100 protein-coding genes, 6 tRNA genes, 1 other RNA gene, 4 pseudogenes and 1 riboswitch (2 of these 112 running past the window's edge) are annotated in these 114,205 nt (G+C 63.2%); of the genes and pseudogenes, 49 read left to right on the top strand and 62 right to left on the bottom strand.

The genetic code is table 11. From position 1 onward, the window contains the following. Positions 1-145, bottom strand: the 5' portion of a protein-coding gene (locus tag LJ655_RS18965; RefSeq protein WP_230562757.1) for a CDP-6-deoxy-delta-3,4-glucoseen reductase. It extends 887 nt beyond the left edge of the window; the window shows 145 of its 1,032 coding nt (coding positions 1-145); the start codon lies at positions 143-145; the stop codon falls past the left edge of the window. A gap of 94 nt (positions 146-239) precedes the next feature. Here LJ655_RS18965 and LJ655_RS18960 point away from each other — a divergent pair, with 94 nt between their 5' ends. Further along, complete coding sequence (locus tag LJ655_RS18960; RefSeq protein WP_230562756.1) at positions 240-1,271, top strand: NAD-dependent epimerase/dehydratase family protein; 1,032 nt, start codon at positions 240-242, stop codon at positions 1,269-1,271. 20 nt (positions 1,272-1,291) lie between these two features. On the opposite strand, the gene LJ655_RS18955 is transcribed toward LJ655_RS18960, so the two are convergent. Continuing rightward, a complete protein-coding gene (locus tag LJ655_RS18955) occupies positions 1,292-1,480 on the bottom strand; it encodes a hypothetical protein (RefSeq protein ID WP_230562755.1) in 189 nt (62 codons plus the stop codon). Positions 1,481-1,648: 168 nt separating this feature from the next. Then, positions 1,649-2,359 carry a pseudouridine synthase gene (locus LJ655_RS18950; RefSeq protein WP_230562754.1) on the bottom strand — a complete coding sequence of 237 codons (711 nt, stop codon included), beginning with the start codon at positions 2,357-2,359 and terminating at the stop codon, positions 1,649-1,651. Positions 2,360-2,682: 323 nt separating this feature from the next. On the opposite strand from LJ655_RS18950, the gene LJ655_RS18945 reads away from it, so the two are divergent. Together LJ655_RS18945 and LJ655_RS18940 are read left to right on the top strand one after the other, a co-directional pair. Beyond that, a complete protein-coding gene (locus tag LJ655_RS18945) occupies positions 2,683-3,741 on the top strand; it encodes a MurR/RpiR family transcriptional regulator (protein ID WP_230562753.1) in 1,059 nt (352 codons plus the stop codon). Further along, positions 3,738-4,727 (top strand): isoaspartyl peptidase/L-asparaginase family protein, encoded by a 990-nt coding sequence (locus LJ655_RS18940; protein WP_230562752.1) that lies wholly within the window; start codon positions 3,738-3,740, stop codon positions 4,725-4,727. The genes LJ655_RS18945 and LJ655_RS18940 overlap by 4 nt, the downstream gene beginning before the upstream one ends. A 137-nt stretch (positions 4,728-4,864) precedes the next feature. Here LJ655_RS18940 and LJ655_RS18935 read toward each other — a convergent pair whose 3' ends face one another. Beyond that, positions 4,865-5,731 carry an alpha/beta fold hydrolase gene (locus LJ655_RS18935; RefSeq protein WP_230562751.1) on the bottom strand — a complete coding sequence of 289 codons (867 nt, stop codon included), beginning with the start codon at positions 5,729-5,731 and terminating at the stop codon, positions 4,865-4,867. Between the two features lie 232 nt (positions 5,732-5,963). On the opposite strand from LJ655_RS18935, the gene LJ655_RS18930 reads away from it, so the two are divergent. Continuing rightward, positions 5,964-7,349, top strand: coding sequence for an amino acid permease (locus tag LJ655_RS18930; RefSeq protein ID WP_230562750.1), 1,386 nt, complete (start codon positions 5,964-5,966; stop codon positions 7,347-7,349). Between the two features lie 185 nt (positions 7,350-7,534). On the opposite strand, the pseudogene LJ655_RS18925 reads toward LJ655_RS18930, so the two are convergent. After that, positions 7,535-8,047 (bottom strand): annotated as a pseudogene (locus tag LJ655_RS18925) (efflux RND transporter permease subunit); the annotation flags it as partial. Then, positions 8,048-8,605 (bottom strand): annotated as a pseudogene (locus LJ655_RS18920) (response regulator transcription factor); the annotation flags it as partial. A gap of 124 nt (positions 8,606-8,729) precedes the next feature. Between LJ655_RS18920 and LJ655_RS18915 the strand changes: the two are divergent. The 3 genes from LJ655_RS18915 to LJ655_RS18905 all read left to right on the top strand — a co-directional run bounded on the left by LJ655_RS18915 (position 8,730) and on the right by LJ655_RS18905 (position 10,168). Next, on the top strand, positions 8,730-8,939 hold the full coding sequence (locus tag LJ655_RS18915; protein ID WP_230562749.1) for a heavy-metal-associated domain-containing protein: 210 nt from the start codon (positions 8,730-8,732) through the stop codon (positions 8,937-8,939). Between the two features lie 48 nt (positions 8,940-8,987). After that, positions 8,988-9,386, top strand: coding sequence for a CopM family metallochaperone (gene copM / locus LJ655_RS18910; protein WP_230562748.1), 399 nt, complete (start codon positions 8,988-8,990; stop codon positions 9,384-9,386). 296 nt (positions 9,387-9,682) lie between these two features. After that, positions 9,683-10,168, top strand: coding sequence for a hypothetical protein (locus LJ655_RS18905; protein ID WP_230562747.1), 486 nt, complete (start codon positions 9,683-9,685; stop codon positions 10,166-10,168). 163 nt (positions 10,169-10,331) lie between these two features. Here the strand turns inward: LJ655_RS18905 and LJ655_RS18900 are convergent. The 3 genes and pseudogenes from LJ655_RS18900 to hemN form a co-directional block, all read right to left on the bottom strand. After that, a pseudogene (locus tag LJ655_RS18900) lies at positions 10,332-10,577 on the bottom strand (tyrosine-type recombinase/integrase); the annotation flags it as partial. A 154-nt stretch (positions 10,578-10,731) separates the two neighbouring features. Then, a tRNA-Leu gene (locus LJ655_RS18895) sits at positions 10,732-10,816 on the bottom strand. Between the two features lie 120 nt (positions 10,817-10,936). Beyond that, positions 10,937-12,322, bottom strand: a complete 1,386-nt coding sequence (gene hemN, locus LJ655_RS18890) for an oxygen-independent coproporphyrinogen III oxidase (RefSeq protein ID WP_230562746.1) — start codon at positions 12,320-12,322, stop codon at positions 10,937-10,939. 271 nt (positions 12,323-12,593) lie between these two features. Here hemN and LJ655_RS18885 point away from each other — a divergent pair, with 271 nt between their 5' ends. The 3 genes from LJ655_RS18885 (at position 12,594) to LJ655_RS18875 (ending at position 14,473) form a co-directional block, all read left to right on the top strand. Continuing rightward, positions 12,594-12,869, top strand: coding sequence for a YkgJ family cysteine cluster protein (locus LJ655_RS18885; RefSeq protein ID WP_230562770.1), 276 nt, complete (start codon positions 12,594-12,596; stop codon positions 12,867-12,869). Between the two features lie 84 nt (positions 12,870-12,953). Further along, on the top strand, positions 12,954-13,547 hold the full coding sequence (locus tag LJ655_RS18880; protein ID WP_230562745.1) for a DUF1439 domain-containing protein: 594 nt from the start codon (positions 12,954-12,956) through the stop codon (positions 13,545-13,547). Between the two features lie 89 nt (positions 13,548-13,636). Next, positions 13,637-14,473, top strand: coding sequence for an undecaprenyl-diphosphate phosphatase (locus LJ655_RS18875; protein WP_230562744.1), 837 nt, complete (start codon positions 13,637-13,639; stop codon positions 14,471-14,473). Between the two features lie 74 nt (positions 14,474-14,547). Here the strand turns inward: LJ655_RS18875 and trmB are convergent, their stop codons facing one another. Continuing rightward, positions 14,548-15,309, bottom strand: coding sequence for a tRNA (guanosine(46)-N7)-methyltransferase TrmB (gene trmB, locus LJ655_RS18870; RefSeq protein ID WP_230562743.1), 762 nt, complete (start codon positions 15,307-15,309; stop codon positions 14,548-14,550). Positions 15,310-15,435: 126 nt separating this feature from the next. Beyond that, positions 15,436-15,509, bottom strand: a tRNA-Gly gene (locus tag LJ655_RS18865). A 711-nt stretch (positions 15,510-16,220) separates the two neighbouring features. Here LJ655_RS18865 and LJ655_RS18860 point away from each other — a divergent pair. Next, entirely contained in the window at positions 16,221-16,535 is a 315-nt protein-coding gene (locus LJ655_RS18860; RefSeq protein ID WP_230562742.1) for a hypothetical protein, read from the top strand. 234 nt (positions 16,536-16,769) lie between these two features. Here LJ655_RS18860 and LJ655_RS18855 read toward each other — a convergent pair whose 3' ends face one another. The 3 genes from LJ655_RS18855 to LJ655_RS18845 form a co-directional block, all read right to left on the bottom strand. Further along, the gene (locus LJ655_RS18855) at positions 16,770-17,750 is read right to left on the bottom strand and encodes a TIGR03899 family protein (RefSeq protein ID WP_230562741.1); all 981 of its coding nucleotides are present in this window, start codon (positions 17,748-17,750) and stop codon (positions 16,770-16,772) included. Positions 17,751-18,021: 271 nt separating this feature from the next. After that, positions 18,022-18,765 carry a hypothetical protein gene (locus LJ655_RS18850; protein ID WP_230562740.1) on the bottom strand — a complete coding sequence of 248 codons (744 nt, stop codon included), beginning with the start codon at positions 18,763-18,765 and terminating at the stop codon, positions 18,022-18,024. Further along, positions 18,758-19,294 carry a hypothetical protein gene (locus LJ655_RS18845; RefSeq protein ID WP_230562739.1) on the bottom strand — a complete coding sequence of 179 codons (537 nt, stop codon included), beginning with the start codon at positions 19,292-19,294 and terminating at the stop codon, positions 18,758-18,760. Before LJ655_RS18845 ends, LJ655_RS18850 begins: the two co-directional genes overlap by 8 nt. 717 nt (positions 19,295-20,011) lie before the next feature. Between LJ655_RS18845 and LJ655_RS18840 the strand changes: the two genes are divergently transcribed. After that, positions 20,012-21,646 carry a methyl-accepting chemotaxis protein gene (locus tag LJ655_RS18840; protein WP_230562738.1) on the top strand — a complete coding sequence of 545 codons (1,635 nt, stop codon included), beginning with the start codon at positions 20,012-20,014 and terminating at the stop codon, positions 21,644-21,646. Between the two features lie 88 nt (positions 21,647-21,734). Here LJ655_RS18840 and LJ655_RS18835 read toward each other — a convergent pair whose 3' ends face one another. From LJ655_RS18835 to LJ655_RS18825, 3 genes are all read right to left on the bottom strand, one after another. Next, positions 21,735-22,298: a YggT family protein gene (locus LJ655_RS18835; protein WP_230562737.1), complete on the bottom strand. Its 564-nt coding sequence runs from the start codon at positions 22,296-22,298 to the stop codon at positions 21,735-21,737. Between the two features lie 159 nt (positions 22,299-22,457). Next, the gene (locus tag LJ655_RS18830; RefSeq protein WP_230562736.1) at positions 22,458-22,778 is read right to left on the bottom strand and encodes an EthD family reductase; all 321 of its coding nucleotides are present in this window, start codon (positions 22,776-22,778) and stop codon (positions 22,458-22,460) included. Between the two features lie 95 nt (positions 22,779-22,873). After that, the gene (locus LJ655_RS18825; protein WP_230562735.1) at positions 22,874-23,809 is read right to left on the bottom strand and encodes a Rossmann-like and DUF2520 domain-containing protein; all 936 of its coding nucleotides are present in this window, start codon (positions 23,807-23,809) and stop codon (positions 22,874-22,876) included. 275 nt (positions 23,810-24,084) lie between these two features. On the opposite strand from LJ655_RS18825, the gene LJ655_RS18820 reads away from it, so the two are divergent. From LJ655_RS18820 to LJ655_RS18810, 3 genes are all read left to right on the top strand, one after another. Then, complete coding sequence (locus LJ655_RS18820) at positions 24,085-24,246, top strand: hypothetical protein (protein WP_184011158.1); 162 nt, start codon at positions 24,085-24,087, stop codon at positions 24,244-24,246. Between the two features lie 385 nt (positions 24,247-24,631). Continuing rightward, positions 24,632-24,934, top strand: coding sequence for a hypothetical protein (locus LJ655_RS18815; RefSeq protein WP_230562734.1), 303 nt, complete (start codon positions 24,632-24,634; stop codon positions 24,932-24,934). Between the two features lie 195 nt (positions 24,935-25,129). Continuing rightward, on the top strand, positions 25,130-26,095 hold the full coding sequence (locus LJ655_RS18810) for a threo-3-hydroxy-L-aspartate ammonia-lyase (RefSeq protein ID WP_230562733.1): 966 nt from the start codon (positions 25,130-25,132) through the stop codon (positions 26,093-26,095). 70 nt (positions 26,096-26,165) lie between these two features. On the opposite strand, the gene LJ655_RS18805 is transcribed toward LJ655_RS18810, so the two are convergent. Both LJ655_RS18805 and LJ655_RS18800 read right to left on the bottom strand, forming a co-directional pair. Then, entirely contained in the window at positions 26,166-26,846 is a 681-nt protein-coding gene (locus LJ655_RS18805; protein WP_230562732.1) for a LysE family translocator, read from the bottom strand. 46 nt (positions 26,847-26,892) lie between these two features. After that, entirely contained in the window at positions 26,893-28,467 is a 1,575-nt protein-coding gene (locus tag LJ655_RS18800; RefSeq protein ID WP_230562731.1) for a UbiD family decarboxylase, read from the bottom strand. Between the two features lie 615 nt (positions 28,468-29,082). Between LJ655_RS18800 and LJ655_RS18795 the strand changes: the two genes are divergently transcribed. Continuing rightward, positions 29,083-30,285, top strand: coding sequence for a transglycosylase SLT domain-containing protein (locus LJ655_RS18795; RefSeq protein WP_230562730.1), 1,203 nt, complete (start codon positions 29,083-29,085; stop codon positions 30,283-30,285). Positions 30,286-30,380: 95 nt separating this feature from the next. Here the strand turns inward: LJ655_RS18795 and LJ655_RS18790 are convergent, their stop codons facing one another. From LJ655_RS18790 to ribBA, 4 genes are all read right to left on the bottom strand, one after another. Further along, entirely contained in the window at positions 30,381-31,577 is a 1,197-nt protein-coding gene (locus LJ655_RS18790) for a pyridoxal phosphate-dependent aminotransferase (protein ID WP_230562729.1), read from the bottom strand. Positions 31,578-31,753: 176 nt separating this feature from the next. After that, the gene (nusB, locus tag LJ655_RS18785; RefSeq protein WP_230562728.1) at positions 31,754-32,188 is read right to left on the bottom strand and encodes a transcription antitermination factor NusB; all 435 of its coding nucleotides are present in this window, start codon (positions 32,186-32,188) and stop codon (positions 31,754-31,756) included. Then, on the bottom strand, positions 32,185-32,697 hold the full coding sequence (gene ribH, locus LJ655_RS18780) for a 6,7-dimethyl-8-ribityllumazine synthase (protein ID WP_230562727.1): 513 nt from the start codon (positions 32,695-32,697) through the stop codon (positions 32,185-32,187). Before ribH ends, nusB begins: the two co-directional genes overlap by 4 nt. 48 nt (positions 32,698-32,745) lie before the next feature. Then, complete coding sequence (ribBA, locus tag LJ655_RS18775; RefSeq protein WP_230562726.1) at positions 32,746-33,879, bottom strand: bifunctional 3,4-dihydroxy-2-butanone-4-phosphate synthase/GTP cyclohydrolase II; 1,134 nt, start codon at positions 33,877-33,879, stop codon at positions 32,746-32,748. A 387-nt stretch (positions 33,880-34,266) separates the two neighbouring features. Here ribBA and LJ655_RS18770 point away from each other — a divergent pair, with 387 nt between their 5' ends. The 3 genes from LJ655_RS18770 (at position 34,267) to catA (ending at position 36,732) form a co-directional block, all read left to right on the top strand. After that, positions 34,267-35,403 carry a muconate/chloromuconate family cycloisomerase gene (locus LJ655_RS18770; RefSeq protein ID WP_008919232.1) on the top strand — a complete coding sequence of 379 codons (1,137 nt, stop codon included), beginning with the start codon at positions 34,267-34,269 and terminating at the stop codon, positions 35,401-35,403. Between the two features lie 27 nt (positions 35,404-35,430). Next, complete coding sequence (catC, locus tag LJ655_RS18765; RefSeq protein WP_230562725.1) at positions 35,431-35,721, top strand: muconolactone Delta-isomerase; 291 nt, start codon at positions 35,431-35,433, stop codon at positions 35,719-35,721. A gap of 75 nt (positions 35,722-35,796) precedes the next feature. Continuing rightward, positions 35,797-36,732 carry a catechol 1,2-dioxygenase gene (gene catA / locus LJ655_RS18760; RefSeq protein WP_230562724.1) on the top strand — a complete coding sequence of 312 codons (936 nt, stop codon included), beginning with the start codon at positions 35,797-35,799 and terminating at the stop codon, positions 36,730-36,732. 95 nt (positions 36,733-36,827) lie between these two features. On the opposite strand, the gene LJ655_RS18755 is transcribed toward catA, so the two are convergent. The 4 genes from LJ655_RS18755 to LJ655_RS18740 all read right to left on the bottom strand — a co-directional run bounded on the left by LJ655_RS18755 (position 36,828) and on the right by LJ655_RS18740 (position 40,599). Further along, positions 36,828-37,463: a riboflavin synthase gene (locus LJ655_RS18755; RefSeq protein WP_230562723.1), complete on the bottom strand. Its 636-nt coding sequence runs from the start codon at positions 37,461-37,463 to the stop codon at positions 36,828-36,830. A 15-nt stretch (positions 37,464-37,478) separates the two neighbouring features. Continuing rightward, positions 37,479-38,630, bottom strand: a complete 1,152-nt coding sequence (ribD, locus tag LJ655_RS18750) for a bifunctional diaminohydroxyphosphoribosylaminopyrimidine deaminase/5-amino-6-(5-phosphoribosylamino)uracil reductase RibD (protein WP_230562722.1) — start codon at positions 38,628-38,630, stop codon at positions 37,479-37,481. 51 nt (positions 38,631-38,681) lie between these two features. Beyond that, positions 38,682-39,965, bottom strand: coding sequence for a glutamate-1-semialdehyde 2,1-aminomutase (gene hemL / locus LJ655_RS18745; protein WP_230562721.1), 1,284 nt, complete (start codon positions 39,963-39,965; stop codon positions 38,682-38,684). A gap of 175 nt (positions 39,966-40,140) precedes the next feature. After that, on the bottom strand, positions 40,141-40,599 hold the full coding sequence (locus LJ655_RS18740) for a hypothetical protein (RefSeq protein WP_230562720.1): 459 nt from the start codon (positions 40,597-40,599) through the stop codon (positions 40,141-40,143). Positions 40,600-40,815: 216 nt separating this feature from the next. On the opposite strand from LJ655_RS18740, the gene LJ655_RS18735 reads away from it, so the two are divergent. The 8 genes and pseudogenes from LJ655_RS18735 (at position 40,816) to LJ655_RS30380 (ending at position 48,974) form a co-directional block, all read left to right on the top strand. Further along, entirely contained in the window at positions 40,816-42,036 is a 1,221-nt protein-coding gene (locus tag LJ655_RS18735; RefSeq protein WP_230562719.1) for a Bcr/CflA family multidrug efflux MFS transporter, read from the top strand. A gap of 177 nt (positions 42,037-42,213) precedes the next feature. Beyond that, the gene (locus tag LJ655_RS18730; protein WP_230562718.1) at positions 42,214-42,444 is read left to right on the top strand and encodes a hypothetical protein; all 231 of its coding nucleotides are present in this window, start codon (positions 42,214-42,216) and stop codon (positions 42,442-42,444) included. A 65-nt stretch (positions 42,445-42,509) separates the two neighbouring features. After that, positions 42,510-42,911 (top strand): annotated as a pseudogene (locus LJ655_RS18725) (RidA family protein); the annotation flags it as partial. Positions 42,912-43,650: 739 nt separating this feature from the next. After that, the gene (locus tag LJ655_RS18720) at positions 43,651-46,290 is read left to right on the top strand and encodes a glycoside hydrolase family 19 protein (RefSeq protein ID WP_230562717.1); all 2,640 of its coding nucleotides are present in this window, start codon (positions 43,651-43,653) and stop codon (positions 46,288-46,290) included. After that, positions 46,268-46,975, top strand: coding sequence for a hypothetical protein (locus LJ655_RS18715; RefSeq protein WP_230562716.1), 708 nt, complete (start codon positions 46,268-46,270; stop codon positions 46,973-46,975). Before LJ655_RS18720 ends, LJ655_RS18715 begins: the two co-directional genes overlap by 23 nt. Positions 46,976-47,017: 42 nt before the next feature. Further along, a protein-coding gene (locus tag LJ655_RS18710) for an IS5 family transposase (RefSeq protein WP_230562715.1) occupies positions 47,018-47,823 on the top strand; the annotation gives its coding sequence in 2 pieces (ribosomal slippage) (positions 47,018-47,348 and positions 47,348-47,823; 807 coding nt in all). A gap of 100 nt (positions 47,824-47,923) precedes the next feature. Continuing rightward, positions 47,924-48,421, top strand: a complete 498-nt coding sequence (locus tag LJ655_RS18705) for a hypothetical protein (protein ID WP_230562714.1) — start codon at positions 47,924-47,926, stop codon at positions 48,419-48,421. A gap of 55 nt (positions 48,422-48,476) precedes the next feature. Next, a complete protein-coding gene (locus tag LJ655_RS30380) occupies positions 48,477-48,974 on the top strand; it encodes a helix-turn-helix domain-containing protein (protein ID WP_329959711.1) in 498 nt (165 codons plus the stop codon). Between the two features lie 33 nt (positions 48,975-49,007). Here the strand turns inward: LJ655_RS30380 and LJ655_RS18695 are convergent. From LJ655_RS18695 to rph, 4 genes are all read right to left on the bottom strand, one after another. Next, a tRNA-Ser gene (locus tag LJ655_RS18695) sits at positions 49,008-49,097 on the bottom strand. Between the two features lie 55 nt (positions 49,098-49,152). After that, positions 49,153-50,382 carry a radical SAM family heme chaperone HemW gene (gene hemW, locus LJ655_RS18690; RefSeq protein WP_230562712.1) on the bottom strand — a complete coding sequence of 410 codons (1,230 nt, stop codon included), beginning with the start codon at positions 50,380-50,382 and terminating at the stop codon, positions 49,153-49,155. Continuing rightward, positions 50,379-51,041: an RdgB/HAM1 family non-canonical purine NTP pyrophosphatase gene (gene rdgB, locus LJ655_RS18685; RefSeq protein WP_425605820.1), complete on the bottom strand. Its 663-nt coding sequence runs from the start codon at positions 51,039-51,041 to the stop codon at positions 50,379-50,381. Before rdgB ends, hemW begins: the two co-directional genes overlap by 4 nt. Further along, complete coding sequence (gene rph, locus LJ655_RS18680; RefSeq protein WP_230562711.1) at positions 51,038-51,775, bottom strand: ribonuclease PH; 738 nt, start codon at positions 51,773-51,775, stop codon at positions 51,038-51,040. The genes rdgB and rph overlap by 4 nt, the downstream gene beginning before the upstream one ends. Before the next feature lie 323 nt (positions 51,776-52,098). On the opposite strand from rph, the gene LJ655_RS18675 reads away from it, so the two are divergent. The 5 genes from LJ655_RS18675 (at position 52,099) to LJ655_RS18655 (ending at position 57,054) form a co-directional block, all read left to right on the top strand. Continuing rightward, positions 52,099-53,022 carry a YicC/YloC family endoribonuclease gene (locus LJ655_RS18675; RefSeq protein ID WP_230562710.1) on the top strand — a complete coding sequence of 308 codons (924 nt, stop codon included), beginning with the start codon at positions 52,099-52,101 and terminating at the stop codon, positions 53,020-53,022. 19 nt (positions 53,023-53,041) lie between these two features. Continuing rightward, on the top strand, positions 53,042-53,725 hold the full coding sequence (gmk, locus tag LJ655_RS18670; protein WP_230562768.1) for a guanylate kinase: 684 nt from the start codon (positions 53,042-53,044) through the stop codon (positions 53,723-53,725). Between the two features lie 60 nt (positions 53,726-53,785). Next, entirely contained in the window at positions 53,786-53,989 is a 204-nt protein-coding gene (rpoZ, locus tag LJ655_RS18665; RefSeq protein WP_008921215.1) for a DNA-directed RNA polymerase subunit omega, read from the top strand. A 99-nt stretch (positions 53,990-54,088) separates the two neighbouring features. Then, complete coding sequence (locus LJ655_RS18660; RefSeq protein ID WP_230562709.1) at positions 54,089-56,449, top strand: RelA/SpoT family protein; 2,361 nt, start codon at positions 54,089-54,091, stop codon at positions 56,447-56,449. A gap of 119 nt (positions 56,450-56,568) precedes the next feature. Beyond that, positions 56,569-57,054: a phage protein NinX family protein gene (locus LJ655_RS18655; RefSeq protein WP_230562708.1), complete on the top strand. Its 486-nt coding sequence runs from the start codon at positions 56,569-56,571 to the stop codon at positions 57,052-57,054. A 71-nt stretch (positions 57,055-57,125) separates the two neighbouring features. On the opposite strand, the gene LJ655_RS18650 is transcribed toward LJ655_RS18655, so the two are convergent. Continuing rightward, a tRNA-Arg gene (locus tag LJ655_RS18650) sits at positions 57,126-57,202 on the bottom strand. Positions 57,203-57,276: 74 nt separating this feature from the next. After that, positions 57,277-57,353, bottom strand: a tRNA-Arg gene (locus LJ655_RS18645). 123 nt (positions 57,354-57,476) lie between these two features. On the opposite strand from LJ655_RS18645, the gene greB reads away from it, so the two are divergent. Further along, positions 57,477-58,046: a transcription elongation factor GreB gene (greB, locus tag LJ655_RS18640; protein ID WP_230562707.1), complete on the top strand. Its 570-nt coding sequence runs from the start codon at positions 57,477-57,479 to the stop codon at positions 58,044-58,046. 132 nt (positions 58,047-58,178) lie between these two features. On the opposite strand, the gene LJ655_RS18635 is transcribed toward greB, so the two are convergent. Next, a complete protein-coding gene (locus LJ655_RS18635; RefSeq protein WP_230562706.1) occupies positions 58,179-59,342 on the bottom strand; it encodes a porin in 1,164 nt (387 codons plus the stop codon). A 525-nt stretch (positions 59,343-59,867) separates the two neighbouring features. Continuing rightward, on the bottom strand, positions 59,868-60,116 hold the full coding sequence (locus tag LJ655_RS18630) for a hypothetical protein (RefSeq protein ID WP_230562705.1): 249 nt from the start codon (positions 60,114-60,116) through the stop codon (positions 59,868-59,870). Between the two features lie 349 nt (positions 60,117-60,465). Here LJ655_RS18630 and LJ655_RS18625 point away from each other — a divergent pair, with 349 nt between their 5' ends. Beyond that, positions 60,466-60,669, top strand: a complete 204-nt coding sequence (locus LJ655_RS18625; protein ID WP_230562767.1) for a cold-shock protein — start codon at positions 60,466-60,468, stop codon at positions 60,667-60,669. A gap of 343 nt (positions 60,670-61,012) precedes the next feature. Next, positions 61,013-62,161, top strand: coding sequence for an exonuclease domain-containing protein (locus LJ655_RS18620; RefSeq protein ID WP_230562704.1), 1,149 nt, complete (start codon positions 61,013-61,015; stop codon positions 62,159-62,161). 39 nt (positions 62,162-62,200) lie between these two features. Here the strand turns inward: LJ655_RS18620 and LJ655_RS18615 are convergent, their stop codons facing one another. Together LJ655_RS18615 and LJ655_RS18610 are read right to left on the bottom strand one after the other, a co-directional pair. Next, entirely contained in the window at positions 62,201-62,797 is a 597-nt protein-coding gene (locus LJ655_RS18615; RefSeq protein ID WP_230562703.1) for a chorismate mutase, read from the bottom strand. Between the two features lie 284 nt (positions 62,798-63,081). Next, a complete protein-coding gene (locus tag LJ655_RS18610; protein ID WP_230511331.1) occupies positions 63,082-63,231 on the bottom strand; it encodes a hypothetical protein in 150 nt (49 codons plus the stop codon). Positions 63,232-64,466: 1,235 nt separating this feature from the next. Here LJ655_RS18610 and LJ655_RS18600 point away from each other — a divergent pair. Then, complete coding sequence (locus LJ655_RS18600) at positions 64,467-64,913, top strand: DUF3987 domain-containing protein (RefSeq protein ID WP_230562701.1); 447 nt, start codon at positions 64,467-64,469, stop codon at positions 64,911-64,913. A gap of 143 nt (positions 64,914-65,056) precedes the next feature. Here the strand turns inward: LJ655_RS18600 and LJ655_RS18595 are convergent, their stop codons facing one another. After that, on the bottom strand, positions 65,057-66,778 hold the full coding sequence (locus LJ655_RS18595) for a DUF6311 domain-containing protein (RefSeq protein ID WP_230562700.1): 1,722 nt from the start codon (positions 66,776-66,778) through the stop codon (positions 65,057-65,059). Between the two features lie 433 nt (positions 66,779-67,211). Here LJ655_RS18595 and LJ655_RS18590 point away from each other — a divergent pair, with 433 nt between their 5' ends. Together LJ655_RS18590 and LJ655_RS18585 are read left to right on the top strand one after the other, a co-directional pair. Then, on the top strand, positions 67,212-67,571 hold the full coding sequence (locus tag LJ655_RS18590; RefSeq protein ID WP_230562699.1) for an Arm DNA-binding domain-containing protein: 360 nt from the start codon (positions 67,212-67,214) through the stop codon (positions 67,569-67,571). Between the two features lie 135 nt (positions 67,572-67,706). Further along, positions 67,707-68,813, top strand: coding sequence for a hypothetical protein (locus LJ655_RS18585; RefSeq protein ID WP_230562698.1), 1,107 nt, complete (start codon positions 67,707-67,709; stop codon positions 68,811-68,813). Between the two features lie 1,607 nt (positions 68,814-70,420). Here LJ655_RS18585 and LJ655_RS18580 read toward each other — a convergent pair. The 5 genes from LJ655_RS18580 to pepN all read right to left on the bottom strand — a co-directional run bounded on the left by LJ655_RS18580 (position 70,421) and on the right by pepN (position 75,312). Further along, positions 70,421-70,496 (bottom strand) — tRNA-Thr (locus LJ655_RS18580). Positions 70,497-70,570: 74 nt separating this feature from the next. Beyond that, positions 70,571-71,587 (bottom strand): class 1 fructose-bisphosphatase, encoded by a 1,017-nt coding sequence (locus LJ655_RS18575; protein WP_230562697.1) that lies wholly within the window; start codon positions 71,585-71,587, stop codon positions 70,571-70,573. A gap of 85 nt (positions 71,588-71,672) precedes the next feature. Further along, positions 71,673-72,125 (bottom strand): HigA family addiction module antitoxin, encoded by a 453-nt coding sequence (locus tag LJ655_RS18570; protein WP_230562696.1) that lies wholly within the window; start codon positions 72,123-72,125, stop codon positions 71,673-71,675. A gap of 16 nt (positions 72,126-72,141) precedes the next feature. Then, a complete protein-coding gene (locus LJ655_RS18565; RefSeq protein WP_425605819.1) occupies positions 72,142-72,348 on the bottom strand; it encodes a type II toxin-antitoxin system RelE/ParE family toxin in 207 nt (68 codons plus the stop codon). 267 nt (positions 72,349-72,615) lie between these two features. Next, positions 72,616-75,312: an aminopeptidase N gene (gene pepN, locus LJ655_RS18560; protein WP_230562694.1), complete on the bottom strand. Its 2,697-nt coding sequence runs from the start codon at positions 75,310-75,312 to the stop codon at positions 72,616-72,618. Between the two features lie 312 nt (positions 75,313-75,624). Here pepN and LJ655_RS18555 point away from each other — a divergent pair, with 312 nt between their 5' ends. Beyond that, a complete protein-coding gene (locus LJ655_RS18555) occupies positions 75,625-76,314 on the top strand; it encodes a DUF4136 domain-containing protein (protein WP_230562693.1) in 690 nt (229 codons plus the stop codon). Position 76,315: 1 nt separating this feature from the next. On the opposite strand, the gene LJ655_RS18550 is transcribed toward LJ655_RS18555, so the two are convergent. The 8 genes from LJ655_RS18550 to LJ655_RS18515 form a co-directional block, all read right to left on the bottom strand. Then, positions 76,316-76,888: a TMEM165/GDT1 family protein gene (locus LJ655_RS18550; RefSeq protein WP_230562692.1), complete on the bottom strand. Its 573-nt coding sequence runs from the start codon at positions 76,886-76,888 to the stop codon at positions 76,316-76,318. Positions 76,889-76,895: 7 nt separating this feature from the next. After that, positions 76,896-77,112, bottom strand: a riboswitch (yybP-ykoY riboswitch). A 141-nt stretch (positions 77,113-77,253) separates the two neighbouring features. Further along, positions 77,254-78,591: a guanine deaminase gene (gene guaD / locus LJ655_RS18545; protein WP_230562691.1), complete on the bottom strand. Its 1,338-nt coding sequence runs from the start codon at positions 78,589-78,591 to the stop codon at positions 77,254-77,256. A gap of 148 nt (positions 78,592-78,739) precedes the next feature. Beyond that, positions 78,740-79,789, bottom strand: a complete 1,050-nt coding sequence (locus LJ655_RS18540) for an adenosine deaminase (RefSeq protein WP_425605818.1) — start codon at positions 79,787-79,789, stop codon at positions 78,740-78,742. A 48-nt stretch (positions 79,790-79,837) separates the two neighbouring features. Continuing rightward, the gene (xdhC, locus tag LJ655_RS18535; RefSeq protein ID WP_230562690.1) at positions 79,838-80,854 is read right to left on the bottom strand and encodes a xanthine dehydrogenase accessory protein XdhC; all 1,017 of its coding nucleotides are present in this window, start codon (positions 80,852-80,854) and stop codon (positions 79,838-79,840) included. Then, positions 80,835-83,315 (bottom strand): xanthine dehydrogenase molybdopterin binding subunit, encoded by a 2,481-nt coding sequence (gene xdhB, locus LJ655_RS18530; RefSeq protein ID WP_230562689.1) that lies wholly within the window; start codon positions 83,313-83,315, stop codon positions 80,835-80,837. Before xdhB ends, xdhC begins: the two co-directional genes overlap by 20 nt. Continuing rightward, entirely contained in the window at positions 83,315-84,853 is a 1,539-nt protein-coding gene (gene xdhA, locus LJ655_RS18525) for a xanthine dehydrogenase small subunit (protein WP_230562688.1), read from the bottom strand. The genes xdhB and xdhA overlap by 1 nt, the downstream gene beginning before the upstream one ends. Before the next feature lie 303 nt (positions 84,854-85,156). Continuing rightward, entirely contained in the window at positions 85,157-85,666 is a 510-nt protein-coding gene (locus LJ655_RS18520) for a disulfide bond formation protein B (protein WP_230562687.1), read from the bottom strand. A 66-nt stretch (positions 85,667-85,732) separates the two neighbouring features. Beyond that, on the bottom strand, positions 85,733-87,112 hold the full coding sequence (locus LJ655_RS18515; protein ID WP_230562686.1) for an amidase: 1,380 nt from the start codon (positions 87,110-87,112) through the stop codon (positions 85,733-85,735). Between the two features lie 211 nt (positions 87,113-87,323). Between LJ655_RS18515 and LJ655_RS18510 the strand changes: the two genes are divergently transcribed. After that, complete coding sequence (locus tag LJ655_RS18510) at positions 87,324-89,081, top strand: cation:proton antiporter (protein WP_230562685.1); 1,758 nt, start codon at positions 87,324-87,326, stop codon at positions 89,079-89,081. Positions 89,082-89,209: 128 nt separating this feature from the next. Then, positions 89,210-90,661 (top strand): gamma-glutamyl-gamma-aminobutyrate hydrolase family protein, encoded by a 1,452-nt coding sequence (locus LJ655_RS18505; protein ID WP_230562684.1) that lies wholly within the window; start codon positions 89,210-89,212, stop codon positions 90,659-90,661. A gap of 83 nt (positions 90,662-90,744) precedes the next feature. Here the strand turns inward: LJ655_RS18505 and LJ655_RS18500 are convergent, their stop codons facing one another. Both LJ655_RS18500 and LJ655_RS18495 read right to left on the bottom strand, forming a co-directional pair. Next, entirely contained in the window at positions 90,745-91,746 is a 1,002-nt protein-coding gene (locus LJ655_RS18500) for a hypothetical protein (protein WP_230562683.1), read from the bottom strand. 176 nt (positions 91,747-91,922) lie between these two features. Then, positions 91,923-92,447 carry a GNAT family N-acetyltransferase gene (locus LJ655_RS18495; protein ID WP_230562682.1) on the bottom strand — a complete coding sequence of 175 codons (525 nt, stop codon included), beginning with the start codon at positions 92,445-92,447 and terminating at the stop codon, positions 91,923-91,925. 251 nt (positions 92,448-92,698) lie between these two features. Here LJ655_RS18495 and tcuC point away from each other — a divergent pair, with 251 nt between their 5' ends. Further along, a complete protein-coding gene (tcuC, locus tag LJ655_RS18490) occupies positions 92,699-94,000 on the top strand; it encodes an MFS transporter (RefSeq protein WP_230562681.1) in 1,302 nt (433 codons plus the stop codon). Between the two features lie 66 nt (positions 94,001-94,066). On the opposite strand, the gene LJ655_RS18485 is transcribed toward tcuC, so the two are convergent. Further along, the gene (locus LJ655_RS18485; protein WP_230562680.1) at positions 94,067-95,914 is read right to left on the bottom strand and encodes a tetratricopeptide repeat protein; all 1,848 of its coding nucleotides are present in this window, start codon (positions 95,912-95,914) and stop codon (positions 94,067-94,069) included. Between the two features lie 207 nt (positions 95,915-96,121). Between LJ655_RS18485 and LJ655_RS18480 the strand changes: the two genes are divergently transcribed. Continuing rightward, the gene (locus LJ655_RS18480; RefSeq protein ID WP_230562679.1) at positions 96,122-97,843 is read left to right on the top strand and encodes an FAD-dependent monooxygenase; all 1,722 of its coding nucleotides are present in this window, start codon (positions 96,122-96,124) and stop codon (positions 97,841-97,843) included. Positions 97,844-97,922: 79 nt separating this feature from the next. Here LJ655_RS18480 and LJ655_RS18475 read toward each other — a convergent pair whose 3' ends face one another. From LJ655_RS18475 to LJ655_RS18460, 4 genes are read right to left on the bottom strand one after another with little or no spacing between them, the layout of a single operon-like run. Then, positions 97,923-98,177: a formate dehydrogenase subunit delta gene (locus LJ655_RS18475; protein WP_230562678.1), complete on the bottom strand. Its 255-nt coding sequence runs from the start codon at positions 98,175-98,177 to the stop codon at positions 97,923-97,925. Between the two features lie 8 nt (positions 98,178-98,185). Continuing rightward, a complete protein-coding gene (gene fdhF, locus LJ655_RS18470; protein ID WP_230562677.1) occupies positions 98,186-101,143 on the bottom strand; it encodes a formate dehydrogenase subunit alpha in 2,958 nt (985 codons plus the stop codon). Between the two features lie 15 nt (positions 101,144-101,158). Beyond that, complete coding sequence (locus tag LJ655_RS18465; protein ID WP_230562676.1) at positions 101,159-102,733, bottom strand: formate dehydrogenase beta subunit; 1,575 nt, start codon at positions 102,731-102,733, stop codon at positions 101,159-101,161. Further along, on the bottom strand, positions 102,730-103,215 hold the full coding sequence (locus tag LJ655_RS18460; RefSeq protein WP_230562675.1) for an NAD(P)H-dependent oxidoreductase subunit E: 486 nt from the start codon (positions 103,213-103,215) through the stop codon (positions 102,730-102,732). The genes LJ655_RS18465 and LJ655_RS18460 overlap by 4 nt, the downstream gene beginning before the upstream one ends. A 133-nt stretch (positions 103,216-103,348) precedes the next feature. On the opposite strand from LJ655_RS18460, the gene LJ655_RS18455 reads away from it, so the two are divergent. Then, positions 103,349-104,428, top strand: coding sequence for a substrate-binding domain-containing protein (locus LJ655_RS18455; protein ID WP_230562674.1), 1,080 nt, complete (start codon positions 103,349-103,351; stop codon positions 104,426-104,428). Between the two features lie 130 nt (positions 104,429-104,558). Continuing rightward, positions 104,559-104,825, top strand: a complete 267-nt coding sequence (locus tag LJ655_RS18450) for a hypothetical protein (protein WP_230562673.1) — start codon at positions 104,559-104,561, stop codon at positions 104,823-104,825. 368 nt (positions 104,826-105,193) lie between these two features. On the opposite strand, the gene ssrA is transcribed toward LJ655_RS18450, so the two are convergent. The 4 genes from ssrA to ompA form a co-directional block, all read right to left on the bottom strand. Beyond that, positions 105,194-105,563: a transfer-messenger RNA gene (ssrA, locus tag LJ655_RS18445) on the bottom strand. Between the two features lie 133 nt (positions 105,564-105,696). After that, positions 105,697-106,410, bottom strand: coding sequence for a phosphoglycolate phosphatase (gene gph / locus LJ655_RS18440; RefSeq protein ID WP_230562672.1), 714 nt, complete (start codon positions 106,408-106,410; stop codon positions 105,697-105,699). Positions 106,411-106,451: 41 nt separating this feature from the next. After that, positions 106,452-107,150, bottom strand: a complete 699-nt coding sequence (ubiG, locus tag LJ655_RS18435; protein ID WP_230562671.1) for a bifunctional 2-polyprenyl-6-hydroxyphenol methylase/3-demethylubiquinol 3-O-methyltransferase UbiG — start codon at positions 107,148-107,150, stop codon at positions 106,452-106,454. Between the two features lie 239 nt (positions 107,151-107,389). After that, positions 107,390-108,037: an outer membrane protein OmpA gene (ompA, locus tag LJ655_RS18430; RefSeq protein WP_230562670.1), complete on the bottom strand. Its 648-nt coding sequence runs from the start codon at positions 108,035-108,037 to the stop codon at positions 107,390-107,392. 484 nt (positions 108,038-108,521) lie between these two features. On the opposite strand from ompA, the gene gyrA reads away from it, so the two are divergent. The 4 genes from gyrA to pheA all read left to right on the top strand — a co-directional run. Further along, the gene (gene gyrA / locus LJ655_RS18425) at positions 108,522-111,152 is read left to right on the top strand and encodes a DNA gyrase subunit A (RefSeq protein ID WP_230562669.1); all 2,631 of its coding nucleotides are present in this window, start codon (positions 108,522-108,524) and stop codon (positions 111,150-111,152) included. Positions 111,153-111,276: 124 nt separating this feature from the next. After that, entirely contained in the window at positions 111,277-111,882 is a 606-nt protein-coding gene (locus tag LJ655_RS18420) for a DUF2059 domain-containing protein (RefSeq protein ID WP_230562668.1), read from the top strand. 235 nt (positions 111,883-112,117) lie between these two features. Then, positions 112,118-113,200, top strand: a complete 1,083-nt coding sequence (gene serC / locus LJ655_RS18415) for a 3-phosphoserine/phosphohydroxythreonine transaminase (protein WP_230562667.1) — start codon at positions 112,118-112,120, stop codon at positions 113,198-113,200. 64 nt (positions 113,201-113,264) lie between these two features. After that, positions 113,265-114,205, top strand: partial view of a prephenate dehydratase gene (gene pheA / locus LJ655_RS18410; protein WP_230562666.1) — the 5' portion only. Its footprint extends 139 nt past the window's final position; the window shows 941 of its 1,080 coding nt (coding positions 1-941); its start codon is at positions 113,265-113,267; the stop codon falls past the right edge of the window.

Below are 114,205 nucleotides of genomic sequence, written 5' to 3'. Positions count from 1 at the left end.
CCGTGCCCTTGCATGAACCGCACGCGCCGTTCTTGCAGCCGTACGGCAGGCCAATGCCTTGACGCAAGGCCGCGGAGAGCACCGGTTCGTCCTGTTCTACCTGAAACTGCCGGCCGCTTTGCCGGAGCGTGACGTTAAATGCCATAAAGTGTTCGAAATCGAAAAGTCGGAATCGTAATGGGACCCGCCGGAAGAACCGCGCGGTACCTGTTGCGTGTGACCGCTACAATGCGTCCACCATGAATGCGACACGAAACTTCCGCCGGCCGCGCGTGCTGATCGTAGGATGCGGCGACGTCGGCATGCGGTGCGTGCCTCTCTTGCGTCCGCGTACGCATGTCTTCGCGTTGACGAGCCATGCCGAGCGCTGCGCCGAGTTGCGCGCCTCAGGCGTGACGCCGCTCGTTGGCGATCTGGATGCGCGCCGTAGCCTCAAACGGCTCGCGCGCCTCGCGCCGACGGTGCTGCATCTCGCGCCACCGCAGAAGTCCGGCGACGACGATCGACGCACTCGCGCGTTGCTGGCGACGTTAGGTGCCGCGGGCCGCATGAGCGCCTGCGCGGCGAGGCCGTCCGTCGCGCCGATCGCGCGGCTGCGCCGCGCGCGCGCCTCAGGTCTGGACGCTGAAACAGCCGGTATTGTACCCGACGGGGTGCGCCGGACTGCCGCTTCGCGCACACCGGTGCGCATCGTTTACGCCAGCACGACGGGCGTCTACGGCGATTGCGGCGGCGCGTGGATCGACGAAACGTGCGCGGCGCGGCCCGCGAATGCGCGCGCGAAACGTCGCGTGTCGGCCGAGCGGCAGTTGCGAGCCGCAACGGCACGCGGCAGTGTCGCTGCGAGCATCGCGCGGATCCCGGGCATCTATGCGCGCAACCGTCTGCCGCTGGCGCGGCTCGAAAAACGCACGCCGGCGCTCGTCGATGCTGACGACGTCTACACGAACCACATCCACGCTGATGACCTCGCCGCGATCCTCGTGCGTCTCGCGACGCATGGCCGGCCCGCGCGCGTGCTGCACGCGTCGGACGACTCGTCACTGAAAATGGGAGAGTATTTCGACGCGGTCGCCGACGCGTTCGGGCTCAGCCGCGCGCCGCGCATCACGCGCGCGCAGGCCGAGCAGCAGATCGACCCGATGCTGCTGTCGTTCATGCGCGAGTCGCGACGACTGGTGAACCGGCGCCTGAAGGAAGAATTGCGAATGCGTCTGCGCTATCCGAGCGTGGACGATTTTTTGCGCGACGCGGCGGGCAAGAGCGGTTAGGTCGCGCTGTCCACCCGGCCTCAGGTTAGAGACGGCAGCACTTCCAGCAACAGAAAGCACAATATGCCGCCGATCAGCGCGCCGATCAGATTCGGATGGTACTTGTGCCGCAGCCGCATGATGACCAGCGACCCGCCGACCACCAGCAGAGCAAAACAGATAAACGCAATCATCGCCTGCGAAAACGCCATCGTACCGTCGATATGCATGGCGCCCCTCCTTGAAACCTTTGTTGTCCTTTGTTTAGACGAGTATAGGGCGACCTGTAAGCAACGGCATGCTGCAACGCAGCGCGGGATCAGCGATTCACGGCAATGCGAACGGGCTTTCTCCGGCACTTCAAGGACTTAGACAGACATTCGCTGCGCGGTAGCTGTTTACCCGGCCCGCAGCGCGGCGAGGCCGGTGTCGTCGAGCCATTGCCATGCGCCGGGTGCGAGCGACGCCGGCAGCGCGAGGCCGCCGATCCGCTCGCGATGCAGCGCCTCGCAGCGGTTGCCCGAGGCCGCGATCATCCGCTTGACCTGGTGGTATTTGCCTTCGAGCACGGTGAGCGCGAGCGTGTGGGTGTCGCGCGCCTGCGCTTCGAGCGCGGCGCTCGGCCTCGTTTCGCCATGCAGCAGCACGCCGTCGCGCAAAGCGGCGAGCTGCGCGTCGTCGAGCGGATGCCGCGTGGTCGCGACGTAGAGCTTCGGCACCTTGCGTTTGGGCGACGTGAACTGATGCACGAACTTGCCGTCGTCGGAGAGCAGCAGGAGGCCCGTGGTGTCCTGATCGAGACGGCCGACGCACTGCACGCCGCGCTCGGCGAACTGCGGCGGCAGCAGGCTGAACACGCACAGATGATGCTGCGGATCGCGCGAGCATTCGTACCCGGCGGGCTTGTTGAGCAACAGATACGCGTGCTCGCGATACGGCCATTCGATACCGTCGACGCTAAAGCGCAACGCGCCGCTATCGACCGCGAAATCGGCGTCGGCATCGGTGCAGATCGCACCCTGGATGCTGACACGCGCGTCGCCGATCAGCGCGCGGCATTGGCGGCGCGAACCGAAACCTTGAGTGAAGAGGATGCTTTCGAGATTCATGGCGAGCGAAGAATAACACCGCAAGAAACGAAGCGCCCTACCAGTCCCGCGGGCGAGGATGAATCCCTCACGTCGAACCTCGGGAGCGCCCCGATGCGGCGTGGCGAGTGCGGCGCCCGGCACTCGGTGACGAACCGCCACTCGTCCTGCTGAAAATGGATTTTCATCGCGGCGCAACATGAGGCGGGTGCTGGAGCGTCTTGTCGGAAGGGCTCTGGTCGGTGAAAACCCGCGAAAGATCAAAAGTGATTCATTTCGCGGTTTCTTCCGCGTAAATTCACTTTCATCGAATCTGGCTGGAACATCTGCGCCCGTCCGCTCGCATGATCCATCACTTGTCCGCTGTATCGAACCCCGCGGAGCAGGCCATCGCCGCGCGCATTGCCGCCGCGATGCCGACGCTCACACCGATCCATCGGCGCATGGGCGAGTACGTGCTGGGCAATCTGTTTCGCGCGGCGACGATGCGCATCGACGAACTCGCGAGCGTGGTCGGGGCGTCTGTCGCGAGCGCGAATCGCTTTGCGCGCACGCTCGGCTTCGACGGTTATCCGCAGTTTCGCGAGGCGCTCGTGCGCGGCTTCGAGGCGACCCTCGCGCCGGCCGAGCGGCTGCGCAGCGCACAGGAAACGCTCGCGGCCGCCGACGATCTGATCGACGCCTCGCTCGAGCAGGCCGCCCACAATCTGCACGCGACGCGTGCGTCGATCGACCGCGCTGCCGCCGACGCCGCCGTCGATGCGATCATCGCCGCGCGCCGCGTGTTCGTCATCGGCTTCGGCGCCAGCGCGTTCCTCGCGAGCCTGATGGAGCACGGCCTGTTGCCGTATCACGACAACGTGCATTCGCTCGCATTGACCGGTGGACCGTCCTACGCGGCGCGGCATCTGGTGCGTTCGGGCGCGGGCGATCTGGTGATCGGCATCGCGTTTACGCGCTATGTTCAGGACACGATCAAGCTCGCGCGCCGCGCGTTCGAGCGCGGCGCACGCGTGCTCGCGCTGACCGACGGCCCGTGTTCGCCGCTCGCGCAGTTCGCGGACCTGTCGCTGTATATCCGCACCGAGCGGCGTCTTGCGTCGAATGCCGATTCGGCTGCGCTCGCGGTCATCGAGGCGCTATGCGACGCGGTGGCGTATCGCACGCAACGCTCGGTCAAGGCAGCCGCCGAGGTCAACGAGTTCGTGCTGCCGTGGCTGGTCGATGCGCAGTCCGGCGCGGCCGGCGCCGCGCAGGTGCCGGCGCGCACCGCGAGCAAAGCCGCGCGCGCGAAGGTCGACAACAGCGAAGCCAATGGCATCAAAGCCAGGGAGACCGAAGCAAAAGCCATCACGGCAGTCCGCGCTCCCCGAACCACCCCGACACCACCACCCAAACGATGAACGCCAACGCAGTCATTGCCATTCACGGCGGAGCCGGGACGATCCTGCGCGCGTCGATGTCGGTCAGCGCCGAAACGGAATACCACGCGGCGCTCAACGCGGTGCTGAGCGCGGGCCAGCGCTTGCTCGGCGACGGCGGCAGCGCGCTCGACGCGGTCAGCGAAGCGGTGCGTCTGCTCGAAGACTGCGCGCTCTTCAACGCGGGCCGCGGCGCGGTCTACACGGCGGCCGGCACCCACGAGCTCGACGCCGCGATCATGGACGGCCGTACGCTCGACGCCGGCGCGGTCTGCTGTGTGAAGCGCGTGCGCAATCCGATTCTCGCCGCGCGCCGCGTGCTGGAGCGCAGCGGCCATGTGCTGTTTACCGGCGAAGGCGCGGAAGCATTCGCGGCGGCGCAGGGGCTCGAGTTCGTCGATAACAGCTACTTCGATACCGACACGCGCTATCGCCAATGGCAACTCGCGCGCGGGCTGCAGCGGCCGATGCTCGATCACGACGCCGCGACGCTCGCGGCAAGGTCTTCGGGCGATAAGGACCCGACGCCGCACGAGCCGATCGATCCGAATCGCAAGTTCGGCACCGTCGGCGCGGTCGCACTCGACCGCCACGGGCATCTCGCCGCGGCGACCTCGACGGGCGGCGTGACCAACAAGCAGGTGGGCCGCGTCGGCGACTCGCCGCTGATCGGCGCGGGCTGCTACGCGGACGACGCGACCTGCGCGGTGTCGACCACCGGCTCCGGCGAAATGTTCATACGCATGGTCGCCGCCTACGACGTCGCCGCGCAGATGGCCTATCGGCAGGTTTCGCTCGAAGAAGCGGCGTACGACGTCGTGATGAACCGCCTGCCGAAGATCGACGGACGTGGCGGTCTCGTCGCCGTCGACGCGCGCGGCAACGTGACGCTGCCGTTCAACACCGAAGGCATGTATCGCGGTTTCGCGCGGCTCGGCGAAGCGCCGGTGACGGCGATTTATCGCTAGCCGCTCGCCTCTGACGCCAAAGCGCCGCCCGTTTGCAACACCGGCAGCCGCGTTCGAATTCAAGTCCCGATCTCCCCCGACCTCGGCGGCATCGCGGGCTTCTTCCATACCGAGCCGACGCCCGACGGCGTCTAAGCCTACTGCTGCCGGCTCAACTCGCGCGCCGCGTGATCAATCGCCTCCGCCACCGCGCCGGCGTGCGACACCGGCGCGAGATGGCTTGACGCGACCGGCACCACCTTCGCACCGATGCGCCCGGCGATCATCTTCTGCAGATCGGGCGACACCGCCCGGTCTTTCGTCGTCAGCACGTACCACGACGGTTTGTCTTTCCAGCCGACCTGATCGACCGGTTCGTCGAATGCACTCGCGGCGATCGGCACCTGCGCGGCGGCGAGCACGCGCGTGACGGTCTCGGGCACGTCGGCGGCGAGGTCCGGGTGATAGCGCGCGCGGTCGATCCACAAAAAGCCATTCGTGTCCTTGCTGATGCTCTGACCGGCCGGCATCGGGCCGCCTGCCTTCATCACGTCCATCGCCGATTCGTGCAGCTGCGGCGCGAGCGCGGCGACGTACACGAGTCCCGCGACGTTCGGCGCATTCGCGGCGACCTCCGTGATCACGACACCGCCCCACGAGTGCCCGACCAGCAGCACCCGGCCGCTCTCGCGCGCGAGTACGCGGCGGGTCGCGGCGACATCGTCGGCGAGCGAGGTCAGCGGGTTCTGCACCGAACTCACGTGATAACCCTTCTGCTGAAGCTTAGCGATCACGCCGTTCCAGCTCGATCCGTCGACGAACGCGCCATGCACGAGCACGATGTTGCGCACCGGGCCGCTGTCCTGTGAGCCGGACTCATCTGCCGGTTGCTGGACGGCGGGCGCCGCGGGCTGCTGCGGTTGCACGGATGGGGCGGCAGGAGCCGTCTGCGCCGGCGCGGATGTGCTCACACCCGCGAAACAGAGGCACAACACGACGGCGCGAAGCTGACGTTTGGACAACATGGTGAAGCTCCCGGGCTGAGAGTGGACTTCGGCAACATACTCGCGCGCCATTCTCATGACAATCACAATCCGCGCGTTTAAGTGCGCCGCAGAACGAAGGTGGGTGGCTTCCGAAGTCAGAGAAATATCGACCGGGGTAAAATCAGTAGTTTTGCCGGGCCGGACCATGCTATCCAGCCGGGCGATCTGCCGCAGCGGTTCACACGCGGCGATCTCGACACAGCAGGGCGTAATGAACAGTGCACAGCAGCAAGAGGGCCTCAAGCGCGGGCTCAAGAATCGCCACATCCAGTTGATCGCGCTGGGCGGCGCGATCGGCACGGGTCTTTTTCTCGGCTCCGCCAGCGTTCTGCAAGCCGCCGGTCCGTCGATGATCCTCGGCTACGCGATCGGCGGCGCGATCGCGTTCATGATCATGCGCCAGCTCGGCGAGATGGTCGCGCAGGAGCCGGTGGCCGGCTCGTTCAGCCACTTTGCGTACAAGTACTGGGGCGATTTCCCGGGCTTTCTGTCGGGCTGGAACTATTGGGTGCTCTATGTGCTCGTCAGCATGGCCGAACTGACCGCGGTCGGCACCTACGTGCATTTCTGGTGGCCAGGCGTGCCGACCTGGGTGTCGGCACTGGCGTGCTTCGCGATCATCAACGCGATCAATCTCACCAACGTGAAGGCCTACGGCGAAACCGAGTTCTGGTTCGCGATCATCAAGGTCGCGGCGGTGATCGGCATGATCGTGTTCGGCGGCTATCTGCTTGTGAGCGGTCACGGCGGCCCGCAGGCGACGGTCGCGAACCTGTGGAGTCACGGCGGCTTCTTCCCACACGGCTTTCACGGGCTCTTCATGATGCTTGCCGTGATCATGTTCTCGTTCGGCGGGCTGGAACTGATCGGCATCACTGCCGCCGAGGCCGCCGAGCCGCAGAAAAGCATTCCGAAGGCCGTGAACCAGGTGATCCTGCGAATCCTGATTTTCTACATCTGCTCGCTCGCGGTGCTGCTGTCGCTCTATCCGTGGAACGAGGTGGCGGCGGGCGGCAGCCCGTTCGTGATGATCTTCTCGCAGATCGGCTCGACGCTGACCGCCAACGTGCTCAACGTGGTGGTGCTGACCGCGGCGCTGTCGGTGTACAACAGCGGCGTCTATGCGAATAGCCGCATGCTGTACGGTCTCGCCGAGCAGGGGAATGCGCCGCGCGCGCTGCTGAAGGTTGACCGGCGCGGCGTGCCGTATCTGGCGATCGGCCTGTCGGCGCTCGCAACGTTCGCGTGCGTGATCATCAACTACGTGATCCCGGCCGAAGCGCTCGGCCTGTTGATGTCACTCGTGGTCGCGGCGCTGGTGTTGAACTGGGCCCTGATCAGCCTCACGCATCTGAAGTCGCGCAAGGCGATGGTGGCCGCGGGCGAAACGCTGGTGTTCCGCTCGTTGTGGTTCCCGGTCAGCAACTGGATCTGCCTCGCGTTCTTGGCGCTGATCCTCGTGATTCTGGCGCTGACGCCGGGCTTGTCGGTATCGGTGTGGCTGGTGCCGGTGTGGCTCGTGCTGATGTGGGGCGGCTACGTGATCAAGCGGCGGCGCGAGGTGGCGCGCGCTGGCGTGGGGGCTGTGAGCCGGTAAACGCCGGTCTGCACGGGGCGCGTGAAGTTCTGCTTTACGCGCCGCGGTTCCCCCGTTGTCGACCTCGCATGACGATCCTGCGGTTGCGTCGAAGATACCGGTACTCGTGCATCGTGAGGGCGATGACGACCCAAGGTAGACTCGAACAGCAGGTGCAGGTTTTTCTCGCCCAGTCATCTCCTTTCTCACGCATTCGCTGTCCCCGGTTCTGCGACTTCGTCGCGCGCGAAGCGCCCATAACGCAATGCCAGCGTTGGCAGGACGATCAGGTTCAGTGCGGTCGAGGTGATGAGTCCGCCAAGAATGACGATCGCCATGGGGCCTTCGATTTCGTTGCCCGGCGCACCACTCGTCACGGCAAGCGGAGCCAGCGCGAGCGCGAAGGGCAGATTGATCATGACCAGCAGCACGGCGCGCCGGTTCTTCAACGCCAGGAACAGCAACGACGCGACGGCCACCAGCGCAATCCCACCGTACGCGAGCAGGTCGCGCTGCGATTGCGCGCGCGCTTCGCTCTCTCCGCTGAAAACGGCATAGGTACTGGCCGGCATTCTGATCTCGCGATTCACACGGTCCTGCGCTTCCTTCACGAAGTCAGTGATCGCCCGTCTGCCGAGATTGACCGACACCGTCTGTACGCGCTGACCACCGTCATGCGTGATCTGGTAGCGGCCGGCGACCTGCCGCACCGACGCGAGCGGCAGTTCCTCGCCCCAGACTTCGGACTCAAGTTCGGCGCGGGTGAAGGTGCGCTGGGGCGACTGCATCAGGATACGCAGCAAGTGAAGACATTTGGGAGGAAGCTTGACCGGGCGTCCGGCACGCTCGACGCTCATCGTTGACAGGCAGAGGCGCACATCCGCAAGTCGAAGCTCCATGGTGGCGACCAGGCCACGATAGCGCTTGATCATCGCGCCAAGCCGCGCACCCACTTCCTTAAGGGAGAACGGCTTGACCAGGTAATCATCGGCGCCGTGCACGAAACCTGCGAGCTTGTCGTCAAGTGCGTCCTTCGCTGTCAGCATCAAAACCGGTGTGTCCCGCCGCGCCTCTTCCCGCAGCTTGCGACACAGCGTGAGGCCGTCCATGCCCGGCAGTGACAGATCGAGAAGGATGGCATCCCATGAGTCGGCGAGTGCCATCTGCAGCCCTGCGTTGCCACTGGAGGCTACATCGACCTCATAGCCGCTTGCCTCGAGATAGTCGTAGAGGTTCGCGGAAATCGAGGAATCGTCTTCAATAATGAGCACCTTCATGAACATCCGTTAATCACGTTCGGACAGCAGGGGAGCCGATGCTACCGCAGAACTTATACCGCTTGACCTTCCTATCGTTGGAAGCTTCATAGTGAACACGCTTTCCGCACTATTGGAGGGAAATATGAAACTCGAAGTGAAGGATATGTCCTGTGGTGGCTGCGCTAGCGCGATCACGCGCGCGGTCACCGACGCCGACCCCGCCGCCAAAGTCGACGTCGATATGACAACCAGAACGGTGAAAATCGACTCAGGGCTATCTGCACAGCGCGTGGCTGCCCTGATTGAAGCGGCCGGGTTTCATCCAATGCTCAGCCCGTCCCCGGCGGATTGACTGTCAGGGCCCAGAATGCTGTTTCACTTTTACACGTGGAGACTTCGCATGCGTATTCTTTCTGTCGCCCGTTCGTCGTTTGTGTGCGCTGGCGTAGTGCTGGGCCTGGCTGCGCTCCCGGCCGCGGCGCAGCAGAGCAGCTCAATGCCCGGGATGAAAATGTCGGCCCAGGACGGCGCGGGGGCGAGTGCATCGACGCAAGCATACCAGGACGCCGACGAGAAGATGATGCACAACATGAGCGCGCCGCCCTATACCGGAGACGCAGACAAGGACTTCGTGGCGCACATGATTCCCCATCATCAGGGTGCAATCGAGATGGCCAAAGTCCAGTTGAAATACGGCAAGGACCCGGAACTGAAAAAGCTGGCGAAGAGCATTATCAACGCACAGCACGATGAAATCGGCTTCATGCAGCGATGGCAGCAGAAGCACGGCGGCAAGTGATGGGATAGGGCCCGGCTCGGGCCGTTCTCATCGGCGCACGGAGGGTGCATCGTTCTAACCTGGACATCGGTTAGCGACATGGTGGTATCTCCCGCTGGAAAAACCAGAAAAACGAGCCAGGTACCACCGGTTGTCGAACCACGTCCCTGCTCTTCCTGAGCAAACACACCCGGTCAATCCCGGCAGCTTCACGACGAGATTAGCGGTCAAGGGCTCGGGTTTCATGAAATCAGGGAGCGCGCGAAAGATATGTTCAACCTGTGGTAATTGACAAGGTCAGAACAGGAGAATTTTTGATGATTGATACTCAGAAAGAAATCGCGCGTCGTTTATCGGCGCTTCAGGGCCTGCAATTGAGCAGCGTGAACCGTGCTGCCGATATGCTGACTTTGGGGTTTGGTGATCTGCGGCCCGTCACCAATTTTCGCGGCGTTATCAAGAATGTTGGCGAATGGGCACTCCATATCCAATGCCCTTGGAGGCTAGAGAAAGCGGCTCAAGTTGTGGCAACTCAAGAAGATCTCAGCGAGTCCGACGAAAGGGCATACGCGACTGCGGATCGCCTTCGAGGACTGCTGGTAGAGCACGGACCTTGTATTGTCGATGGCGTGTCAGTAAGCGATGATGGGGGCATAATCGTTTCGCTGTCGCGCGGATTTCGCCTCGTCGTTACCCCAGATGGAATCGAAGGAGCCGAAGACTGGCGATTTTTCGCCCCAGGCATTGACGCGGCGCATCTTGTGATTAAAGGTGGGGCCGTCGCCCCTGAGTCTTTCGACTGATACGCAAAAGCCGGCCCTCGCGAGTCGGCTTTTTTTTGTGCGGGCTTGTAAGGCACAGCGTGAGTGTTATGGGCCGCACCTCTGAATCAATCCTCTATGCCGCAAACATGCGCCGCCCACGCTTCCGTCATCGGGCGGCGCTGTTCTAGCTGCGGCCCGTTCCCTACCGTCCCGCCGTGATCGGAATGACATCGGCCCCGGCCTTTATCCGGTCAAGGTAATCCGCCCACTCCTGCATCATCTCGCGGCGCTCGCGAATGAACTTCGTGCGGTTGTACGCCGAGCCAAGATTGTCCGGCACCGCGTGCGCGAGTTGATGCTCGATCACTTCCGGCTTGTTTTCCAGTTCCTCAGGCAGGATCGTGCATGCCATCGCGCGGAAACCGTGGCCGGTTATCTCGGTGCGGGTAGGGCGCTGGTAGTACAGCGTGTCCCCGGGCGGGTAACAGTTCTTCAAGGTGAACGTGAGCGCGCCAGTGCGTAGCTTCATGATGGTAGTTACCACAGAAACACGCTGGGGAAGGCTGTAAAGCCTTGCTGGATAAGGCTTTGAGGAATTCGGATGGTGCCCAGGGCCGGAATCGAACCGGCACGCCTTGCGGCGGGGGATTTTGAGTCCCCTGCGTCTACCAATTTCACCACCTGGGCAGATTCTGCAGCGCACATCGGGAGTTCAGCGCGCGAGGAAGACGCAGATTATGGCCGAAAATCGGTCGGCGGGCAAGCCGATTGCCTCTCCCGGCGCAGCGCGTTCGCGGCGAGCGGTGCTCAGGCAGTGCGCGAGAACCGTTCGAGCGTCTGCTGCCCGAGAAAGCGGTCGAATACCATCGCGAGATTGCGCACGAGCATCCGGCCCGCCATCCGCACTTCGAGCTTGCGCGCGTTGAGCGAGATGAGTCCGTCGTCCTCGTATGCGCGCAGACGCACGAGTTCCGGCGCGAACGTGTCGGCGAAGCGAATGCCGTATGCGGCTTCGAATTCATCGAAGCTTAATTCGAGGTTGCACATGAGCTGTGTGATGACGTCGCGCCGCAGACGGTCGTCGGCGGACAGCCGAATGCCGCGCGCGATCGCGAGCTGGCCCGCGTCGATCGCGCCGGTGTAAGCGGGCAGTTCCCTCGCGTTTTGCGCGTACACGTCGCCGACCTTGCCGATCGACGACGCGCCAATGCCGATCAGATCGCACTCGGCCCGCGTGCTATAGCCCTGGAAATTACGATGCAGCGTGCGCTGCGCCTGTGCGCGCGCGAGTTCGTCGGTGGGCAGCGCGAAGTGATCCATGCCGATGTACACATAGCCCGCCTCCGTCAGCTGTTCGACCACCCGTTGCAGCAGCGCGAGCCGCTCCTCGCTCGACGGGAGCGTCGCGGAATCCATCTGGCGCTGCATCTTGAAGAGCTGCGGCATGTGCGCATACGCGAACACCGACAGCCGGTCAGGCGCGAGCTGAAGCATCGTGTCGAGAGTGCGACTGAAGCTCGCCACCGTTTGATGCGGCAGGCCATAGATCAGATCGACGCCGATCGAATGGAATCCGTGCGTGCGCGCGGCCTGCATCACCGACGCGGTCATCTCGAACGGTTGAATGCGATTGATCGCCCGCTGCACGCGCGGATCGAAGTCCTGCACGCCGAGGCTCAGACGGTTGAAACCGAGACGGCGCAGAAGCGCGACCGTGTCGGGGGACGCCTCGCGCGGATCGACCTCGATCGAATATTCGGCTGCGTCGTCGGGCAGCAACCGGAAGTGCTCGCGCGTCGCGGCCATCAGCTCGGCCATCTCGTCATGCGCCAGGAACGTCGGCGTGCCGCCGCCCCAATGCAGTTGCGACACGGGCCGCTGTGCATCGAAACACGCTGCCTGCAAGCCGATTTCGCGTTTGAGCCGCTCGAGGTAGGGCCGCGCATGCGCGCGATTTTTTGTCGCGACCTTGTTGCAGCCGCAGTAGAAACACACGGTGTCGCAAAACGGAATGTGGAAGTACAGCGACAGATCGGTCGATGCGGCGCTGGGGTCCGAGGCGGCGCGGCGATAGTCGGCGGTGTCGAACGTTTCGCGGAACTGCGGCGCGGTCGGATAGGACGTATACCGGGGACCGTTCGTGCCGTAGCGTGCGAGCAGGTCGGGGCGGAACAGGGAGTCGGTTAGCGACATGAGTGGTGTGGGATGATGGGCGGCCCGAGGCGTGCCGCGGGTGCACGGCCGGTCGGGACATCTGAGTCCAGGAGAGCGTGGGTGGACCCGATTGCGCAAAAGGTCGCACGGACAGGCAGTGGCACAATGCGGGTCTGGCAACGCGTTGGCAAGGTTTGAGTTCAGGGAAGATGACGTGGATCAAAGGTTGAGCAGCGAACCGCAAAGCAGTACCACGTCGAACGACGTGCACGCGAAAAACGGCGAGTTCGGGCGGGCATCGCCGTTTCGCGTGGACGGCCATGCGTGCCGTCCCGATTGCGGCGCGTGCTGCATCGCGCCGTCGATTTCGAGTCCGATTCCCGGCATGCCGCACGGCAAGCCGGCGGGCGTTCGCTGCGTGCAACTCGGCGACGATCTGCGCTGTGCGATCTTTGGCCGGCCGGAGCGGCCCGCGTGCTGCTCGGGTTTGCAGCCACAACTCGAGATGTGCGGCGCAAATCGCGCTGAAGCGCTTGCGTGGCTCGAGCATCTCGAAGCGCAAACACAACCGGCATCCCGGCCATGACGCGCGGCATGCGGCAAGCGTCATCACGAATCGCGCCAGCCACCGCAAGCCGATGTCCGCAAGGGCTTCCACAGGAGATTTCGCATGACTCGACCCGCAGCGCCCGCTCGGCGCCGCTTTCTGTACGCAGCGCTGATCGCAGGCACCCTGCCTGGCGTCACCGTGTCGCTCGCTGCTTGCGCGAGCCCGACGTTTCCGTTCATGCCGTCGCACTACACGTTCTCGCAGCAGCAGGTGCAAGAGGCCGTGCAGCGCAAGTTCCCATCTCAGCGCACGGTGTCGCAGGTGTTCGACGTCGCGCTGAGCAACCCGGTGGTGGGCATGCAACCCGATGCGAACCGCGTGTCGGTGAGGCTCGACGCGCGTTTCGCGAGCCCGTTCCTGCAACAGCCGGTCGATGGCGTGTTTACGTTATCGAGCGAACTTGCCTACGACGCGGCGAGCCGCTCGGTGATCCTCAAGTCGCCGAGTGTCGATAACGTCAGCGTGAACGGCGAGGCTCAGGTTTATACGCAGCAGATCAACGCGGCCGCCGCGTTGCTCGCGACCCAATTGCTGACCAACTATCCCATCTACACGTTCAAGCCCGAGCAACTGCAATTTGCCGGCGTTCATTACGAACCCGGTACAATCACCATTCTTACAAACGGCATACGCGTGCAGATCGTCGAAAAATGACACGCACGTGCGGCCGCCAGGGCCGCGCATGCCAGTGAAGACCGTGCCGGCACTTTTCGTTGCGACAACGACCGCGATAAGGGGCACGGATGGACTGGCTACTGGCTTGCAAGGCATTGATTCTCGGCGTGGTCGAGGGTTTGACGGAGTTCTTGCCGGTGTCGAGCACGGGGCATCTGATCGTCGTCGGCAGTCTGCTCGATTTCTCCGGCGACCACGCGAAAACCTTCGTTGTCGTCATCCAGCTCGGTGCGATTCTCGCCGTGTGCTGGGAGTTTCGCCGCCGCATCGGCAACGTGATCGTGGGTCTGCCGAGCCGGCCCCAAGCACGGCGATTCGCGCTGAACGTGATCATCGCGACGATTCCGGCAATCGTGCTCGGGCTGCTGTTCGAGAAGCCGATCAAGGAGGCGCTGTTCTCGCCGGTGCCAGTCGCGTTCGCGCTGGTCGCGGGCGGCGTCGTGATCCTGTGGGCGGAGGCGCGTCAGCGTGCGCGCGGCGACGCGGCGGTGCGGGTGCGCAGCATCGACGATCTGAGCCCGCTCGATGCGCTCAAAGTCGGCCTCGCGCAGTGCTTCGCGCTGATTCCGGGGACCTCGCGCTCGGGCTCGACGATCATCGGCGGCATGCTGTTCGGCATCGAGCGCCGCGCCGCGACCGAGTTCTCATTCTTTCTCGCCATTCCGATCATCTTCGGTGCGACCGTCTACGAGCTGTACAAGGACTGGCATCTGTTCACCACCGATGCGCTCGGCAGCTTCGCGCTCGGTTTCGCGGCGGCGTTCGTCAGTGCGTTCCTCTGCATACGCTGGCTGTTGCGCTACATCGCTTCGCACGACTTTACGGTGTTCGCGTGGTATCGGATCGGCTTTGGCCTGCTGATCCTGCTGATCGGTTATAGCGGCGGTTTGAGCTGGGCCGATTAAGGTCTGCCGTGCGAAAAAAAGGTCCACGCGTGTGGACCTTTTTTGCTGGCTGGCTATTTCGTCGCTCTCGTTTGTTACGCGGCGCCGCGCTTGCGGAACACGAGATCCCACACGCCGTGGCCGAGCCGCAGGCCGCGTCGCTCGAACTTCGTGACCGGGCGATAGTCGGGCCGCGGCGCGTAGCCGTCGGCGGTGTTCTCGAGCAGCGGATCGGCGCCGAGGACTTCGAGCATCTGTTCGGCATAGTTCTGCCAGTCGGTCGCGCAATGCAGATACGCACCCGGCTTCAGGCGCGACACGAGCAGCGCGACGAACTTCGGCTGGATCAGCCGGCGCTTGTGATGGCGCGCCTTGTGCCACGGGTCCGGGAAGAAAATGTGCACGCCGTCGAGGCTGTCGGGCGCGATCATTTGCTCGAGCACTTCGACCGCGTCGTGCTGGATGATGCGGATGTTCGTCAGCGACTGCTCGCCGATCAGCTTCAGCAATGCGCCGACACCGGGCTCGTGGACTTCGACGCCCAGGAAGTCGTCGCCGGAACGCTGCGCGGCGATCTCCGCCGTGGTGGCGCCCATCCCGAAGCCGATCTCCAGCACGCGCGGGGCCTCACGGCCGAACACGGCGGTCCAGTCGGGCTGCTGGGGCGCATAGGGCACGACGAAGCGCGGACCAAACTCATCGAGCGCGCGGCGCTGACCGGTCGATACGCGACCCGCGCGCGTGACGAAGCTGCGGATGCGGCGGTGATACAGCGTGTTTGGCTCGTCGCCGGCGGCTGCGCCCGCTGGCGTAGGGGAGTCGTCCGGCAGGCCGGAGTCGTTTGGATCGTGGATCATCGTCGATGCTGCTGCAAGGGTGAGGGCTGCGCGGCTTGCGCGCGGTGCCGGGCCGTTGCCACTACGAAAAAGCCGCCTTCAGGGAGGCGGCTCTTGCTGGATTCCGCTGAACACTCAGCCGGAAAGTGGAGCGGGCGATGGGAATCGAACCCACGGCTCTAGCTTGGGAAGCTAGGGTATTACCATTATACGACGCCCGCGGAACTCGCAATTTTACAGGGGTTTCGGCGCTTTGGGGAGTCGGGATCGCGTTCGCTGGCGTGAAAAGTGTATGCACTTCGGCATTTCTTGCTGGCATCGCCGTAAGCGTTTGCCGTCGCGCAACGCATCCCGGAACAATCGGTCGAAATTTCAGACTTTGGTTAGACGATTGTGCAATACTTGCCGTGCAGCTTGCGCTCAATAGGTGATCCAATCGGGGATGAACCATGAAGAGTAAGGTTACGGGGCCCAAAGCGGCCCACAATGCGTCGCAGGTTCTGGCGAACGGTTCGACCGGCAAAAATTCAAAGACTGCCGCCGGGAGCGCACTATCACAGGTCGCGGCGCCCAAAAGAGTTACTTCGTCAGGCGCAGCATCGAGTGCGTCGAAGGTGCTCCGCGATGGACGGACAAGCGCTGCTTCAAAAAGCGCGGCGGGCTCAGCATTGTCACAACGGCAGACGAGCAGGAAGAAGTGATTCGCGAACGAGTTTCCGTCTGAGCGAAATACGGGAGCGGGCGAAAAAAATCGCTGTGTATGCGCAGCGAGGCGTTGGGGCGAGTGCATGAGGGTGACGTGAAAACTGTCACTGTTGCTCGCGGGGGTTCGAGCTGGTCGCCGTTGTTTCGATCGTGATTGTTTGGCTGCCGTTGCCTTGAAGGTCGTTCTGCTGGACCCTGGAAGCACTTTCAACAAACGGAGTGCAATCATGGTCGATCAGAAGCAAGGTGCTGCGGGCAAAGACGAGAAGGCGAACAAGCCGGCTGTCGTTGATTCGAAGGCAAGTGGTACAGCCCCGACCGGTAGCGCGACGACGAACGACACCGCAGCTAAACCGGCACCGGCTACGCCGACGAAGATGGAACTGGCGACTGAGATCTACAAGCGGATGCGGACGGTCAAGGACGTTACCCGGAAGGACATCATCGAGAAGTTCATCGCTGACGTTAAGTTGACGAAGGCGGGCGCCAGCACCTACTACCAACTGATCAAGGACAAACACGAACCGCAAGGAAAGAAGTGAACGCTTCGGCGTCTTGGCAGCCCGCACCGCGAGTGCCGATGTCAGCAATCGACGGGCTGCTCGGACACTCTGGTCGCGCGCGCGCCGGCCTGGACACCGTGACCTGTAACTTCGCTAAAACGGGAGTCAAGCTAGGTCGCCTGCGCAACATGGCGAACGCTCCGTAATATCTGAACGACAACCGAGTGAATAGGTTGGATCAGCGTGCTCGATAAATGCTAGATGGCCCCGCTATCAATCATTCACTATGCGAAATCCTCGAGTGAGCGCTTTACTCATGGCTTGTTCGAAAGCTGGGTTGGACACTGAAGTCGTGAGCGTAGAGAGCTCACTTCCAACTTGTGTGAATTTATAGCCGTAAAGGGATGGTTTTCCGCGCTTCGCTACGAAATTTATTTCCGTGCCGTGGTAAGAGAGTGCGGCAGTGATTCCTTTATGGAAATCACCAATCGAAAATTTATCATCGAAAATTAATCCGACGTTACGGAGGCTCATAATGTCGGATAAGCTTAATCCGAATTCATTAAGACTGATTTCTTTTTCGGGATTGGTAAAAATTTGTGCCCAAAACGATCTTTTGTGTGATCCGGTTATTATAATTTTATTGCCATAGTAATTGCTGGCTAGATTGCAGGCGATTTGAAATAATTCAGCTTCTGCCTGTGATATCCCGCTTAGTGTGGAAAGAGATTTTTGGGAGAAGGCCCCGGCTTTTCGAGTTTCCCCTGCCAATATCTTTCCCCATAGGGTTTGCATGAGTTCTGAGTTTGCTCGCTCGGCATGCTCGATCCATTTATCCATCCAATCTGGATCAATAGGGTCGCTCGCAATATCCGTATCTGAAGAGTTGGATAGGGCTTCCTGAATGCAAGCGTCGAGATTTTCCTGCTTTCTCAACTTCTTGTGTTGCTCTCGCAGTTCGGCGCGTTCATCAATCGACAATTTTGCGTTGAAGTCGATTAATTTCGCTTCAGATTTTGCGCGGGCGGAATCAATAATGCCTCTGGATTTGGCGTTTAATTTTGCATTCTCAATCGTATTGATTTTGTAGGCCTCCGCGTCTGCCTCTCTGCGGATGCCGTAAGGTCTGTAAATTGCTCCGCATGCCTTTTGGATAGCATCGATTATTTTTTCAGAACCTTTTGCAAATCCAAGGAGATCGCCCACGAGAGGTGAGGCTGGAATGTTGTGATTTTCACTATCTTGTTCTGGCATTTGCATTTCCCCGATTGGCTGGCGGTTTTTTGGATGTGGCGGTGCTGATCCGGCGAGAAGTTTGGCAGCTTTCCTCTGGTACGTGAAGTGGGCGAAACTAACGAGGAAAACCCCGTTAGATCAGGCGGGTATCTATTACCAGATGATCAAGGACATGCACGAGCCGATGGGCAGCAAGTAACTTGTCGCGGTGCTGCTTCTCGTCTCCGAACGGCTCCGTAAGGAGCCGTTCGGAGACTCGAGCATTCGATCGCTCTCAGCGCTTTTCGGGTTAAACCGACAGGTTCTTTATCTCCACAACGGCCGCTGCATGGCCTGCTTGCGTAAGCCGGTAGCCCGACTTCGGGTTGCCGTGCGTGAGTTTCTCCGCGTGCAGGTCTCGCAAGCGGTTACGGACAGTGCCAGCGCTCCGTCGACTCAGACTCCTCAGCACTGCATCTACGGGAACGGCGTCGGGATAGTGACTGTGCAGAAGGAACAGCAACTCGGTTCGGACCGGGACGTCCGCGTGGATCAGCCTCGTACCGTCTATTTCTTCAACGAGCGTCCCCACGGGCGCTTGCACAAGCTCGATCAACGCGCCGGCCTCCTGCATTGATATGCCCGTCGCGTGCCTTAGAAGCTCGGCGGTTGCCCAAGCTGCACCTTGATGAGTGAATGCCAAGTCGTGTGTGTTCGCGTCGACGTCATTCTTATGGGCGATATTTCGCTTGTTTCGGAAGGTGTACATGGCACGCGCGACTCGCGCTGCGCATATCCGCAATCCTTCGGGAAGCGCAGTGTTCTCGACCTTCTTGCCGAGATAGTCATCGACACTTGGCTTCGCGTCATAAGTCCCAGTGTCGATGAGCTGAAGGCACTGCACGAATGTCTCGACAAACTTACCCGGCGCAGCCCTCTCAAGGGTCCTCGTGGCGCAATCCCGCCTGATCTTCATAAGGTCGGCCACTAGGTCAGCGGCCAAAGTTGGACCGATGAGGCCGGACAGCGCAGCGGTGAGTCGCGCCTCATCCACCAATCATCCCCTCGACGCGCTTAACTCCCTCGTGACTTACCTTATACAGCTTACGGGCCTGACGACTGTTCCCGCTTTTCTTGAGCTGCAGGATGAGCATCGGCTTCTGGTTCTTCATCGAGTCGATTGCGTCGGTAATGTTCGCGACCTTGTGTCCGAGATGAGTTAACTCTTTGTTTGCCGAGGCGGCCGTGAAATTCTCTGCCCCTTGGCATACCTGTAACCAGTAGCCAACGACAAGCGCCCTCTCACCGTTGTTTTTTGGGCTAGTGGCCGCGTAAAGTTCCGCGAAGGTAGAGAAGGTCGGTGCTTCCATAGCTGCCTCGTCGGCGGCCATCTCTGCTGCTGCCTCGTCGGCGGTCTCGGTGTCGACGAGCGTTGCACCGCTCCTGCTTGTGACCTTCGCGTCAATGCCTAGCAGGCTCGTGATGTAGGTCAGGACGCGGGCTCTCGCTTCTTCGTCCAGCGGCTCTAGCGCGTCATGTACGGTTTTGATTGCGCTGAATTCCTTTGCTGCCTCTTCGCTCATGATGAAAGTCCCCGGACGAATTGTATGACAGCATTGTATTCGCAGCGTCTTGAGTGTCAAACACCTCATGTCGCTCCGAATGTCGCAGGCAGGTCCCGCGTAATGCTGTCTGATGCGATCGCACGCAAGCCGGTATTTAGATTGTATAAGTGCGCGTCACGAATGTTGTAGTAGTGCGCAGCGTCGGAAAAACGATAAGCCGCGATCCGCTGAGGCGGCGTACTGGGAGCCGATGGGATGGTTGTACGGTGGGGCGGCACTACGAGTTCGCTGGGCAGCGGCGCACGAATTGTGACCGCTAGATCAGCAGCTTTTTGGGGTCTGTGTTGGGGTGAAAACTGGCGTCGCCTTCAAACCCGCGTGACGCGTAGTTTTCAATGGTGCATGCTGGGAAACCACCTCCAAAACCCGCATGAATAGTGGGTTTGCTCAAGCCGTTGCAGCTTGGGAAGCTAGGGTATTACCATTATACGACGCCCGCGGAACGCACGATTTTACAGGCTTTTGGGCCGTTTGGGCAGGGGTATGGTGCGGATGCCGGCGTCGGAACGGCTATCTGTCCAGGTGAGCTTGTCGGAGCGCGTTGCCGGGTTCGCTAAGCCTCCAGATTCCGTGTTCGTCTGCCGATATCCCGGTGGTGCCTAACACCGCGCGCTTTCGCAACCGGAGCCGACGCGGACCCGGCGATCCTCCTCCCGATCAAGAGAATTTCCCAACATGCAGTGGTTTTCAAATCTGAAGCTGAGCCAGAAGCTTGTCGGCTCGTTGATGCTGTGCGCGTTCGTGACGGCTATCGTCGGCACGGTCGGCGTGCTCAAGCTGCGCGAAGTCGCGTCGATGCAAACCGAAATGTACGAACGTGAATTCGTGCCGGTGCGCGACGACGGCACCGCAGCGTGGCAGGCGGCCTCGCACTTCCGCCGCCTCTATTCGTACATCCTGAATCCGGAGGCGGCCGGCCGCGCCGATACGGTGCGCCTGAACCACGGCGGTGAGGCGGCGATCCTGTCGGCGTTCGACTACGAGCGCAAGCACGCGACCACCGAGGCGCAGAAGCAATTGCTGGGCGACTTCGACGCCGCCTATCCGGCCTATATGACTTCGGTCGCGAAGGTGATGGCGCTTGCCGACCAGGGCGACCAGACCGGCGCGCTCGCCGAGCTCAAATCGACCACCGACCCGCTGCACGTCAAGCTGCGCACACTGATGATCAAGCTGTCGGACGTACGCGACGAACTGGCCAGACAGCGCGTCGCGAACGGCGTCGAAATGGTGCGCTCGATGACGTGGTGGATCGGCAGTTGTGCGGTCGTCGGCGTTGCGATTGCGATCGGTCTCGGGCTGCTGTTGACGCGCGCGGTCGTGCGGCAGATCGGCGGCGAACCGGCCGAAGTCGCGAAGATCGTCGAGCGGATCGCGGGCGGCGACCTGAGTCAGCGCCTGCATACGGAGAGCACTGATGAGCGCAGCATCGTGCGCGCGGTCGCGAACATGCAGCGACGTCTCGCGACGGCGCTCGGCTCGATCCGCGAAAGCGCCGACTCGGTCAGCATCGCTTCACAACAGATTGCGAGCGGCAACATCGATCTGTCCGCGCGAACCGAAGGGCAGGCCGCGTCGCTCGAACAGACCACTGCGAGCATGTCGGAGTTGACACAGACGGTCAGCCGCAACAGCGACAACGCGCGCAACGCGAGCGCGCTCGCCACCCAGGCGGCGCAAATCGCGAGTGCCGGCAACACCGCTGTCGAGGGGATGGTGCGGACCATCGGCGAGATCAGCGGCAGCTCGACGAAGATCTCGGAGATCACCGGCGTAATCGAGGGCATCGCGTTCCAGACCAATATTCTTGCCTTGAACGCGGCGGTCGAGGCCGCGCGCGCGGGCGAGCAGGGACGCGGCTTCGCGGTGGTCGCGAGCGAAGTGCGCAACCTCGCGCAGCGCTCGGCCAGTGCGGCCAAGGAAATCAAGGAGATGATCACGACGTCGGTCGCGATCATCGAGGGCGGTACGCAGCAGGCGGCCGAAGTCAGCGCGACGATGGCGGATATCAAGGACGCGATCCATCGCGTGTCGGATATCGTCGGCGAAATCGCGACGGCCTCCGAGGAGCAGAACCGCAGCATTCACCAGGTGGGACAGGCCGTCACGCAGATGGACGAGACCACGCAGCAGAACGCGGCGCTCGTCGAAGAGGCCGCGGCGGCCGCGCAATCACTAGAAGCACAGGCGCGCAAAATGAAGGAGACGGTGTCGGTGTTCCGGACAGAGGAGAGCCGCAGTTTTGCGATGACCGCGCCTGCGCGCGAGCGCGTGGCGTCGGCCGCGGATAGCGAGCGGAGTACGTTCTGATTCGCCGCATGCTCTCGCAATCGGCGGCGTAGCGGGCGCGACGCGCGGCTGACCGCTGCGCGTCCTCCCAGCCACCTGTGGCATCAGCTCAGATCACAAAATAAGTCAGCTGAACCGCCGCGCGCGTGACGACCATCTGCAGCACCTGCACGATCACGAACAGCAGGATCGGCGACAGATCGATGCCGCCGAATTTCGGCAGCACCCGGCGCAGCGGATTCAGGAACGGGGCGGTCAGCTGATAGAGAATCGGCATCGCCGGTGAACGCGGATTGAGCCACGACAGCAGCGCCATCAGGATCGTCATCCAGATGATCAGATTGAGCGCCCATTTGATCGCGGTCAGCACCGCGACGATCAGCAGCGTCGGCACGAGCGTCAGCGGATCGGCGCCGGTGAGGACGATCATTAGCACCACGTAGATAATCGCGGCGATCAGCGTCGCGGCCACGCTCGCCCAGTCGATGTTGCGCGTGCTCGGCAGGATGCGCCGCAGCGGCAGCACGATCCAGTTGGTGGCCTGCAGCACGGCGTTCGAGACCGGGTTGTACGGCGGCAGGCGCACGACCTGCAGCCATGCGCGCAACAGCAGCGCAGCGCCGAACAGCGTGAAAACGGTATTGAGCAGAAAACGGGCGATATCGCCAAACATCTCGTGTCCTTATGCTTCTGATGACGGCCGCCGGCCGGCCGCGGGCTGCCGGCGTCGCCCGATCAGTGCGCGCCGGCGGTTTGCTGGAGTTACCCGGTTAGCCAGCCAGCTGGGTTCGGCGTCATTGCGCGCCGCGGCCCGATGGCTGTCTGTCCGGCATCACACGGAAATTCTGATCTCGCTAATGAGGATCGTGCCGTTGCCGCCGTCGGTGTAGTTCGGGATGTCGGCCAGCAGTTGCTCGGACGCGGGCTTGAACACTTGATAGAAGTCGTCCGCGCTATCGAACAGAAAGTGACCCGCGGCCACGTACGGCGGCGGCGTGCCGGGCGGCCCTCCGTTGAGGCCTGCGTCGACCGACCAGCCCTTCAGCGCCGGCCCGAACAGCTTCGCCGCGAGCGGCATGTGGGTCGTGCAGTAGTAGTCCATGTCGAAGCGGCCGTTTTCCCGGTACGGATAGAGGATGCTGACCTTGATCATTATGCGTTCTCGTCTGTTGATCCCGAAGCGCGGCGCAGGTGGCTGCGCGTTTCGCGAGGGCTTCGCTCTCGCGCCGGACGTCACATTATCACGGCTTACTTGACGCTTGCACCTGCCGCGGCCTGATTCAGCGAGCGGCCCAGCGATTCTTCCACAGCTTCGGAGATCGCTTCAATCGCCGCGGGGGGCGTTGCGCGTCTCCGGGCGAGGTTGACCGCGCGGCGCGTCAGCAGACCATACAGCGTGGCGTGGTCGCCGCCGAACCCCTCGAGCAGCGCGAGCTGCTTCTCCACGACGCCCGCATCGCCGCGCGAAACCGGGCCTGCCAGCGCATCGGGCAGACCCTTGTCGCGCGCGGTTTCGATCGTGCCGGAGAGCATCGGCAGCAGCGCGCGCAGCGCGTCGTCTTCGGCGAGGCCGAGCGTGCGCCACAACGCGACGCATTCGGCGAGGCTGCATAGCGCGAAGCTCGCCGCGTAATGAGCGGCGGCGTGATACAGCATGCGGCCGCCCGGCGGAATGGACAGCGGATGGCAGCGCAGGGCGAGGGCGAGCGCGGTCAGCGTCTCTTTCAGCGCACCTTCGGCCTCGATCGTCACCGAGCAACCGGAGATGCGGTCGAGATCGGCAAGCTCGCCGCTAAACAGATAGAGTGGATGAAAGCCGCCGATCGCCGCGCCCTGATCGCGCGCCGGCGCGAGCAGCTCGACCGGGGATGCGCCACTGCAGTGCACGAGCGCTTTGCCGTGGCCGCTCGCCGCGTCGCTGGCGAACCGAAGAGTGTGCGCTGTCGTACCGATGCTGTCGTCGGGAACGGCTAAAAAAACGATATCGGCGGCGTCGACGACTTGTTGCGGATCGTCGCAGGCCGCGCAGCGTTCGATCTGGGCAGCGAGCCGGCGCGCGGAACCGGCCGAGCGGCTCGCCACCGCGGCGACCGGATAGCCGGCGCGCGCGAACGCGAGCGCGAGGCAGCGAGCGAGCCGCCCCGCGCCGATGAAGCCGACGCGCGGCAAGGAAGACTTGGACATGGTCGCCTGCTCCGGACGGGTCGTGTGAACGGTAAAGCAGCAGTATCGCGCATCCGGCGCAGCGTCGGCGCGATCCGGCCCTTGCATGGTCCGACAGCTGTCGTCGGATGAGTTTGCGGGCGATATGGCAGCCGCGATCGGTCATCGGGTGGCGCGACGCTCGCGGGTGTGGAAACTGATCACAATCGTGAGTGACAGGAATCAGCGGTCGACGAGCCGGTTTGGCAGTTGCAGTTCCGTACTTCGTTCGCAGTCAGAAATTCGGGAGGGTCGAGATGAGCATTTTTTCGTACCGAAAGCACTTGCGGTTCCTGACACACGCCCAGCGGCGCCGCTGGTGGGATCAGAAGAAGCGCCTGACGCCGCGCGTGCAGATCAGCGGCGCGTACGTGCCGCCGAACGTGTCCCGCGAATTCGTGTATGTGAAGGTCGGCTAGGCGCACGGTCTTCGCAGTCAAGAAATGCCCGGCTCAAGAAATTGGCCGGGCATTTGTTTTTGTGAAATTCCTTCCTGCTGTCAGGATTGAAGCGAATTTGTAATTAAAGATTACCGATGTGCGAACGCCGACAAGCGCGTTCGGTCAGAACTGTGGCGCGTGTCCCGTCAGTCGCGTGCAACCCCTTGATTCCCGGCCCATTTCATCCTCGCCTCGGCGCCGCCGCAGATGCGCCCGCGCGGCGACTGGCAAACCGCTTCCCGTGGCTCATTGCAATTTGCAACAAATGCGAACAGTTCGGCTGGGGCGTTTTAGATACATTGGTGCATCAGCATGCGCGGCATGCGCAGTGGGCGACCTGCAAGGCCGCTCGAGGAGAGCAGAAGTGAAAAAGATCGTTCCGTTTGTCGTTGCAGCCGCCCTCGGCCTGGGACTTGCCGGGGCCGCTGAGGCAGGTGTTTCCGTCGGTATCGGCCTTGGGGTGCCAATCGCGCCGGCTTATCCGGTGTATGCGGCGCCGCCGCCGGTCTACTACTCGCCGCCGCCGGTCTACTACGCGCCGCCCCCGCCGGTTTATGCGCCGGTTCCGGTCGTGGTGGGCGGCTACTACGGGTATGGCCATCCTTATTACCGTGGCTACTACCACGGTTATCGCGGGTACTACGGGCATCCTTACTATCGCCGCTAAGCGCGGGCGCGCATGAGGCGCGCGAGAACCTCGACGGTGTAACGCCGGCTCATCCGCCGGGTTGCGCCGTTTTTATTTTGCGCTGCCGGTTCCCGCTGTCCACGACGGCGATGAGGCTTCGCGCAGGCGCCGTTCCAATGCATTGGCGAAGCTGGGAGAATGGCCGTTCCGCCACCGCCGAGGAGAGTTTCCCCAATGCAAGCGCTTGCCGCTCCCACCTTCGATGACGTTCTCGACGCGGCCGCGCGTCTCGAGCGCGTCGCGCACCGCACCCCCGTTCTGACGTCGAGCACGTTCAACGAGCGCACGGGCGCGTCGGTCTTCTTCAAGTGCGAAAATTTCCAGCGCATGGGCGCGTTCAAGTTCCGCGGCGCGTACAACGCGATCTCGCACTTCGACGCGGAGCAGCGCAAAGCGGGCGTGTTGACCTATTCGTCGGGTAATCACGCACAGGCGATCGCGCTGTCGGCGCGCCTCGCCGGCATTCACGCGACGATCGTGATGCCGCACGACGCGCCCGAGGCCAAGGTCGCCGCGACGAAAGGCTATGGCGGCGAGGTGATCACCTACGACCGCTACAAGGAAAACCGCGAGGAAATCGGCCGTCGGCTCGCCGAGGAGCGCGGCATGACGCTGATTCCGCCGTACGATCATCCGCACGTAATCGCCGGGCAGGGCACCGCGGTCAAGGAATTGATCGACGAAACCGGTCCGCTCGATATGTTGTTCGTGTGCCTCGGCGGCGGCGGGCTGCTCAGCGGCAGCGCGTTGTCGGCGGCCGCGCTGAGTCCGGCTTGCACGGTGATCGGCATCGAGCCCGAAGCGGGCAACGACGGCCAGCAGTCGCTCGCGCGCGGCGAGATCGTACGTATCGACACCCCGCGCACGATCGCCGATGGCGCGGCCTCGACGCATCTGGGCGACTACACGTTCGCGATCATCCGCCAACTGGTCGCGCGAATCGAAACGGTCAGCGACGTGCAGCTGATCGAGACGATGCGCTTTTTCGCGCAGCGCATGAAGATCGTCGTCGAACCGACCGGTTGTCTTGCAGCGGCGGCCGTGCTGAACGGCATCGTGCCGGTGAAGGGCAAGCGTGTGGGCGTGGTGGTGAGCGGCGGTAACGTCGACCTGCCGAAGCTCGCGCAGTACCTCGCATGAGCGGCTCACATCGGATCGCATGATGGAAAAACGGCTCCCCGTGAGCCGTTTTTCTTTTCAGTGAACCGATTCAGCTTGCCACTTGCGCGGTGCTCCCCACGATCAGGTCGTGATACCCGTTGACGATCACGCTGTACGAAAAATACGCGAACAGCAGCGCCGACAGAACGTGACACGCGCGCAGCAGACCGGCGCCGGCGCGCTTGCGGCCGTGGCTGCCGAGTCCGCAGATAAAAAGCGTCCAGCAAAGGCCGCCGAGGAAAAAGCCGACGAGGAAGATCAATGCGGTCGTCGGGCTCGATGCGCCAGCCTTAGCGATCAGCGCGCCGCCGACCGCCGCGAACCAGAGAATCGCCGACGGCGACGACACCGCGAGCAGCACGCCGCGCAGAAACCCGCGCCATGCGGATTGATGCGGCGCTGGCGCAGTGCCGTCGCCAGCGACCGCGGGCGCCGTGGCGGGGAGCACCGCTTCGCGCGCCATCTTCCAGGTGAGAAACAGCAGGATCGCCGAGCCGCCGATCCACACGACCCAGCGCACCGACTCGAACTGCAGCAGCGCGGCCATGCCCGCGAGCGCGAGCGTCGCGTATATGAGGTCGCCGACGCATGAGCCAAGCCCAAGCCAGAAGCCTGGCCGGAAGCCCTGCGACAGCGTCAGTGAAATGATCGCGACGTTGACTAGGCCGATATCGAGGCACAGCGACAGCGACAGAAAAAATCCGTCCGACATCATCGAAAAAGCGTGCATCCCCGCGAGCGCTCCATCCGTTATTGGTTGTGTTGTCCGGCGAGCGTCACAGGCCGAGGCCCAACTCGTTCCACAAGCTATCGATACGACGCTTGACCGCGTCGTCCATCACGATGGGGCGACCCCATTCGCGGCTGGTTTCGCCCGGCCACTTGTTGGTCGCGTCGAGCCCCATCTTCGAGCCGAGCCCGGCCACCGGCGACGCGAAATCGAGATAGTCGATCGGCGTGCGGTCGACGAGGACCGTGTCGCGCGTGGGGTCGACCCGCGTCGTGATCGCCCAGATCACTTCCTTCCAGTCGCGGATATTGACGTCCTCGTCGACGACGACGATGAACTTGGTATACATAAATTGCCGCAGGAAACTCCACACGCCGAACATCACGCGCTTTGCGTGTCCAGCGTAGCTCTTCTTCATCTGCACGATCGCCATGCGGTAGCTGCAGCCTTCGGGCGGCAGGTAGAAGTCCGTGATTTCGGTGAACTGCTTCTGCAGCAGCGGCACGAACACTTCATTCAGCGCGACGCCGAGCACCGCGGGCTCGTCGGGCGGTTTGCCGGTGTAGGTGGAGTGATAGATCGCGTCGCGGCGCATCGTGATGCGCTCGACCGTGAAAACCGGGAACCATTCCTGTTCGTTGTAGTAGCCGGTGTGATCGCCGTACGGGCCTTCGAGCGCGTGTTCGTAGGTGGCCGAGGCACCTTTCGACGGACGCGGCGGCGCGCCAGCCGGGGCAGGCGAGGGCGCGCCTTCCTGCGGATAGATGAAACCCTCGAGCACGATCTCGGCGCGCGCAGGCACCTGTAGGCCGTCGACGCCCGGCGTGATGCACTTTGCGAGCTCGGTGCGCCCGCCGCGCAGCAGGCCGGCGAACTGGTATTCGGAGAGGGTATCGGGCACGGGCGTGACCGCACCGAGAATCGTCGCCGGATCGGCGCCGAGCACGACGGCCACGGGATACGGTTTGCCGGGATTTTGCAGCGCGAACTCACGGAAATCGAGCGCACCGCCGCGATGCGCGAGCCAGCGCATGATCAGTTTGTTACGTCCGATCAGTTGCTGGCGATAGATACCTAAGTTTTGTCGGCTCTTATTGGGCCCTTTCGTGACGGTCAGGCCCCAGGTGATCAGCGGTCCCGCATCGCCGGGCCAGCAGGTCTGAATGGGCAGTTTCGCCAGATCGACATCGTTACCCTCCCAGACGATTTCCTGGCAGGGCGGCGCGCTGACCGTCTTCGGCGCCATGTCCCACACCGCCTTCGCCAGCGACAGCAGCTTGCCCGCATCCTTGATTCCTTTCGGCGGCTCGGGTTCCTTCAGCGCGGAGAGCAGCCGGCCGACGTCGCGAAGTGACTCGAGCGCCGTCTGATCACCTTCACCCGCTTCGGCATCGATGCCCATGCCGAGCGCGACGCGGCGCGGCGTGCCGAACAGATTGCCGAGCACCGGGAACGCCTGCCGCCCCGGGTTCTCGAACAGCAGGGCCGGGCCTCCCGCGCGCAGCACGCGATCGCACAGCTCGGTCATTTCGAGATTCGGCGATACCTGTTGCGAGATTCGGCGCAGTTCACCGATGGTCTCGAGGCGGCCGGTGAAATCGCGCAGGTCTTTGTATTTCATCTGTGACGGTTTAGGGCCGCATGCGCGGCGCATAGGACTGGGAGCGCGGGAGGGACGGCGGTGGTACCTGTCTGGCGCGAAAAAAGCGATTGTCGATTTTACATGCGTTAGCCAGCGCACGTAGAGCAACCAAATCGCCTATGCCACGCAGCTAGGGCCGGATCGCTCGAAACGCGCGTCGAGCGCGGGTCTCCGCGGACTGAACACTGTTCATAATAACAAATAGTTATAGTTGTTGCATTCTATAGTGTTGACGATCTATAACACCGTGCATAGAATCCGTCGACATTGGTTGTGGGGCGTTAACCTTTTTACCTTCGCCCCGGTCCTAAGACGCAACGCGTCACCGTTTTGTTTCCCTTCAGGGTGGAACGGCCTTATCGAAGTCCTTCACCAGCGTCCATCCATGCTGGTTTTCGCGTGGGAGCCGAGCCCGGCATGCATCGAGTATGTATGGGCTGTCTTGAGATGGCTCCCCGAACGGTATTTGTTACCGTTATCCCGGCATCGCTGCTGCCCAACCAGAGAGCACGCGATGCCTTGACTCTGCGAGCACGCTGTTCCGCCTGATTCGTCCCGGCGGAGTTCGCGGATCATGCAAGATGGGAGATCTGAATGAACGCCTGGTTATCGTGGCGTCCCGATGAGCGAATTGCGCAGGTTGTGCGCGGTGCGCTGCGCCGCGGGACGCGACTGAGTCATCATCTGTTCAGCATTGTCGGCGGTATCGCGGTGGTGCTGGCTCTCGCACTGTGGCTGATGCCGACCTGGCGCGGCGCGCTCGCCGCGCGTCTGATGCCGGTCATTTCCGCCGCCGTGCAAGCGGGTCCCGCCCGCCTGCTGCAAGGCAATCCACTGCCGGCGATCGGACCGGCACGAAACGCTGGCGCGTCTTCCGACGAATCGCTGTCGGCCAACCCGCTGAACACGCCGAACCCCGCCGACGGCACGAACGACGGCAGCATGACCCTCACGACGGCCACCACGAGCTTCGACGGCGCGTTCGATGGCTCCGGCACGTCGGGTGCGAGCGTAGCGGCGCTCAACGGCCTGAATCCGCGCACGATGCAGAGCGTCAGCGCGCTCGCGCGTCTGATTCCGCAGCAGCGCGTTTCCCCCGATGCCCGCGATGACCGCGTGCTGGTCTCCAGCCACGAGCAGGACCTGGTCGCTTCATACCTCGCGCGGCGTTATCGCGTCGCTCAGGAGCCCGTCAGCGAGCTCGTGAAGGCCGCGTTCGACACCGGCCGCGAAGTCGGCCTCGATCCGCTGCTGCTGCTTTCGGTAATGGCGATCGAATCGGGCTTCAACCCGTACGCCGAAAGCGGCGTCGGAGCGCAGGGCCTGATGCAGGTGATGTCGAAGGTGCATTCGGACAAATTCCAGTATTTCGGCGGCCAGAGCGCGGCGCTCGAACCGCTCGCCAACATCAAGGTCGGCGCGCTCGTACTGAAGGATTGCATCGCGCGCGGCGGCTCGCTGCCGGGCGGCCTGCGCCTCTACGTCGGCTCTAGCACGCCGGACGACGGCGGCTACGGTGCGAAGGTGATGGCCGAACGCGGTCGTCTGCGCGACGTTGCGCGTGGCCGCAAGGTGCCGATCAATGCGCCGCAGGCGCCGGTGCTGACCGCGTCGGCCACGCCGGCGTCGGCCGCTGTGACGAGCGGCGGCAACGGCAAGCGCGTGCAGGTGACGCTGCAAGGCGGTCACGCGCTGAGCTCGGCGACGCCGGCAGCGCACACCCAACCCTCCGATCAGGACGACTCGAGCGCCAGTTCGACGCCTCGTGTGGCGTCGGCCTCGGAGCTGGGAGCTTGAGTTAGGCCGTGCCGGACAGCCGCGCGAAGAAAAAAGGACACTCGAAAGTGTCCTTTTTTATGTCTGGCGGATCGGCAGCCCGCCGACTGAATGCCTCAGTATCGCCCAAACAGCTTCGCCAGGCGCTCGACCGCCTCTTCGAGCTTCGGATAGGCGGTCGCATACGATAGCCGGATGTAGTCCTTCGGCGCGTACGTGCCGAAGTCCATGCCCGGCACCAGCACGACGCCGGCCTCATGCAACATCGCCTTGGTGAGCGCCGCGCTGTCGCCGGCCGCCCGGTGGGCGACGCCGCGGCAGTCCGCATACACGTAGAACGCGCCGTCTGGCATCACCGGCACCGAGAAGCCGAGCGATTCGAGCGCCGGGGCGATGAAGTCGCGGCGTCGCTTGAATTCGAGACGCCGCGCTTCGTAGATCCCGATCGTCTCCGGCTCGAAGCAGGCAAGCGCCGCGTGCTGCGCGAGCGCAGATGCGCAGATGAACAGGTTCTGCGCGAGCTTTTCGAACGCGCTGACCATGGCAGGCGGCACGACGAGCCAGCCGAGGCGCCAGCCGGTCATGTTGAAGTACTTCGAGAAGCTGTTGACGGTGACGACGTCGTCGCCGAACGACAGCGCCGAGACCGGCTTCGCGCCGTAGCTCAGTCCCTGGTAGATCTCGTCGACGATCGTGAAGCCGCCGCGCGCGCGCACGGCCTTGACGATGCGTTCGAGCTCAGCCGGCTCGATCGACGTGCCGGTCGGATTCGACGGCGACGCGAGCAGCACGCCGCGAGTGCGCTCGCCCCAGAGGCGCTCGACGTCGGTGGCGGTCAGCTGGAAGCGCTCGGCCGGGCCGCTCGGCACCATCACCGGCTTGCCTTCGGCGGCGATCACGAAATGGCGGTTGCACGGATAGCACGGATCGGGCATCAGCACTTCGTCATCGCGATCGACGAGCGCCGCGCATGCAAGCAGCAGCGCGGCCGACGCGCCCGCCGTGACCACGATGCGCGCCGGATCGACATCGACGCCGTAGAACTCGGCGTAATGCGCGGAAATCGCCTCGCGCAGCGCGTGCACGCCGAGCGCGTTGGTGTACTGCGTGACGCCGCGGCGCAGCGCGCTCGCGGCTGCCTCGATGACCGGCTCGGGCGCGGTGAAATCCGGCTCGCCGATGCCCATGTGAATGATGTCGCGCCCCTCGCGCTCGAGCAGCGCGGCCTCCTTGGCCAGTTCCATCACGTAGAAAGGCTGGATGGCATCGACGCGCGCGGCAAGCCGCACGAGAGGTTCGGTCACGGAGTTCATACGGTCAGATCCAGTTCAGAAGCGGAAGCGGGACTGCGCCCGCACATCCGATGATGCGCTGATGCGTTCATTGATGTGCGAGGCGGTGTCCTTGCGGGCGATTGCGATTCTTCGCCCGGAGCAGTGCGGCGCGGCAGGGGCCCGATGCGTGGCATGGCCGCCCGCGCACCACGCGTTCAGCCCTTGCGGGCTGCCTGCGTTTCGGCGGCGCGCATTTGCGCCGCGAGCTTGTCGAGCACGCCGTTCACGTACTTGTAGCCGTCCGAGCCGCCGAACGTCTTCGTCAGTTCGACCGCTTCGTTGATGACCACACGGTACGGAATGTCGACGTGATTTTTCAATTCGAACGCGGCGACCAGCAGCACCGCGCGCTCGACTGGCGACAGCTGATCGATCGGGCGGTCGAGACAGGGCGTGATCGCGGCCGAAAGCATCTCGGAATCGCGCATCACGCCATGCAGGATCGCGTCCAGGTGCTCGTGATCGGCCTTGTCGTAACCTTGCGCGCCGCGCAGTTGCGCATCGATCTCACTGCCGGACGAACCCGACAGCAGCCACTGGTAAAGCCCCTGCGTGGCCAGTTCGCGGGAGCGTCTGCGTGCGCTCTTCATGCTTCTTCCCCGTCGTCTTCGTCTTCTTCTTCGTCGTCATCGCCACCGAGTTGTTCGAGCGCGACCGCGAGGTTCGCCATTTCGACAGCCACGCGCGCGGCGTCGCGACCTTTCTCGGTCATGCGCGCGACGGCCTGCTCGTCGTTCTCGGTGGTCAGCACGGCGTTCGCGACCGGAATACCGAAGTCGAGACCGATGCGCGTGATGCCCGCGCCGCTTTCGTTCGAGACGAGCTCGAAGTGGTAGGTCTCGCCGCGGATCACCGCGCCGAGCGCGATCAGCGCGTCGAATTGCGCGCTTTCCGCGAGCTTTTGCAGCGCGAGTGGGATTTCCAGCGCGCCCGGCACCGTGACGAGCAGCACGTCTTCGCCGGTCACGCCGAGGCGTTCGAGTTCTTCGATGCAGGCGTCGGCGAGGCCGTTGCAGACGGGTTCGTTAAAGCGCGCCTGGACGATGCCGATGCGCAGTCCGTCGCCGTCGAGATTCGGTTGGTATTGTCCGATTTCCATGTGGATTCCGTAGTGTTTGAGTGGGCGCGAGGCGCGTGAGTGGCCGGATCAGATTTGCGGGGCTTGCGTTTTGCTGCCGGGCATCGGAACGAAGCCCGTCACTTCGAGACCATATCCCGACATGCTGCCGAGCTTGCGTGGGTTCGACAGCACCTGCATCTTGCCGACGCCGAGTTCGCGCAGAATCTGCGCACCGATGCCGTAAGTCTTGAAGTCGACAGGCCGGCGCTTCAGCGCGTCCGCTTTTTCCTTCGAGTCGAAAGCCTTGAAAACGTCGATCAGATGGTCTTTCGAGTCGCCGCAGTTCAGCAGCACGACCACGCCGAGATCGCGTTCCGCGATTTCCTTGATGGCCGCATCCAGCGTCCACGAATGGGTGGATTCGCCAACTTCGAGCAGATCCAGCACCGACAGCGGCTCGTGCACGCGCACCGGCGTGTCGTGATCGGGCGACGGCGTGCCGCGCACCAGCGCGATATGCGGCTGGCCGCTCGGCTGGTCGAGATACATGACCGCGCGGAACGCACCGTGCGCGGTTTGCATGGTGCGTTCGCAGATACGCTCGACGATCGATTCGGTGCGGCTGCGATAGTGGATCAGATCGGCGATCGTGCCGATTTTCAGGCCGTGCTCCCTGCTGAACTCGATCAGGTCCGGCAGGCGCGCCATCGTGCCGTCGTCCTTGATCACTTCGCAGATCACCGCGGCCGGTGTGAGGCCCGCGAGCCTCGTGAAGTCGCAGCCGGCCTCAGTATGGCCTGCGCGCACCAGCACGCCGCCCGGCTGGGCCATGATCGGGAAGATATGGCCCGGTTGCACGATGTGCTCCGCTTTCGCGTCGGGCGCGACCGCAGCGGCGATCGTGCGAGCGCGATCGGCTGCCGAGATGCCGGTCGTGACGCCTTCGGCCGCTTCGATGCTGACCGTGAACGCGGTACCGTACTGCGTGCCGTTTCGGTAGGTCATCAGCGGCAGATTGAGCTGCTTGCAGCGTTCCTGGGTCAGCGTGAGGCAAATCAGGCCGCGGCCGTAGCGAGCCATGAAATTGATCGCTTCCGGCGTGACAAACTCGGCGGCGATCACGAGGTCGCCCTCGTTTTCGCGGTCTTCTTCGTCGACGAGAATCACCATCCGGCCTGCTTTCAGTTCGGCGATGATCTCTTGGGTGGAGGCGAGCGTCATGTTGGCGAGATTTTCGGGAAAGCGCGTATTTTACGCCACGCGCGGGTCCAAGTCGCCTCCGCCAGATGACCTGGGCCGTTTGGCCGACTGGCGATGAACTCGGCCGGGTCGCTATGCTCGTCGAAACAGTGGACGAGGAAGGCGGGGCGGTCCGCACAACATGCTCTGCATGCATCGAAGGCTGACGCAGATCATTCTCGAGGCGAGAAAGTGGGCCGTTTCTCAATGCGCGGAGCGCATGATGCAATGCGAAATCCCTAGAAAGGCCGGTCTTTCTGACTCGACCATACCCTGCAGGTATGAAAAAGGACAGGAAAAGTATTGGACGGCCCAAACGGGCGAGGGGTATAAAAACGTGCAATGAACTCACCTTTCGCCGTACCCGCCATGACACTCGCGACCATCGAACGCATCGAAACCCGCCTCGTCGATCTGCCGACGATCCGCCCTCACAAGCTGTCGGTCGCCACGATGTACGGGCAAACGCTGATGCTGGTCAAGGTGTACTGCAGCGACGGCATCGTCGGCATCGGCGAAGGCACCACGATCGCCGGCATGGCCTACGGCCCGGAAAGCCCGGAGGCGATGAAGCTCGCGATCGACGCCTACTTCGCACCGGCGATGATCGGCAAGGACGCGACTCAAATCCAGGCGCTGATGGCGCACCTCGGCAAGCTGGTCAAGGTCAATCATTTCTCGAAGAGCGCGCTCGAAACCGCACTGCTCGACGCGCAGGGCAAGCGCCTCGGCGTGCCGGTGAGCGAGCTGCTCGGCGGCCGTCGTCGCGAGCGCCTGCCGGTCGCGTGGACGCTCGCGTCGGGTGATACCGCGAAGGACATCGCCGAAGCCGAGCATATGCTGGACGTGCGTCGCCACAAGGTCTTCAAGCTGAAGATCGGGGCGAAGGAACTGAAGACCGACATCAAGCACGTCGCCGAGATCAAGAAGGCGGTCGGCGAGCGCGCCGCGGTGCGCGTCGACGTCAACATGGCGTGGAGCGAAACACAGGCCGCGTGGGCCATTCCGGCGCTGGCCGACGCAGGTTGCGATCTGGTCGAGCAGCCGGTCGCGTCCGCCGCGGCGCTAGCCCGGCTGATGCGCCGCTTCCCGGTTGCGCTGATGGCCGACGAGATTTTGCAAGGCCCGGAAAGCGCGTTCGAGATCGCGAAGAATGGCGGCGCCGACGTGTTCGCGATCAAGATCGAACAGAACGGTGGCCTGTTCGCCGCCCAGCGCGTGGCCGCGATCGCCGATGCCGCCGGCATCGAACTGTACGGCGGCACGATGCTCGAAGGCGCGTTCAGCACGGTGGCGTCCGCGCATCTGTTCGCGAGCTTCGCGAATCTGCAATGGGGCACCGAGCTGTTCGGGCCATTGCTCATCACTGAAGAGATTTTGACCACGCCGCTCGATTACAGCGACTTCGAGCTGACCGTGCCGAACGGCCCGGGTCTGGGCATCGAACTCGACGAGGCTAAGGTCAAGCGATTCACCCGGGACGGGCTGATGAAGGTCACCCGCTAAACGGATTCTGATCAGTAGGACTCAACGATGCTTTTCCATGTACGAATGGACGTGCACCTGCCGGTTGACATGCCGGCCGAGGTGGCGAACGAAATCAAAACGCGCGAGAAGGCTTACTCGCAGGATCTCCAGCGTAGCGGCAAGTGGCGCCATATCTGGCGTCTCGTTGGCGAGTACGCGAATTACAGCATCTTCGATGTAGAGAGCAACGCCGAACTGCATGACATTCTTTCCGGCTTGCCTCTGTTCCCGTACATGAAGATTTCGGTGACGCCTCTGTGTCGTCACCCGTCGTCGATTCGGGACGACGACATCTGAGCCCAGCGGCCAGGCGCAATCAAGGCGAGCGCATCCAACGCCATTTTTCCCCAATACAAACTGGAGACAGTCATCGTGAGCGTCAAAGTTTTTGAAACCAAAGAAGTGCAGGATCTGCTGAAAGCCGCTTCCAACGTCGATGCCGGCAACGGCAACGCACGTTTCCGGCAGATCGTTTTCCGTCTGCTGAGCGACCTGTTCAAGGCGATCGATGACCTCGATATCACGCCGGACGAAGTCTGGGCCGGTATCAACTATCTGAACAAGCTAGGCAAGGACGGCGAAGCGGCGCTGCTCGCGGCTGGCCTCGGCCTCGAGAAGTACCTCGACGTCCGCATGGATGCCGCGGACAAGCAGATCGGTCTCGAAGGCGGCACGCCGCGCACGATCGAAGGCCCGCTGTACGTCGCCGGGGCGAAGGTGCGCGAAGGCGTCTCGAAGATCGACATCAACGCGGACGAAGACGCGGGCCCGCTCGTCATCCACGGCACGGTCAAGGATATGGACGGCAAGCCGGTCGCAGGCGCGGTCGTCGAATGCTGGCACGCGAACTCGAAGGGCTTTTACTCGCACTTCGATCCGACCGGCGCGCAGAGCGAATTCAACCTGCGCGGCGCGGTGAAGACTGGCGCCGACGGCAAGTACGAATTCCGCACGTTGATGCCGGTGGGCTACGGCTGCCCGCCGCAAGGCGCGACGCAACAACTGCTGGACGCGTTGGGCCGTCATGGCAACCGTCCGGCGCACGTGCACTTCTTCGTCACGAGCGACAACCATCGCAAGCTGACCACGCAGTTCAACATCGACGGCGATCCGCTGATCTGGGACGACTTCGCGTATGCAACGCGCGAAGAGCTGATTCCGCCGGTCGTCGAGAAAGCCGGTGGCGCGGCGCTGGGCCTGAAGGCCGATGCGTACAAGGAGATCGAGTTCGACTTCACGATCACGCCGCTGGTCCAGGGTAAGGACAATCAGCTCGTCCATCGTCTGCGCGCTTCGGCCGAGGCGTAATCGCACGAGGCGGCGCCTTTCCGACGCGGCCGCAGAAAACGCGGCCGCGGAAAGTGGTGAGATATCGCGGGACGGGCGGCTCGCCCGGAACGGAGTTATTTGGGCGATTGATCGCCATCGCGCGGCGCATTGAGCATCCGCTCTACATACCGCGCGATCAGATCGATCTCCAGGTTCACCCGCACCCCGTCGCGCAGATGCTTGAGCGCCGTCACTTGCACGGTATGCGGAATCAGATTGATCGAAAACTCGCAGCCATCGTCGCGATCGTCGACGGAATTCACGGTCAGGCTCACGCCATTGACCGCAATCGACCCCTTGTAGGCGAGATAACGGCCAATCTCGCGCGGCGCCAGAATACGCAGCTCGTGCGATTCACCAACCGGCGCAAAACGCGTGACGGTGCCGAGTCCGTCGACGTGTCCGGACACGATATGGCCGCCGAGCCGGTCATGCGCGCGCAGCGCTTTCTCGAGATTGACCTCGCCGGTTTCGCCGAGACCGGCCGTACGGTTCAGGCTTTCGCGCGACACGTCGACCTCGAACGAATGAGCGGTCTTCGCGACCACCGTCATGCAGGCGCCCTGGATCGTGATGCTGTCGCCGAGCTGTACATCGGCGAGGTCGAGGCCGCCGGCCTCGACGTTCAGGCGTACGCCCGCGTCGCCGCCTGTGCCAAGCGGCTTGACTGATTCGATGCGGCCCACTGCCGCGACGATTCCCGTAAACATCGTGCTAGTCCTTGATTATTTCGAAACGGTGGGGGACACGGCGTCGGTCCCGGGCGCGGCTGTCGGCGCGAAGCGCGCGAGGATCCGCAGATCCTCGCCGATCCGCTCGACCGTATGGAACGTCAGCCTCACGCGGTCTTCGAGCAGGTCGGGCGCGGCCAGATTGAACATGCTCATCGAGTCCGTGCCGAGCAGGCTCGGTGCGAGATAAACGAGCAGTTCGTCGACGCAGCCTTCGCGCAGCAACGAGCCGTTCAGCTTGTAGCCGGCCTCGACGTGCAATTCGTTCACATTGCGCTCGCCAAGCACGCTCAGCATGCGCGGCAGATCGACCTTGCCGGCGGCGTTCGGCAGCGGCACGATCTCGGCGCCGCGCTCGCGCAGCGCGCCCGCGCGGTCTTCGAGACGCGCATCGAGATGACCGCAGAAGATCAGCGTCGGCGCGCCGGCGAGGATCTGCGCGTCGAGCGGCACGTCGAGCTGACTGTCGATCAATACGCGGTGCGGCTGGCGCGGCGTATCCACGGCGCGCACGGTCATGCGCGGATCGTCCTCACGCACGGTGCCGATGCCGGTCAGGATCGCCGATGCGCGCGCGCGCCACGCGTGGCCGTCGGCGCGCGCGGCCGCGCTCGTGATCCACTGGCTTTCGCCCGACGGCAAGCCGGTGCGGCCATCGAGCGATGCCGCCACTTTCATGCGCACCCACGGACGGCCGCGCGTCATGCGCGACACGAAGCCGATGTTCAGCTCCCGCGCTTCGTTTGCGAGCAGCCCGCAGCGAACTTCGATACCGGCCTCGCGCAGCATCGCGAGACCGCGGCCTGAGACTTGCGGATTGGGATCTTCCATCGCCGCGATCACGCGGCCGATCTGCGCTTCGATCAGCGCGTTCGCACACGGCGGCGTGCGGCCGAAATGGCTGCACGGTTCGAGCGTCACGTAGGCCGTCGCGCCGCGCAGATCGTGGCCGCGCGAGCGTGCATCCTTCAGCGCGCGAATCTCGGCGTGATCCTGGCCGGCCGGCTGCGTGTAGCCTTCGCCGATCACCTCGCCGTTTCTGACGAGTACGCAACCGACGCGCGGGTTCGGATCGGTCGTGTACATGCCGCGCTTCGCAAGCGCGAGCGCGCGTTCCATGTGGACGAAATCGGTTTGCGAGAACATCGGTGTCCGTTGTAGTGCGGTGTCTGGGTCGTGCGGGTCGCGGCCTTTGCTTCAGCCCTGCAACGCTGCGAACGCGCCGCGCGCGGCGTCGATCGTCGCGTCGATCACCGCGTCGTCGTGCGCGCTCGACACGAAGCCCGCCTCATAGGCGGACGGCGCGAAGTACACGCCCGCGTCGAGCATCTTATGGAAGAACGCGTTGAAGCGCGGCACGTCGCTGTGCGTGACGTCGGCGAAGCTGGTCGGGATCGATTCGCGGAAGTAGAGGCCGAACATGCCGCCGAGCGCATCGGCCGCGAACGGCACGCCCGCTTCGCGGGCCGCCTGCGCGAGGCCTTGCGCGAGACGCGTGGTGCGCGCGGCGAGCGTGTCGTAGAAGCCGGGCGCCTGGATCAGCTGCAACGTCTTCAGGCCGGCCGCGACCGCGATCGGATTGCCGGACAGGGTGCCCGCCTGATAGACGCCGCCGAGCGGCGCGAGATGAGCCATGATGTCGCGCCGGCCGCCGAAGGCCGCCGCCGGCATGCCGCCGCCGATCACCTTGCCAAGACACGTGAGGTCCGGCGTGATGCCGTAGAGCTGCTGTGCTCCGCCGAGCGCAACGCGGAAGCCGCACATGACTTCGTCGAAAATCAGCACCGAGCCGTACTCGGTGCACAGGCGGCGCAACGCCTGCAAGAATTCGGGTGTCGCGCGCACGAGGTTCATGTTGCCCGCGACTGGCTCGACGATCACCGATGCGATCTCGTTGCCGAATGCCTTGAACGCTTCTTCGAGTGCGGCGACGTTGTTGTATTCGAGTACGGTGGTGTGCCTGGCGATATCGACCGGCACGCCCGCCGAAGTCGGATTGCCGAAGGTCAGCAGACCCGAGCCAGCCTTCACGAGCAGGCTGTCCGCATGGCCGTGATAGCAGCCCTCGAACTTGACGATGCGGCTGCGGTTCGTGAAGCCGCGCGCGAGACGCAGCGCGCTCATCGTCGCCTCGGTGCCGCTCGACACCATGCGCACCTGTTCGATCGACGGCACCAGCTTGCAGATTTCCTCCGCGATCTCGACTTCCGCCTCGGTCGGCGCGCCGAACGAAAAACCATTGGCGAGCACGCGCTGTACGGCGTCGAGCACTTCGGGATGAACGTGGCCGAGGATCATCGGCCCCCACGAGCCGATGTAATCGGTATAGCGCTGGCCATCCGCGTCCCAGAAGTACGGACCTTGCGCGCGCTCGATGAAGCGCGGCGTGCCGCCGACGGAACGGAAGGCGCGCACCGGCGAATTCACGCCGCCGGGGATGGTGCGTTGCGCGCGTTCGAAGAGGATTTCGTTTCTGGACATGGCGATGGCTGGGATAGCTCGAATAGGGGTTGCGCAGCGGCGCAAAGGGCCTTGGACGATTCCCGCGGACCCTTCGCGCGATGCTGGGATGGATCGAGAAATTGTACCGGAGTCGGCGGTGGCGGGCTCCTCGGGCGGACGGTTGCGGCGGCGCGTGTTGTGCCTGCCTGTTCGGTCAGGTCATCGCCGGCGGCTTGCGCTTGCCGGTCAATTCGGCCCAGCGCTTCTCCAGCGCGCCCTCGGCGATCGGCTTGATGCTCGTGCCGGAACTTTGCGCATCCCACGTCTGTACCGAGAACGGATGCGCACGCAGTTGATCGCGCGTGATCACCGGTGCGTGATGCGCATCGACGAGCCAGTCGTAGACGAAGTCGATGCACAGCCGGTAGCCGCGTTTGGTCGACGCGTCGGGGACTTCGTAGGGGGCGCGCGTCACGTAGCCCGAGCCGAAGATACCCTTCGGTTCCTGCGCGACGCGATGCAGGAATACGCGATCGCCGGGCAGGATGCCGCGTGCGAAGCCGCAGCCCCAGGCGTCGGCAACCGCCTCGCCGGCGGCCACGCGTTTCGCAATGTCGGGCAACTCGGGCCACGGCCATTTCTTGGGGCTCCAGATCAGCAGGAAGGCGGTCATCGCGGGTTCGAACGGGATCAGGGGACGGGCAGGCGGCAGCTTAACCGATCGGTGGCGAATGCGTCGCGCGGCGCTGTCGCGCAACGTCCACGCAACGCATTCAAGGCGTAACCAGCCGGTTAACCGTCGCGTACAATCGAGCCCGTCAGCTGCCGGCCGTTTCCGCTTCACCTGTTCCGCAGCCGTTGCCGGCGCGGCGTTCCATTCGGATTTCCCATGTCTCACGTCGTCAAACGCCGGCCCGATGGCCGGTTGATCCTGTTGCTCGGCGCGCTGGCCGCGTGCGGGCCGATATCCATCGACATGTATCTGCCGAGCCTGCCGACCATCGCGCAGGCCTTCGCGGTCAGCACGGGCGCAGCGCAATCGACGTTGACGAGCTTCATGTTCGGCTTCTCGATCGGCATGCTGCTGTATGGTCCGCTGTCCGATACGTATGGCCGTCGGCCGATCCTGCTTGGCGGCGTCGTCATGTATGTGCTCGCGAGCATCGCGTGCGTGCTGTCGTTCTCGATCGGCTCGCTGGTGGGCTTCCGCTTCCTGCAGGCGTTGGGGGCGGGCGCGGCATCGGTGCTCGCCCGTGCGATTGCTCGCGACGCGCACGAACCGGGCGACGCGGCGCGCGTGCTGTCGATGATCGCGATCGTCACGTCGATAGGCCCGCTGCTTGCGCCGCTGATCGGCGGGCAGTTGCTGCTGCTGGGGGGCTGGCGCGCCGTGTTCGTCGCGCTGACGCTGTTCGGTTCCGTGTGCGCGGTGACCGCCTTCCTGAAAGTGCCGGAGACGTGGCCGCGCGAGAAGCGCGCGCAGTCGGCGCTGCTGAAGTCGTTCGGCGCGTATGTCGCGCTGTTGCGCGATCCGGTCGCGTGGGGGCACATGCTGTGCGGCGGCATGGCGTTCGCGTCGATGTTCGCGTACATCACGGCGACGCCCTTCGTGTACATCGAATATTTCCATGTGTCCGCGCAGCACTATGGCTTTCTGTTCGCGCTGAACATCGTCGGCATCATGCTCGGTAATTACCTGAATACACGGCTCGTCGGACGGCTCGGACCGGTGCCGATCATCTCGTACGCGGCGACCGTGAGCTTCGTCGCCTCACTGTTCGTGTGCATCGTGTCGCTGACCGGATGGGGCGGCTTGTGGTCGATCGTGTTTGGCCTTTTCTTCGTCGTCAGCGTGGTGGGCGTGTTGTCGGCTAACTGCACGACCGACCTGATGCATCGTTACCCGCTCAACGCGGGCGCCGCGGCGGCCGTATTCGGCGCCGTGCAGCTCGCGCTTGGGGCGTTGTCGAGCCTTGCGGTCGGACTGTTGCATGACGGCACGCCGAAGGGCATGGGTATCGTAGTCGGTGCCGCGGGATGCTTGTGCCTTGTCGGACGCAGGCTCGTGATGCGCTGGCACGCGACGAAGTCGCCGGTTGCGGCTGTGTGAGCGGTGTGAATACGACGTGAAAACCGTATGACGCTCGTGCTACTCAGGCGGTGCGCATCGGCCAACGCGTGAATTCACCGGTCGCCTATGCGGAAAACACCTGGTGTTGCGCGCGTGCCACCGTGCTTCGCGGTTTGCATTGCTATGATGAAGCCACTGTTCCTCGGAGCGGCAATCATGGCGATCAAAGACCTGATGAACGGCGAACGGCAACAGGCCGCATTCGCGGAAGCGCAACGGCTGGCCGACAGCGGCGCTTATTACGATTACACCGACATCGAATATGTCTTGCGCTTTGATCATGGTCTGACGGATGTATCGGCTTTGCTCGATAGCCAGCTGATGCATCGCGACCTGAACCGTCGTTGTGCGGACGCGCGCGAGAAGCTCGAGATGGCGGACGTGTGATGCCTGCCGCACCGTGCGCATCGCGGCGTTGAACCGCTGCGGGAATTTCACTTCCGGAATGATTGATGACCGACAGCACGCGCGTCCGACGATTGCCACACACCGATAAGCCCGCCGCGCTCGGGAAACCCGGCGGTCACTACAGTCATGTCGCGGTTGCGAATGGCTTCGTGTTCGTGTCCGGATAATTGCCGATCAATGCGCAAGGCGAGAAGCTCGCCGATGCGTCATTCGACGCGCAAGCGGAACGGGTGCTGGCCGATGTGAAGGCGGTGCTCGAAAGCGTCGGCAGCAGCGTCGGGCAACTGGTGCAGGTGCGCGTGTATGTCGTCGATGTCGAACATTGGGCGAGCTTCAATCAGATGCATGCGCGCTGGGCTGGTGACGCAAGACCGGCGCGCGCGGTCGTGCCGGTGCCGCAGTTGCACGATGGCTTCAAAATCGAGGTTGAGGCGGTGGCGGTGGTGGAGCTCGGGTGGTGCAAGCGAGTACATGAGGCTCCGCGCGCTTTTTCGTTTGTTAGGCCGCACAAAACAAAGCCCGCGTCTGGTTCGTTTCTGGCGAGCGGTCGAAGGCGAAAGAACTACACCGCGTGCCACTATCGAAATGGGCCAGTGCGCTGTTGGCCAAATGACATTGTCATCCCCTCGCAGCTTGAGATCGTATTTCATCGCATGAACCATGTCGCCAAAAGTGTCGCGGTCATACCCCAGCATTTTCGCCGCGTAGTTTGGATCGTTCGTGCGCGGGGCGAGTTCAACGACATCGCCGCTCGGCGGATCAGGCACATACTCAAACGGCTGCGCGTCGCCGAGCAGCGTTGCGGCGCCGCGATTGGCAGTTCTGGCTGCGCGCGCAGCGTCCGCGAACGCATCCTCGAAAAGACCAAAATCCGCATTTGCGCAACCGTCGAAAAAGCAAAGAGCATGGCATTCGCCGCGTGATCCACGGCCCTCTATCGACGCGCACGGTCACGGCTGGAAGCGCGACGCGCAGAAAAAATTCATGAACGGCAGCGCACGCTTGGCAGACTTCGACCTGATACAAGCTCGACCGGTAGACGACAACTGAGGACACCAGCAGCAGCGACGCGGCGAATTATTATTTGACAATCGTTTGCAAATATTCAGAGTGCGCCGCATTGATGCTGGCGCTCGATCCGTCATAAGGTGGTGCGACCTCATCGATACGGAGCGCACCGAGTCCATGACGAGCAAGCCAGTACCGCCTAACCCACAAACGCCATCACCGCCCGGCCTCAGGCAACTGGCATTTGCCTTTCCCTTTCTGCGCAAGGCACAAGGCAAAGCGCGAGCGTCAGTCCCATTCACCGATGAGCACGAGATCTACCGGCTGCTCGCCGAACGCGAGCCGTCCGGTGCGTATCTCGTCAGCCGCAAGGGCATGTGGCATGGCGGGATTCATATCACCGAGGCCGGCGCGGGGCAGGCGTTGGACCTTGACGCCGGATTGCGATGCATTGCGGACGGCGTGCTGATCGCTTACCGCGTCAACCAGGACTACCCGGTCAGCGAGTTGGCAATGGAAGGCCGCGATGCGACGTTTCAGGCTCCCTACAGTACGGGCTTTGCCCTCGTGCGGCACGAGATGGATTTTCCGCGTGGCTCGAAGCTGAGGTTCTACAGCCTGTACATGCACCTGATGTCGAACTCCGACTACGGCAGCAATTTCCCGCAGCGGCAGAAACCGGCGTACTGGTCGCGGCAATGGAAGGTCACTTCGCACGCGCAGGACAGACCGTCGCCGCGTGCTGGACAAACTGTGGACCCGTCGCAGGTCGGGTTGCATGTGCGCGAGAGGCCTGACGGCGCTGTGCTTGGCATCTTGCCGCAGGGTGTGAGCGTGAGCATCGGCAGGAAGGAGAAGGTGCACGGACAGGAGTGGGGCCAGGTGACGGCGCTGCACGGACGACCGCTGTATCCGCCGCAAGCCGGCGGATACGTCGAGCCGCCTCGTGCTATTGGCGGCTGGCTCTATCTGGGTAACGAAAACGGCGGGCCTGCGGTCGAGGAGGTCATCCCGGACTCGATGTTCGACCGGGTGATCGTCACGACGGCTCAGACGTGCACGAAGAGCGATCCGCAAGGCGATGGGGGCGGCATTCCGGTCAGGGCGGGCGAGCTGATCGGCCATCTCGGCCGTTACGACTCATTGAATCAATGCACGTCGGGAACGCGGATGGCGCACATCGAGGTGTTCTGCGACGACAGCATCCAGTCGTTTCTCGAGCAGGGCCGCGCATGGGTCAACCAGCACGGTCCGCACCGGGAGGACTGGGCGACACTGGGCCTGCCCTCGGGGCCGACAATCCTGCGCATCGCACCCGGCACGGTGCTGTATCAGCGTACCGAGGACAACAGGTTTGTCCCCGGCGCTGACCCGCAGTCGAGAAAGACGGACGCTGTTCAGGTGTATTCGCTCGCCGAACTGGCGCGTGACCCGGATCGACGCATTCCCGAGCCGCATCCGCATCCCGATCCAGGTTATCCGGTGAACTGGTGGCATGTCGACGGGGTGAATGCAATAGGTCAACCAATCGACGGCTGGGTGTGCGACTTCAATCATGCAGGTGGGCGGGTGACGCGGGAATTCGCGCAGAAGTGGATCGACTTCGAGTGCATCGCGGATGCCCATGATCCGGCGCACACGATCTTTGCGACAACCCCGGAGTGGGTTGATTATGCGAGCGGCGCCAATGTTGCCGGCCTTGCTTCGCGTTCGAAGCTCAGCCCTTTGATGCTCAAGGTGTACGACGCCCTGTTCACAAGAGGCGATGGCAAGCAGGCGGCTGACGAACTATGCACGTTGGCGCAGAGCGAGCGTGGCGGGTATCCGTGGCTGATGCAGGCGGCGTCCCGGCTGATCGTCAGGCACGAAAGCGAGTGGGCGAACCCGTCGAAGTGGAAGCAGTTGATCGCCGCGCTGGAGAAGCAGACAGGACCCAGGCCGCATCACAAGGAAGAGCAGAAGCGGATCGAGAGGCTTGCGTGGTGGGATGAGGTAGCGGCTGGTGTTTCCGGGTTCCCCGGCTCTGAGGTGTATTACATAAATCCAATTGGGCTGGTGGGGAATTTCCTGCAAGCTACTTGCTCATGTAATAAGAACATAACCGAGGAAGAACTGGACTTGCTCTTGCCGAAAGATGTCAAGGCGAAGGGACTTTTTTATGCTGCTCACGACACATCAGTGCATGGATTTGATAAGGGTAAATTTCTTGATTTGCTAAATCGATACATGCGCGAAAACGATATTATGACCTGCGTCAGAAAGGTGCATTTTATATCTCAAATGCTGCATGAGTGCGATGAGCTCAGAACAAACGAGGAGTATCGCAATAAGGACGGATCGATCCCTTCCGGCTGGAATAACTATCGTGGAGGATCAAACTTCCATGGCCGCGGTTTAATTCAGCTTACGCATGATGCTAACTACTCGTCCTACGGAAAATTTGTTGGCGACGCGACAATTGGAGCCGATCCGAACAAGATAAGTCGCAGCATTGACCACACCACGCACTCCGCCTGTTGGTACTGGAGACAAGGAAGCCATTGGGGCGACATCAACCCGAAAGCAGATCGAAATGACTTTTATGCAATTACGGTTGCGGTTAACGGTGGGTTCAATCATGTAGACGAAAGATTTGTCGCCTTGAATAAATTGGCAAAGCTGCTTGGAGCAAAAAGGTGTACAACAAATCCGGGACTGGTGTTCAATGACTATCAAATGGAAAAGAGCTCACTTTATGGGACTAATTTCTACAAAACCCATTCGAAACGTATCGCGGAAGCAGTGGAGGCGGTTGATGCAAAAAGATCGGCGATTTGATTTCGCAGCAAAATACCTGCTGCTCATCGTTTCAGTTTTCACTATTTCTACAGCGGCGATGGCGGAGTCGGTCCAAGGAAAATTTTACAATAAAAAAAGGTACATTGGAAAGTATCTCGTCGATGAGAGCAGTAATGCGGATGGAGTTCTGGTTAACCCTGTGATTATAAAACTGAAAATCGAAAAAGAAGAAGGACTTTTGCAGTATGCTTATGTTGCGGATGCTCCCCCTTCAATAAAAGCAAGTGACATGGGATTCCTGTCCATTGTGGTGAATTCAGGTGGAATGGAGGGGGCTGTCACATACAATTATGTAATCCCAAATCATGGAGTGCTGACATCAATTGGTACTGTCAAAACGAATCTCCATCTTGGAAAAATCGAAAGCATTGATGTACTGTCAAACAAAAATCTTTCGGTGGATGAGGTTAATTTTTTTGTGAGGCAGATTGTGGAGTTCAATCCGTCAGCATTGTCGGCGCCATTAAACGCATATTCTGCTGCGACGTTGCTCCTACTCGGCCGGGGAAAATTTCTGACGCCAGAGGACGATTTGAGGTTATCAGCCCTTTGCGGGAACAAAGAGATATCCGATGACCCGGTCTTGTTGCGGGCGATCATGAGAGTGATTGGTTGTAGTGCTCAAGCCGACGGCAGTATACCGGCACCAAATAAGAGTGGCTAACACAACCTGGACATGAGGCCATGAAAGCCATATCCTGGCGGCATGTCCAGACGAAAAATCAGTAATGAGCTATGGGCGGCGTTGGAGCCGCTCATTCCGGTGTTCACGCCGTCGCCCAAAGGCGGTCGGCGCAGAACGGTGAATGACCGTGCAGCATTGAATGGCATCCTGTACGTTCTGCAAACAGGCATTCCGTGGGAATACCTACCGAAGGAACTGGGCTTCGGTAGCGGCATGACATGCTGGCGACGGCAGCGTGACTGGCAGGCCGCAGGTGTGTGGGAGCAACTGCATCTGGCGATGCTTCGCCGGTTACGTGAGCATGACCAGATTGATTGGGAACGGGCGAGTCTTGATGCCGCCAGTGTTTCCAGCCCCCGGGGGGCCAGGAGACCGGCCCCAACCCGACAGACCGGGGCAAGCTCGGGTCGAAACGGCACATCGTCGTAGATGCGCGCGGCATTCCTCTGGCCATCACGGTCACGGGTGCCAACCGGCACGACTCGATGGCATTCGAGCCCACGCTCAATGCCATTCCGGCAATGCCGGGTCTGAATGGCCAGCCTCGCAAACGCCCGGGCAAGCTGCATGCGGACAAGGGCTATGACTTTGCACGCTGTCGGCGTTATCTGAGGCAGCGGGGCATCACGGCACGCATTGCCCGTCGCGGGGTGGAAAGCAAGGAGCGGCTCGGACGGCATCGCTGGGTGGTCGAGCGCACCCATGCCTGGTTTGCCGGTTTCGGCAAACTGCGCATTCGTTTCGAACGGCGTCTCGACATTCATGTCGCGTTGCTTTCCTTGGCTGCTGCCGTTATCTGTTCACGCTTCGTTGATGACTTGTGTTAGCGCCTCTAAATGCGGTTACGGCAATTGTCAATTTTCACACCGACAGCTATGCAGAACGGATTGCGAATTTTGAGGTAGTTATTAATCGCGGAGATTTAAATTGAGAAACATTTCATCCATAGTAATGTCGCCCCTGGCAGTCCTCTTGTTTATAGTGAGCATTGGCGCGGATGCGTATGCAGATGAAGCTACTCTGTGCCAGTTACATGAAGAAGTGTATTTCAGCTGTCAGACTGAAAATAAGATAATTTCATTGTGTGCTTCCGGCAATATATCGCCCAACAATGGATATGTTCAATATCGCTTTGGCACGCTCGATCAAATTGAGCTTCAATATCCCGATAGACCATATCCACCAAAGAATCGTTTTTTGATCAGCGATGTTGCCGAGGGGAGTGTAAGCTTCACACACGTTAAATTCAAATCAGGAGAGTACAACTACGTTATCTACCAAGGCTTCCCTAGTGGCTTATACATAAAACGGAAAGGCAAGCTTGTTTCAAATCTAACTTGTGGTGATGGAATCTATCAACGGTTAAGTCAGCGCGCATACCGCGGAATGCGAACAGCTCCACCAGTTGCTGGTGTAGACAATTAACGCTCGCGGTGATGCGATGAGGTGAGGGGTTATATTGCGGGTCTCCCTGCGCCGAATGTCTTCTTCGTCTCCCGTTTCAAGTGCAACACCTCGAATGAGACAGGGCGTTGTGATGAAGAAGGATTACAAGCATTTGAGCGCAGAGGAACGCGCGGCAACCATAATTGAACGTCGAAAGGGCGCGAGCATCCGGGCGATGGCGCTGCTGTTGAGACTCAGCGCCTCGACGGTCTCGCGCGAACTTACGCGCAATCGTTGCGCGGTGGCGCCGTGCTACGACGCGACAGGAGCGGCCTCCCCTCACCGGCTTCGTCACACGTGCTGTGCGCGCGAGGCGCAAGTTCGCCGCTGGCAGTGCCCTGTATCGGAATGTGCACGACACCTGATTTACTGGCGCTGGTCATGCACATGCCGGTCATCTGGCGGCGCTGCCCCGAACGTGCTTCAGTCTGGCGCTAGCCAAAAGGTGAGACACGTCCACCGAGACCGCTCTACCGAGGTTGCCGACCGCGACGTGGGTCATTTGGTAGGTCAAAAAAAGAAAGCCCCGTAAAGCTTTGACTGTACGGGGCCTTTGCGTTGAATCTGGCGGAGGCGGTGAGATTCGAACTCACGGAAGGATTGCTCCTTCGCCGGTTTTCAAGACCGGTGCCTTAAACCACTCGGCCACACCTCCAAGCTGCGAATTGTAACCTGAAAACACCTAGCTGCCGAGTAGAGGCCACCCGCCATCACTGCGGATCCTTCAGGAACAGCGCCTGCAGGTCGTTCAGAAATGCCTGTCCGAGTGGCGTCGGCGCGATCCGTTCGTGGTCGCGTGTGATCAGCTTGCGCCGTTCCGCTTCCTGCAACGCCGGTTCGATCGTCGTGATCGACAGTCCCGTGCGTTCGAGGAACCGATGCACCGGAAATCCTTCCACAAGGCGCAGCGCATTCAACATGAACTCGAACGGCAAATCGCGCGGCCCGACCTCGTGCTCTTCCTGCACGCTTGCACCGGCCCTGGCCTGCTCGATGAAAGTGGTTGGATGTTTGTAGCGCGCCTGGCGCACGATGCGATTCGGAAACGACAGCTTCGTATGCGCGCCCGCGCCGATGCCCAGATAGTCGCCGAAACGCCAGTAGTTCAGATTGTGTTTGCTCTGCCGATGCGGCCGCGCATACGCGGACACCTCGTAGCGCTCGTAGCCGGCTTCGGCGGTGCGCTGGTGGATCCAGTCCTGCATGTCGGCGGACGCGTCGTCGTCGGGCAACGGCGGCGGGAACTTTGCGAACAACGTGTTCGGTTCGAGCGTCAGGTGGTACAGCGAAAGATGCGGCGGGGCGAACGACAACGCCGTTTCCACGTCGGCCCGGCATTCGGCGAGCGTTTGCCCGGGCAACGCGAACATCAGGTCGAGGTTGAAGTTCTCGAACGTGGTCGCGGCGACTTCGACCGCGTGGCGCGCCTGCGCCGCGTCGTGAATGCGGCCGAGCGCCTTCAGATGCGTTTCGTTGAAACTCTGGATGCCCACCGACAAGCGGTTCACCCCGCTCGCGCGAAACTGCGCGAACTTGTCGGCTTCGAACGTGCCCGGGTTCGCTTCGAGCGTGATTTCCGCGTCGGCGTCGAGCGGCAGCAACGCGCGAATATCCGACAGCATGCGATCGAGCCCCGCTGCCGACAGCAGGCTCGGCGTGCCCCCGCCGATGAACACCGTATGCACCTGGCGGCCCCAGATTTGCGGCAACGCCATTTCCAGGTCGGCGCGCAACGCGTCGAGGTAGTCGTTCTCCGGGAACGTTTCGCCTTTCCACTCGTGCGAATTGAAATCGCAATACGGGCACTTGCGCACGCACCAGGGAAAATGCACGTACAGCGCAAGCGGCGGCAGCGACGTCAAACGGATGCTGCCCGGCGAAGTGAACGCGTTGACGACGGCTGTGCCGATGTCCGCCGGCGCCGGTCGAATCGGAATCACGCTTCCTCCGACAGACGCGCGAGCAGATGCCGCAGCGCGATTGCGCGGTGGCTGCTCGCGTTCTTGAGCGCCGGCTCGAGTTCCGCGGCGCTCGCGTTCAGCGACGGCAGATAGAAGTACGGGTCGTAGCCGAAACCATGCTCGCCGCGCGGCGCGTCGAGGATTTCGCCATGCCAGCGGCCTTCGGCGATCAGAGGTTCTGGATCGTCCGCGTAACGCACGAGCGCGAGCACGCAGTAGTAGTAGCCGCGGCGATCGCTCGCGCCATGCAGTTCGGCGACGAGGCGCGCGTTGTTCGCCGCGTCGCTTTTCTCGCCGCCGGCAAGTTGCGCGAAGCGCGCCGAATAGACGCCCGGCGCGCCGCGCAGCGCGCGCACGCAAAGACCCGAGTCGTCGGCGAGCGCGGGCAGGCCGGAGAGCTTTGCCGCGTGACGTGCCTTGGTCAGCGCGTTTTCGACGAACGTGGGATGCGGCTCGTCCGCTTCCGGCACATTGAGCTCGCCCTGTGCGATCAACTCGATGCCGGCCGAGCCGAGTAGCGCCGCGAATTCGCGCAGCTTGCCCGCGTTGTTCGACGCGAGCACGACTTTTTTCAATGGCATGCCCGACGTCGCGCCGTGCTCGTTGCCCATACCGCCGTACTGACGAACCTCATTCACTGCTGCACTCCCAGCGCCGCTTTCTGCTTCGCGATCAGCGTGCTGATGCCGTCGCTCGCGAGATCGAGCAGCGCATTCATTTCTTCGCGCGAGAACGGCACGCCTTCCGCAGTGCCCTGAATTTCGACGAAGCCGCCCGCGCCCGTCATCACGACGTTCATGTCGGTGTCGCACTGCGAGTCTTCGTCGTAGTCGAGATCGAGCACCGGCACGCCGTCGTACACGCCAACCGAAATCGCGGCGACGTAGTCGTTGATCGGCGAGCTTTCGATGCGACCCGTCGCGAGCAATCCGGCGACCGCATCGTGCGCGGCGACGAATGCGCCGGTGATGCTCGCGGTGCGCGTGCCGCCGTCGGCCTGGATCACGTCGCAGTCGAGATTGATCGTGCGCGCGCCGAGCTTCTCGAGATCGAACACCGAGCGCAGCGCGCGGCCGATGAGCCGCTGGATTTCCTGCGTGCGGCCGGTCTGCTTGCCGCGCGCGGCTTCGCGGTCGCTGCGCGTATGCGTGGCGCGCGGCAGCATGCCGTATTCGGCGGTAAGCCAGCCCTGGCCGCGGTCGCGAAGAAACGGCGGCACGTTCTCGCTGACGCTCGCGGTGCAGATCACCTTGGTGTCGCCGAACTCGACCAGCACCGAGCCCTCCGCATGCTTCGTGTAGTGACGCGTGATGCGCACGTCGCGCAACTGGTTGGGCTGGCGGCCGCTGGGGCGTTGGGTGTCGTTGCTCATGTCGGAATGGTTGGGATGGGCCGGAAGAGGGCGCAGGAAAACGGTAATTTTACCGCCGATCGGATGGGGCGGTTGCCGATACGGGTGGCGCGCGAAGTGGTGGGCGACGCGTGCGGTTTGAACTCGCCAGGGGCATTGTCTCGATGAGCGGCGATCCGTTCCATGCAAGCGGCCGCGCGCCGAGCCGCATCCCTGCTCGCTCACGAGCGGATGGCGCCGGCAAAAATGGGATAATGCCGGTTCCCCGCCCCGCGTCTCGTACACGCCGGGCGACCCGCTTCTCAGGTCATGTCCAACGCATGGCCGCAATCGCGAGAAATACGATGATCTACAGCATGACTGGCTATGCGAGCGCCACGCGCGAACTCGTGGCGGCTTCGGGCACTGGCGGCGTGAGCGTGTCGGTCGAACTGCGCACGGTGAATTCGCGCTTTCTCGATCTGAATTTCCGCATGCCGGAAGACGTGCGCGTCGTCGAACCGACGCTGCGCGAGATGCTCATGCACAAGCTGTCGCGCGGCAAGGTCGACATTCGCGTGAATCTGCAGCGCAGCGAGCAGTCGGCGAACGCGGGCGCGATCAATCGCGATGCACTCTCGCAACTCGCGCAGCTCGAGCAAACGGTGCTCGTCACGTTTCCTGAAGCCGGCCGTCTGCGCACCGGTGAGATCCTGCGCTGGCCCGGCGTGCTCGCCGAAAGCGGCATCGCGCCCGAGACGCTGCGCGACGCGGTGCTCGCATGCGGCAAACAGGCGATCGCGGAGCTGATCGACGTGCGTGCGCGCGAAGGCGCGCAACTCGCGACGATGCTGCTCGCCAACGTCACCGAAATGGAAGCCATCGTGGCGAAGATCACGCCGCTCGTGCCGGAGCTGATTGCGCGGCAGCAGCAGAAGATCGTCGAGCGTTTGCAGGAGGCGCTCGGCATTGCCGCGCCGGATGCGGCCGCGACGATCGTGTCGCGCGAAGAGATCAACGAGCGGATCCGCCAGGAAGTGACGATGTACGGCATTCGCATCGACATCGCCGAAGAGCTGTCGCGTCTCACCGCGCATCTGAACGAAACGCGTCACGTGATCGAGAAGGGCGGCAAGGTCGGCAAGCGGCTCGACTTCATGATGCAGGAGCTGAACCGCGAAGCGAATACGCTCGGTTCGAAGGCGGCGGCGAAGGAACTCGCGGATTCGTCGATGACGCTGAAGCTCCTGATCGAACAGATGCGCGAGCAGGTACAGAATCTCGAATAAGGCTGGAGCACTACACATGATGACCGACCACCACCCACGCGAACCCGGCGCGCCGCGCCATCCGTACGCGGGCGCATATCCCGGCAACCTGTTCATGGTCGTCGCGCCGTCGGGCGCGGGCAAGTCGACGCTCGTGAACGCGCTGCTCGCGGGCGACGACGAGATCCGTCTATCGATCTCGTACACGACGCGCCCGCCGCGTCCGAAGGAGCAGGACGGCGAGCACTATCACTTCACGACGGTCGAGGATTTCATGCGCCGCCACGACGCGGGCGAGTTCCTCGAAAGCGCGGAAGTGCACGGCAACTACTACGGCACGTCGCGCGTGTGGATCGAGGAGCAGATGAAAAACGGCCATGACGTGCTGCTCGAAATCGACTGGCAGGGCGCGCAGCAGGTGAAGAAGCAGTTCCACAACGCGGTGGAAATTTTTATTCTGCCGCCGTCGCTCGAAGCGCTCGAAGAGCGCCTGAAAAAGCGCGGCCAGGACGAGCCGAACGTCATCACGCGACGCCTGCTCGCGGCGGGTGGCGAGATGGCGCATGCGGCTGAAGCGGAGTACGTTGTGATCAACGAGAACTTCGATCGCGCGCTCGCCGAATTGCAGTGCCTCGTCGGCGCGACGCGTTCGCGCTTCGCGTCGCAGTATGCGCGTCACACGCAGCTTTTCATGCAGCTCGGCATCCACTTGCCGCACGCGTGAGCGCGGCGTGCCGTCAGGCACATAAGGTAGAATAAGCAACATACTGAGAAGGAACCCAACATGGCCCGCATTACCGTCGAAGACTGCCTCAAACAGATCCCGAACCGTTTCGAACTCGCGCTTGCCGCAACCTATCGCGCCCGTCAGCTCGCTCAAGGGCACACGCCGAAGATCGAAAGCCGCGACAAGCCCACCGTCCTCGCACTGCGTGAAATCGCGTCGGGTCAGGTCGGCGTTGAAATGCTGAAGAAGGTGCCGGTCTAAGGCGCACGTTTTTTCGTTTTCGATTTGCCCGGTATTCGCCACACCGGTTTGCTCAACGTGCAGAACTGCGTCCAACCCTGACCGCTACCGGAGGCGACCATGAGTGCTACCCCGCCCACCGCCACGGAAGTGGACCACGACGCCGACTCGCCCTCGTCTGCACGCAGATACATCGACGCGGTCCTCGAACAATCGTTTCGGCATCTGTTCGGGCCGACCGCCACGCCGGAGCAGCCGCGCCGGCATGACGTCGTCTCCATCGCCAACCTGACGTCCGCGCTGTCCGGCTATCTGCCGCCGGACGAGATCAAGGACGTCAAGGCGGCGTTCCACTTCAGCGACGAAGCCCACCTCGGCCAGTATCGCCAGAGCGGCGAGCCCTACATCACGCATCCGGTCGCCGTCGCGGAAATCTGCGCGGGCTGGAATCTCGACGCCCAGGCGATCATGGCGGCGCTTCTGCACGACGTGATGGAAGACCAGGGCGTGACCAAGGCGGAGCTCGCCGAGCGCTTCGGCGCGAAGGTCGCGGAGCTGGTCGACGGGTTGTCCAAGCTGGACAAGATGGAGTTTCGCAATCGCGAGGAAGCGCAGGCGGAGAACTTCCGCAAGATGCTGCTCGCGATGGCGCGCGACGTGCGCGTGATTCTCGTGAAGCTCGCCGACCGGCTGCACAACATGCGCACGCTCGGCGCGGTGCCGCCGGAGAAACGTCGCCGCGTCGCACGCGAAACGCTCGACATTTACGCACCCATCGCCCACCGGCTCGGTCTGAACAATACCTATCGCGAGCTGCAGGACCTGAGCTTCGCGAACTTCAACCCGCACCGTTACGCGACCCTCGAAAAAGCCGTCAAGGCCGCGCGCGGCAATCGTCGCGAGGTGGTCGGCAAGATTCTCGAATCGGTGCAGCGTGCGATCTCGGACGCGAAGATCGACGCCGAAGTCACCGGACGCGAGAAAACCATCTTCAGCATCTACAAGAAGATGCGTGACAAGCAGCTGTCGTTCTCGCAGGTGCTCGACGTGTACGGGTTTCGCGTGGTCGTCGAGAGTGCGCTCGAATGCTATACCTGCATCGGCGCGCTGCATGCGCTCTTCAAACCGGTGCCGGGCAAGTTCAAGGATTACATCGCGATCCCGAAGGTGAACGGCTATCAGTCGCTGCACACCACGCTCGTCGGACCGTTCGGCGCGCCTATCGAGTTTCAGGTGCGCACGCGCAAGATGCACGAGATCGCCGAGGCAGGCGTCGCCGCGCACTGGCTGTACAAGAACGGCAGCGCAGATCTGAACGACGTGCAGAAGCGCGCGCACCAGTGGCTGAAGTCGCTGCTCGACATTCAGAGCGAGGCGGGCGATTCGAGCGAATTCCTCGAGCACGTGAAGATCGACCTGTTTCCGGACGCGGTCTACGTGTTCACGCCGAAGTCGAAGATCATGGCGCTGCCGCGCGGCGCCACCGCGCTCGACTTCGCCTATTCGATCCACAGCGACCTCGGCAACCAGTGCGTCGCGGTGAAGATCAACAACGAGCTGTTGCCGTTGCGTACCGAGCTGAAGAGCGGCGACATCGTCGAAGTCATCACGGCGCCGTATTCGAAGCCGAATCCCGCGTGGCTCGGCTTCGTGCGCAGCGGTAAGGCGCGCTCGGCGATTCGTCATTATCTGAAGACGATGCGCCTGAACGAGTCGGTGCAGCTCGGTGAGCGCCTCGTCGATCAGGCGTTGAAGGGCTACGGCCTCGCGCTATCGGACGTGACGCCGGAAGCGTGGGAAAAGCTCGTGCAGTGGACGGGCAACAAGAACCGTCAGGAAATTTTCGCGGACATCGGTCTCGGCCGGCGCGTCGCCGCGGTGATGGCCAAGCGCATCGAAGTGCTGATGAGCGGGCGCGATGCCGACGACGACGGTTCGCGCGCCGAGTCCGGTTCGGCGCCGCATGCGCCGCCGGTCGTCATTACTGGCACCGAAGGCATGTCGGTGCAGCTGTCCGCATGCTGCCGTCCCATTCCGGGCGACGACATCATGGGCTATATCGGCATCGGTCTCGGCATGGCGATCCATACTACCGATTGCCGTGTCGCGCAGCGTATTCACCGGCGCGATCCGGCCCGCTGGATCGACGTGGCATGGGCGCCGCAGCCGGGGCGTCTGTTCGATGTCGCGGTAAAGGTGCTGGTCAAGAATACCAAGGGCGTGTTCGCCCGCGTGGCGGCCGACATCACGTCGGCTGACGCGAACATCGTCCATATCGCGATGGACGAAGATCAGTCGCAGGAATCCACGATTCTGCGCTTCGTGATTCAGGTCAGCGACCGCGTCCACCTGGCCAACGTCATGCGTCGCGTGCGCACGAACCTCGATGTGATGCGCATCGCGCGTGAGCGGCCGAGCGAAGAGGGGCATCACCGACACGAAGGCGGCATGCGCATCGATCGCGAGCGGGCGGATTACTGAGCTTCCGGCTGGGCGTCGGCGCGGGTTTGACTGGCGCGTCGCGCGCCGGTCAGGCATCTTACGTGCGGCCCAGGATACAACTGAAGACGAGTCTCACCTGAACCTCGGGGAGAAAGCAGATGAACGTATCCGACCTCGCTGGTGTGGCGCTCGATTACTGGGTGGCGCGCAGCCTGCACGACTTCGTGCGAGAAATCTACTTTACCGATAGCGGCGAGACCGTTGCAATCCGCGGCAACGATCGCGGCCGCCCGTGGGACGGCCGTTTCACGCCGTCCGTGTCGTGGGAGACAGCTGCGGTCGTGCTCGAGCGTGCGCGGCGTCTCGACGTGCGTGAGCAAACCGAGCGTGACGCCGTATGCGTCGCGGAGTTCGTCGGTGGACACGGCGCAGTGGAGGGACGGGGCGAGTCGCTGCGGATCGCCCTGCTGCGAGCATTCGTCGCGAGCCATTTTGGCGAAAGCGTCGACGACGTGCTGCGCGAGCGCCAGGCACTGACCGGCATGCGGGCGGAGACGATCAGTGAGCAAACGGTGGGCGGCGTTGTCGAGGACCTGCCGCACCCGGATGGGCAGATTGGGGATATTCAGTCGCCGCCGCGTTGAGCGACTCGCCGACGGGGGCATACTGCGCCCGGAAAGACAAAGGGCCTTCCGATTGGAAGGCCCTTCATGGGTGGCGCGGCTGGCAGGATTCGAACCCACGACCCCTTGGTTCGTAGCCAAGTACTCTATCCAACTGAGCTACAGCCGCACGCAAAACTGTGATGTCTACTGCATAAACCGGTGAAACCTGAAAACTTCCGGCAGGGAAGCCCTCGAATAAGATGGCGCGGCTGGCAGGATTCGAACCCACGACCCCTTGGTTCGTAGCCAAGTACTCTATCCAACTGAGCTACAGCCGCACACAGAAACGAGATTATAGCTAACAGAATTCAAAAATGGAAGCCCATCACGGCGATTTGTGTCGCGGGCCCGATCGTGTAACCTTGAGTGATGTTATTGCTAGCTGCTGTTACTGGATCAGTATGAACAAGGCCTTTGTCAAAGAGTCGAGCGAAGAGGGCGATGACGATCTCGACGTCGCTCAGCCCGAAGTGCCCGCGGGCACCAAAAACTACATGACTCCCGCCGGTCATCGGCGTATGCGAGAAGAGCTGCTGCATCTGATCGATGTGGAGCGGCCTGAGGTGGTCAAGCTCGTGTCGTGGGCTGCATCGAACGGCGACCGCTCGGAGAATGGCGACTACATCTATGGCAAACGCCGTCTGCGCGAAATCGACCGGCGCATCCGCTTTCTGACCAAGCGGCTGGATCTGGCCGAAGTCGTCGATAGCAGCCGGCAGGAAAACGTCGATCAGGTGTTCTTCGGTGCGACGGTCGACTATGCGAATCAGGACGGCGAGGAGCACAAGGTGACGATCGTCGGTATCGACGAGGTCGATCTGGACATCGGGCACGTGAGCTGGATTTCGCCGATCGCGCGCGCGCTGCTGAAGGCAAAAGTCGGTGATACGGTCACGCTATTCACGCCGGCCGGTCCGCAGCCGATCGACATTCTCGACGTCAAGTATCCGCCTCCCGATAGCGGCCGCTAGGCCTTAGGCGAGGGCGTTGGCGGACGCGCATAGGGAGTGACACGCAAGGCGAGGCAATCACCCACTTCGGCGCGAACATGAAAAAGGGCGCCGCGAACGGCGCCCTGTCCACTGCCAGGCCTTGCGCAGTGCTTAGAAACGGTGACGCAGACCGGCCGTCACGGCGACTTGTTTGTTGTTGCCCGAGGCGTTACCCACGCCATTGATGTAGGCGTTGACGATCGAGTTTTCGTTTGCTGCCTGATACACGCCTTGCAGGTATACGTCGGTACGCTTGGACAACGCGTATGCAGTTTGCAGGTCGACCTGGTTCCAGTGCACGTGCGTGCTGGACAGGTTAGCGCGGGTGTACGTGTACGCGGCGGCAATGCTAATCGCTGGTGTCAGAGCGTAGCGAGCGTTGCCCTCGAAGTTCTGGAACTGGGCGCTGTTGGTCGGCAAGCCGATGCCGCCCGGGACGCCCGATGAACCCTGGCTGATGCCGGCGAGGCCGTGCAGGTTCGTCTGTGAGTACACCAAGCCAACGGTCGCCGGGCCGAACGCGTAGTTGGCGCCTGCGCCCCACGTTTGCTGACGTTGCGAGAAGAACGTGTTGTCACCCGATACTGCGCCACCCGAATTGAACGCTGCGGCCGCGCTGGTTGAGCCGTTGGCGTTCAGCTGCAAGTAAGCTGCGGCGACGTTCAGGCCGCCCCAGTTGTACGATGCGCCCGCGCTGTATGCACGGTTGTTCGCGAAGCCGCTAGCCTGGTTCGAAAAGCCGTACAACGCCCCGAACTTGAAACCGCCGTAGTTCGCGCTCTGGTACTTGGCCGAGTTGTTGATACGGAACGAGTTGTTCAGGTTGTCGTTGTCGAACGGGTGCGCGAACTGCGTGCCGCCGTATTGCGTGCCGGTCAGCGCCAGAGGGCCGACATAGTCGACCATGCTGTCATATTGACGGCCGAGCGTGACGGCGCCGAACTGGTCGCTCGACAGACCGACGAACGCCTGCCGGCCGAACATACGGCCGTTCTGCTTAAGCGTGCCGTCGTTGATGCCGAAGCCGTTTTCCAACGTGAAGATGGCCTTCAGACCACCGCCGAGATCTTCAGCGCCACGCAGGCCCCAGCGGCTGCCGTTCACCGAACCGCTCGTCATCGCAACGTTGGCGCCGTGCTGGGTAGCACTGACGCGCTGGTTATTCGTATAGGTGATACCCGCGTCGATCAGGCCATACAAGGTAACGCTGCTTTGCGCATGCGCTGCCGTGACGAAAACGCCCGACAAGGCAGCGACCATGAGTGTCTTCTTCATTGATATAACTCCAAGAGCGTAAGAGGTATAAGACCCTGGCTTAGGAGACCTTCACGCGAGCGCTGCGAGAAGCGGATTCCGCGTGAGAAGCGCGTTGACAGATCCGCGCCGGTTTCCGATTAGGCAGAGTGTAGAGAGACACTTCCAGGAGTTGATCTTCCGATTTGCGCAATAAAGTATTACCCAACGAGAAACGATGGGCGATTGCCACTAGAGCCTTGTGTATAAAGGCTTTGCGGCTCACTCAATGGATCAGGCGGCGGAATTTTGCTAAGGTGCGTTGCTGATACGCGACACCGAACGATGCAGAAAAACTACGGGAATGGATTTGAAAAAGCGATTGTTGTTGGGTCTGCAATAGACGTTTGTTAATTGTGTGAATAATCGAAATTGGACGCGACCGCTATACTGTAATTTCTGCTTTTCGAAGCGGACTTTTTCTTGACGAAAAAGATCTCCAAACCTTTGGCAGCGCGACCTTCCAGTCGCGCTTTTTTTATTTGCGGATGCCGCTTGAGGATCCGTTCAGTGGGCTGGCGCGGCACCTTCGGCGTCGTCCCAGTCCGCCGGGATGGAGGAGGACCAATCTTCCATTACATAGCGGCGCGCATCCATCGGCGAAGAGAGCAGGTTTTGCCAATGGTCTCCATGCCACATCGGATCGAAATCGAAAATGTTCGGCGAATCCCCCGGTTGTGTGAGCTGATCGGGCGTGGCCTTCGCGTGCGAACGGGTGCGCCGTGTGAAGAGGCGGCGAATTTCACTGAACAGCATGGCAACCTCCTAAAGCGCATCGCTACCGCTGATTTCTAATCATGCGAGCCAGGTCGCGCCGTAACAAGTCGGACAAACACTTACGCAAAGAGCGATTTTGTTACATTTACACAGCCTCGCTTCGGAAGTTTTTTCATAAACACGGCCGGATTAAATCGATTCAGGTAATTTTGACAGATCAGCGCTTTTAATCGATGCGATTTGGAACTTGATCTTTTTATACGCTAAAAGCATATGTAAAGTTTACTTGACGGCTATTCCTGGTTCCCCGTATAACGGCAAGGCCGTATTTCAATGGCTGACTCAAGGGCAGCGCCCCGCTTTTTTAAATCATCGAGGGAAACAGGAAATGGAAACTGGTGTCGTCAAATGGTTCAACGATGCTAAGGGTTTTGGCTTCATCACGTCCGACGCGGGCGGCGAGGATCTGTTCGCGCACTTTTCGGAAATCCGCAGCGAAGGCTTCAAGTCGCTGAAGGAAAACCAACGCGTCTCGTTTGAAGTGAAGAGCAGCCCGAAGGGCAGGCAGGCGGCCAACATTCAGCCGTTGTAAGAGTCCTTCGCCGGGCATACTGCTGCCCGCGCACTCAATAAGAAAGCAAGCCCTCGCCCCGCGCGAGGGTTTTTCTTATTTCCGCGCGATATTCGTAGTCAGATTCAATTTCCGTAACCGCCCCGTTCAAAAAATATGCGTTCTTGTCAAAAGGTTATACACGCCGAGCGCATTGAGGGGCTTCCGAATTAATTGTCTGCTTTAAGCTTTATCGGAAAGTCCGCGCGAAAAGCCGGAACCTGTGTCGAAAGGATCTCCACATGCGCACGCGGCGTTATTTGGATGCGCAACGTCCAACTGGTGCATACTTGCGGAAAATTCATGCGTCCGTATCCCTTGTCCCATGTCTGAAATGCTTTCGTCGGAGCTGGTCCTCGATGCACCCATCGTTTTCGTCGACCTTGAAACGACCGGCGGCTCCACGAGCGAGCACCGCATCACCGAGGTCGGCGTCGTCGAAGCCGGGCCGAACGGCGTAACGCGCTGGAGCAGTCTGATCGACCCGCAGCAGCCGATTCCCTCATTCATCCAGCAGCTGACCGGCATCACGGACGACATGGTGCTCGGCGCGCCGACCTTCGAGTCGATCGCGCCCGCGCTGTTCGAGCGCTTGAATGGCAAGCTGTTCGTCGCGCACAACGCGAGTTTCGATCGCGGATTCTTGCGCAGTGAATTTCGCCGCGCCGGTCTCGCGTTCGATCCGGACGTGCTGTGCACGGTGCGGTTGTCGCGCGCGCTGTTCCCCGGCGAAAAGCGCCACGGTCTAGATGCGCTCGTCGAACGCCATGCCTTGGTGCCGTCCGATCGCCACCGCGCGCTCGCCGACGCCGACCTGATCTGGCAGTTCTGGCAGCGCCTGCCGACGCTGGTGCCGCTGGAGGCTCTGCGGGCGCAGATTGAGCGCACGACGCGACGCTTCCGGCTTGCGGGCGACATCACCGAAGATCTGCTCGACACCGCGCCGGTGGGCTGTGGCGTGTATGCGTTCTATGGCGAAGGCGATGCGCCCCTGTATGTCGGACGAAGCGTGCGCGTGCGTCAGCGGTTGCGCTCGCATCTGACCGGCGAGCGGCGATCGTCGAAGGATTTGCGGCTTGCGCAACTGGTGCGGCGTGTCGAGTGGCGCGCGACTGGCGGCGAACTCGGCGCGATGCTCGCGGAGGCGCAGTGGATTGCAACGCTGCGGCCTGGACAAAACCGGCTGCCCCGCGTGACGAAGAGCGACCCGGCGGACGCGCCGTGGCCATTCGAGGGGGCTATCGTTTTCGAGGAGAGCGAGGAGGCGCAGCGCGTCTTCCACGTAGTCGACCGCTGGCGCTACCTCGGGCACGCGCCGTCGCTCGCGCAGGCGGCGCAGTTGCATGCATCGACGATGGCGGGACCGTTCGAGCTTTCGACGTACCGTATCCTGCAAACCCATCTGGCGCGTGGTCTGCGCGTGCGGCCATTGAGCGTAGCGAGCGACACGGCCAGATCGAGCATCGTCGCTTGACCCCCGTGGAGGCGTTCGCGCGCCATGGTGGCGCGGAAATCAGCCGGTCGCGCCGACGCCGCCCGTCTCGCACACGTGACCGAGCGCGCGCGTCAACGCGCTGGAATGCGTAGAGTCATAACGCGTCAGCGCCTTCCAGTTAGCCAGCGATTGCGCGACGCGCGACGGACAATCGTCCGCCGCGCGCAACGGTTGCACGCGCGCGAGACCCGCCATCAGCGATTGCGTCAGCTTGTCGAGCTGCGGTCGCGTGCTCGTCGCGAGATCGGGCACAGGCCCCTGCGGTGGCTGGGTGCGGCGCCAGGTCTCGAAGAGTGCGTTCTGCACGTCCTTGCTCGCGTCGATCTGATCCCGGAAGAACGCACGGGCGAACGCCAGGTCGACGTTTGCCGCCTCGGCGCGCTTTTCCACGTCCTCAAGCAGTGCGTTTTCACGCGGCGTATCGGTGATTGCCTGATGGTTCGCCCACTTCCAGCGCGCCACCGGCTCCGCGAGCGCAAGGCGTTGGGAAACGAGGGCGATCAGATTGGTGAGCGCGGTGTCGTCGCCGTCGGCGAGGGCAGGGGCGGGCGCGAGCGCGAACCCGACGGCCAGGGTGAGCGCGCATGACGCGCCAAGACGATGCAAACGATTCATGAGGCGAACGTGGCCGGGCGGCCGCTGATGGAAAAACCAGAAGAATAAATGATGCCCGGCAATGGCGCGGACTGGGCTATTAACGCGAGTGGTCAGGTGGGGGAAATTCTGAGCGGGAAGGGTCCATGCAACCGCACGTTCGGACCGCGTGGTCCAGCGCTGCTCCCTTGATCAGGCGAACTGGCCGGGCCTGACGACGAAAGCGTCTGCCGTGTATTGAGGGCGCGAGCATTCACTGCGCGCGAAATTAACGAGCGCCAATGCTGCACCGCGCCAGTGCCCCGTTACTTCGAATCGCACGACTTGCGTTGCTCGTCGAAGAAGGCGCGAACATGCTCGGGCAGTTCGGCTCCCAGAAACTCGACGGCCACAGGTTCCGGATCCGGGTAAAAGACCTTGTCCGGGGTCGGAATCTTCGGCGGTTTGGCGTCCATGATCTTTCTCCTTTGCGAACCAATTATCGGCCTCGTTCCCCGCATCGCACCAGTCTGCGATGAGAGTCATGCACCCTCTGTTGCTTTAACGGCACAAGCCGAGACATCAGCAGAGTGATTGAATAAACTTTATTGTCCGACTAGCGCCCAAGCTGGCTGACCGACCTTTTGCGCGTAATGACAGCGCGAAGTCATTTCTCTCCCGCTCCCTCCGCCGTTTCTCTTCACCCCTTGCCCCGACTGCGTTTCAGCACACCGGTGTCGTTGTCGTTGAGTCGCGCTTAACGCTTTTAAATGAACAAAACGTGACAATCTTGTGCGTCGCCGCATCGGCAGGATTTTCTTTTTCATGAACCGAACGTTCGCAATTTGCCGATCGCATTAGCGAGGCCTGATTGTTGGTAAACGGCGCATTTCGCGTCGCGTTGACCGCGAAAAACACTATTTAAAGAATTTCGTCGTTAATAAACGGCTGACCATTGTCTGAGAGACTCATTCCCGCATTGCTGTGACAAGCCGAGGTTGTTCTGTGACAGAAACACGCGCACCGCGCTGGACCACCTATGATTGAAGCGCCTACCGATCGCCCGGCGTGCGTTAGCAGACGGACGTGCGGCGGGTGGCGTGGATGATGGCAATCTTCGTCTTCAGGGAGGTCGCGATGGAAAACGCTGTCTACTGGGATGGACGTCAGGTTGGCATCGAATGCGCCGGCAGGATCTTGTGGTTCGCGTCGGCACCCGCGCAAGCAATCGCCGCCTATGGCGTGTCACGCCAACAGCCGACCGCGCAGTCCGATGCTGTCATCGCGCGCAATCTCTCAATGCCAAGGACGCACGACCCGCTCCATTTTCCGGACTAGGTTGCAAACGAGTCTTGGAGGCACGAAGTCACTGCGCGGCCGAATGTGTTTTTCATGGCGCCGCGTCGCGCTCACGTGAATGAATGCCTCGTGGGATGTCGACATCATTTCGTGCCGAGCGGCTTGATCCTGAGCTACACGTATCACCTGATCGGAGCCGTAATGCAAAAAGCCCAGTCACGAGGACTGGGCTTTTTGCTTGAAACTTGATGGTGCCGGAAAGAGGAATCGAACCCCCGACGTTGGCATTACGATTGCGAAAAATATGGGACGGCGAGCGACGGTAACGCATGGCGTGGTGGGAGCGGGCAGCCCGGCAGGCGACAGCAGCCGGTTTGCCGCCCGTCCTGTTCTACCGCCTGGACCGCGACGAATGGCGCGCAGTGTGGCCCGTGTCGGCACTGCGGGCGATACCGGACGCGCAGGCGTGGAGCGGGTACGGGTTGGTTGTGGAAGGTTCGATTCAGGCATGGGCGGCGGTGGCGCGCGAGAGTACGGCGGCGCTGGAGCCAGTGGGAGCGCTATGATTGACAGGCCGGTGAGTGGCAAGTTGCACGGCGCGCCATCCGAGCGAATAAGCCGCGATGGCAAATGCGGATCCGCATATTTGCGCCGGGACGACGCGGCGAATGTCGTGTTTTTCGAATGGCACGCGGCGCTCGAAAACGAAATGCGCGACCGCACGCTGCACGAATCACACGTTTCGAAGTATCGCAAGCTGGTTCCTGGACTCGCGCTGCTCGTTCATCTCGTGAACATAGGGCACGGCGCTATCGGAGACGCATCCATGCGTCGTGCAGTCGCTTGGCTGACTATTTGAGCTCTGATGCCATGCGCGCCTACGGAACCGCTCTAGTGCCGTCGTCGCGATATTTCGCGCGTACAGCATGACCATCCGGGACAGGGACGCGGCTAACATTTCAGATGGAAAACCCGTTCCTATCAGTTAATTCACTAACTATATTACTTGTTCGCCGATGTACCGCACGACGTCGTGCATCCATGCCAAGCCGGTGCGATTACGTCATAGTTGTCGACTGTTCCGACAAATCCATCGCCCTTGAAATTAGCCTTGGCTGTCGCCCAGTTTTGCGGGGTATAGAACACGTAAAGTGTGTCGGGCGAATAAGTACCGTGCTCGATCGTATACTGCAATTGCGCCTGCACCTGGCCGAGCCTATCGAAATCGACGCGCGCAAGATTAGCGCCGTTGATCGTCATCTTCGCATTAGACGCCATGAACGCAATCGGGACATAGGTGTAGCCGCCATCTAGCGGCATGACAAACGCGACCCGCTTGTATTGCCGGGGCACCTCTCTCCAGAAATCGGATGTGAGGAACGGGGTCCACTGCTGCGTCCATTGGTTTCTGAAATACTTTGACGCCTTGATCAGATCCGTGGCTTGGAAGACCACGAAGATACACAAAAGAGGAATTACCCATTTTCTGGGCGAGAGTCTGATGAGACGAAATAGCAGAAAGACAATAGCCGCATAAAAAACCGGCCAGATAAAGCGACCCGAGGCGCGGAATGTCGACGTGAATCCTGTCAGGAATGCCGGCATCGGGTACTGGAACAGCTCATGGCGGCCGCCGAGAGAGACCCGGTTTGACAGCGCGAACAGATAAAACAGCGTGCACACGAAGATCAGTGACGCGTGCGTGCGCCAGGCAATGGGCACGCTCTTGCGATGCTTTATGATCAAGATCGCCGTCGTCACGAAGAGCAGCAAGACGCCAGCACCGGTGTAGCAGAAACCTTCGTAATCTCCGCCGAGGAATCCATAGCTGCTCCAGATCGACCAGATGGCCTCCGCCCGGAATGGCGAGGTCAGGGTAACGCGATAGGTGCCGAATCCCCCCGACACGACGCTTCTGACCGTGTAATAGCCGACCGACCAGGTTGTGATCAAAACCGCGACGGCAAGACACGGAAGCTCGACAGCCAATTGCTTCAATCTTGCGCTACCGGGCGCCAGCAGGCGTACCCGATCGGCAAACCACATGCCTGCGACCATGGCAAGCAAATAGGCGTGAATCGATGCGGTCACGCAAATCAACAGAATCCAGTGCCACGTCCTGGCGCGGTTGGTCAAATAGAGATATAGCGCGGCAAGCAGCAGCCAATGCCCTATCAGGGCCTCATGTCCGTGAAGCCGCCAAAGCATAGGCGGAGAGAGTGTCAGGAGTACGCAACCTAGAGCTTTGATCACGTTGTCCGTGGTGCGCAGCGATAAGATCGCCCAGGCAAAAACGGCCTGTAAGGCAAAGCAGGCGGCAATCCATAGCCCAAAATATTGAAATTGGTCCGGCAGGACGCCGCGAACCAGCTTGAACAGGATCGCGAGCAACGGTATTGAATCCGAGAATACGATCGAACTACCGATGACTTCCCCGTAACCCGGATTCAGGCCTAAGGGGAATTGCAGATATGGACTATGACGGAAAAAATTCCATCCGACGTATTGCTGCGGGGCATCACCGTCGCTCGACATAATCCAGTCCACACGAAGCGGATTCAGCCCATGTCCGCCGGTGAACGCCAGGTAGACGATTAAGCCGATAGCGGCCGGAATTAGGACGTTCCGAATGCGGAATGGGTTGGTCATTGTTAATGAAAAGTCCAGGTCGTATTGATGGGGAATGTAACGCAACTGGAAAAACGGCAGCGCTGAATCGAGCAAGCCGGGAACCTGATGGCAGTGATATCGGAAGCCGCGAAGATTAAAAGTCTGGTAGCGGCATGCCGATGGGGATGGTCGCTGCAACACCAGTGGTCGGCAAAACGAATTGTTCAGGACGAACTAACTGCAGATCTTTCCTGCCTCCAGCGAACGCTGGAAATGGTAATCGTGAAGACGTTGTTTGGTCCAGAACCAACCCTGACTACCGACTTGCCGACAGCACAAGGCGAACCGTCAGGATGTCCGGTGATAGCGCGCTCACGAGCATTAATTCGCGCGCTATCGTTTATGGCAGTCTGAAGCCGGGCCAGCAGCGGCCGTTCATCCGGATCTGCCGATTAACCGAAAGTGGCCGAACACTGCCCGACGCGGCCGGTTTTAACTGGATCGTTTCTGCGTATCAGTTGCACGGTCTGCAATTTGATTTTGGAGTGTGGGAGTCTGTGGGCATGGGCCAGCGTCTGTAAATCGTCTGACGCCGCTTGCGACCCAGCGGGCCGCGAAGTCGGGTTACTACCCGGACGGCAACGGCCTGTTCCTCGTCGTGGGAAAGGGCGCCGGCGCCGAGGTCGGCGGCAAGTCCTGGTTGTTCGGCTACGAGGTCTATGGCAAGGCGACCGAGACGGGCCTTGGCAGCGCCGATATCGTCACGCTGGCCGGTGCGCTTTCAGTTAGCATCTGGCAGCCCGAACAGGGCGAGCCGAGGCCGCAGGTGCGTTTGAACGCAAGCGCGGTACTGAGCGCGTGCGACGTCACGAAGCGCCGCGCCGCAGCAAGCCGGTCAATACGCTGACAGGCAGAATTCTCGTCACTAGTCATTTACTATGGCACCCGGACGCGCTAAATCGATGGCGCCGTTACCCTTACCCTTGCGCGCTTTATCCATTGCGCGTTGAGGGTTGGTATCGCCTTGGAGGTTGACACGAGAATGGCCTACTTCGTCAATTTATTTAGCCCCGAAACTCACAGGGCGTTCACAAACTCCGACCGCACGGCGACAGGTTTCAGTGCCAGCCGGCTAAGCACGGCGCAACGAATACAGACGGCTGACGTATTCGTTTGTTATCTCACTGTGGTTTCGCGCTGGTGTGGTCTTCTGGAGGTCGTGGATGGACCGTATCGGGATGACACGCCAATATTCTTTCCCTCTGACGACCCATACGTAATTCGCTTCCACGTACGACCGCTGGTCTGGCTGGCAGTTGAAAACTCGATACCCGTTCACGAACCCGCGATATGGGAACAGCTTTCTTTTACGCGTAACTTGGAGCATGGCTCGTTAGCTTGGGTCGGGAGGGTTCGAGCGAGTTTGGCTCGGCTCGCTGATGAAGACGGGCAGGTTCTTACAGACGTACTCAACATGCAAGCTGTTGAACAGCGTGTGTTTGAATTGGACGATGCCAGCAAGCGCAAGATCGAAACACATCGGGTCAATCGTGCAGATAAGGTGGTCACCGTCAGCGTGCCCGAAAAACAGGACGAGTCAGAAACAAGTGATTTGGTCCCGACACACGAAGTCCGCGAGTCGCACCAAATTCAAGCCCTGCTTGCCGGGATTGGGGCCCAGATGGGCATGGCAGTGTGGATACCTCCGAATGACAGGACGTCTGTGTTAGCTGAGCGACCCGACGTTCGCGTCGCGCTGCTTGAGCGATTACCACTCAACTACGATACAACGACATTGCGGACAATTGAGCAGATAGACGTTCTATGGATTCGCGGTCGCTATATTGTTCGAGCCTTTGAAGTTGAACACACGACGTCTGTTTATTCCGGCATCCTGCGCATGGCGGACCTGCTTGCCTTGCAGCCAAATGTAGACATTAAACTGCATATCGTCGCGCCGCTTGAACGCAGGGATAAGGTTTTGCAGGAAATCCGACGACCAGTGTTTTCCCTGCTGGAGAAGGGCCCGCTTGCCGAAAGTTGTACCTACATCTCCTACGATAGCTTGCGCGAACTGGCCTCACAGAAGCATCTGGCGCACTTTTCGGATTCAGTACTTGACGAATATGCAGAGGGTGAAGACGAGTGAGTCCGACGAAGACACATGGCCAGGATCTGGCGAGCGCCGCGAGCAAATGCATACTGCTGTGCACGTAATCGCCGCCCGGTAGCCGAGGGGCCGAGGCTGAAAGCGTACCTGTCCCGAAGTGGCGCGCCGCCGTCCAGCAGCCCCGGGAGCCGCAGCCAGGGCTACAGGATGCCGCACGACACTCGGCAGGCTGCACGCACAGGCGGAGGGCTGGCCGAAGATGAACTGGATTATTGAGTACCGGGCGCTGCCGTCTCTCTGTAAGGTTTATGGCCGGGACGCCCTGTGCCGGGTGGGTGCCGACGCGGTTTCAAGTCGGACGTGCCGCGCGAAAGGGCATTTCGTATCCTGATATGCACAAACTTCGCAGTGAGGTGTCACGCGCCCGGATGCGTGCGACTGCGCGTCGAAACTGGGCGCACCGCTGCGCTTTGGCGTCTGGATTCGGAATGCGAAACGCTGCAACGAATAGTCGGAACGTGAAAGCAGGAGGACGAATGAGACGCGAACCGAAAGGCTTTATCGCAGGGTGCCGGAACTGGCGCAGGTCTGGTGGGGATTCGTCCGTCACGGGCAAACGCCACTGTCTGGCGAAGCCGCTGGCGAGGGCGCTGGAGCCTGCCTGGCTAGTCGGCATGATGGAAGGCCTGGGCGCGGCGATGGGCTGGCCTGGCGATGACGTGCGCGGACGCGCCCTTGAACTCCAGCGACAGGCCCCGCCCGGCTGGCTGAGATTCGCGACCGCGACTGCGAAGCCGACCTGCAAGCTTCTGCGATGGGGCGCGCAAATGGCGAGGTGCGCCGTCGCCTGCGCAATGTTCGCTTTGACTAGCACGTTGCAGCGCACTTTTGCGATCGTGCCAGGGTGCCCGATCTGTCCGACCGGCCAGGGCAACTCATGCGCCACAATCAAGCGATATCGAACCTGATGCACTCTGCCTGCGCTGGGCCGCGTGGAGCCGCACGCGTCGCTTCTTAGGCGCGCCGCGCGTGCCGAAATACATCTTGCCCAGATGCAGCCCGCGCCTGACGGGGACCTGTCCGCCGAGCTTTCCGCGTTCAATCTGGCCGTCGCTGCCCAGCCCGGCAGCTACGCGAAGCAATCGTTTATGATTTTCTATCTGTGATATGCGCGCTGCGTGAAAGAGGCCGCCGCCGCGCGGGGCATCACGCGTGACGCGTTCCATAAACGCGTGCGTCGTTTCCGGCGCAGGGCGTACCGTTCCATGTGGGCGCTTGATGCGGCGTACGACATGTAGGATATCTGTTCGCAGTCACGGCAAACCGGCCTGAACCAGATCTTGGCATCAGCATTGTTGCCACTCCGCAGCTTGACGTGAAACCGCGAATGATGTTTCCATTCGCCGCATTCCCGGCACTGGCGTTTGCACGGGCGCGGTGGCGGCCTTTGCAGACGAGATTGCGGCAGCGCTGCCGTTACGGCGCGCCGTCACGCGGTTCGTTAGATGAAACGCTCTAATTTCGAGTTGGCAGGGAGCTATCGCAGGTCTCCGCGCGTTGCTGAAAAACGCTGACACCAACACTTACACGGACTCAGAAAACGAAAAGCCCAGTCACGAGGACTGGGCTTTTTGCTTGAAACTTGATGGTGCCGGAAAGAGGAATCGAACCCCCGACCTTCGCATTACGAATGCGCTGCTCTACCGTCTGAGCTATTCCGGCATCAGGAGAAACGAAATTATAGGGACTACTTCAGCGGCTTGACAAGCCCCCAAGTGCATTTTTTTATTCCGGGATCAGTTTTTCGCTTCGAGGTGGTAACGGGTCACGCGATCGACCTCGTTCTTCGAACCGAGGAACACTGCGACGCGCTCGTGCAGACTCTTCGGCTGAATGTCGAGAATGCGCTTTTCGCCGTTGGTTGCGGCGCCGCCCGCCTGTTCGACGATGAACGCCATCGGATTGGCTTCGTACATTAGACGCAGCTTGCCCGGCTTGTCCGGCGTGCGCTTGTCGGCCGGGTACATGAAGACGCCGCCGCGGTTCAGGATGCGATGCACGTCGGCGACCATCGAGGCGATCCAGCGCATGTTGAAGTCGGCCTGACGCGAACCTTCCTTGCCCGCCTTCAGTTCGCCGATGTATTGCTGAACCGGGCCATACCAGTGGCGCTCGTTCGAGGCGTTGATTGCGTACTCGCGCGTTTCGACGGGAATGCGCATGTCGCTTTGTGTGAGCACCCACGAGCCGAGCTCGCGATCGAGCGTGAAGCAGTTCACGCCGTTACCGGTGGTCAGCACGAGCACCGTTTGCGGGCCGTACACCGCATAGCCCGCCGCGACCTGTTGCGTGCCCGGCTGCAGAAACGACTGCTCGGTGGCCTGGTGGCCGTCCGGGCAGCGCAGCACCGAGAAGATCGTGCCGATCGACACGTTGACGTCGATGTTCGACGAGCCGTCGAGCGGATCGAACACGAGCAGGTATTCGCCCTTCGGATAGTTGGCCGGAATCGGGAAGAACTGTTCCATTTCCTCGGAGGCCATGCCCGCGAGGTTGCCGCCCCATTCGTTCGCTTCGAGCAGGATTTCGTTCGACAGAATGTCCAGCTTCTTCTGCACTTCGCCCTGGACGTTTTCGCTGCCCGCCGAGCCGAGCGCATCGCCGAGCGCGCCCTTGCTGACGTGGTAACTGATCGCCTTGCACGCGCGCGCGACGACTTCGATCAGCAGGCGCAGGTCCGCGGGCAGGTTATTGGTCTCGCGCTGCTGCTCGATCAGGTACTTCGTGAGAGTGGTACGACGTTGCAAAGACATTGTTGTACTCCGGGAAGGCTAGAGGGATGCAGAGATTTTACCCGCTCGCCGTGTCGGTTCCGTGCTTTCGGAGGCGCCGCCGCGTTCACGTCTTGCGGCGCCCCTTGGCCGAGACAGTGTCGCTGACGCTGGCCGCGAGCGCCGCGGCCCGGGCGTGTCCGGCGGGCACGCTCGGCAGTTTCGGACGTTCGGCGCGCGGCATCGGCTCGATTTCCCGTTCGATCTGCTCGCCGGCGGCGGCGGTCGCGACGCGCAGGTCGTAGGCAATTTGCAGGTTGAGCCAAAACTGGGCGCTGGCGCCGAAGTAGCGCTCGAGCCGCAGCGCAGTGTCGGCGGAGATCGCGCGGCGGCCGCGTACGACGTCGTTGATGCGCGGCGCCGGCACCCGCAGCGCAAGCGCGAGCGCGTTGACGGACATGCCGAGTGGCTCGAGAAACTCGCTGCGCAGAATCTCGCCCGGATGGATCTCGGCAATCGCCGCGCCGGCGTCGATGCCCGAGAAATCGACGCTCTTCAGCGCGGAGCGTTTGATGACCATGTCGGTCTCCCGATAATCAGTGATAGTCGACGATCTCGACATTCAACGCGTCCTCGCCGACTAAGTGAAAACAGATGCGCCACTGCTCATTGATGCCAATACTCCATTGCCCGCTGCGCTGGCCTTGCAGGGCTTCGAGCCGGTTGCCGGGCGGTGCGTGCAGATCCGCGATGGAACGCGCGGCATCGATCATCAGCAACTTGCGATGCGCAAGCACCTGCATTGAGTGCGGCAACGAATGCACGAATCTACCCTGGAATATTCGTGCGGTGGCCTTGTCTGCGCAAGTCGTGATCATGGAATCGTATAACGCATTGCGTTAAATGTAAATCGTTATATTGACGCCTATACTTTCTTCCCGGCGACGCCCGATGAACAGTCGGCCAATCGGCCAACGGTACGCCGCGACCGCGCGAACGCAGCGTGTATACGAAAAAAAGCCGGCAACGCGTGCCGGCTTTCCAATGCGACTCGAGCATTCAGCGAGGCATCACGCCAACGCCTTCTCGACGATTTCGCGCACGTCGCGCGACTTGACCTGCGCGGCCACCTTCTCGAGCGCCGCGCGCATGCTGTCGCGCAGCGCCGGCGTGAAGCGGCGCCACAGTTCGAGCGAGCGCGCGAGGCGCGCCGCGACCTGCGGGTTGAGCGCGTCGAGTGCGATCACCTGCTCGGCCCAGAACGCGTAGCCCGAGCCGTCTTCCGCGTGGAACTGCGCGGGGTTCGCCGAGCAGAAACTGAAAATCAGCGAGCGCGCGCGGTTCGGGTTCTTCAGGTTGAAGGCAGGATGCGTCATCAGCGTGCGTACCGTGTCGATCACCGGATGCTGCGCGCTGCCGCGCTGCGTCGCCTGCAACGCGAACCACTTGTCGATGACGAGCGGCTCCTTCTCGAAGCGCCGATAGAAGTCGTCGAGCGCGTGCTGCGCCTCGGGGCTGCCGCCTTGCGGCGCGGCCACGTTGAGCAGCGCCGACAGCGCGGCGGCACGGTCGGTCATGTTGTTCGCGGCTTCATATTGCGCGGCCGCGAGACGCCCGGCGTCCGCGGCATCGTCGAGCTCGCTCAGATACGACAGCGCGAGATTCTTCAATGCGCGATGACCGGCGGCCTCGGGCGTCGCTTCATAGGCGCCCGGTGTGCGATGCTGCTCATAGACCCTGAGCCATTCGTCACGCAGCGCATTGGCGAGGCGCTTGCGCACGAACTGCCGCGCCGCGTGGACCGCGGCCGGATTCGACTCGGTCATCTGCTCGGCCAGATAGGCCTCGGACGGCAGCATCAGCGCGAGTTCGCGAAACGCGGGCGACAGCGTCTCGTCACTCAGCACGCGCGCGAACGCGGCGACCACCGAGTCGTCGAGTTGCAGCGCCGCGCCCGTAGCCGCGCGCGCGGCGAGCGCGAGCAGCTCGCGCGTCGCCAGCCGCTGGCCGGCTTCCCAGCGGTTGAACGGATCGCTGTCGTGCGCGAGCAGGAACGCGAGCTGTTCGGCCGTGTAGTCGTACTCGACGATCACCGGCGCCGAGAAATTGCGCAGCAGCGACGGCAGGGGTTCCCGCGCGATATTCACGAACGTAAACGTCTGCTCGGTCTGCGTGAATTCGAGCACGCGCGTGGTCGACTCCGGCGCGTTCGCCTCGCCATCGAGCTGCAGCGGCAGATCGCGGCCGTCCTCGCCGATCAGGCCGATCGCGAACGGGATCAGCAGCGGCCCTCTTTGCGTTTCGCGCGCGGCTGGCGCGGTTTCGCCGTAGCCTTGGTGCAGCGTCACACTGTAGCGTTGTTGCGCGGCGTCGTAGCGGGTGCGCACCGACACGCGCGGCGTGCCGGCCTGGCTGTACCAGCGCTCGAACTGCGCGAGGTCGCGGCCGTTCGCGTCGGCGAGCGCGTGACGGAAGTCGTCGCAGGTCACCGCCTGGCCGTCGTGACGCTTGAAGTACAAGTCCATGCCCTTGCGAAAGCCGTCGCGGCCGAACAGCGTCTGGTACATCCGCACGACTTCGGAGCCTTTCTCGTAGACGGTCATCGTGTAGAAGTTGTTGATTTCGACGTAGCTCTCGGGGCGCACCGGATGCGCCATCGGACCCGCGTCCTCGGCGAACTGCATCTGGCGCAGCACGCGCACGTCCTCGATGCGCTTGGTGGCGCGCGCGGCTTCGTCGGTAGCGCCGCCCGCCATGTCAGCCGAAAACTCCTGGTCGCGGAATACCGTCAGGCCTTCCTTCAGGCTCAGCTGGAACCAGTCGCGGCAGGTCACGCGGTTGCCGGTCCAGTTGTGGAAGTACTCATGGCCGACCACTGCCTCGATGTTCGCGAAGTCGGTGTCGGTGGCCGTTTCGGGGTTCGCGAGCACATACTTCGTGTTGAAGATGTTGAGCCCCTTGTTCTCCATCGCGCCCATGTTGAAGTCGCTGACCGCGACGATCATGAAGCGGTCCAGATCGAGCTCGAGCCCGAAGCGCTCTTCGTCCCAGCGGATCGAGTGGATCAGCGAGTCCATCGCGTGACGGGTCTTGTCGAGATCGTGCGGCTCGACCCATACTTGCAGCAGTTTCTCCTTGCCCGAACCGGTTTTCACGCGTTCTTCGAGTGCCACGAGCTTGCCCGCGACGAGCGCGAACAGATAGCTCGGCTTCCTGAAAGGATCTTCCCAGCGCGCGAAGTGCCGCCCGTCGGGCAAGTCGCCTTCTTCGAGCAGATTGCCGTTCGACAGCAGCACGGGATAATCGGCCTTGCTCGCGCGCAACGTGACCGTGAAGCTCGCCATCACGTCCGGGCGGTCGAGGAAGTAGGTGATGCGGCGAAAGCCCTCGGCCTCGCACTGCGTGAAGAAGTTGCCGCTCGACACATACAGGCCCGAGAGCGTGGTGTTTTCCGCAGGGTTGCAGATGCTCGTGAGCGTGAGCTCGAAGCTGTCCGGCACGTTCTCGAGCGAGAGGCCGTGCTCGTGCGGGTGCGCGTTCGGGAACGGCTTGCCGTCGATTCCGGCGCTGACGAATTGGAGCTGCTCGCCCATCAGTTCGAGGTGTGCGGCGCGCGACGCATCCGGGTTGCGGCGCACACGCATCGTATTCCTGACGACCGTGCGTTCGGGGACCAGATCGAACTCCAGCGCGACGGTGTCGATCAGGAAGGCAGGCGGCGCGTAATCGGCGCGGCGGATTACATTGGGCGTTGCGGTATCGGCCATGGCATTGTTTGGTGGTGTACTGGAGCGGTCAGGCGCGCAAAAGGCGCGCGAGCCGGGCTTGGTCGACTCATTGTACAAAGCCTCGGGCAATCGTGCGGCAGCATGCCGGGGCGAGTTTCGGCGCCGGGCAGCGCGGGCGGCGCCGAGGGGCAGCGGCAGAACCTTTTGCCGGCTGGCGCGGTCATCGTATTATCGGACGCGCTGCATGGCTGAGTTCCAGCACGGGCGTCAATCCTGCTGCGCAGGCACGGAACAATCGCGCTCAATCCACGGTTCTAATTGCAGCACTTGAGAGAGGCCACGAGGCAGACCATGAACATCGATCGATGGACCCGTCGCGTCGCGCTGCTGTTCGTCGCGTTGAGCGCGCTGCTGTCCGGCTGCACGACCTACGTGACGACGCAGGTCACGGCGTTCTCGGACTGGAGCGGCAGCGACGCGACCCGCACCTACGCGTTCACGCGGCGCGAGGACCAGAAGAACAATCTCGAACTGAGCGCGTACGAGCGGATCGTCGCGAACGAGCTCGCCTTGCACTCGTTCCGCGAGGTTGCTTACAACGACGCGCGCTATCTGGTCGAGCTCGCGTATGGCATCAGCTCGGATATCGTGACCGTCGCGCAGCCGGTCTACTACAACCCGTGGCCCGGTCCTTACTGGGGACGGCCGTTCGACCCGTGGGGGCCGTGGGGGCCGTACCCGGCGACCTATGTGAACCAGAGTTACCCGGTGTTCACGCATCTGCTCGGCATCCGGATCACCGAGCGCGCGAGCGGACGGGAGGTCTACAACGTGACGGCGCGCAATTTTGGCGAAGAGTCTTCGCTGGTGCGGGCGATGCCTTATCTGGCGCGTAGCGCGCTCGCCGACTTTCCGCTCGCCAACGGCGCCGTGCATACCGTGAGAATCCCGGTGGGCGGTGGTGCCGCCGTGAACGAAGTGTCGCTGCCGGCTGCCGTGCCGCCTGCGGCCCCGGCGTCGGCGCCGAAAGCCGCGCAGTAGGTCAGACGCCGGCCCCGAACAAGGCCATCGCGCCCAGCACGACGAACAGCACCGCGGCAATGCCGTGCACGAGTTTCGTCGGCAGACGATGCGCGAAGCGGTCGCCGAGCAGAATCGCAGGCACGTTCGCGATCATCATGCCGAGCGTCGTGCCGGCCACTACGCCGAAGAAATCATGAAAGCGTGCGGCGAGGGCGACCGTCGCGATCTGCGTTTTGTCGCCCATCTCCGCGAGGAAGAACGTCACGACCGTCGTACCGAACACGCCGAAGTGGGTGCGGTTCGTGTCGGCTTCCTCGTCGTCGAGCTTGTCGGGCACGAGAATCCACAGACCCATGCTGATGAAGGACGCCGCCAGAGCCCAGCGCATGACGGTCGGCGTCAGCATCGAGCCGAGCCACGCGCCGAGCGCGCCGGCGCCCGCGTGATTGACCAGCGTCGCCACGAGCACGCCGAGAATGATCGGCACGGGCTTGCGATAGCGCGCGGCCAGCACGAGCGACAGTAGTTGCGTCTTGTCGCCGATCTCGGCGAGCGCGACCGCGCCGGTCGAAATGAGAAAAGCTTGAAACACGTTGATTAAATTCCTCGGGCCGAAGATGAACGAGCGACGACCCACGACGCGCCGGGCCCTGTTGCGGCGCGTGTGGATCATCGGTCTCGCCAGGCCAGAGGCTGCGGCTGCCATGGCCGTGACGGCCAAGTCTGTTGACAGGCGCCCCCGCGAACCACACGTGCGACGCACCGACGCAGCGGTGCGGACGTGCCGCGGGGCGGCTACTCCCCAATGAGGGCCGGAGTATAACAGGCTACGAGCTCCCATGACGATTACAGATGCACTGGAACAGTTCGGCGGCTTTGTTGACTGGTGCCCGGATGCAATTGCGGCGAACAAGGCTGCGTCAATACACCAAACGCAATAACACCTGGGCTATACGATCAGAGCCGGCGCGCGTCGTCGCGGCGATGCACTGGCTTGCCTGCCGCATACGTTTCGTACACCGCGCGATCGTCGCCGAGCAGCGCGAACGCGAACAGCAGCTCCTCGAGCGATTCGCGCCGCGCCGTGCGGCGTGCGAGCAGCGGCGTCGCCTGCGGATCGAGCACGACGAAGTCCGCTTCCGAGCCGTCCCTGAGCGTACCGATCTTGTCGGCGAGATCGAGCGCTTCGGCCGCGCCCGCGGTCGCGAGATAGAACATGCGCGTCGCCGTCAGATGATGGCCGCCGAGGCGAGCGACCTTGTGCGCCTCGTTCATCGTCTGCAGCATCGAGAACGACGTGCCGCCGCCGACGTCGGTGGCGAGCGCGATCGGCATGCCGGCCGAGTCGGCCTTCTCGAAGTCGAACAGGCCACTGCCGAGAAACAGGTTCGAAGTCGGGCAGTGCGAGCCGAGCGCGCCGGTTTGCGCCATGCGCTTGCGGTCCTCGTCGTCGAGGTAGATGCAATGGCCGCATACGGCGCGACGGCGCAGCAAGCCATAGTGATCGTAGATGTCGAGATAGCTGCGGTGGCCGGGGAACAGATCGGCGGCCCATTTCACTTCGTCGACGTTCTCCGCAACGTGGCTCTGGATGAACACGTCCGGATGCCGTTGCGCGAGCGCGCCGCACGCTTCGAGTTGTGCTTCGGTCGAGGTCGGCGCGAAGCGCGGCGTCAGCGCGTACATCTGCCGGCCGCGATCGTGCCAGCGGCCGATCAGCTCGGCGCTGTCGTCGTAGCCCGATTGCGCGGTGTCGCGCAGGAACTCGGGGCAATGGCGGTCCATCAACACCTTGCCTGCGACCATGCGCAGATTGCGGGCTTCGCTCTCGGCGAAAAGGGCATCGGCGGATTCCTTGTGCACCGTGCAATAGACGAGCGCGGTCGTGGTGCCGCACGCGAGCAGTTCGTCGACGAAGAAGCTCGCGGTGCCGCGCGCGTGCGCGATGTCGGCGAAGCGGCGCTCGGTCGGGAACGTGTAGGTGTCGAGCCACGGCAGCAAACCCGGAGCCGGCGAGGCGATCATGTCGGTCTGCGGATAGTGGATGTGCGTATCGATGAAGCCCGGCACGATCAGCTTGTCGCGCCGCTCCACGATCTGCGTGCCGGGCGCGAGCCGCGAGGCGAGCGCCGCATACGCGTCCGCCGCGACGACGCGGCCGTCTTCGACGATCAGCAGACCGTCCTCGTGGAACACCGCGGCGTTCGGTGCGTGCGCCGGATCCCCGTTGAAGGTCAGCAATTGCGCGCGGAATGCCGTTTGCGCCGTTGGCGCAGCATGAGCCGATTCAGTCATGGAAGAGCTGTCTCCGAATGTTGAACGCTTGGCGGCGAAGGCACTGCAGCGGCTCGCGGTTCCGGTCGTGGCCGTCTCCCGAACGAAGCGAAGCCGCCCGTCACCGAGGCCGGTCGAGCCGCTCACTTGCAAGCCGTCAGCTTACGGTCTACTGCTGCCAGTGCGCGTCGAGCTTGGCGATCAGCAACGCGCGTTCCTCGGGCGTCACGAACGACGCCTCGAAGCCGTTGCGGATGATCGTATAGACCTCGGCGTCGTCGAGCTTCAGCGCGTCGATCGTCGCCAGATAGTTCGCGTTCACGTAGCCGCCGAAATAGGCCGGATCGTCGGAATTGACGGTCACGGCGACGCCCCGATCGAGCAGCTCTTTCAGCGTGTGTTTGGTCAGGTCGTCGAACACGCACAGCTTCAGGTTCGACAACGGGCACACGGTGAGCGCGACGCGCGTGTCGGCGAGGCGCGTGACGAGCGCCGGTTCCTCGATGCTGCGCACGCCATGATCGACGCGATCGACCTTCAGCACGTCGAGCGCTTCATAGATATACGACGGCGGCCCTTCCTCGCCTGCATGCGCGACGAGTTTCAGACCCAGCGCGCGCGCCTTCGCGAACACACGCTCGAACTTCGACGGCGGATGGCCGCGCTCCGACGAATCGAGACCGACTCCGATCAGCCGATGCTTGTATTGCTCGAACAGCGGCAACGCTTCGTCGAAAGTGGCGAGCGCATCGTCCTCGGACAGATGGCGCAGGAAGCACAGGATCAGCTTGCTCGACATGCCGCGCTTTTCCGCGTCGGCGAGCGCTCGTTCGATGCCGGCCACCACGGTCGCGATCCGCACGCCACGCTCGGTGTGCGTCTGCGGATCGAAGAAGATTTCGCTATGCACGACGTTGTCGGCGAGACAGCGCTCGACGTAGGCCATCGTCATGTCGTAGAAATCCTGCTCGTGCAGCAGCACGCTCGCGCCCGCATAGTATATGTCGAGAAACGATTGCAGGTCGGTGAACGCATAGGCGGCGCGCAACGCGTCCACGGAGTCGTAGGCGAGCTTGACGCCGTTGCGCTGCGCGAGCGCGAAAATCAGTTCGGGTTCGAGCGAGCCTTCGATGTGGATATGTAATTCGGCCTTCGGCGCGCGCGCGGTTTTGTCGGCGAGCGTGCCGGGAGAAACGGGGGTAGCGGTCGTCATATTCATGGTGTGTTGGAATTCTGTGTTGGGGTGATGAACGGAGCGGGTCGCGGATCAAATCGCTTGCGTCGCGCGGCGCGCGCCCGCGTGTGCCTCCACGGCCTGCAGCACCTGCGCGGCCGCGGAGATCGCGATGACCTCGGGCGACTTGTCGACGATACCGTCGACGCCGAGCGGACACTTCATGCGCGCGATCCGCGCCGGGTCGATACCACGCGCCGCGAGCCGGTGCTCGAATTGCTTGCGCTTGATGTGCGAGCCGATCATGCCGAAGAACGCGAAGTCGCCGCGCCGCAGAATGCGCTCGGCCAGTTCGAGATCGCGCGCGTGGTTGTGCGTCATCACGACGTAGTAGGTGTTCGGCGCGGCCTGATCGATCGCTTCGTCGGGTGCGTCGTTCGCGTCGACCGTCACGTTCGGCGCGTGCAGCGTATCGAGCGCGGGAAACTGCGCGTCGCGCTCGTCGACCCAGCGCACCGTGCACGGCAGCGTCGCGAGCACCCGCACGAGCGCCGCGCCGACGTGACCGGCGCCGAACAGCACGACGGCGAACTCGCCCGGCGCGATCGTTTCGGTCAGGAGCGCGCTGCTGTCGTCGAAACCGGCGCCGTCCCACAGCAGGCAGTCGGCGGCGGCGACGCCGGGCTCGGGCTCGGACAGCATCACCGCATCCGGCGCGGGGCCGAATGATACGCTGCGCACCGTCGCTTGCCCCGCCGAAAGGCGTTTGGCGAGCGAGGTGATCCAGCCGAGGTCGCCGACGTCGAGCCGCTCGAACGCGAGAACCACAGCGCCGCCGCAGCACTGGCCGAGGCTCGGCCCCAGCGCGAAGCGTTCGAGCCGCCGCATATGCGGCGCGCGCATACCGTCGCGCAGTACCTGACGCGCGGTCTCGATCGCCTTCCATTCGAGGTGGCCGCCGCCAATCGTATGTTTGGCCGCCTCGCGTGTGACGATCATCTTGGTGCCGGCTTCACGCGGCGCCGAACCTTCGACGCGCGCGACCGTCACCAGCACGGCGGCATCGCCATGCGCGAGCAGGTGTTGCAGGTCAGTGAGCCAGGCTTGCATCCGGCGATTCTCCATGCGGGGCCGCGTGCGGTGCTGGCGCGGCGGGTTGCGTGCGGGTGTCGGCGCTACCGGGGGGCACGGCGGTTTCGTTGGCCGGGTCGGCGTTCAGCAACGCGCTCAAAGCGTCCAGCGCATCGAGGATCGCCTCGGGCGTAGCCGGCGCGCGCAAGGGCGGAGCATGTTGCGCGCCCGGCACGGCCGCCGCGATCGCATCGCGAAGCGCGAGAAACACCGAGAACGACAGCAACAGCGGCGGCTCGCCGACCGCTTTCGAGCGGAACACGGTTGGCTCCGCGTTGCTGTTGTCGTAAATCCGCACGTGGAACGCGGCGGGCGTGTCGCTGACCGCGGGAATCTTGTACGTCGACGGCGCATGCGTCATCAGGCGGCCGTCGCGGTTCCACCACAGCTCTTCGCTGGTGAGCCAGCCCCTTCCTTGAATGAAGCCGCCTTCGATCTGGCCGAGATCGATCGCCGGATTGATCGACTGGCCCGCGTCGTGCAGCAGGTCCGTGCGCAACAGTTTCCACTCGCCGGTGAGCGTATCGACGACAACCTCCGACACCGCCGCGCCATACGCAAAGTAATAGAACGGATGACCGGTCAGCGTCTTCGCATCCCAATGCACTTTCGGCGTCGCGTAGAAGCCGTCCGACCATAGTTGCACGCGCGCGAGATACGCGGCGTTGACGAGTTGTTCGAACGGCAGCGCGCCGCCATTGACCGACACGCTGCCGTGCGCGAACTGCACGTCGTTCGCGTCGCCGCCGAGCTGGCGCGCCGCGACTTCGGCGAGCCGCGCGCGGATCGTCCGCGCGGCGTCTTCGGCAGCCATGCCGTTCAGATCGCTGCCGGTCGAGGCCGCGGTCGCCGACGTATTGGCGATTTTCGAGGTATCGGCAGCCGTCACCCGCACGCGCGATAGCGGCAAGCCGAACTGGTTCGCGACCACCTGCGCGACCTTCGTGTTGAGACCCTGGCCCATCTCGGTGCCGCCGTGATTGACGAGCACGGAGCCGTCCTTGTACACGTGCACGAGCGCGCCGGCCTGATTCAGGAACGGCACGTTGAACGAGATACCGAACTTGACCGGCGAAAAGGCGAGGCCGCGTTTGAGCACCGGGCTCTTGGCGTTGAATTCGGCGAGCGCCGCGCGGCGCGCGCGGTAGCCGCTCGAATCGAGCAACGCGTCGGTCAGCGCCGCGATGATGTTGTCGTCGACGCGCTGTCCATACGGCGTCGTGTCGCGCTCACCGACGCCGTAATAGTTCGCGAGCCGCACGTCGAGCGGATCGAGCTGCAACTCGCGCGCGATGCTGTCGAGCAGCACTTCCATGACGAGCGCGCCCTGCGGTCCGCCGAAGCCGCGAAACGCGGTGTTCGACTGCGTATTGGTCTTGCAGCACAGCGCGACGATATCTACGTCGGACAGATAGTACGCGTTGTCGAAGTGGCACAGCGCGCGCGTCGCGACCGCCCCCGACAGATCGGCCGAATAGCCGGCGCGCAAGGCGATTTCGACGCGCACGCCAAGCAGGCGGCCTTGATCGTCGAAACCCGCTTCGTATTCGTAGACCGCGTCATGACGCTTGCCGGTGATCAGGAAGTCGTCGTCGCGATCGGCGCGTAGCTTGACCGGCCTGCGCAAGCGTTGCGCGGCGAGCGCGGCCACGCACGCGAACAGCGCCGATTGCGATTCCTTGCCGCCGAAGCCGCCGCCCATGCGCCGGCATTCGCACACGACGTTATGCGCGGGCCAGCCGAGCATATGCGCGACGACCTGCTGCATCTCGCTCGGATGCTGCGTCGAGCTGTAGACGAGCATGCCGTCCATCTCCTTCGGCACCACATACGCGACCTGGCCTTCGAGATAGAACTGCTCCTGGCCGCCGACCTCGAACGTGCCGGCGAGCCGATGCGGCGCGGCGGCGATCTTCGCCTGCGGATCGCCGCGCCGCAGATGCAGCGGCGGCAGCACGAACTGCTTCGCGGCTTTGGCGTCGGCGGCGGTGAGGATCGCGTCGAGCGGCTCGTAACGGATCACGTCGTCGCTCTTCGCGAGCGCGGCCGCGCGGCGCGCGAGTTCGTGGCTTTCGGCGATCACCGCGAAGACCGGTTGGCCGAGATACAGCACCTCGCCGTCGGCGAGAATCGGATCGTCGTGCAGCACCGGGCCGCAATTGTTTTCGCCGGGGATATCGTCGGCGCTCAGCACCGCGATCACGCCGGGCGCGTTTCTCACCGCGTCGAGATCCATCGACACGATGCGCGCGTGCGCATGGCGCGCCAGGCCGAGCGCCGCGTGCAGCGTGCCGTGCAGCTCGGCGATGTCGTCGGTGTAGGTGGCTTCGCCGCTCACGTGCAGTGCGGCGGATTCGTGCGGCAGCGGCACGCCGATCGACGCGTCGTGCGACGTGGCGTGCTCGTCCAGACGGTCGATAAAGGCATCGGTCCGGTTCATCACGGCGACTCCTTCGCGGCGATTGCGTCCGCCTCGAACGCGAAGGCGTTCACGTCGCGGAGCGCGAGCGGCGCGTCATCGCGCGTTTCGAGGTAGAAGCGCCACAGCAGATTGCGCGCGACCTTCAGCCGATACGCGCTCGACGCGCGCATGTCGGTGAGCGGCTGGTAGTCGGCGGCGAGCGCGTCCATCGCGCGGCGCGCGGTTTCTTCGTTCCACGCCGCGTCGCTGAGCATGGCTTCGGCGTGCGCAGCGCGCTTGGGCGTTGCCGCCATGCCGCCGAACGCGACGCGCGCCGCGCGGATCGCGCCATCTTCCGCGACGTGCAGCGCAAACGCCGCGCACACCGCCGAGATGTCCTGGTCGTAGCGTTTGGCCACCTTGTAGGTGCGAAACCGCAGCGCACCGACCGGGCGCGGTACGCGCAGCGCGCTCACGAACTCGCCGGCCGCAAGCGCGGTTTTCTGATAGCCGAGGTAGAACGCATCGAGCGACAGCGTGCGGGTCGTGCGATCGCGGCGCAGCACGACCTCGGCGCCGAGCGCGAGCAGTGCCGGCATCGAATCGCCGATCGGTGAACCGTTCGCGACGTTGCCGCCGAGGGTGCCCGCATTGCGGATCGGCAGCGAGGCGAAGCGCATCCACAGCTCAGCGAGCTCGGGGTAGTCCGCGGTGAGCGCCGCGTACGCGTCTTCGAGCGTGACCGCAGCGCCGATGGTCAGCGTGTGTGCGTCGCGCGCGATGGTTTTCAACTCCGCGACATTGCCGGTGTACAGCAGGTCGCCGAGATCGCGGAACTGCTTGGTCACCCAAAGCCCGACGTCAGTGCTGCCCGCAACGATGCGCGCGTCCGGATGCCGCGCGCGCAGCGTCGCAAATGCGTCGAGGGTGAGCGGCGCGTGGAAGGTGGATGAGCCGAACGCGGCGCCGCGTGGGTCGGGCGCACGGTAGACGAAGGTGTCCTTGCGTTGCAGCGTGCGCAGCGTGGCCGCGAGCGCGTTGCGGTCGAGCGCGACACGCGGATATCGCGCGCAGTCGAACATCTTTTGCGCGGCCTCGATGATCGGCCGGTAGCCGGTGCAGCGGCACAGATTGCCGGACAGTGCGGCGCCGATTTCGTCGCGGGTCGGCGGGCCGGCGCTCGCGGGCCGGTTCTCATAGAGCGCCCACATCGACATCGCGAAGCCGGGTGTGCAAAAGCCGCATTGCGAACCGTGACAGTCCACCAGCGCCTGTTGCACCGGATGCAGCGCGCCGTGCGCCGCGCGCAGGTCTTCGACGGTGAAAAGGGCGCGGCCGTCTAGCGTCGGCAGGAACTGGATGCAGGCGTTGACCGCCTTCAATGCGAGGCCGCCGCGCGCGTCGAGCTCGCCGATCACGACCGTGCATGCGCCGCAGTCGCCCTCCGCGCAGCCTTCCTTGGTGCCGGTGCAGCGCAGGTCCTCGCGCAGGTGCTGCAGCACGGTGCGCGTCGCCGGGACGCCCGTGACCTCGCGGACAGACCCCTGGTGGTAGAAGCGGATGGTTTGCGTTGTCATGGCGATTCGAAAGACAGTGCGGACCGGGCGCGCGTTACGCAGGGGGCGCAAAAACCGGCCTCGCGCACGTAGATCGCCATCCATACCCGAAGATAGCACTACCCCGTTCCGAAAATATTTTCCGCGTCGCATGAAGCGTATGCGAAAGGGGGCATGACAGAAAAAACAAAACGCCGGACTTCGGTCGCCCTGCATGGGCAACACGAAGTCCGGCGTCATTGACAAAACGAATCGGTTGGCAGTCCGGCGGGGGCTCGGCGCTCCGGACGCGGTCAAAACTCGTTCAGGCCGGCGCAAGCGCCGTCAGGCCACCCGATGGCGATTGTGCACGAGGCTCAGCACCAGTGCGACGAACGCGATGATGAACGCGACGCCCGACCACATCGGAATGGTCAGCCCGAGAATCGGCGGGTAGGCGGTTTCGCACAGGCCAGCGACCTTGAACACGCTCGGCAGCCAGTGTGCGGGGGGCAGACTGTCGACCACCGGCTGCAGCGTGTCGAAGCCGCAGCTGAAGCCCGGGTTCGCCTGTATGTACACGTGGCGCGCCGCGGTCACGATGCCGGCGAGCGCCGCCAGCGCCGCCATCGCTTCGAGCAGGCGCATGCCGCGCCAGCTTCTGAAACACGCACCGAGGAACGCGAAGATCGCGATCAGCAGGAAGAAATAGCGCTGGATGATGCACAGCGGGCACGGGTCTTCGCGCAACCCAAACTGCAGGTACAACGCACCGCCCACCAGGGCGACGCAGATCAGGCCGAGCAGAACCAGCAGGGTGCGCTCGCGGCGCAGCATCGCGGAGTCGTTATTCATGGATCTTCGATTGGTCTGGAGACGAAAGGGCGGGTGCCCGCGATTCTAGCGTGAACCCCCGCCGCATTAGCGGATCGCCTTCAGCACCGCCTCCGCCGCGCGGCCGATCGCGAGCAGGGCGTCGTCGGCGTGCGGCGCGCCCGCCAGCATCAGGCCGACCGGCGCGTCGCCGCGCAGATGGCACGGCAGCGACAGCGCGCAGCTATCGAGGAAATTGAACGCGCTCGGGTTGCGCAGGATCAGCGCATTAGTGTGGCCAAACGTGTCGTCGTCGTGCAGCAGGTCGGCGAGACGCGGCGGCACGACGGGCACCGTCGGCGCGACGACCGCGTCGAAACGCTGCCATAGCGTGCGCGCGGCCTGGTCGAGCAGCGCGCCGCGCTCGGCGAGCAGGTCCAGATAGTCGGCCGCGCTGGCCGGCTGGCCCTTCATGATGCGCACGAGGACGCGTGGGTCGTACTGTTCGCGGTGCTTGTCGAGCAGCGGACGATGCCACGCGTACGCCTCGATCGACGCAAAGCCGAAGCGGTTGATCTGCGGCAGGCGGTCGAGCGGCGCGAAGCGCACCTCGCTGACGATCGCACCGGCCGCCTCCAGATGCTTGAGCGCGGTATCGATCGCGCGCGCGACTTCGGGCTCGACGCCGTCGGTCACGAAATTGGTCAGCACGCCGAGGCGCACGCCTTCGAGCGGCCGCGCGGCCGGGATGCGCGGCTCCAGCCCGGCGAGCATCCGGTCGACCAGCGCGCAGCAGGCGACCGACACGCCGATCGGCCCGAACGAATCGAGCGTCGGCGAGAGCGGCACGCCACCCTGCTTCGGAATGCGCGCGGCGGTCGGCTTGAATCCGGTCAGCCCGCACAAGGCGGCCGGAATGCGGATCGAGCCGCCGGTGTCGGTGCCAAGCGCGACCGCAGCCATGCCGTCGGCGACGGACGCCGCCGCGCCCGACGACGAGCCGCCCGAAATCCGCTCGTCGCCTTTCACGCCGCGCCGGTACGGCGACAGCGGATGACCGTAGTGCGGATTCAGGCCGAGCCCGGAAAACGCGAATTCGCTCATGTTGGTACGCCCGACGATCACGGCGCCGGCGCGCTTCAGACGCGCGACCGCGACCGCGTCGGCCTGCGCGGCGGGCGCGTCGGCGAGCACGATGGAGCCCGCGCGGGTCGGCTGGCCTTCGATGTCGAACAGATCCTTGACCGACACCGGAATCCCCGCGAGCGGCGACAGCACGGTGCCGGCCGCCCGCAGGCGGTCGTGCGCGTCGGCGGCGGCGCGCGCGGCGCCGGCGTCGACGTGCATGAAGACGGTGGCGCCCTGGCCGGCCGGATCGGCGATCCGGTCGAGCGCGGTTTCGACGAGCGCGCGGCTGGTCGTGCGGCCGGCGGCGAGATCGGCGGCAAGCTGGGCAAGCGGCGGGAAAGGGGCGAATTCAGTGGCCATGGTGTCGGTAGAAATCCGGTTGAGCGCCGCCCAGAGGCGTGAGCGGGGCGGTGCCGAGCCAACGGGCAAGGTCCGTCCGCATTGTAGAGCAAGGTTTTGCGCGCCGAGTGGCGGCTGGGGGCGACGCCACACTGTGTGCCAAAGTGTCGCAAATTGGGTCGGTTTGTTACAATCAGCTTTCTACGATTACTGTTTCGTAAGGAAGGCGATCATGGACCACAGCGTTGGCTTCTTCCAGGATCTGGCCATCGTGATGGCGTTGACCGGCGTTGTCACGGTGCTGTTCCATCGCCTGAAGCAGCCGGTGGTGCTCGGCTATATCGCGGCCGGCGTCGTCATCGGTCCGTATTCGCCGCCGTTCCAGTGGATTCACGACAAAGAGACGATCCAGATGCTCGGCGTGCTCGGCGTCGTGTTCCTGATGTTTTCGCTGGGCCTCGAATTCAGCCTGCGTAAGCTGTTCAAGGTCGGCGCGACGGCGATTGTCGCCGCGCTGTTCGAGATCGTGCTGATGCTGTGGATCGGCTACCAGATCGGCAGCGCGTTCGGCTGGAACCCGATGGACTCGCTGTTCCTCGGCGCGATGCTTGCGATTTCGTCGACGACGATCATCGTCAAGGCGCTGTCCGAACTGGGACTCAAGCGCGAAAGCTTCGCCCAGCTCGTGTTCGGCATTCTGATCGTCGAGGACATTCTCGGCATCGCGATGCTCGTGTTGCTGACCGGCATCGCGCAGACCGGGCAGCTATCCGCAGGGCTCGCCGCCGTTACGCTCGTCAAGCTGCTGTTGTTCATGACGGTGTCGCTGCTGGTCGGCGTGCTGCTCGTGCCGCGCGCGCTGAACTACGTCGCGCGCACGGGCAGCGACGAGATGTTGCTCGTCGCCGTGCTGGGCTTCTGCTTCGGCTTCTGCGTGCTGGTCGTCAAGCTCGACTACAGCATCGCGCTCGGCGCGTTCCTGATCGGCGCGATCATGGCCGAGTCGCGTCATCTGCATCGGATCGAGCATCTGATCGCGCCGCTGCGCGACGCATCTTCCGCGATCTTCTTCGTGACGATCGGCCTGATGCTGAATCCGGCCGTGGTACTCGAGTACGCGTGGCCGGTCACGGTGATCACGCTCGCGGTGATCGTCGGCAAGATCGTGTCGTGCGGGCTCGGTACGTTCCTGTCGGGGCAGGACGGCCGCACGTCGATGCGCGTCGGCATGAGCGTGTCGCAGATCGGCGAGTTCTCGTTCATCATCGCGACGCTTGGCCTGACACTGAAGGTGACGAGCGAGTTTCTGTATCCGATCGCGGTTGCCGTGTCGGCATTGACCACGCTGACGACGCCGTATCTGATCCGCGTCGCCGATCCGCTCACGCGCCGCATGGCGCACGCGATGCCCGCCACGTTTTCCAACGCGTTCGGCATGTACGGGCAATGGCTGCGCAGCCTGATCGCGGCGCGAGGCGAGCCGACGCTATTCAGGATGACGCGGCGCATCGTCGTGGAGATCGTGGTGAATCTCGCGCTCGTCGCGGCGATTTTCATTGCCGTTTCGTATAGCGCGCCGCATAGCGCGCGGCTGCTCGCGCACTGGCTCGCCGACGAGCCGCTGCAACGCGTCGTGCAGTGGAGCGTCGCACTCGTCGTATCGCTGCCGTTCGTCGTGGCCGTGTATCGCAAGACCAAGTCGCTCGCGCTGCTGCTCGCCGAAGTCAGCGTGCAGCCCACCGCCGGCGGGCGCTTCACGAGCGCGCTGCGTCATGCAATCGCCGATCTGGTGCCGATCTTGTCGATGATCGGCGTCTTTCTGCTCGTGGCGGCGCTCTCGGGCAGCATCCTGCCGCCCACGGGCCTGCTCGTCGCGGTGCTCGTGTGTGCCGCGCTGCTGCTCGCGCTCGTATGGCGCTGGTGCGTGAAGATCCACGCGTCGATGCAGGTCGCCTTGCGGGAAACTTTCGAAGAGCAGCCGGACCCTTGATCCGCACGAAATCGCGTGCCGTCCCGCAGCAATGTGAGCAATTGTGTGCGGGTTTGCCGGGCCTGCTTCACTGACGGATAATCAGGGCATATTCATTCGTTCGCGTGGAAGGCGCCTGTCTGACAGTCATGAGCGAAAACAAACCCGGAAACGCCGGCACGACCGGCAGTCAGCAACCGGCCTCGCCTTCGACGGGGGGTGCGCCGGTCGAACCCGCCGCGGCGCCTACTCCGTCGCATGAAGATGCCACCCGGTTGGCCGCAAGGGACACGAGCCCGGCCGACAAGGAGGCGACCGTGAGGTCGTCGACCGACGATCCGCTCAGCGCGTCAGCGCTCACCACCGAAGATCCTCGTGCGGCGCGCTTGCGCGATGCGGCCGAAGCACGCAGCGCCGCCGCCGCTTCGACTGCGCGCCAGGAAGCCGCGGTGCACGAGCGCGAAGCACGGCGCGCGGGTGCATACGCCGCCGGCGCGAAGACGGGGAGACCCGATCCAGTCACGAAACCGACGGTGGCCGCCAGCGAGCCGCGCGCGGGCGGCGCCGGCGTCGCGGATCTCGACATCGACGAAGCAATCGCCACCGAGCAGGCCGCCGCGCCCGCCCCGCGTGCGCCCGGCTCGCCGCCACCCGGTTTCGGCGCGGCACCCGATTTCAGCGCCAGCAACCCCCCGCCGCCCAACGCGCTGCCGCCGTCGCCGCCGCGCTATTTGCGTCAGAGCGATTCGGCATGGAGCGTGTTCGGCCGCATCATCGCGGCGCGCGCGCGGCAGCTATTCGATCGGGCGGGGCAGCGGATCACGCAGCGCACGCTGCGCATCGGCGTGTCGGCACGTATCTTCCACCCGGAGCCGGGCGCGAAGGGCTTGCGCGGCAAGACGCTGCAATATCTCGAGGAGTCGATCGCGCACTGGGTCATGTCGCGCGACGTGCTGGTGTTCATGATCCCGACCGTCGGTCATCAGGGCATGCTGCATCCGAGCAACATCCGTCTGCGCGACTACGCGAAGCATCTCGATGGCCTGCTGTTGCAAGGCGGTGCCGACCTGTCGCCGCAGTCGTACGCGGAAGTCGCCTCGAGTCCCGAATGGCCCGGCGATCGCGTGCGCGACATGTACGAGCTCGAACTGCTGCACGAATTCATCGAGTCGGGCAAGCCGGTGCTTGGCGTGTGCCGTGGCTGCCAGTTGATCAACGTCGCGTTCGGCGGGACGCTGTACCAGGACATCGCGACCGATGTGCCGACCGCGAACGCGCACGTCAACGAGAACTATGATCAGCATCGGCACGGCGTGCACTTTCCGGATGGCTCGACGCTGCTGAACATGTTCCCCGGGCGGCGCGACGCAATCGTCAATTCGATTCACCACCAGGCGGTGAAGACGCTGGGCCGCGATCTGAATATCGAGGCGGTGTCGGCGTCGGACGGCATCATCGAGGCCGTGCGCTACCGGCGCGCGCCGTTCGTGATGGGCGTGCAATGGCATCCGGAGTTTCATCGCGCGGGCGGGCCGGAACTGCTCGACTGCACGCCGTTGCTCGATACGTTCCTGCGGGTTGCGCGGGAGACGCGGTTCTAGGCGCGGGCTATTCCACCGAACGCATGCACTGGCGCGTATGCCGTGTTTGGCTGTGCGCATTGATTGGCTCGGTCATCCGGCGCTCATCGCGCGAATTGCTCGGGGATCTCGGTGACGCGACGCTGCGACATGTGGTTCATCCACTCGGAGCCGTTTGCCGTCAGATTGTTCGACACGACGCGGCGCGGCAGCGGGGCGGCGTCTCGCCACGGCATCATGGCTGACGTAGTCAGCTCGGCGTATTCGTCCGCGCCGGCCCGTACTGCATGCTCCGACCGCTTCTTGGCATAGCGATTCGCCCGCTGCGGATGTGTTTGCGCGCGAAGCACAGGCCGAGGGGGATCGGAGTGAGTCCCCTCACTCCACGCGGGATTGCGTCGCGTGGCGGTAGGCTGAGGCAGAGCCGACGCGGGCGCGGCAGCGGCCACGTGGGCAGGTGATGGCGGAAGCACCGAAGCCGGCGCGACGGCCTCGGCCATCACCGGCGCTTCGAGCCGCGCACTCTGATCCTGCGAACGACGCTCTTCCACCGGCACGTCACGGCGCGCCGCCAAAGCTTGCACGGATTTCAGCGTGTCGAAGGCCATGCGGCGAGGCGCGAGAGGCTGATCGGCCATCCACCATGCCAGCACCGCGACGCAGCCGATCGCGCAGGCACTCGCCGCGACCGCACGCCGATTCCACACCGTGCGCCGCCGCGCGATTCGCGGCGTCCGGGGCTTGAGCGCGATTCGCATCGGGCCCTGAGGCACCCGCCTTTGCATGGCGGCATGCACGCTCGCCGCTGTATTCGCGGGTTCGCCGGCAGGCTGCGCGGCAGTCTCAACCGGTTGCGCCGCCTTCTGCCGCACGCCGATCAGCACGCCGTCGATCGACACCCACTGCCCGTACGACAATAGATGCCGATCATTCACGCAGACGGTGCGCAGCAGCGCGGCATACAGCGAACCGAGTCCGGTCCGCCAGCGTTCACCGAAGGGCAGCAACGCCCAGTCGCGGCCGAACGGTTCGGGCAGGGAGGCGAGCGGACGGAGACGCGGAAGCGCGAATGCGCCCTCGATCAAGGTGAGCGGCGTGCTGATCATCAGTTCCTTGCGGTGTCTCGTGACAGAACCGCCGGTGAGGCAGTCGCGGAATCTGTAGAGGTCCGCTAGCGCAACCCATCGGCAGCAGAAAAATGTTGCCTCGAAACGACCTCGTCCAACCTTCGGAGCGATCCGAAAAACGGGGACGCTACATGCGCGAGCTGTCGCCGCGTCGCTCAAGACGTCAACCGGTACACGTAACGCAAGGCGGTGATATCCATTCCGCCAATATGATCGGGCTCCGCGCCGACGAACTGCCAGCCGTGCCGCTCGTAAAAGCCAATGGCCGGCCTATTGCCCTCGAGCACGTACAGATAGAGCTGCGCCTCGCCCTGCGCGCGCGCCCAGTCGATGGCTGCGCGCATCAGTGTTTTACCGACGCCGACGCCCTGATAGGCGGGCAGCGCATGCAGGTTGTCCAGCAGCACGCCCCACGCGGACTCGGGCTGACGCTCGACACACACGAAGCCGGTCGGCTCGCCGGCCAGCTCGGCGATCAGCACGATGCGGCGCTCGCCGCCCGGCGCGGCAAGACGCGCGGCCCAATAGGCGGCGCGTTCCCGCGTGACTTCGCCATCGAGAAACGCGTCGGGCAACAGGCCGCGGTAGGCAGCTTGCCAGCTGGCGCTGTGGATCGACGCGATCAGCTCGGCATCCTCGAGCGTGGCGGGACGCAGGGAGGGAGCAGGGGTGGGTCGCATTGGAATAATTGACTGAATGGCCTGGCGTGTAAGCACACTGTATGCGTTTTGCGGGGTTATCAGCAGTAACATTACGTGGCATCTGCTCCGCATCAAGCACAGCGTTTACCCTGATACCGCGCGAACGTTGCGGGTATCAGAATGCGGCGCCCCCGGCGCGCTTCAATTTTCCCTGCACGTCCGGCAGCGGCATCCGCTTCATCTACCACGTCGATCCGTCCGACAGGGCGACGGGTTTATCCGAGAGTGTCATGTCTACTGCGACCCACGCCGCTTCCGCCACGGAAGAATCCAAGTTCAAGACAGTGTTCCGCGTTGTCAGCGGCAACTTTCTTGAAATGTACGACTTCATGGTCTATGGCTACTACGCCTCGGCGATTGCCAAGACCTTTTTCCCGAGCGGCAGCGATTTCGCGTCGCTGATGCTGTCGCTGTCCGTGTTCGGCGCGGGCTTCCTGATGCGACCGCTCGGCGCGATCGTGCTCGGCGCCTACATCGACCATCACGGCCGCCGCAAAGGCCTGATCCTCACGCTGAGCCTGATGGCGCTCGGCACGCTGACAGTCGCGACCATACCGGGCTACGCGACCATCGGGTTCGTGGCGCCGGTGCTCGTGCTGCTCGGCCGGCTGCTGCAAGGCTTCTCGGCCGGCGTCGAACTCGGCGGCGTGTCGGTCTATCTGTCGGAGATCGCGACGAAGGGCAACAAGGGCTTCTATTGCTCGTGGCAGTCGGGAAGCCAGCAGGTCGCGGTGGTGTTCGCCGCGCTGATCGGCGTGCTGCTCAACAAGCTGCTGCCCGCCGACCAGATGTTCGCGTGGGGCTGGCGGGTGCCGTTCCTGATCGGCTGTCTGATCGTGCCGTTCCTGTTCATCATCCGTCGCTCGCTGCAGGAAACCGAGGAGTTCACGAAGCGCAAGCATCGCCCGAGCATGGGCGAGATCATGAAGTCGATGCTCGCCAACTACCCGGTCGTGCTGGGCGGCATGGGCATGGTCGTCATGACGACCGTGTCGTTCTACATGATCACCGCGTACACGCCGACCTTCGGCAAGGAAGTGCTGAAATTGTCGGCGATCGACGCGCTCGTCGTCACCGTCTGTGTCGGTATCTCGAACCTGATCTGGTTGCCGCTCTCGGGTGCGCTGTCGGATCGCATCGGCCGCCGTCCGGTGCTGCTCGCGTTCACGATCCTGACGATACTCACCGCGTACCCGGCGCTGCAATGGCTCGTCGCCGAACCGTCGTTCGCGCGTCTGCTTGCCGTGCAGCTGTGGCTGTCGTTCCTGTACGGATGCTATAACGGCGCGATGGTCGTCGCGCTGACCGAAGTGATGCCGGTCGAGGTGCGCACCGCCGGCTTCTCGCTCGCCTACAGTCTCGCGACCACGATCGGCGGCTTCACGCCGGCCATCGCCACGCTGCTGATCCATGTGACGAGCAACAAGGCGGCGCCGGGACTGGTCCTCGGCGTGGCGGCGATCTGCGGTCTGCTTGCGACGCTGTTCCTGTACCGCACGCCGGAGTCGCGCAATCAGTATCGGGCGGCCTGACGGCTCGGCCAGGTCTTCTGAAAAAAACCCCGCGTCAGCGGGGTTTTTTGCTGATGGCGCCTGCCGTCAGGCGTGCCGCAACTCGTTGGCGACGATTTCAACGACTTCATCCCACGCGTTCGGCCGCGGCTGACGCACGAGCGTCGCACCGGGATACCACGGGCTGCGCGTGTCGCCGTCGAACCAGCGCCAGTCGGCGGCGAACGGCAGCATCAGCCACAGCGGTTTGCGCAGCGCGCCCGCGAGGTGGGCGATCGACGTATCGATCGACACGACCGCGTCGAGCCGCTCGATGATCGCCGCGGTATCGGCGAAGTCGCCGATGCGTGTGTCGAAGCGATGGATCGCCGCGGCGCGCGGATGCGCGTCGAGCGTCGCGCGTTCGTCATCGGACAGATCAGGCTGCAGCACGATCCAGTCGATGCCTTCGAGCGCAAACAGCGGCTCGAGTGCGGCGAGCGGCATCGTCCGCGTTTCGTTGCGCTGGATGCGCCCCGACCACGCGAGCCCGATCTTGCGCTTCGCCTGACCGCCGACCGAGCCGCGCCATTTCCGGCCGTAGGCCGGTGGCACGGTCAGATACGGCGTGCGCGCGGGAATCGTGTCGTAGCGTGTGCCGAGCACGAGCGGCAGGCTCAGCAGCGGAATCTGCAGATCGGCGGCGGGACGGGGGTCGCCTTGCGCGATCAGCGACACGCGCCATGCCTGCGCGACGGGCGCGAGCAGCGGTACCAATTGTGGCTGCACTTCGAGCACGACACGCGCGGCACGAAGCGCGGCGAGCGGTACGAAGCGCACGAACTGCAGCGTGTCGCCGAAACCCTGTTCGGCGTGGATCAGCAGCGTGTGCGGTTCGATCGATTCGCCGTGCCAGCGCGGCAGCGTCTGGATGGCCGGTTGGGCGACGGTCTGCAAGCGCCATTCGTATTCGGGCAGCCCGCGTTCGAAGTCGCGCATCGCGAGCCACGCGAGCGCCCGGTTCATGTGAGCGGACGCGAGATCGGGACGCAGCCGCAACGCCTGATCGAACGCGCGCACGGCGGCCGCATGCGCGCCGAGCGCCTGGTGCGCGGTGCCGAGCGCGAGCCACGCGAGCGCGAATTGCGGATCGAGCCCGACCGAGCGCTCCAGATACGGCAGGGCCTGTTCGGCACGGCCGAGCGCGGCGAGCGCGTTGCCCATGCCGTAGATCGCGGGCGGCAGGTTCGGCTGCAGACGCAGCGCCGCTTCGAAGGACGCGACGGCTTCCGCGTGGCGGCCAATTGCGTCGAACGTATTGGCGAGATTGAAGTGCGCAGCGACGAAGCGCGGCTCGGCGGCGAGCGCGGCCTCGAAGCAGGGCACCGCCTCCTCCGGCCGATTGAGCGCGTTCAGCGACATGCCCATATTGTTGAGCGCGCCCGCGTGACCGGGGCGCAATTCGAGCGCGCGCCGGAACGACGCGATCGCCTCCGCGTGACGGCCGAGCGCGTGCAGCGCGTTGCCAAGGTTGTTGTGCGAGGAGGCGTCGTTCGGCTGCAGGCGCAGTGAGCGTTCGAACGCATCGGCGGCGTCTTCGTGACGGCCCAGCGAGGCGTACGCGTTGCCGAGGTTGTAGTGCGCCATCGGGAACGTCGGCGCGAGCGTCAGCGCGTTGCGGAACTGCTCGATCGCGGCGTCGATCTGGCCGAGCGCCTTCAATGCATTGCCGAGGTTCAGTTGCAGCGCTGCGTCTTCGGGGCGCAGGTCGACCGCGCGCCGCACGAGCGCCGCGGCTTCGGCGTGTTGTCCCTGCTGGTGGCGCAGCACGCCCAGCAGATGCAGCGCGTCCACATGGCTGGGGTCGTGGTCGAGCGTGGTGCGGTAGTCGCGTTCGGCGTCGTCGAGGCGGCCGTCACGATGTGCCGCGAACGCGCGGTCAAATACAGGTTGCATGACGGAGCGGGCATTCGGATCAATCGGATTGAGGCGGCATTTTCCCATACTTGCGCAAACGGCCCGGATTTGCGGACATCGTCCACCGATCGTGAACGACGGGCGGAACCCCGCGTGACCCGCCTGCCGCATCGATTGATGCAGCGCACCCGTGCGCTGACAAGCGGCGGCGTACACTAGAACGGAATGTTGCCTCCGGAGTTCCGCATGGACGCTGCCGCCTACGACGCGTCGCCGGTGCTGATCGTCGGGGCCGGTCCCACTGGACTTGCCGCAGCGATGAGTCTCGCGCGCGCTCATATCCCCGTGCGTCTGATCGACAAGGCACCGCGGCCGAATCCGTACTCGCGCGCGATCGGCATCCAGGCGCGCACGCTCGAACTGCTCGAGCAGCATCGGCTGATCAAACCGTTTCTCGAACTCGGCCATCGCGCGCGCGTCGCGAATCTGTTTTCGAACGGCATGCGCCTCGCGCGACTCGATTTCGATCCGCTGCACACGCGCTATCCCTATCTCCTGTTTCTCGACCAGTCCGTGACGGAGCGGCTCCTGACCGAGCATCTGGCGACGCTCGGCGTGACGGTCGAGCGCGGTGTCGAGCTGATCGCGTTCATGCAAGGCTCCGCGAGCGTTCAGGCGACCCTGCGCCGCGCGGACGGCCGCACGGAAGGCATGCGCCCGTCGTATCTGATCGCGGCCGACGGCGCGCATAGTTCGATTCGCCATCGCCTCGGCCTGAACTTCGAGGGCAAGACCTTGCAGCAGTCCTTTCTGCTCGCCGACCTGCATGCCGAAACCGACTGGCCCGACGACGAGTTCCATGTCTTCGCGTCGGGCGACGGGCTCGTCGCGCTGTTTCCGATGGGCCACGGCCGCCATCGCCTGATCGCCGATCACGCGGTCGCGAGGTCCGGCAGCACCGCGCCATCGCCGCCTGCGGTGCCCGGCGAAGCGCCACCCGATGCGGCGGCGCCTTCGCTCGAGCAATGCAAAACACTGATCGCGCAACGCGTGCGCGAGCGCGTCGATGTGTCGGATCTCGCGTGGTCGGCGTATTTCCACGTGAACAGTCGAATGGTCGATCGGCTGCGCGTGGGCCGCATCTTCCTCGCCGGCGATGCCGCGCACGTGCACAGTCCCGCGGGTGCCCAAGGCATGAACACCGGCATCCAGGAAGCGCTCAATCTCGGCTGGAAGCTCGCGCGCGTGATCGGCGGCGCGGCGCCGGACCGCCTGCTCGACACCTATCACGCCGAACGTCATCCGATCGAGCGCGACGTGCTGCGGCAAACCGGCTTCCTCATGCAGATGGCGGAGGCCGATCACGGTCCGCTCAAGCTGCTGCGCGAGCGCGTGATGCCGGTGCTGGCCGCGCTCGGTCCGCTACGCGATGCGGCGCGCGCGACGATCAGTGAGCTGTCGATTCAATACCGGCGCAGTCCGCTGACGCTCGAACGCGTGCTCGATGGCGGCCCACGCGCGGGCGAGCGCGCGCCGGACGCGCTCGTGCATGTGGTCGACGGTCCGCTCGGGCGCGCGCCCGGCGTCGGCTGCATTTTCGATCTGCACGATCCGGCGTTCTTCTCGCTGTTTCTGCTGGTACCGCCGCTGCCCGTCGACGGCACGCCGCTCGATCCTGCCGCGAAACATGCGCCGCCGCCGGACCCGGAGTTGGAGAAGCTCGCCGCCGAGGTCGAGCGGCTGCTGCCGAACGCGGTGCGCATCTGGCGCATCACTGATACGAGCGGCGACGGCGGCCCGGCGCTGGCCGAATCGTATGGGCGTACGCGGCCGTCGTTTTATCTGGTGCGCCCGGACGGCTATATCAGCGCGCGCGGACGCACCGGCTCGGACCTGCACGGTCTCGTGCGGCACTGCGAGGCGTGGTTTGCGGTGGGGGGAGAGATACCGGAGCAGGCGACACTGTGATCAGGGCCGCCTGCCTGGTGGCTGACGCACGCGCGCGGCAGCGGAACGCGCCGCCGCGCCCGGTGATCGCGCAAACGGCTCAAGCCGCCGACACCTCCGCCGGCGTCAACTTCTGGCGATACCTGACGATCGCCTCGCGCGTGAAGTTCGAGAGCGCAATGCCATATGTGTCCGGCGCTTCGTCGAGCGTCGCGAGCAGTTCGCGCCGCATGCGCGGCTCCCAGGTACGACGGATGTGCTCGGCGACGCCGGTCAGCGCTTCCTCGTGATCGGGCATCGACTCGAAGAAGTCGCCGATCCGGTTCGCCATGTCGATCAGATTCCGTTTGTCCATCGCTCGCCTCACTTGCCCGCGGTGACGGCCGCGGCCGCATTGGCCTGCTCGCGGTGCTTCAGCAGTTCGAGCTGTTCGCTATTGAAGCGCGAATAGTCCTTCTGCCATTGCGACGGCTGCTCGACCGGCATCACCTGCACCGCGGTCACCTTGTATTCGGGGCAGTTGGTCGCCCAGTCGGAGCTGTCGGTCGTGATCACGTTCGCGCCCGATTCGGGGAAGTGGAACGTCGTGTAGACGACGCCCGGCTGCATGCGGTCCGTCACCTTGGCGCGCAACACGGTCTGCCCCGCGCGCGATTCGATGCCGACCCAGTCGCCAGTCTTGATGCCGCGTTCCTCGGCGTCGTGCGGATGCAGTTCGAGCCGGTCTTCATCGTGCCAGCGCGAGTTCTCGGTGCGGCGCGTCTGTGCGCCGACGTTGTACTGCGACAGAATGCGGCCGGTCGTCAGCAGCAGCGGATACTTGCGCGTCACTTTCTCGGGCGACGCGATGAACTTCGTGATCAGGAACTTGCCCTTGCCGCGCACGAAGGTACCGACGTGCATGGTCGGCGTGCCGTCGGGCGCGTCTTCGTTGCACGGCCACTGGATGCTGCCCAACTCGTCGAGCTTCTGATACGACACGCCGTGGAAGGTCGGAGTGAGCCGCGCGATTTCGTCCATGATTTCGGACGGATGCGCGTAGTCCATCTCGTAGCCGAGCGCGCGCGACAGCAGCAGGGTGACTTCCCAGTCCGCGTAGCCGGCGAGCGGCGGCATCACCTTGCGTACGCGCGAGATGCGGCGCTCGGCATTGGTGAACGTGCCGTCCTTTTCGAGGAACGACGAACCGGGCAACAGCACGTGCGCGTACTTGGCGGTCTCGTTCAGGAAAATGTCCTGCACGACGATGCATTCCATCGACGACAGCGCGGCCGCCACATGATGCGTGTTCGGGTCCGACTGCACGATGTCCTCGCCCTGGCAATACAGACCCTTGAAGCTGCCGTGCAGCGCGGCGTCGAACATGTTCGGAATGCGCAGGCCCGGTTCCGGCTGCAGCGTGACGTTCCATGCGTTCTCGAACTGCGTGCGCACGAGCGTGTCGCCAATGTGCCGGTAGCCCGGCAGCTCGTGCGGGAACGAGCCCATGTCGCACGAGCCCTGCACGTTGTTCTGGCCGCGCAGCGGATTCACGCCGACGCCTTCACGGCCGACGTTGCCGGTCGCCATCGCGAGGTTCGCGATGCCGATCACCATCGTCGAGCCTTGCGCGTGTTCGGTAACGCCGAGGCCATAGTAGATCGCGGCGTTGCCGCCCGTCGCGTAGATGCGGGCCGCTTCGCGCACCTGTTGCGCGGGCACGCCGGTCGCTGCTTCGGTCGCTTCGGGCGAATTCTCCGGCAGCGCGACGAAGTCGCGCCACTGCTCGAATGCGCGCGTTTCGCAGCGCTCGGCGACGAACGCCGCGTTGAGCAGGCCTTCGGTGACGATCACATGCGCGAGTGCGTTGACGATCGCGACGTTGGTGCCGGGCCGCAATTGCAGATGGTGCGACGCCTTCACATGCGGCGTATCGACGAGATCGATCCGGCGCGGATCGACGACGATCAGCTTCGCGCCCTCGCGCACGCGCCGCTTCAGACGTGAGGCGAACACCGGGTGGCCGTCGGTCGGATTCGCGCCGATGACCATGATGACGTCGGCTTTGTCGACGGAGGCGAACGTCTGCGTGCCCGCCGATTCGCCGAGCGTCGTTTTCAGACCATAGCCGGTCGGCGAGTGGCAAACGCGCGCGCAGGTGTCGACGTTGTTGTTGCCGAAGGCGGCGCGCACGAGCTTCTGCACGAGGTAGGTTTCCTCGTTCGTGCAGCGCGACGACGTGATGCCGCCGATCGAATCGCGCCCATGCTTCGCCTGAATGCGGCGGAATTCCGACGCCGCATACGAGATCGCTTCGTCCCAGCTGACTTCGCGCCACGGGTCGGTGATCTTCGCGCGGATCATCGGCTTTTTGATGCGGTCCTTGTGCGTCGCGTAGCCCCACGCGAAGCGGCCTTTGACGCACGCATGGCCTTCGTTCGCCTGGCCGTTCTTGTGCGGCACCATCCGCACGACCTGGTTGCCCTTCATCTCGGCCTTGAACGAGCAGCCGACGCCGCAGTACGCACAGGTGGTGATGACCGAGTGTTCGGGCTGGCCGAGCATCACGACGGACTTTTCCTGCAGGGTCGCGGTCGGGCACGCGGCGACGCACGCGCCGCACGACACGCATTCCGACTCCATGAACGGCTGGCTCTCGCTGGCCGCGACGCGCGATTCGAAGCCGCGTCCGGTGATGGTCAGCGCGAACGTGCCCTGGGTTTCTTCGCACGCGCGCACGCAGCGATTGCAGACGATGCACTTCGACGGGTCGTACGTAAAGTACGGATTCGATTCGTCCTTCCCGTCCTTCAGATGATTCGCGCCGTCGAAGCCGTAGCGCACTTCGCGCAGACCGGTCACGCCCGCCATGTCCTGCAGTTCGCAGTCGCCGTTGGCGGGGCAGGTCAGGCAATCGAGCGGATGGTCGGAGATGTACAGCTCCATCACGTTGCGACGCAGCGACTGCAGCCGGTCGGTCTGCGTGCGCACCTTCATGCCGGCTTCGACCGGCGTCGTGCACGAGGCCGGATAGCCGCGCCGTCCTTCGATTTCGACGAGGCACAGGCGGCACGAGCCGAACGGTTCGAGCGAGTCGGTCGCGCACAGCTTCGGCACGTTGACGCCGGCTTCGGCCGCCGCGCGCATGACCGACGTGCCGGCCGGTACGGTCACCGCCTGGCCGTCGATTTCGAGCGTTACGTCGACGTCGGAGTGGCGGGCCGGGGTGCCGTAATCGGTGTCGTCGGCGAACGGATTGGCGGCGCGTGCCATGGCTTGTGACTTGCACGCGCAGTTGCCTGAGCCGCAGCCGCCGGCGGGGGAGTTGAACTGATCGGACATGGTGAACTCCTGGTGTCAGGCCGCGGCCGCTTTGGTGGCGTGGTCGGCAGGGTGATCGGCGGCGAGACCGAAGTCTTCAGGGAAATGATCGAGCGCGGACAGCACCGGATACGGCGTCATGCCGCCCATCGCGCACAAAGAGCCCGACACCATCGTGTCGCACAGATCGCGCAGCAATTGCACCTGGCGCGTCGACGTGTCGCCATCGCGAATCCTTGCGATCACCTCGACGCCGCGCGTCGAGCCGATCCGGCACGGCGTGCATTTGCCGCACGATTCGAGCGCGCAGAAGTGCATCGCGTATTGCGCGAGCTCGGCGAGATTCGACGTGTCATCATGCACGACGAGACCACCGTGGCCGATTACCGCGCCGATCGCCGCATACGCTTCGTAGTCCATCGGAATGTCCCACTGGCTTTGCGGCAGATACGTGCCGAGCGGACCGCCAACCTGCACCGCACGCGCCGGGCGGCCGCTCGCGGTGCCGCCGCCGAAGTCGTCGAGCAGTTCGCGCAAGGTCACACCGAACGCGAGTTCGACGAGACCGCCTCGCTTGATGTTGCCAGCCAGTTGGAACGGCAGCGTGCCGCGCGAGCGGCCCATGCCGAAGTCTTTATAGAACGCCGCGCCGCGCGCGAAGATGATCGGCACCGAGGCGAGCGTGATCACGTTATTGATCACGGTGGGCTGGCCGTAGAGACCTGCGAGCGCGGGCACCGGCGGCTTCGCACGGACGATGCCGCGCTTGCCTTCCAGTGATTCGAGCATCGCGGTTTCCTCGCCGCACACGTACGAGCCCGCGCCTCTCGCGACGAACAACTCGAAGCGATGCGCGCTCGAGAGCACGCTGTCGCCAAGCCAGCCGGCTTCACGCGCCCGGGCGATGGCGGCTTCGAGCGTCGCGATCGAGTGAGGATATTCGCTGCGCACATAGATATAGCCGACGGTCGCGCCAGTCACGACGCCCGCGATGATCATGCCCTCGATCAGCATGTACGGATCGCTTTCCATCACGAGGCGATCGGAGAAGGTGCCCGAGTCGCCTTCGTCGGCATTGCAGACGATGTACTTCTGCGCGGCCTTCGCGCCGCGCACCGTGCGCCACTTGATCCCAGCCGGAAAGGCCGCGCCGCCGCGGCCGCGCAGGCCGGATTCGATCAGGGCTTCGCAGGCGGTGTCGCCGTCGGTCTGCAGTGCGCGGCGCAAGCCTTCGAGGCCGCCGTGCGCGACGTAGTCGTCGATGGAAAGCGGGTCGGTGAGGCCGATCCGCGCGAAGGTCAGGCGCTGCTGCTTCTTCAGATACGGAATCTCGTCGACCACGCCGACGCGCCGCGCATGCTCGCCGCCGTCGACGAAGCCCGAGTCGAACAACGCGGCGACGTCTTCCACCTCGACATTCGCATAGCCGATGCGTCCTTCGGGCGTCGCGACTTCGACCAGCGGTTCGAGCCACAGCAAGCCGCGCGAACCGTTGCGGACCAGTTCGACCGCAATGCCGCGGCGCGCGGCTTCGTTCGTGATGGCTTCAGCCAGTGCATCGGCGCCGAGCGCGAGCGCCGACGAATCACGCGGAACATAGATGCGTGTCATGCCGGCACCTCCACGCATTTGCGGGCTGCGGCGAACAGGGCGTCGAATTTCTGCGGCGTGACGCGCGCGTGCAGGGTGCCGTTGAGCATCAGCGCCGGAGATAGCGCGCATTGCCCAAGGCAGTAGACCGATTCGAGTTCGACCGTTGCGCCGTCCTGATGGTCGGCGTCGAAGCGGCAACCGGTGTGCGCCTCGATATGCTGCGCCAGCGCCTCCGTGCCCATGCTGCGGCACGCTTCGGCGCGGCAGAGTTGCACGATGACGGGCGCGGCAGGCGTGGTGCGGAAATGATGGTAGTAGGTGATGACGCCGTGCACTTCCGCGCGCGACAGGTTAAGCGCGCGGGCGAGCGGCGCGACCGTCGCAGGAGGCACGAAGCCGAGTTCGTCCTGGATCGCATGCAGGATCGTGAGCAGCGAGCGACCCGGCTGCGCGTGACGCTGCACGAGCTGATCCGGCGGCGTGGTCAGGGAATCGTCCAACAGGGGCTCCTCCAAAGCGATATATGCACTTGTTATTCATAAAGCATGCACCTATGCTTTGCTTATTCGTCAGGGTATAGCGGAACAATATGCGGGCCAACCGGCGCATGCAATAGGAAAGAATTAAACATATATGGTCAGGATCGAATGCCAGGTCGAGCTGGTGGTGAAGGGCACGGACGGCCGCGAGGCCAGCCTGTCGGACGTGGCACCGCTGCTCGCGCTTGTCGATGAGTCCGGAAGCATCGCGCAGGCTGCGGCGCTTAAGGGTTTGTCCTACCGGCATGCGTGGGGTTTGCTGCGCAGCATCGAGGAGCGCCTTGGCGGTTCGTTGATCGCGAAAGAGCGCGGGCGCGGCTCGGTGTTGTCCGAACTAGGTCACGCGGTCCTGCGCGGGCAACGGCTCTGCGGCGAGCGGCTCGATGGCAATCTGCAGGCGCTCGCGAGCGAAGTGGCGAGCGATCTGAACCGCTGGCTCGCGCCGCCCGCCGATGACGTGCGCATCCACGCGTCGCACGGATATGCGGTGGCCGCGCTCGTGACCGCGCTGGTCGCCAAGGATCTGCCGGTCGAGATCAAGTACCGCGACGGCGCGGATGCGGTCAGCGCGCTGGCGCGCGGCGAGTGCGATCTGGCGGGCTTTCATTTGCCGCTGGGCGAGTTTCGCGCGGCGTGCGCCAATACCTACCGGCGCTGGCTCGATCCGCAGCGCCATCTGCTCGTGCATCTGACGAAGCGCAAACAGGGGCTCTTCATCGCCAAGGGCAATCCGAAGCGGATCGGCGGGCTCGGCGATCTTGCGCGCGATGACATCCGTTTCGTCAACCGTCAGCCGGGCTCGGGCACGCGGATGCTGATCGATCTTTCGCTGCGACAGCTCGGCGTGGACCCGGACCGCGTCAACGGCTATGCGTCGACCGAACTGACACACTCGGCGATCGCGGCGTTTGTCGCGAGCGGCATGGCGGACGTGGGCTTCGGCGTGAAGCCGGCCGCCCATCATTTCGGGCTCGATTTCATCCCGATCGTCGACGAGGACTATTACTTCGCGTGCGACCGCGCGCACCTCGCGCGCGCGCCGCTCGCGACGGTGATCGGCCTGTTGCGCGGCAGTGCGTTTCACCAGCGCGTCGAGCAGCTCGACGGCTACGATCCGCGCGATTGCGGCAGGATCGTCGATGTGGAGGAGGGGCTCAGCGGCGAGTTGGCGTAGCGCCGGCGTAAGGGCCCGTAATCATTTAAACGGTAGTGCCCGGCACGTGCCGCTGCGCGGCGCGCCAGTTTCGGCTACTCTCTTGCCTTGACTTCCGCTTGAACCGCGCGCCAAGCCGCGCTGAACCGACATGAAAGCTCTTCTCCACGCATGTGCCGCCGCGGCCGCGGCTGGTGTGCTCTGTGCCACCGTCTCCGTCGCTTTCGCGCAAAACTCGCCTGGCGTGCCAGGCGGTATCCTGAACGACGAATTCCGCCTCAATGAGCATCCGCAGATGCCGTTCGCCGCATCCGCGCCGTCCGCCAAGTACCAGCACGGCGAACGCTCGCAAGCGCGCAGACGCGGCGATATGGGCGATCCGAATGGCTGCAATCTGCAGTGTCCGAAAGACGAATAATGGTCCGCTCGGGCTTTGTTCGAGCTTCGAGATTCGACGCAACGCCGGCCCGTAGGCCGGCGTTGTGCTTTGTGACTGGTGAGATGCCCGTCCATCGGCCGGATGGTTCGGTTCCTCAGGTTTGGCAAGGCGGCAGATGTCCTTGAAACCGTCTCCTTGGTATTGCCCGCCTGCTTGTCGGCCGCGTAGTGGTACAGCGGAGAGCGGTTGACGAGCGACGACGCGCTTCGAATGTAGGGAGCACACGCCGATGGGCCGGGTCGCGGAGTGTGCGACACCCGATGCGATGCCGACAAAATGAAAAACCCCGGTAGCGCTCAGCTAGCGGGGTCTTTCGAGTCCGTTCATTGCGAACGTGCCGACGTGTTTGGTGGAGGCGGCGGGAATCGAACCCGCGTCCAGAAGTCCTCTACGACTAGTTCTACATGTTTAGTTCTGTCTTTTGATTTAACCGCAGCGACGCGGACGAACACGCTGCGCTGCGGCGATTCACCAAGTTTTCGACCCGGACGTCGTGACGCCGCCAAGGCTTAACTGACGTATATGACCTCTGTCGGTATTGCTACCGGTCTTGCGACACTAGCCCGTCAGTGAACTAGGCAGAGGACGGCGGCCCTTAGGCTGCCAGTGCGAACGTATCGTCGTTTGCAGTTACGTTTTTCCCATTGATTAACGAGGTGACGGGTCCTCGACATGCCCTAGCCGCTTCGCAACCCCTGTCGAAACCAGGTCGCCCCCGCGGTTCGTTGCTCATAGTTATGAGCCAAACGGAATTTTACAATAGATCGACGGCCAAGTCGTGGGTCCTCTGCGGCCGCCAATCATGCAACTTCGCGATCACCTGTGTCGCACGCGCCTTTGAGCCGATCTGTCAGCTGATTTCGCGCAGCAGCGCCTTCAACTCGGCCGGCGATTGCACGACGTGCTGCGCGTGCCACCGTGTCGGCGGAATGTCGTTGCCGCAATAGCCGTAGGCCGCGGCGACGGTCTTCATGCCGGCAGCAAAACCCGCCTGCACGTCGCGCAGATCGTCGCCGATATAGACGACGCGCTCCGGCGCGACGTCCAGCTCACGCGCCGCGTGCAGCAGCGGCGCGGGGTGCGGCTTCGAATGCCGGGTCGTGTCGCCACTCACCACGCAGCCTGCGCGCTCTTCAAGCCCGAGTTGCGCGACGAGCGGCTCGGTGAGTCGCGCCACCTTGTTCGTGACGATGCCCCAGCGCACGCCGCGCGCGTCGAGTTCGTCAAGCACTTCCGCGATGCCGGGAAAGAGCGTCGTCTCGATGCACAGATCTGCTTCGTAGTTCGCGAGAAACTCCTCGCGCATCGACGCGAATTCATGATGCTCGGGCCCGATGCCGAACGCACCGCAAATCAGTCCACGGGCTCCGGCTGAGGCTAGCGGGCGTAGCTTTTCGAGCGGCACCATCTCGAGTCCACGGTCGTGGCGCATTTTATTGACGGCCGCCGCCAGGTCGGGCGCCGTGTCGGCTAGCGTGCCGTCAAGGTCGAAAAGTACCGCCAGGCAAAAGCCGATGAGGTTGTCGCTGTCTTCGCGTTGGGGCAGGGGAGTCGGGTCGCTCATTGTGCGTTTCGGATGCGGCGGATCGGGGTGGTTCTTGCGATTCAGGCGTCGCGGCGGCAGGCGAGCAGATAGTTGACGCCCGTGTCGGAGGACAGCGTGAAATGCTTGCTGAGCGGGTTGTAGACGATGCCCTTGATGTCATCCGTGCGCAGGCCGGCCGCGCGCGCGAAACTCGCGAGTTCCGACGGGCGGATGAAACGCGCGTAGTCGTGCGTGCCCTTCGGCAGCATTCCCGCGATGTATTCGGCACCAATAACCGCGAACAGATACGACTTCACGTTGCGGTTCAGCGTGGAGAAGAACACCCAGCCGCCCGGCTTGACGAGATTCTTGCAGGCTTCGACGATTGCGGCGGGTTGGGGCACGTGCTCGAGCATCTCCATGCAGGTGACCACGTCATAAGTGCCCGGCTCGCGCGCGGCGAGCGCCTCGGCCGCGATCTCTTCGTAGTCGACGGATACACCGCTTTCAAGGCTGTGGAGATCGGCGACGCCCAGTGCCTGCGTCGACAGGTCGATGCCTTTCACGTGAGCCCCCAAACCTGCCATGGATTCAGAGAGAATGCCACCGCCGCAGCCGATATCGAGCACCTTCTTGCCCGCGAGATGCGCGTGAGCGTCGATCCAGCTCAGGCGAATCGGGTTCAGTTCATGCAGCGGTTTGAATTCGGCGTTTGGGTCCCACCACCGATGAGCGAGGTCGCTGAATTTCTGTAGTTCGTGCGGATCGGCGTTGGTCATGGCGAAGGCTGCCTCGATGAAAGCGGTGAGCGGACGCTCGAGGATAAACCCCGAGTATATAGGGCAAGAGAAGGGGCGGCAAAAACGCGGCGGACGGCGAGGCGCTGATGCAAAGTGCGCGCGGCTGCCGATGGAGCGGGAGGCGTTTGGCGCCATCGCGCGTCACGTATCGACGCGGCGGCCGTGCAAAAAAAAAACCCCGCCGGAGCGGGGCTTTCGATACTGCGGTAATTTGCAGCTTACTGCTTCGGCGTACCGACAACTTCGACTTCCACGCGACGGTCCGGTGCGAGGCAGGCGATGAGTTGCTTGCGGTTCTTCTGGTTGCAACCGGTGGTAACCGGGTTGCGACGGCCCTTGCCTTCCGTGTAGATACGGTTGGCTTCGACGCCCTGGCTGACCAGGAAGGCCTTCACAGCTTGAGCACGACGCAGCGACAGGCGGTCGTTGTAAGCGTCCGAACCGATGCGGTCGGTATGGCCCGTCGCGACGACGACTTCGAGGTTGATGCCCTGAATCTTCGATGCCAGTTCGCTCAGACGTTCCTTGCCAGCCGGCTTCAGGATTGCCTTGTCGAAGTCGAACAGCGCATCAGCTTGATACGTAATCTTTTGGCTGGTGATAGCCGGAGCCGGAGGAACCGGTGCCGGCGGGGTCGGAGCCTGGGCAACCAGAGCGCCGTCGCACTTGGCGTTAGCCGTTGCGGGCGTCCAGAATGCATTGCGCCAGCAAAGCTCGTTCGTGCCGTTCATCCACACGTATTCGCCAGTACCATTCACCCAGTTGTCGTTGGTAGCTTGTCGCGACGCCGGCACCGACTGCGCCATGGCGGATGCAGCCATAACTGCGGTAGCTGCAATGAACGCGAGCTTTGAAAGTTTATTCATATTTCTCCTCTCGAAATTGAGATTACCGCAGGTTTACTGCGAGCCTGTTGACGAAGACCAGTCATACATTGCTCGAAGTATAACATTGGCGCCGAATAAAAACCGTCTGTGTAGACTTCGAGCAGCGTCTGACTCTTTGTGCGTTGGCATTTTGCCATATCGTTCCCTTCCGACGAAAAAAAAATCTGCCCCCTATCAATTCCCCTTCCAATTGTGGTGCATGAGCAACAAATGCTTTCGCTCGGGCGGTCCGCCAGCTCTGCCTGAGCGGCGAATTGGCCCTACGCACGAATCGAGCCTGACGGGGTTAAAAAGGTGTGATCGGCGAGGTGTTGGCGGGTGGCCCTCTAATATGTATACATATGTACGTGCGGTCGTCGGGGGCGGATGCTCGGCATGTTAGAATCGCGTGATGCGTTGCGCCTGCGATGCTTACGCGAAGATGCAGCGAATCCCTCGCCTTCGCACGTGAAAGATACGGATAATGGATCAATTCGCCAAAGAGACTCTGCCAATCTCCCTAGAGGAGGAAATGCGCCGTTCGTATCTCGATTACGCGATGAGCGTGATCGTAGGGCGAGCGCTTCCCGATGTCCGCGATGGCCTGAAGCCGGTGCACCGGCGCGTGCTGTACGCGATGCACGAGTTGAACAACGACTGGAACCGTGCGTACAAGAAGTCGGCGCGTATCGTCGGCGACGTCATCGGTAAATACCATCCGCACGGCGACACGGCTGTCTACGACACGATCGTCCGGATGGCGCAGGACTTCTCGTTGCGCTATATGCTCGTCGACGGCCAGGGCAACTTCGGTTCGGTCGACGGCGACAACGCCGCGGCGATGCGTTACACCGAAATCCGCATGGCGAAGATCGGCCACGAGCTGTTGGCCGACATCGACAAGGAAACGGTCGACTTCGTGCCGAACTACGACGGCAGCGAAAACGAACCGGCCATCCTGCCGGCGCGCATCCCGAATCTGCTGATCAACGGCTCGTCCGGCATCGCGGTCGGCATGGCGACCAACATCCCGCCGCACAATCTCAACGAAGTCGTCGACGCCTGTCAGCATCTGCTGAAAAATCCGGAAGCGACGATCGACGAGCTGATCGAGATCATCCCGGCACCGGACTTCCCGACTGCCGGCATCATCTACGGCGTGGCCGGCGTGCGCGACGGCTATCGCACCGGGCGTGGCCGCGTCGTGATGCGCGCGCTCACGCACTTCGAGGAAATCGATCGCGGTCAGCGTATGGCGATCATCGTCGACGAGCTGCCGTATCAGGTGAACAAGCGCTCGCTGCTCGAGCGCATCGCCGAGCTCGTCAACGAGAAGAAGCTCGAAGGCATTTCCGACATCCGCGACGAATCCGACAAGAGCGGCATGCGCGTCGTGATCGAGCTGAAGCGCGGTGAAGTGCCCGAAGTCGTGCTGAACAATCTGTATAAGGCGACCCAGCTTCAGGACACCTTCGGAATGAACATGGTCGCGCTCGTCGACGGCCAGCCGAAGCTGCTGAATCTGAAGGAGATGCTGACGTGTTTCCTGTCGCATCGCCGGGAAGTGCTGACGCGGCGCACGGTCTACGAGCTGCGCAAGGCGCGCGAGCGTGGCCACGTGCTCGAAGGTCTCGCGGTTGCGCTCGCGAACATCGACGAATTCATCGCGCTCATCAAGGCTGCGCCGACACCGCCTATCGCCAAGCAGGAATTGATGGCGCGCGCGTGGGATTCGTCGCTCGTGCGCGAAATGCTGTCGCGCGCCGAAACGGAAAACGCGACGGCCGGCGGCCGCGAAGCGTACCGTCCTGAGGGCTTGAACCCGTCGTTCGGCATGCAGGCTGACGGGCTCTACCGTCTGTCCGATACCCAGGCTCAGGAAATCCTGCAGATGCGTCTGCAGCGCCTGACCGGTCTGGAGCAGGACAAGATCATCGGGGAATACCGCGACGTAATGGCACAGATCGCCGACCTGCTCGACATTCTGGCTCGCCCGGAACGCATTTCGGCGATCATCGTCGACGAACTCACGTCGATCAAGGCCGAATTCGGTGATGCGCGCCGCTCGAAGATCGAGCTGAACGCAACCGAGCTGAACACCGAAGATCTGATCACGCCGCAGGAAATGGTCGTGACGATGTCGCACGCGGGTTACGTGAAGTCGCAGCCGTTGTCCGAATATCGTGCCCAGAAGCGCGGCGGTCGTGGCAAACAGGCCACTTCCATGAAGGAAGACGACTGGATCGACACGCTGTTCGTCGCCAATACGCACGACCACATCCTGTGCTTCTCGAACCGCGGCCGCGTGTACTGGGTCAAGGTCTACGAAGTGCCACAGGGTTCGCGCAATTCTCGCGGCCGGCCGATCGTCAATATGTTCCCGCTGCAGGAAGGAGAGAAGATCACGGTCGTGCTGCCGGTCAAGGAATTCTCGGCCGACAAGTTCGTGTTCATGGCAACCGCGTTAGGAACGGTAAAAAAGACGCCGCTCGAAGCATTCAGCCGGCCGCTGCGCAAGGGTATTATTGCGGTCGGTCTCGATGAAGGCGATTACCTGATCGGCGCCGCGATCACCGACGGCCAGCACGACGTCATGCTGTTCTCGGATTCGGGCAAGGCTGTGCGCTTCGACGAAAACGACGTCCGTCCGATGGGCCGCGAGGCGCGTGGCGTGCGCGGCATGCAGCTTGAGGACGGTCAGAACGTCATCGCGTTGCTGGTGGCCGGCGACGAGCAGCAGTCGGTGCTCACGGCGACCGAGAACGGCTTCGGCAAGCGCACGCCGATCACTGAGTACACGCGTCACGGCCGCGGCACGAAAGGCATGATCGCGATTCAGACCTCGGAGCGTAATGGCAAGGTGGTTGCCGCGACGCTGGTGGATCCGGAGGCGCAGATCATGCTGATTACCACCACGGGCGTGCTCATTCGCACGCGCGTGTCGGAAATCCGCGAAATGGGACGTGCAACGCAAGGTGTTACACTCATCAGCCTTGACGAAGGGACCAAGCTGTCTGGTCTGCAACAGGTTGCTGAGGCCGAGGGCGAGTCGGAAAGCGATCCCGACACCTCCGCTGAAGGTGATAACGGCGGCGAGAGTGGCGGTGCGGCTTGATCCGTGCCAGTGGTTTTCAGTCTCAGTTAATACGTTGAAGCTACGCTGCGGGCCACCGTGTATCGGGCCGGTACGCTTTCCCATGCGGCGTGCAGTTCAAGTTAATTTCTCTTAGGGAGTAATGATGCAAAAACGATTCAAACAACTGATGTTGCTGGCTGCCATCGTGCCGACCTTCGCCATGGCTCAAGCGCTGCAAAACCAGGCGCCCGCAGCTTCGGCTGCTGCAGCAGCACCGGTTGACCCGGCCAAGCAGGCTGCCATCAAGGATCTGCTCGACGCCATCGACGCGCAGAAGCTGGTTGGTGCAATCGGCAACAGCGCGCAGATGCAGGCCAAGCAGCTCGTCCCGGCAATCCTGTCGGACGCGCTGACCGAGAACAAGACGATGACGGACAAGCAGAAGCAGGCGGCCGTGCCGACGCTGCAGAAGAACGCGGTGCCGAAACTGGTCGACAGCGCGGGCCAGGTCTTCGCAACCGACGCTTTCCGCCAGGACGCAATGCAAGCTCAGTACGACGCGTACGCGAAGTACTACAGCACGTCGGAAATCAAGGATCTGACCACGTTCTACAAGAGCCCGACCGGCCGCAAGTTCATCCAGGTGCAAGACCAGGTTGGCCGCGACGTCGTGAACAGCCTGATGCAGAAGTACATGCCGGAATCGATCAAGGCAACGCGTGACCAGGCCGACAAGGAAGTCGCTTCGGTCAAGCCGGCTGCCAAGTAAGCTCCCCCGCAAGGCTGCGTTGATCAGGCAGCCTGACGCCGTGTTTGCCGGGTAAGTGCCCGGAAGACGCATCCGCTGGACCATACGGCGTGGCGGGTTAGCGGCGACAATGCGATAATGGCCGTTTGCGCACAGGCGCAGACGGCCATTTTTCTTTTTTCGGCGAGTCAATTCGCAAGTCTTTTCGCCGATTTTCGCGCGACCTGCTTTATTCGCGCCGCTTCCAGGACCTCACATGCGCGTCTTTAATTTCGCCGCCGGCCCAGCGGCTATGCCCGAAGAAGTGCTGCGCCAGGCAGCCGACGAGATGCTGAATTGGCAAGGCAGCGGTATGGGCGTGATGGAAATGAGCCACCGCGGCAAGGAATTCATGTCGATCCACGAGGAAGCGCTGACCGACCTGCGCGAGTTGCTGCAGGTGCCGGCAAGTCACCGCATCCTGTTTTTGCAGGGCGGCGGGCTCGGCGAAAACGCGATCGTGCCGATGAATCTGCTCGGCTCGAAGCCGCGTGCAGATTTCGTCGTGACCGGTTCGTGGTCTCAGAAGTCGTTCAAGGAAGCGCAGAAATACGGCAGCGTGCATCTGGCCGCGACCGGCAAGACAGCCGAGGGTTACACGCGCGCGCCCGCGCGCTCGGAATGGCAGCTCTCTGACGATCCGGCCTACGTGCACCTGTGCACGAACGAGACCATCCACGGCGTCGAGACCTTCGAGATTCCCGACCTCGGTGACATTCCGCTTGTCGCGGACGCGTCGTCGCATATCCTGTCTCGCCCGATGGACATCGCCAAATACGGCGTGCTGTTCGGCGGTGCGCAGAAGAACATCGGCATGGCCGGCGTCACGGTCGTGATCGTGCGTGAGGACATGCTCGATCGCGCCATGCCGATCTGCCCGTCCGCGTTCGAATGGAAGACCGTCGCCGAGAACAACTCGATGTACAACACGCCGCCTACCTACGCGATCTACATCGCCGGGCTCGTGTTCAAATGGTTGAAGAAGCAGGGCGGTCTCGTGGCGATGGAGGCGCGCAACCTCGAAAAAGCGAAGCTGCTGTACGACACGATCGACTCGAGCAGCTTTTATCTGAACAAGGTCGAGCGTGGCTCGCGCTCGCGGATGAACGTACCATTCTTTCTCGCCGACGAGTCGCGCAACGAAGATTTCCTGTCCGGCGCGAAAGCGCAGGGATTGGTGCAGCTAAAGGGCCACAAGTCCGTCGGCGGCATGCGGGCGTCGCTTTATAACGCCGTCCCGCTCGAAGGCGTCAAAGCGCTTGTCGAATACATGAAGGAATTCGAACAGCGCAGCGCCTGAGTCACACTGACCGGCAGGCGCGCGCATCTTTTCCAGCAGTCACCCGCCAGGGCCGTTTTCACGCATGGACGACGAACTCAATACACGACTCAAACCTCTGCGCGATCGTATCGACGCGCTCGACGCGCAGCTGATCGCACTCCTGAACCAGCGCGCATCGGTCGCGCTCGAAGTGGGCGAGATCAAGAAGCATTTCAATGCGCCGGTGTTCCGGCCCGAGCGCGAGATGCAGGTGATCGCGCGCCTGCAGGAAATGAGCGCGGGGCCGCTCTCGGACGAACACATCAGCGCCATCTGGCGCGAGATCATGGCGGCGAGCCGTGCGCTCGAAAAGCCCATCAAGGCCGCATACCTCGGGCCGGTCGGTACCTATAGCGAGCAGGCGATGCACGAGTACTTCGGTCAGTCGATCGAAGGGCTGCCGTGCCCGTCGATCGACGAAGTATTCCGCTCGGTCGAGGCGGGCGCCGCCGACTACGGCGTCGTGCCGGTCGAGAATTCGACCGAAGGCGCGGTATCGCGCACACTGGATCTGCTGCTGCAAACGCAACTGATCATCGGCGGCGAACTCGCCTTGCCGATTCATCACAATCTGCTCACGCAAAATGGGCTCGCCGGCGTCACGCGCGTGTGCGCCCACGCGCAGGCGCTCGCGCAGTGCCAGCGCTGGCTGTCGACGAACGCGCCGCATCTCGAGCGCCAGGCGGTGTCGAGCAATGCGGAAGCCGCACGCATGGCGGCCGAAGATCCGACTATCGCGGCCGTCGCAGGCGATCGCGCCGCGATCCATTACGGGCTGGAGGTCACCAATGCGCTGATCCAGGATGATCCGCACAACCGTACGCGCTTCGTGATGATCGGCAAAGAGCCGACCGGTCCGAGCGGCTACGACCAGACCTCGCTGATCGTGTCGGTCGCCAACGAACCGGGGGCGATGGTCAAGCTGCTCGAGCCGCTGGCACGCCACGGCGTGTCGATGACTCGTTTCGAATCGCGTCCAGCGCG

It is taken from the genome of Paraburkholderia translucens, from assembly GCF_020881035.1.
In the GTDB taxonomy this organism is placed as follows: domain Bacteria; phylum Pseudomonadota; class Gammaproteobacteria; order Burkholderiales; family Burkholderiaceae; genus Paraburkholderia; species Paraburkholderia translucens.
This window is presented reverse-complemented; position numbering and strand designations above follow the sequence as displayed.

Coding starts and splice junctions, on each gene's coding strand:
- LJ655_RS18845 (WP_230562739.1), bottom strand. CDS start 19,294: ATGAGCGAAGAGGCAGCAAAGGAATTCAGCGCAATCAAAACCGTACAT.
- LJ655_RS18500 (WP_230562683.1), bottom strand. CDS start 91,746: ATGATCAGCACGCCGCTCACCTTGATCGAGGGCGCATTCGCGCTTCCG.
- LJ655_RS18450 (WP_230562673.1), top strand. CDS start 104,559: ATGAAAGCTCTTCTCCACGCATGTGCCGCCGCGGCCGCGGCTGGTGTG.
- xdhA (WP_230562688.1), bottom strand. CDS start 84,853: ATGACAACGCAAACCATCCGCTTCTACCACCAGGGGTCTGTCCGCGAG.
- ribD (WP_230562722.1), bottom strand. CDS start 38,630: ATGTTCTCGCAAACCGATTTCGTCCACATGGAACGCGCGCTCGCGCTT.
- catC (WP_230562725.1), top strand. CDS start 35,431: ATGCTTTTCCATGTACGAATGGACGTGCACCTGCCGGTTGACATGCCG.
- greB (WP_230562707.1), top strand. CDS start 57,477: ATGAACAAGGCCTTTGTCAAAGAGTCGAGCGAAGAGGGCGATGACGAT.
- LJ655_RS18940 (WP_230562752.1), top strand. CDS start 3,738: ATGAACGCCAACGCAGTCATTGCCATTCACGGCGGAGCCGGGACGATC.
- LJ655_RS18540 (WP_425605818.1), bottom strand. CDS start 79,789: ATGAATATGACGACCGCTACCCCCGTTTCTCCCGGCACGCTCGCCGAC.
- gmk (WP_230562768.1), top strand. CDS start 53,042: ATGACCGACCACCACCCACGCGAACCCGGCGCGCCGCGCCATCCGTAC.
- hemL (WP_230562721.1), bottom strand. CDS start 39,965: ATGTCCAGAAACGAAATCCTCTTCGAACGCGCGCAACGCACCATCCCC.
- LJ655_RS18635 (WP_230562706.1), bottom strand. CDS start 59,342: ATGAAGAAGACACTCATGGTCGCTGCCTTGTCGGGCGTTTTCGTCACG.
- ribH (WP_230562727.1), bottom strand. CDS start 32,697: ATGGAAATCGGACAATACCAACCGAATCTCGACGGCGACGGACTGCGC.
- LJ655_RS18585 (WP_230562698.1), top strand. CDS start 67,707: ATGGCCTACTTCGTCAATTTATTTAGCCCCGAAACTCACAGGGCGTTC.
- LJ655_RS18620 (WP_230562704.1), top strand. CDS start 61,013: ATGTCTGAAATGCTTTCGTCGGAGCTGGTCCTCGATGCACCCATCGTT.
- xdhB (WP_230562689.1), bottom strand. CDS start 83,315: ATGAACCGGACCGATGCCTTTATCGACCGTCTGGACGAGCACGCCACG.
- LJ655_RS18660 (WP_230562709.1), top strand. CDS start 54,089: ATGAGTGCTACCCCGCCCACCGCCACGGAAGTGGACCACGACGCCGAC.
- LJ655_RS18880 (WP_230562745.1), top strand. CDS start 12,954: ATGACTCGACCCGCAGCGCCCGCTCGGCGCCGCTTTCTGTACGCAGCG.
- LJ655_RS30380 (WP_329959711.1), top strand. CDS start 48,477: ATGTCTTCTTCGTCTCCCGTTTCAAGTGCAACACCTCGAATGAGACAG.
- LJ655_RS18755 (WP_230562723.1), bottom strand. CDS start 37,463: ATGTTTACGGGAATCGTCGCGGCAGTGGGCCGCATCGAATCAGTCAAG.
- LJ655_RS18960 (WP_230562756.1), top strand. CDS start 240: ATGAATGCGACACGAAACTTCCGCCGGCCGCGCGTGCTGATCGTAGGA.
- LJ655_RS18800 (WP_230562731.1), bottom strand. CDS start 28,467: ATGAAATACAAAGACCTGCGCGATTTCACCGGCCGCCTCGAGACCATC.
- guaD (WP_230562691.1), bottom strand. CDS start 78,591: ATGACTGAATCGGCTCATGCTGCGCCAACGGCGCAAACGGCATTCCGC.
- LJ655_RS18715 (WP_230562716.1), top strand. CDS start 46,268: ATGCAAAAAGATCGGCGATTTGATTTCGCAGCAAAATACCTGCTGCTC.
- xdhC (WP_230562690.1), bottom strand. CDS start 80,854: ATGCAAGCCTGGCTCACTGACCTGCAACACCTGCTCGCGCATGGCGAT.
- tcuC (WP_230562681.1), top strand. CDS start 92,699: ATGTCTACTGCGACCCACGCCGCTTCCGCCACGGAAGAATCCAAGTTC.
- rph (WP_230562711.1), bottom strand. CDS start 51,775: ATGAGCAACGACACCCAACGCCCCAGCGGCCGCCAGCCCAACCAGTTG.
- LJ655_RS18825 (WP_230562735.1), bottom strand. CDS start 23,809: ATGTCCAAGTCTTCCTTGCCGCGCGTCGGCTTCATCGGCGCGGGGCGG.
- LJ655_RS18505 (WP_230562684.1), top strand. CDS start 89,210: ATGAGCGAAAACAAACCCGGAAACGCCGGCACGACCGGCAGTCAGCAA.
- ribBA (WP_230562726.1), bottom strand. CDS start 33,879: ATGACGCTCGCCTCCACCCAAGAGATCATCGCCGAACTGAAAGCAGGC.
- LJ655_RS18955 (WP_230562755.1), bottom strand. CDS start 1,480: ATGCATATCGACGGTACGATGGCGTTTTCGCAGGCGATGATTGCGTTT.
- LJ655_RS18855 (WP_230562741.1), bottom strand. CDS start 17,750: ATGCCAGAACAAGATAGTGAAAATCACAACATTCCAGCCTCACCTCTC.
- gph (WP_230562672.1), bottom strand. CDS start 106,410: ATGAGCGACCCGACTCCCCTGCCCCAACGCGAAGACAGCGACAACCTC.
- LJ655_RS18830 (WP_230562736.1), bottom strand. CDS start 22,778: ATGATCAAGGTCAGCATCCTCTATCCGTACCGGGAAAACGGCCGCTTC.
- LJ655_RS18510 (WP_230562685.1), top strand. CDS start 87,324: ATGGACCACAGCGTTGGCTTCTTCCAGGATCTGGCCATCGTGATGGCG.
- LJ655_RS18905 (WP_230562747.1), top strand. CDS start 9,683: ATGATTGATACTCAGAAAGAAATCGCGCGTCGTTTATCGGCGCTTCAG.
- LJ655_RS18675 (WP_230562710.1), top strand. CDS start 52,099: ATGATCTACAGCATGACTGGCTATGCGAGCGCCACGCGCGAACTCGTG.
- LJ655_RS18840 (WP_230562738.1), top strand. CDS start 20,012: ATGCAGTGGTTTTCAAATCTGAAGCTGAGCCAGAAGCTTGTCGGCTCG.
- LJ655_RS18515 (WP_230562686.1), bottom strand. CDS start 87,112: ATGGCCACTGAATTCGCCCCTTTCCCGCCGCTTGCCCAGCTTGCCGCC.
- LJ655_RS18790 (WP_230562729.1), bottom strand. CDS start 31,577: ATGAACTCCGTGACCGAACCTCTCGTGCGGCTTGCCGCGCGCGTCGAT.
- LJ655_RS18520 (WP_230562687.1), bottom strand. CDS start 85,666: ATGAATAACGACTCCGCGATGCTGCGCCGCGAGCGCACCCTGCTGGTT.
- LJ655_RS18480 (WP_230562679.1), top strand. CDS start 96,122: ATGGACGCTGCCGCCTACGACGCGTCGCCGGTGCTGATCGTCGGGGCC.
- LJ655_RS18950 (WP_230562754.1), bottom strand. CDS start 2,359: ATGAATCTCGAAAGCATCCTCTTCACTCAAGGTTTCGGTTCGCGCCGC.
- LJ655_RS18565 (WP_425605819.1), bottom strand. CDS start 72,348: ATGCAGGTGCTTGCGCATCGCAAGTTGCTGATGATCGATGCCGCGCGT.
- LJ655_RS18795 (WP_230562730.1), top strand. CDS start 29,083: ATGAACGCCTGGTTATCGTGGCGTCCCGATGAGCGAATTGCGCAGGTT.
- LJ655_RS18615 (WP_230562703.1), bottom strand. CDS start 62,797: ATGAATCGTTTGCATCGTCTTGGCGCGTCATGCGCGCTCACCCTGGCC.
- LJ655_RS18770 (WP_008919232.1), top strand. CDS start 34,267: ATGACACTCGCGACCATCGAACGCATCGAAACCCGCCTCGTCGATCTG.
- LJ655_RS18570 (WP_230562696.1), bottom strand. CDS start 72,125: ATGGTCATCAAACGCTCCGCGCTGAAGAGCGTCGATTTCTCGGGCATC.
- LJ655_RS18720 (WP_230562717.1), top strand. CDS start 43,651: ATGACGAGCAAGCCAGTACCGCCTAACCCACAAACGCCATCACCGCCC.
- LJ655_RS18915 (WP_230562749.1), top strand. CDS start 8,730: ATGAAACTCGAAGTGAAGGATATGTCCTGTGGTGGCTGCGCTAGCGCG.
- LJ655_RS18805 (WP_230562732.1), bottom strand. CDS start 26,846: ATGCACGCTTTTTCGATGATGTCGGACGGATTTTTTCTGTCGCTGTCG.
- LJ655_RS18455 (WP_230562674.1), top strand. CDS start 103,349: ATGGTCAGGATCGAATGCCAGGTCGAGCTGGTGGTGAAGGGCACGGAC.
- LJ655_RS18935 (WP_230562751.1), bottom strand. CDS start 5,731: ATGTTGTCCAAACGTCAGCTTCGCGCCGTCGTGTTGTGCCTCTGTTTC.
- LJ655_RS18555 (WP_230562693.1), top strand. CDS start 75,625: ATGAACATCGATCGATGGACCCGTCGCGTCGCGCTGCTGTTCGTCGCG.
- serC (WP_230562667.1), top strand. CDS start 112,118: ATGCGCGTCTTTAATTTCGCCGCCGGCCCAGCGGCTATGCCCGAAGAA.
- LJ655_RS18610 (WP_230511331.1), bottom strand. CDS start 63,231: ATGGACGCCAAACCGCCGAAGATTCCGACCCCGGACAAGGTCTTTTAC.
- ompA (WP_230562670.1), bottom strand. CDS start 108,037: ATGAATAAACTTTCAAAGCTCGCGTTCATTGCAGCTACCGCAGTTATG.
- gyrA (WP_230562669.1), top strand. CDS start 108,522: ATGGATCAATTCGCCAAAGAGACTCTGCCAATCTCCCTAGAGGAGGAA.
- LJ655_RS18820 (WP_184011158.1), top strand. CDS start 24,085: ATGAGCATTTTTTCGTACCGAAAGCACTTGCGGTTCCTGACACACGCC.
- LJ655_RS18860 (WP_230562742.1), top strand. CDS start 16,221: ATGGTCGATCAGAAGCAAGGTGCTGCGGGCAAAGACGAGAAGGCGAAC.
- copM (WP_230562748.1), top strand. CDS start 8,988: ATGCGTATTCTTTCTGTCGCCCGTTCGTCGTTTGTGTGCGCTGGCGTA.
- LJ655_RS18465 (WP_230562676.1), bottom strand. CDS start 102,733: ATGACACGCATCTATGTTCCGCGTGATTCGTCGGCGCTCGCGCTCGGC.
- LJ655_RS18740 (WP_230562720.1), bottom strand. CDS start 40,599: ATGACCGCCTTCCTGCTGATCTGGAGCCCCAAGAAATGGCCGTGGCCC.
- LJ655_RS18655 (WP_230562708.1), top strand. CDS start 56,569: ATGAACGTATCCGACCTCGCTGGTGTGGCGCTCGATTACTGGGTGGCG.
- LJ655_RS18475 (WP_230562678.1), bottom strand. CDS start 98,177: ATGGACAAACGGAATCTGATCGACATGGCGAACCGGATCGGCGACTTC.
- rpoZ (WP_008921215.1), top strand. CDS start 53,786: ATGGCCCGCATTACCGTCGAAGACTGCCTCAAACAGATCCCGAACCGT.
- LJ655_RS18420 (WP_230562668.1), top strand. CDS start 111,277: ATGCAAAAACGATTCAAACAACTGATGTTGCTGGCTGCCATCGTGCCG.
- trmB (WP_230562743.1), bottom strand. CDS start 15,309: ATGATCCACGATCCAAACGACTCCGGCCTGCCGGACGACTCCCCTACG.
- hemN (WP_230562746.1), bottom strand. CDS start 12,322: ATGTCGCTAACCGACTCCCTGTTCCGCCCCGACCTGCTCGCACGCTAC.
- nusB (WP_230562728.1), bottom strand. CDS start 32,188: ATGAAGAGCGCACGCAGACGCTCCCGCGAACTGGCCACGCAGGGGCTT.
- LJ655_RS18630 (WP_230562705.1), bottom strand. CDS start 60,116: ATGCTGTTCAGTGAAATTCGCCGCCTCTTCACACGGCGCACCCGTTCG.
- LJ655_RS18810 (WP_230562733.1), top strand. CDS start 25,130: ATGCAAGCGCTTGCCGCTCCCACCTTCGATGACGTTCTCGACGCGGCC.
- LJ655_RS18930 (WP_230562750.1), top strand. CDS start 5,964: ATGAACAGTGCACAGCAGCAAGAGGGCCTCAAGCGCGGGCTCAAGAAT.
- LJ655_RS18735 (WP_230562719.1), top strand. CDS start 40,816: ATGTCTCACGTCGTCAAACGCCGGCCCGATGGCCGGTTGATCCTGTTG.
- LJ655_RS18485 (WP_230562680.1), bottom strand. CDS start 95,914: ATGCAACCTGTATTTGACCGCGCGTTCGCGGCACATCGTGACGGCCGC.
- pepN (WP_230562694.1), bottom strand. CDS start 75,312: ATGGCCGATACCGCAACGCCCAATGTAATCCGCCGCGCCGATTACGCG.
- fdhF (WP_230562677.1), bottom strand. CDS start 101,143: ATGTCCGATCAGTTCAACTCCCCCGCCGGCGGCTGCGGCTCAGGCAAC.
- LJ655_RS18575 (WP_230562697.1), bottom strand. CDS start 71,587: ATGTCTTTGCAACGTCGTACCACTCTCACGAAGTACCTGATCGAGCAG.
- LJ655_RS18600 (WP_230562701.1), top strand. CDS start 64,467: ATGGCGCGCAGTGTGGCCCGTGTCGGCACTGCGGGCGATACCGGACGC.
- LJ655_RS18730 (WP_230562718.1), top strand. CDS start 42,214: ATGGCGATCAAAGACCTGATGAACGGCGAACGGCAACAGGCCGCATTC.
- LJ655_RS18945 (WP_230562753.1), top strand. CDS start 2,683: ATGATCCATCACTTGTCCGCTGTATCGAACCCCGCGGAGCAGGCCATC.
- LJ655_RS18625 (WP_230562767.1), top strand. CDS start 60,466: ATGGAAACTGGTGTCGTCAAATGGTTCAACGATGCTAAGGGTTTTGGC.
- ubiG (WP_230562671.1), bottom strand. CDS start 107,150: ATGACCAACGCCGATCCGCACGAACTACAGAAATTCAGCGACCTCGCT.
- LJ655_RS18835 (WP_230562737.1), bottom strand. CDS start 22,298: ATGTTTGGCGATATCGCCCGTTTTCTGCTCAATACCGTTTTCACGCTG.
- LJ655_RS18875 (WP_230562744.1), top strand. CDS start 13,637: ATGGACTGGCTACTGGCTTGCAAGGCATTGATTCTCGGCGTGGTCGAG.
- LJ655_RS18495 (WP_230562682.1), bottom strand. CDS start 92,447: ATGCGACCCACCCCTGCTCCCTCCCTGCGTCCCGCCACGCTCGAGGAT.